The organism is Azospirillum sp. OGB3, assembly GCF_014192915.1.
In the GTDB taxonomy this organism is placed as follows: Bacteria; Pseudomonadota; Alphaproteobacteria; order Azospirillales; family Azospirillaceae; genus Azospirillum.
In genome coordinates, this window is record NZ_JACHYN010000021.1 from 1 (window position 1) to 92,583 (window position 92,583).

82 protein-coding genes, 1 tRNA gene and 2 pseudogenes are annotated in these 92,583 nt (G+C 69.4%); 43 read left to right on the forward strand and 42 right to left on the reverse strand.

Features of this window, described 5'->3' with window-relative positions:
* The 4 genes from FHW79_RS27785 to FHW79_RS27800 form a co-directional block, all read right to left on the reverse strand.
* Window positions 1-6,740 (reverse strand): SwmB domain-containing protein (locus FHW79_RS27785; protein WP_183181922.1); only part of this gene is annotated, 6,740 nt, incomplete at its 3' end.
* Between the two features lie 469 nt (window positions 6,741-7,209).
* Window positions 7,210-7,848 (reverse strand): xanthine dehydrogenase family protein molybdopterin-binding subunit, encoded by a 639-nt coding sequence (locus FHW79_RS27790; protein ID WP_211108517.1) that lies wholly within the window; start codon window positions 7,846-7,848, stop codon window positions 7,210-7,212.
* Complete coding sequence (locus tag FHW79_RS32425) at window positions 7,779-8,093, reverse strand: cytochrome c (RefSeq protein ID WP_211108518.1); 315 nt, start codon at window positions 8,091-8,093, stop codon at window positions 7,779-7,781. The genes FHW79_RS27790 and FHW79_RS32425 overlap by 70 nt, the downstream gene beginning before the upstream one ends.
* Before the next feature lie 485 nt (window positions 8,094-8,578).
* Window positions 8,579-10,015, reverse strand: a complete 1,437-nt coding sequence (locus FHW79_RS27800; RefSeq protein ID WP_183181923.1) for a hybrid sensor histidine kinase/response regulator — start codon at window positions 10,013-10,015, stop codon at window positions 8,579-8,581.
* 410 nt (window positions 10,016-10,425) lie between these two features.
* Between FHW79_RS27800 and FHW79_RS27805 the strand changes: the two genes are divergently transcribed.
* The 3 genes from FHW79_RS27805 to FHW79_RS27815 all read left to right on the forward strand — a co-directional run bounded on the left by FHW79_RS27805 (window position 10,426) and on the right by FHW79_RS27815 (window position 11,937).
* A complete protein-coding gene (locus FHW79_RS27805; RefSeq protein WP_183181924.1) occupies window positions 10,426-10,935 on the forward strand; it encodes a hypothetical protein in 510 nt (169 codons plus the stop codon).
* A 226-nt stretch (window positions 10,936-11,161) separates the two neighbouring features.
* A complete protein-coding gene (locus tag FHW79_RS27810; RefSeq protein ID WP_014239878.1) occupies window positions 11,162-11,566 on the forward strand; it encodes a response regulator transcription factor in 405 nt (134 codons plus the stop codon).
* A gap of 8 nt (window positions 11,567-11,574) precedes the next feature.
* On the forward strand, window positions 11,575-11,937 hold the full coding sequence (locus FHW79_RS27815; RefSeq protein WP_183181925.1) for a hypothetical protein: 363 nt from the start codon (window positions 11,575-11,577) through the stop codon (window positions 11,935-11,937).
* A gap of 74 nt (window positions 11,938-12,011) precedes the next feature.
* Here FHW79_RS27815 and FHW79_RS27820 read toward each other — a convergent pair.
* From FHW79_RS27820 to FHW79_RS27830, 3 genes are all read right to left on the reverse strand, one after another.
* Window positions 12,012-12,097 (reverse strand) — tRNA-Tyr (locus FHW79_RS27820).
* 149 nt (window positions 12,098-12,246) lie between these two features.
* Window positions 12,247-12,891 (reverse strand): nitrogen fixation protein NifQ, encoded by a 645-nt coding sequence (locus tag FHW79_RS27825; protein WP_247884643.1) that lies wholly within the window; start codon window positions 12,889-12,891, stop codon window positions 12,247-12,249.
* 120 nt (window positions 12,892-13,011) lie between these two features.
* The gene (locus FHW79_RS27830) at window positions 13,012-13,455 is read right to left on the reverse strand and encodes a carbon monoxide dehydrogenase subunit G (protein WP_014239881.1); all 444 of its coding nucleotides are present in this window, start codon (window positions 13,453-13,455) and stop codon (window positions 13,012-13,014) included.
* 109 nt (window positions 13,456-13,564) lie between these two features.
* Here FHW79_RS27830 and FHW79_RS27835 point away from each other — a divergent pair, with 109 nt between their 5' ends.
* Window positions 13,565-13,984, forward strand: a complete 420-nt coding sequence (locus FHW79_RS27835) for a secondary thiamine-phosphate synthase enzyme YjbQ (RefSeq protein WP_183181926.1) — start codon at window positions 13,565-13,567, stop codon at window positions 13,982-13,984.
* Window positions 13,985-14,003: 19 nt separating this feature from the next.
* Here the strand turns inward: FHW79_RS27835 and FHW79_RS27840 are convergent.
* A pseudogene (locus tag FHW79_RS27840) lies at window positions 14,004-14,396 on the reverse strand (YkvA family protein); the annotation flags it as partial.
* 8 nt (window positions 14,397-14,404) lie between these two features.
* Complete coding sequence (locus tag FHW79_RS27845; protein WP_183181928.1) at window positions 14,405-15,715, reverse strand: lytic murein transglycosylase; 1,311 nt, start codon at window positions 15,713-15,715, stop codon at window positions 14,405-14,407.
* A gap of 251 nt (window positions 15,716-15,966) precedes the next feature.
* Here FHW79_RS27845 and FHW79_RS27850 point away from each other — a divergent pair, with 251 nt between their 5' ends.
* The 4 genes from FHW79_RS27850 (at window position 15,967) to FHW79_RS27865 (ending at window position 21,198) form a co-directional block, all read left to right on the forward strand.
* Window positions 15,967-16,317, forward strand: coding sequence for a hypothetical protein (locus tag FHW79_RS27850; protein ID WP_183181929.1), 351 nt, complete (start codon window positions 15,967-15,969; stop codon window positions 16,315-16,317).
* A gap of 34 nt (window positions 16,318-16,351) precedes the next feature.
* The gene (locus FHW79_RS27855; RefSeq protein WP_183181930.1) at window positions 16,352-17,122 is read left to right on the forward strand and encodes a DUF72 domain-containing protein; all 771 of its coding nucleotides are present in this window, start codon (window positions 16,352-16,354) and stop codon (window positions 17,120-17,122) included.
* A gap of 44 nt (window positions 17,123-17,166) precedes the next feature.
* The gene (locus FHW79_RS27860) at window positions 17,167-19,809 is read left to right on the forward strand and encodes a DUF2339 domain-containing protein (protein ID WP_183181931.1); all 2,643 of its coding nucleotides are present in this window, start codon (window positions 17,167-17,169) and stop codon (window positions 19,807-19,809) included.
* Between the two features lie 81 nt (window positions 19,810-19,890).
* The gene (locus FHW79_RS27865; RefSeq protein WP_183181932.1) at window positions 19,891-21,198 is read left to right on the forward strand and encodes a hydroxyacid-oxoacid transhydrogenase; all 1,308 of its coding nucleotides are present in this window, start codon (window positions 19,891-19,893) and stop codon (window positions 21,196-21,198) included.
* Window positions 21,199-21,264: 66 nt separating this feature from the next.
* On the opposite strand, the gene FHW79_RS27870 is transcribed toward FHW79_RS27865, so the two are convergent.
* A complete protein-coding gene (locus FHW79_RS27870) occupies window positions 21,265-22,032 on the reverse strand; it encodes a tail fiber protein (RefSeq protein ID WP_183181933.1) in 768 nt (255 codons plus the stop codon).
* 48 nt (window positions 22,033-22,080) lie between these two features.
* Window positions 22,081-22,848 carry a tail fiber protein gene (locus tag FHW79_RS27875; protein ID WP_183181934.1) on the reverse strand — a complete coding sequence of 256 codons (768 nt, stop codon included), beginning with the start codon at window positions 22,846-22,848 and terminating at the stop codon, window positions 22,081-22,083.
* 334 nt (window positions 22,849-23,182) lie between these two features.
* Here FHW79_RS27875 and FHW79_RS27880 point away from each other — a divergent pair, with 334 nt between their 5' ends.
* On the forward strand, window positions 23,183-24,259 hold the full coding sequence (locus tag FHW79_RS27880; protein ID WP_183181935.1) for a glycosyltransferase: 1,077 nt from the start codon (window positions 23,183-23,185) through the stop codon (window positions 24,257-24,259).
* Between the two features lie 401 nt (window positions 24,260-24,660).
* Window positions 24,661-25,743: a glycosyltransferase gene (locus tag FHW79_RS27885; RefSeq protein ID WP_211108519.1), complete on the forward strand. Its 1,083-nt coding sequence runs from the start codon at window positions 24,661-24,663 to the stop codon at window positions 25,741-25,743.
* A 6-nt stretch (window positions 25,744-25,749) separates the two neighbouring features.
* On the opposite strand, the gene FHW79_RS27890 is transcribed toward FHW79_RS27885, so the two are convergent.
* Window positions 25,750-26,862 carry a GNAT family N-acetyltransferase gene (locus FHW79_RS27890; protein WP_183181936.1) on the reverse strand — a complete coding sequence of 371 codons (1,113 nt, stop codon included), beginning with the start codon at window positions 26,860-26,862 and terminating at the stop codon, window positions 25,750-25,752.
* A 98-nt stretch (window positions 26,863-26,960) separates the two neighbouring features.
* Between FHW79_RS27890 and FHW79_RS27895 the strand changes: the two genes are divergently transcribed.
* Window positions 26,961-27,452, forward strand: coding sequence for a GNAT family N-acetyltransferase (locus tag FHW79_RS27895; protein WP_183181937.1), 492 nt, complete (start codon window positions 26,961-26,963; stop codon window positions 27,450-27,452).
* A 107-nt stretch (window positions 27,453-27,559) separates the two neighbouring features.
* On the opposite strand, the gene FHW79_RS27900 is transcribed toward FHW79_RS27895, so the two are convergent.
* Complete coding sequence (locus tag FHW79_RS27900) at window positions 27,560-27,775, reverse strand: hypothetical protein (RefSeq protein WP_114861140.1); 216 nt, start codon at window positions 27,773-27,775, stop codon at window positions 27,560-27,562.
* Between the two features lie 369 nt (window positions 27,776-28,144).
* On the reverse strand, window positions 28,145-28,399 hold the full coding sequence (locus tag FHW79_RS27905; RefSeq protein WP_183181938.1) for a hypothetical protein: 255 nt from the start codon (window positions 28,397-28,399) through the stop codon (window positions 28,145-28,147).
* A 211-nt stretch (window positions 28,400-28,610) separates the two neighbouring features.
* On the opposite strand from FHW79_RS27905, the gene fumC reads away from it, so the two are divergent.
* From fumC to FHW79_RS27925, 4 genes are all read left to right on the forward strand, one after another.
* Complete coding sequence (fumC, locus tag FHW79_RS27910; RefSeq protein WP_183181939.1) at window positions 28,611-30,011, forward strand: class II fumarate hydratase; 1,401 nt, start codon at window positions 28,611-28,613, stop codon at window positions 30,009-30,011.
* 19 nt (window positions 30,012-30,030) lie between these two features.
* Window positions 30,031-30,234 carry a ribbon-helix-helix domain-containing protein gene (locus FHW79_RS27915; RefSeq protein ID WP_109068052.1) on the forward strand — a complete coding sequence of 68 codons (204 nt, stop codon included), beginning with the start codon at window positions 30,031-30,033 and terminating at the stop codon, window positions 30,232-30,234.
* 102 nt (window positions 30,235-30,336) lie between these two features.
* Complete coding sequence (locus FHW79_RS27920; RefSeq protein WP_183181940.1) at window positions 30,337-31,050, forward strand: DUF599 domain-containing protein; 714 nt, start codon at window positions 30,337-30,339, stop codon at window positions 31,048-31,050.
* A gap of 141 nt (window positions 31,051-31,191) precedes the next feature.
* Window positions 31,192-31,368, forward strand: a complete 177-nt coding sequence (locus FHW79_RS27925) for a hypothetical protein (RefSeq protein WP_183181941.1) — start codon at window positions 31,192-31,194, stop codon at window positions 31,366-31,368.
* 32 nt (window positions 31,369-31,400) lie between these two features.
* Here FHW79_RS27925 and FHW79_RS33585 read toward each other — a convergent pair whose 3' ends face one another.
* The 4 genes from FHW79_RS33585 to FHW79_RS27945 all read right to left on the reverse strand — a co-directional run bounded on the left by FHW79_RS33585 (window position 31,401) and on the right by FHW79_RS27945 (window position 35,307).
* Window positions 31,401-33,083: an EAL domain-containing protein gene (locus tag FHW79_RS33585; protein ID WP_183181942.1), complete on the reverse strand. Its 1,683-nt coding sequence runs from the start codon at window positions 33,081-33,083 to the stop codon at window positions 31,401-31,403.
* A 307-nt stretch (window positions 33,084-33,390) separates the two neighbouring features.
* Window positions 33,391-34,473 (reverse strand): 5-(carboxyamino)imidazole ribonucleotide synthase, encoded by a 1,083-nt coding sequence (locus tag FHW79_RS27935; RefSeq protein ID WP_183181943.1) that lies wholly within the window; start codon window positions 34,471-34,473, stop codon window positions 33,391-33,393.
* 3 nt (window positions 34,474-34,476) lie between these two features.
* Window positions 34,477-34,944: a 5-(carboxyamino)imidazole ribonucleotide mutase gene (gene purE / locus FHW79_RS27940; protein ID WP_183181983.1), complete on the reverse strand. Its 468-nt coding sequence runs from the start codon at window positions 34,942-34,944 to the stop codon at window positions 34,477-34,479.
* Window positions 34,945-35,106: 162 nt separating this feature from the next.
* On the reverse strand, window positions 35,107-35,307 hold the full coding sequence (locus FHW79_RS27945; RefSeq protein ID WP_035672505.1) for a DUF465 domain-containing protein: 201 nt from the start codon (window positions 35,305-35,307) through the stop codon (window positions 35,107-35,109).
* 202 nt (window positions 35,308-35,509) lie between these two features.
* On the opposite strand from FHW79_RS27945, the gene FHW79_RS27950 reads away from it, so the two are divergent.
* From FHW79_RS27950 to FHW79_RS27960, 3 genes are read left to right on the forward strand one after another with little or no spacing between them, the layout of a single operon-like run.
* Window positions 35,510-36,595 (forward strand): ATP-dependent 6-phosphofructokinase, encoded by a 1,086-nt coding sequence (locus FHW79_RS27950; RefSeq protein WP_014239910.1) that lies wholly within the window; start codon window positions 35,510-35,512, stop codon window positions 36,593-36,595.
* A 29-nt stretch (window positions 36,596-36,624) separates the two neighbouring features.
* A complete protein-coding gene (locus tag FHW79_RS27955; protein WP_183181944.1) occupies window positions 36,625-37,083 on the forward strand; it encodes a TIGR02444 family protein in 459 nt (152 codons plus the stop codon).
* Window positions 37,084-37,096: 13 nt separating this feature from the next.
* Window positions 37,097-37,684, forward strand: a complete 588-nt coding sequence (locus FHW79_RS27960) for a GNAT family N-acetyltransferase (protein ID WP_183181945.1) — start codon at window positions 37,097-37,099, stop codon at window positions 37,682-37,684.
* Here FHW79_RS27960 and FHW79_RS27965 read toward each other — a convergent pair.
* Window positions 37,668-38,060, reverse strand: coding sequence for a hypothetical protein (locus FHW79_RS27965; protein ID WP_183181946.1), 393 nt, complete (start codon window positions 38,058-38,060; stop codon window positions 37,668-37,670). The genes FHW79_RS27960 and FHW79_RS27965 overlap by 17 nt on opposite strands.
* Window positions 38,061-38,276: 216 nt before the next feature.
* Between FHW79_RS27965 and FHW79_RS27970 the strand changes: the two genes are divergently transcribed.
* Window positions 38,277-40,058, forward strand: coding sequence for a tetratricopeptide repeat protein (locus tag FHW79_RS27970; protein WP_183181947.1), 1,782 nt, complete (start codon window positions 38,277-38,279; stop codon window positions 40,056-40,058).
* On the opposite strand, the gene FHW79_RS27975 is transcribed toward FHW79_RS27970, so the two are convergent.
* The 5 genes from FHW79_RS27975 to FHW79_RS27995 form a co-directional block, all read right to left on the reverse strand.
* Window positions 40,048-41,418, reverse strand: a complete 1,371-nt coding sequence (locus FHW79_RS27975) for a flagellar hook-basal body complex protein (RefSeq protein ID WP_183181948.1) — start codon at window positions 41,416-41,418, stop codon at window positions 40,048-40,050. The genes FHW79_RS27970 and FHW79_RS27975 overlap by 11 nt on opposite strands.
* Window positions 41,419-41,603: 185 nt before the next feature.
* Entirely contained in the window at window positions 41,604-42,296 is a 693-nt protein-coding gene (locus FHW79_RS27980; protein WP_183181949.1) for a carbonic anhydrase, read from the reverse strand.
* Window positions 42,297-42,353: 57 nt separating this feature from the next.
* Complete coding sequence (locus tag FHW79_RS27985; RefSeq protein ID WP_183181984.1) at window positions 42,354-42,947, reverse strand: UbiX family flavin prenyltransferase; 594 nt, start codon at window positions 42,945-42,947, stop codon at window positions 42,354-42,356.
* 155 nt (window positions 42,948-43,102) lie between these two features.
* Window positions 43,103-43,720 (reverse strand): DUF1013 domain-containing protein, encoded by a 618-nt coding sequence (locus tag FHW79_RS27990; RefSeq protein ID WP_014239918.1) that lies wholly within the window; start codon window positions 43,718-43,720, stop codon window positions 43,103-43,105.
* A gap of 308 nt (window positions 43,721-44,028) precedes the next feature.
* Window positions 44,029-45,036: an NAD(P)H-quinone oxidoreductase gene (locus FHW79_RS27995; RefSeq protein WP_183181950.1), complete on the reverse strand. Its 1,008-nt coding sequence runs from the start codon at window positions 45,034-45,036 to the stop codon at window positions 44,029-44,031.
* A 181-nt stretch (window positions 45,037-45,217) separates the two neighbouring features.
* Here FHW79_RS27995 and FHW79_RS28000 point away from each other — a divergent pair, with 181 nt between their 5' ends.
* Window positions 45,218-45,406 (forward strand): DUF1192 domain-containing protein, encoded by a 189-nt coding sequence (locus tag FHW79_RS28000; protein WP_145684381.1) that lies wholly within the window; start codon window positions 45,218-45,220, stop codon window positions 45,404-45,406.
* A gap of 54 nt (window positions 45,407-45,460) precedes the next feature.
* Here FHW79_RS28000 and FHW79_RS28005 read toward each other — a convergent pair whose 3' ends face one another.
* Entirely contained in the window at window positions 45,461-46,300 is an 840-nt protein-coding gene (locus tag FHW79_RS28005) for a DUF2189 domain-containing protein (RefSeq protein WP_183181951.1), read from the reverse strand.
* Window positions 46,301-46,444: 144 nt separating this feature from the next.
* The gene (locus tag FHW79_RS28010) at window positions 46,445-46,633 is read right to left on the reverse strand and encodes a DUF4169 family protein (RefSeq protein WP_137140236.1); all 189 of its coding nucleotides are present in this window, start codon (window positions 46,631-46,633) and stop codon (window positions 46,445-46,447) included.
* Between the two features lie 205 nt (window positions 46,634-46,838).
* On the opposite strand from FHW79_RS28010, the gene FHW79_RS28015 reads away from it, so the two are divergent.
* The 11 genes from FHW79_RS28015 (at window position 46,839) to FHW79_RS28065 (ending at window position 61,572) form a co-directional block, all read left to right on the forward strand.
* Window positions 46,839-50,237 carry an AsmA family protein gene (locus FHW79_RS28015; RefSeq protein ID WP_183181952.1) on the forward strand — a complete coding sequence of 1,133 codons (3,399 nt, stop codon included), beginning with the start codon at window positions 46,839-46,841 and terminating at the stop codon, window positions 50,235-50,237.
* A 113-nt stretch (window positions 50,238-50,350) separates the two neighbouring features.
* The gene (locus tag FHW79_RS28020) at window positions 50,351-50,698 is read left to right on the forward strand and encodes an accessory factor UbiK family protein (protein ID WP_183181953.1); all 348 of its coding nucleotides are present in this window, start codon (window positions 50,351-50,353) and stop codon (window positions 50,696-50,698) included.
* A gap of 200 nt (window positions 50,699-50,898) precedes the next feature.
* Window positions 50,899-51,402 (forward strand): YbjN domain-containing protein, encoded by a 504-nt coding sequence (locus FHW79_RS28025; RefSeq protein WP_109068036.1) that lies wholly within the window; start codon window positions 50,899-50,901, stop codon window positions 51,400-51,402.
* Window positions 51,403-51,407: 5 nt separating this feature from the next.
* Entirely contained in the window at window positions 51,408-52,235 is an 828-nt protein-coding gene (gene proC, locus FHW79_RS28030; RefSeq protein ID WP_183181954.1) for a pyrroline-5-carboxylate reductase, read from the forward strand.
* 6 nt (window positions 52,236-52,241) lie between these two features.
* A complete protein-coding gene (locus tag FHW79_RS28035) occupies window positions 52,242-52,724 on the forward strand; it encodes a YbaK/EbsC family protein (RefSeq protein ID WP_183181955.1) in 483 nt (160 codons plus the stop codon).
* 150 nt (window positions 52,725-52,874) lie between these two features.
* Window positions 52,875-54,530, forward strand: coding sequence for an acyl-CoA synthetase (locus tag FHW79_RS28040; RefSeq protein WP_183181956.1), 1,656 nt, complete (start codon window positions 52,875-52,877; stop codon window positions 54,528-54,530).
* Window positions 54,527-55,747, forward strand: a complete 1,221-nt coding sequence (locus FHW79_RS28045) for a GNAT family N-acetyltransferase (protein WP_348984293.1) — start codon at window positions 54,527-54,529, stop codon at window positions 55,745-55,747. Before FHW79_RS28040 ends, FHW79_RS28045 begins: the two co-directional genes overlap by 4 nt.
* A 121-nt stretch (window positions 55,748-55,868) precedes the next feature.
* Complete coding sequence (locus tag FHW79_RS28050) at window positions 55,869-58,271, forward strand: methyl-accepting chemotaxis protein (RefSeq protein ID WP_183181957.1); 2,403 nt, start codon at window positions 55,869-55,871, stop codon at window positions 58,269-58,271.
* Window positions 58,272-58,371: 100 nt separating this feature from the next.
* A complete protein-coding gene (locus FHW79_RS28055) occupies window positions 58,372-59,607 on the forward strand; it encodes an O-antigen ligase family protein (RefSeq protein WP_183181958.1) in 1,236 nt (411 codons plus the stop codon).
* A gap of 32 nt (window positions 59,608-59,639) precedes the next feature.
* Window positions 59,640-60,548 (forward strand): glycosyltransferase family 9 protein, encoded by a 909-nt coding sequence (locus FHW79_RS28060; protein WP_211108521.1) that lies wholly within the window; start codon window positions 59,640-59,642, stop codon window positions 60,546-60,548.
* Window positions 60,549-60,609: 61 nt separating this feature from the next.
* On the forward strand, window positions 60,610-61,572 hold the full coding sequence (locus tag FHW79_RS28065) for a lysylphosphatidylglycerol synthase transmembrane domain-containing protein (RefSeq protein WP_183181959.1): 963 nt from the start codon (window positions 60,610-60,612) through the stop codon (window positions 61,570-61,572).
* Here the strand turns inward: FHW79_RS28065 and queG are convergent.
* From queG to FHW79_RS28120, 11 genes are all read right to left on the reverse strand, one after another.
* Entirely contained in the window at window positions 61,544-62,617 is a 1,074-nt protein-coding gene (gene queG, locus FHW79_RS28070; RefSeq protein ID WP_183181960.1) for a tRNA epoxyqueuosine(34) reductase QueG, read from the reverse strand. The two genes, FHW79_RS28065 and queG, sit on opposite strands and share 29 nt — an antisense overlap.
* A 67-nt stretch (window positions 62,618-62,684) precedes the next feature.
* A complete protein-coding gene (queF, locus tag FHW79_RS28075) occupies window positions 62,685-63,149 on the reverse strand; it encodes a preQ(1) synthase (protein WP_174438184.1) in 465 nt (154 codons plus the stop codon).
* Window positions 63,142-64,344, reverse strand: a complete 1,203-nt coding sequence (gene tgt, locus FHW79_RS28080) for a tRNA guanosine(34) transglycosylase Tgt (protein WP_183181961.1) — start codon at window positions 64,342-64,344, stop codon at window positions 63,142-63,144. Before tgt ends, queF begins: the two co-directional genes overlap by 8 nt.
* Window positions 64,344-65,363, reverse strand: coding sequence for a tRNA preQ1(34) S-adenosylmethionine ribosyltransferase-isomerase QueA (gene queA / locus FHW79_RS28085; RefSeq protein ID WP_183181962.1), 1,020 nt, complete (start codon window positions 65,361-65,363; stop codon window positions 64,344-64,346). Before queA ends, tgt begins: the two co-directional genes overlap by 1 nt.
* A 57-nt stretch (window positions 65,364-65,420) precedes the next feature.
* Window positions 65,421-66,767: an AarF/UbiB family protein gene (locus tag FHW79_RS28090; protein WP_183181963.1), complete on the reverse strand. Its 1,347-nt coding sequence runs from the start codon at window positions 66,765-66,767 to the stop codon at window positions 65,421-65,423.
* Window positions 66,768-66,818: 51 nt separating this feature from the next.
* The gene (locus FHW79_RS28095; RefSeq protein WP_183181964.1) at window positions 66,819-67,274 is read right to left on the reverse strand and encodes a type II toxin-antitoxin system VapC family toxin; all 456 of its coding nucleotides are present in this window, start codon (window positions 67,272-67,274) and stop codon (window positions 66,819-66,821) included.
* Window positions 67,259-67,495, reverse strand: coding sequence for a hypothetical protein (locus FHW79_RS28100; RefSeq protein WP_145679522.1), 237 nt, complete (start codon window positions 67,493-67,495; stop codon window positions 67,259-67,261). Before FHW79_RS28100 ends, FHW79_RS28095 begins: the two co-directional genes overlap by 16 nt.
* Before the next feature lie 76 nt (window positions 67,496-67,571).
* On the reverse strand, window positions 67,572-68,996 hold the full coding sequence (locus FHW79_RS28105) for an FAD-binding oxidoreductase (RefSeq protein ID WP_183181965.1): 1,425 nt from the start codon (window positions 68,994-68,996) through the stop codon (window positions 67,572-67,574).
* A 179-nt stretch (window positions 68,997-69,175) separates the two neighbouring features.
* Window positions 69,176-69,577 (reverse strand): hemerythrin domain-containing protein, encoded by a 402-nt coding sequence (locus FHW79_RS28110; protein WP_172428710.1) that lies wholly within the window; start codon window positions 69,575-69,577, stop codon window positions 69,176-69,178.
* A gap of 93 nt (window positions 69,578-69,670) precedes the next feature.
* Entirely contained in the window at window positions 69,671-71,476 is a 1,806-nt protein-coding gene (locus tag FHW79_RS28115) for a M3 family oligoendopeptidase (RefSeq protein WP_183181986.1), read from the reverse strand.
* 154 nt (window positions 71,477-71,630) lie between these two features.
* Window positions 71,631-71,987 (reverse strand): hypothetical protein, encoded by a 357-nt coding sequence (locus FHW79_RS28120; RefSeq protein WP_183181966.1) that lies wholly within the window; start codon window positions 71,985-71,987, stop codon window positions 71,631-71,633.
* A gap of 291 nt (window positions 71,988-72,278) precedes the next feature.
* Here FHW79_RS28120 and FHW79_RS28125 point away from each other — a divergent pair, with 291 nt between their 5' ends.
* Together FHW79_RS28125 and FHW79_RS28130 are read left to right on the forward strand one after the other, a co-directional pair.
* The gene (locus FHW79_RS28125) at window positions 72,279-73,403 is read left to right on the forward strand and encodes a PHB depolymerase family esterase (RefSeq protein WP_183181967.1); all 1,125 of its coding nucleotides are present in this window, start codon (window positions 72,279-72,281) and stop codon (window positions 73,401-73,403) included.
* A gap of 182 nt (window positions 73,404-73,585) precedes the next feature.
* A complete protein-coding gene (locus tag FHW79_RS28130; protein WP_183181968.1) occupies window positions 73,586-75,508 on the forward strand; it encodes a propionyl-CoA synthetase in 1,923 nt (640 codons plus the stop codon).
* Window positions 75,509-75,568: 60 nt separating this feature from the next.
* Here FHW79_RS28130 and FHW79_RS28135 read toward each other — a convergent pair whose 3' ends face one another.
* Window positions 75,569-75,865, reverse strand: a complete 297-nt coding sequence (locus tag FHW79_RS28135; protein WP_183181969.1) for a DNA-binding protein — start codon at window positions 75,863-75,865, stop codon at window positions 75,569-75,571.
* A 323-nt stretch (window positions 75,866-76,188) separates the two neighbouring features.
* On the opposite strand from FHW79_RS28135, the gene FHW79_RS28140 reads away from it, so the two are divergent.
* The 4 genes from FHW79_RS28140 (at window position 76,189) to FHW79_RS28155 (ending at window position 80,138) form a co-directional block, all read left to right on the forward strand.
* Window positions 76,189-76,698: a sigma-70 family RNA polymerase sigma factor gene (locus FHW79_RS28140; RefSeq protein ID WP_014239953.1), complete on the forward strand. Its 510-nt coding sequence runs from the start codon at window positions 76,189-76,191 to the stop codon at window positions 76,696-76,698.
* Window positions 76,698-77,645, forward strand: coding sequence for an anti-sigma factor (locus tag FHW79_RS28145; RefSeq protein ID WP_183181970.1), 948 nt, complete (start codon window positions 76,698-76,700; stop codon window positions 77,643-77,645). Before FHW79_RS28140 ends, FHW79_RS28145 begins: the two co-directional genes overlap by 1 nt.
* A gap of 175 nt (window positions 77,646-77,820) precedes the next feature.
* Window positions 77,821-78,486: a hypothetical protein gene (locus FHW79_RS28150; RefSeq protein ID WP_183181971.1), complete on the forward strand. Its 666-nt coding sequence runs from the start codon at window positions 77,821-77,823 to the stop codon at window positions 78,484-78,486.
* Complete coding sequence (locus FHW79_RS28155) at window positions 78,483-80,138, forward strand: hypothetical protein (RefSeq protein WP_183181972.1); 1,656 nt, start codon at window positions 78,483-78,485, stop codon at window positions 80,136-80,138. Before FHW79_RS28150 ends, FHW79_RS28155 begins: the two co-directional genes overlap by 4 nt.
* Window positions 80,139-80,183: 45 nt before the next feature.
* On the opposite strand, the pseudogene FHW79_RS28160 reads toward FHW79_RS28155, so the two are convergent.
* The 3 genes and pseudogenes from FHW79_RS28160 to FHW79_RS28170 form a co-directional block, all read right to left on the reverse strand.
* A pseudogene (locus FHW79_RS28160) lies at window positions 80,184-83,705 on the reverse strand (indolepyruvate ferredoxin oxidoreductase family protein); the annotation flags it as partial.
* 364 nt (window positions 83,706-84,069) lie between these two features.
* Window positions 84,070-85,095 (reverse strand): response regulator, encoded by a 1,026-nt coding sequence (locus FHW79_RS28165; protein WP_183181974.1) that lies wholly within the window; start codon window positions 85,093-85,095, stop codon window positions 84,070-84,072.
* Window positions 85,096-85,276: 181 nt separating this feature from the next.
* Window positions 85,277-85,714 carry a CBS domain-containing protein gene (locus FHW79_RS28170; protein WP_183181975.1) on the reverse strand — a complete coding sequence of 146 codons (438 nt, stop codon included), beginning with the start codon at window positions 85,712-85,714 and terminating at the stop codon, window positions 85,277-85,279.
* 188 nt (window positions 85,715-85,902) lie between these two features.
* On the opposite strand from FHW79_RS28170, the gene FHW79_RS28175 reads away from it, so the two are divergent.
* From FHW79_RS28175 to FHW79_RS28185, 3 genes are all read left to right on the forward strand, one after another.
* The gene (locus FHW79_RS28175) at window positions 85,903-86,841 is read left to right on the forward strand and encodes a cation transporter (protein WP_183181976.1); all 939 of its coding nucleotides are present in this window, start codon (window positions 85,903-85,905) and stop codon (window positions 86,839-86,841) included.
* Between the two features lie 187 nt (window positions 86,842-87,028).
* Window positions 87,029-87,610, forward strand: a complete 582-nt coding sequence (locus FHW79_RS28180) for a cation transporter (RefSeq protein ID WP_183181977.1) — start codon at window positions 87,029-87,031, stop codon at window positions 87,608-87,610.
* 237 nt (window positions 87,611-87,847) lie between these two features.
* Window positions 87,848-90,061: an anthranilate synthase gene (locus FHW79_RS28185; protein WP_183181978.1), complete on the forward strand. Its 2,214-nt coding sequence runs from the start codon at window positions 87,848-87,850 to the stop codon at window positions 90,059-90,061.
* An 18-nt stretch (window positions 90,062-90,079) separates the two neighbouring features.
* On the opposite strand, the gene FHW79_RS28190 is transcribed toward FHW79_RS28185, so the two are convergent.
* The gene (locus FHW79_RS28190; RefSeq protein WP_014239966.1) at window positions 90,080-90,328 is read right to left on the reverse strand and encodes a DUF2312 domain-containing protein; all 249 of its coding nucleotides are present in this window, start codon (window positions 90,326-90,328) and stop codon (window positions 90,080-90,082) included.
* Window positions 90,329-90,731: 403 nt separating this feature from the next.
* Here FHW79_RS28190 and FHW79_RS28195 point away from each other — a divergent pair, with 403 nt between their 5' ends.
* The 3 genes from FHW79_RS28195 to FHW79_RS28205 all read left to right on the forward strand — a co-directional run.
* On the forward strand, window positions 90,732-91,889 hold the full coding sequence (locus tag FHW79_RS28195; RefSeq protein WP_183181979.1) for a Re/Si-specific NAD(P)(+) transhydrogenase subunit alpha: 1,158 nt from the start codon (window positions 90,732-90,734) through the stop codon (window positions 91,887-91,889).
* A 27-nt stretch (window positions 91,890-91,916) separates the two neighbouring features.
* Window positions 91,917-92,339: an NAD(P) transhydrogenase subunit alpha gene (locus FHW79_RS28200; protein WP_014239968.1), complete on the forward strand. Its 423-nt coding sequence runs from the start codon at window positions 91,917-91,919 to the stop codon at window positions 92,337-92,339.
* A gap of 2 nt (window positions 92,340-92,341) precedes the next feature.
* Window positions 92,342-92,583, forward strand: a 242-nt coding sequence (locus FHW79_RS28205) for an NAD(P)(+) transhydrogenase (Re/Si-specific) subunit beta (RefSeq protein ID WP_183181980.1), incomplete at its 3' end; no start/stop codon positions are given.

Here is a 92,583-nt window from a genome sequence, read left to right on the forward strand (position 1 = left end):
CCGGAGGTCGGCGTCTCGGTGGCGAGGTCGAGGCTCCAGGTCCCGTTGGTCGCCGTCGTGGTGTAGGTCGCCCCGCCCACCGTGACGCTCACCGTCGTTCCAGCTTCCGCCGTGCCGGCGATGGTCGGGGTGGCGTTCTTGGTCAACGCCGCCGAGGTCACCGCCGGGGCGTTGGGCGGCGTGGTGTCGATGGTCAGCGATTGGGTGCCGGGGGTGGACGTGTTGTTGGACGCGTCCTTGGCGGTGACGGACACCGGGTTGGCGCCGTTCGGGTTCAGGCTGAGCGACCCGGAGGTCGGCGTCTCGGTGGCGAGGTCGAGGCTCCAGGCTCCGTTGGTCGCCGTCGTGGTGTAGGTCGCCCCGCCCACCGTGACGCTCACCGTGCTGCCCGCTTCCGCCGTGCCGGCGATGGTCGGGGTGGCGCTGTTGGTCAGCGCCGCGCTGGTGATCACCGGAGCCGCGGGCGGCGTCACGTCGGCCACGGTCACCACCGTGCTGACGCCGGTGATGGTGGCGCTGCCGGTGGCGCCGCCGCTGTCGGTCAGGCCGGCGATGGCCACCGTGCGGTTGCCCAGCGTCGCCGTCGCGCTGCTGTTCGTGTAGGTGACGCCGCCCAGAAGCGCGCTCATCTGCGCGTCGCTGCGCTCCAGCCCGCTGACGGTCACCGTGGCGACGCCGCCGACCACCGACACGGTGACGCCGGCGTTGCCGCCCGCCACGCCCAGCCCGGCCAGGATGGCGGTGGCGCCGTTGGTCAGGGCGACGTCGGTGCCGCCGATGGTCAGCACCTCGGTGGCGTCGACCACCCCGCCGACGGTGAACACCGCGCCGCGGAAGCTCTGCCCGGCCTCCACCGTGGAGGCGGCCACGCCGCTGAACAGGCTGGTCGAGGCATCCACCCCGACGCCGAAGGTCTTGGCTCCGCCGGTCGCGGCCAGGGTCGGCACGGCGTCGACGCGGATCGTCGCGGTGGCGCCGCCGGCGCTGAAGGCGTCGCCGCTGGTGTCGGCGATGCTGCCCGCCGTGCCGCTGGTGCGGTCCCACGCCTTGAAAGTGATGGCGCCGGTGTCGGTGTTGGCGAAGCCCGAGCCGCTCGGCACGAAGCGCAGGCGGTCCGAGCCGGCGAGCAGCAGCGCCGCGCCGTTGGACGAGCTGGTGGGGAGGTCGGTCCAGGCGCCGGTGCCGACCTTGTACTGCCAGGTGCCGTTGGTGTTGGTCACGCCGGTGACGGCGATGCCGAGCGGAACGACGGTGACCAGCGGGAACGGGCTGTCGTACTCGGCGTCGGTGGCGGTGCCGGCCGAGGCGAGCAGGGCGGTGACGGTGGTGCCGGTGTTGGCGGCGTCGGCGATGCCCTGGTCGATGGCGGCCAGGCTGCGGACGTCGCTGGAGAGGATCGGGCTGTCGTTGGCGCCGGTGAAGTTGAGGGTGAGCTGCTGGGAGACGGTGCGGTTGCCGTCGGAGACGGTGAAGGTGCTGGTGCCCTGCATCGGCCCGGCGGGGACGCCGTTGAGGAAGGCGGCGTCGAAGACGTAGGCGTAGTGGCCGGTCTGGCTGTTGACGTAGGAGGTGCCGCCCGGGCCGGTGGACCAGGTGTCGTAGGTGACGCCGTTGCCGAGCGTGACGCTGCCGTACTGGAGCGGGGAGCTCTGCGAGCCGGCGATGGAGTAGGTCAGCGTGTCGCCTTCCAGGTCGCTCGCGGAGAGCTGGCCGTCGATCAGCGGGAAGGTGTCGGCGGCGGCGGTGTCGACCAGCGTCGGCGGGGTGGTCGGGACGGCCAGGACCGGCGGGGCGTTGGTGTCGATGCGGTCGTTGGTCTGGCTGATCGGGGTGGTGTAGGGGGCGTTGGCGTTGCTGGCGCCGTCGACCAGGACGATGTGGACCGGGATGTCCTGGTTGGCGGCGAGGTTGCCGGTGCGGTTGCCGTCGGCGGTGACGGTGAAGGTGGCGGTGTAGGTGGTGGCGCTGACCTTGGTCAGGTTGCCGAGCGCGAAGCCGTCGACGGTGCTGCCGTTGCCCAGCGTGTAGGTGTCGCTGTCCGAGGCGACGGTGATCGTCACGGTCACCGTGTCGCCGACCTTGGCCGGCTGGTTGGGGATCGTGACGTTGGTGATCGACGGCGGCGTCGTGTCGGCCGTGCTGTTCGTCACCGACTGGTTGGTGACCGTCGCCGCGTCCGCGCCGCCGGTGGCGTTCTGGATGGCGGCGGTGTCGTCGCCGGTGGTGGGATCGGTGTAGCTGACGGTGACCGTCTGCCCATGCTGGACCGCCTGGGCCAGGGTCAGCGTGACCGTCTTGTTGACGCTGTTCACCGCGACGCTGGAGACGGTGACCGTGCTGCCGCCGACCTTGACCTCGAAGGCGCCCGCCGTCGGGCCGTTCACGGCGTCCAGAGCGGTGTCATAGGTCAGGACCAGCGACGTGCCGTCCACCGTGGCGCTTTGCAGCACGGGGGCGGGCGGGGCGAGCGTCACCATCACCGAGTTCGAGATGGCGGATGTGCTCATGTCGAGCCCGGACACCGTGGAGGTGATGCTGATGGGGAACGCACCGGTCGTGTCCGTGCCGGACGCCGTGACCTCGAAGGTCAGGGTGTAGGTTGAGCCCATCGCAATGACGCCGGTGACCGGCGTGTCGAGGCTGACGTTCGCGATCGTCCAGCCGCTGGGGGCGCTGACGCCGAACTCGACCATCGACCCCACCATGGCGACGGCGTAGTTGGCCGTGATGGTGAAGGACACCTGCTTCGGTGTCCCCACCACGAAGGAGACGGTCGGGCTGACCGGCGCGATCGTGAGGGGCGTGGACGCGGTCATCGTGTTGGCGATCGTCACCGTGGCGACCTGATCGACGACGGTGGTGTTCTGGCCGGCGGGACCGCTGTCGGTGATCGAGTGCAGGACGACGGGCCGCGTCTCGGTGGAGCCGAACGTGGCGTTGGCCGGGCCCGTGTTCTTGTAGGCGATCCCGTCGATCACCGAGCCCATGGCGCCGTCGCTCAACGACATGCCGCTCAGCGTCACGGTGGCGACGCCGTTGACCAGCGTGACCGCGTAGTTGCCGTTGTTGAAACTGCCCGTCCCGGTGCCGAGCGCGATGTCGCTGCCGCCGATGGTCAGGAACTCGGCGCTGCCGTTGCCGCCGACGTTGTAGACCTTGAGGACCATGCCGGTGAAGTGCTGCCCGCCATCGACGGTCGCGGCGGCCACCGTGTTGAAGAGGTCGAAGCCGCTGGCGCCGTTGCTCCAATGGAAGAAGGGGGTTTCGGTTCCCAGCGTCAGCGTCGGCGGCGTGCCGTTCGGGTTGAGCGTGGTGTTGGTGACCGACTGGGGGGCGAAGGACGCGGCATCGGTGCCCGTGGTGCTCTGGACGGCGTTGGTGTCGTCACCAGCGGTCGGGTCGGAGTAGGCGACCGTCACGGTGTCGGTGTGGGCGACCGCCTGACCGAGCGTCAGCGTGACGGTCTTGTTGACACCATCCACCGCGACGTTGGTGACGGAGACCGTCGAGCCGCCGATCTTGACCGTGAAGGCATTCGCCGCCGGGATGTTCGTGCCGTCCAGCGCCGTGTCGTAAGTCAGGACCAGCGACGTGCCGTCCACCGCCGCACTCTGCAGCACCGGCGCGGGCGGAGCGAGGTTCACCATCACCGACCCGGACGAGATCACCGTCGTGGGGGTCAAGCCATCGTACGACCCATAGATGCTGAGGGGGAACGCACCGGAGGTGTCCATGCCGGCGGACGTCACGTCGAAGGTCAGCGTGTGGGTTCCCTGCGCGATGATCCCCGTGAGACCGCCGTTGGGAACGCCGTCTAGCTTGAGGTTCGAGACCGTCCAGCCGAACGGTGTGGCGACGTTGAAATAGAGCGTGGTCCCGACCAACCCCAGGGCGGGGGTGTTCACCGTGAACGAAACCTGAGTTGGGGTGCCTGCCGAGAAGTTGGCCGTCGGGTTGTCCGGGGTCACCGTGACGTTGGGGAAGGAAACGTCCTGGAGATTGATCGCCACGGTGGCAACCTGATTGATCTCGGTGACGTTGTTGGAGGTTCCACTGTCGGTGACGGAGCGCAGGACAATGGGACGTGTTTCGCTCAGGCCGAACTGTGAGTTCGGAACCGGGCTGTTGATGAATGGCATCCCGTAGGTGTTTTTGTAGCTGATGCCATCGATCAACGCGCCCATGTCGCTGTTGCTGAGCGACATGCCGCTCAGCGTCACTGTGGCAACGCCGTTGACCAGCGAAACCGTGTAGTTGCCGTTGCCGAACGCGCCCGAACCCGAAGAGAGCGGAATGGAGAGCCCGCCAATCGTAAGATAATTGTCGAAGCCTGGACCGACGATGTTGTGGACCGTCAACACCATGCCAGTGAAGGTCTGCCCGCTGTCGACGGTCGAGGCGGTCACCGAATCGAAGAGGTCAAATCCACCGCTGCCGTTGCCACCCTGGAAGACTGGATTTTCAGTGGTGAGCGTCAGCGTCGGCTCGGTCGGCGCGGTCGGTCCGGCGACGTTCACGGTGGCGGAAACGCCGGTGAGGGTGGCGGTGCTGTTGCTGGCGCCGTCATCGGTGACACTGGTGATGGTGACGACGCGGTTGCCGGGCGTGACGATGCCGTTGACGGTGTCGCCGGCGTTGACGTAGGCGATACCGTCGATCAGCGCCGCCAGTTGAGTGCCGGTGAGGCTGAACCCGCTCAGGGTGACCGTGGCCGTCGTGCCGCTGTACGACGTGGTGAGGACCGCCCCCGCCAGCGTCAGCGCCGTAACGGGCGTCCCGGCGGCGTTGGAGGTCAGGGAAATGGGTATGATGCCGTCGAGGGACAGCCACTCGTCGTCCACGACGTTGGTGACCGTCAGTGTCACGCTGGTGAAGGCCTGTCCGATGTCGTTGGTGTCGGCGGACACACCGGAGAACAGGTCCACGGGTGGATTGTTCTGGGCAAAGGTCGGCGCGGTGCTCGTCGCCGTCAGCGTAGGCAGGATCGACGCCGGCGCGCCGACGTTGATGGTTGCGGAGACCCCGGTAATGTTGCCGGTGTCGATGCTGCCGCCGTCGTCGGTGAGGCCGGTGACGGCAATGACGCGCTGGCCGTTGGACGGAGTTCCGGCCGCGTTGTAATAGGTGATGTCGTTGATGAGCGAGGCCATTTCGGAATCCGACAGGGCCATGCCGGAGATTCTGATGGTCGCTGTGCCGTTGCTGACGGACACCGTTCCGGTGACCCTTGTCGCGCTCATCTGCACGGGGTCCGCAAAGTGGGACGCGCCGTCGACCAGGTAAAGTTCCAGCGGACCCATCATGCCGGGCACGGTGAAGTACAACGCTTCGTTGGCGCCATCCAGCATGCCGGTCACGGTGACCGTCATGGCGGTGAAGATCTGCCCGTTGTCGTTGGTGCTGGCCGTGGCCGATGAGAACAGGGGCTGCGTCTGGGAACCGCTGTAGGTCGGCGTGCCGCCTGCGGCGGTCAACGTGGGGGCATGGAGTTGAACCGTGAAGCTGGTTCTGAAATCCGGAATATCGACGCCGGCCTGGTTCTGGATGGCCGTGGTGCTGTCCACGGTGTCCCCGTCGTAATAACGGAGGGAGATGGAATCCCCGCTTTGGAAGATGTAGCCGTTGCCAACCTCAACGATGACGTTGCTGCCAATGACGTCGACGCCGGAAACAGTGTAGTAGACGCCGTTGATGCGAATCTGTCCCGATGTCGACGAGGAGCCGAAGAACTGCTGGATGGACGGGGGATTGTTTTCATCCAGCGTCTGATCGAAGGACAGGACGACCTTGTTGCCCCCGCTTTGCGCGGATGAGGAGACGAATGCCGGGGGGCGGGAGGACAGAACCGTAACGGAGACGTCCACCGAAAAGGTGTCCAAGCCGTAGGGGGCCTGGATGACGCCGGTCGCGTCGTCACCCGCAGGATCCTCGTAGCGGAAGGCGACGCTGTCGTTCAGCTGGAACTGGTGGCCGACGGTGAGGGTCACGAGGTTGTCGGACACCACGGCGCTGATCAGGGCGACCGACGTTCCATTGATCAGGATGGAACCGGTGCCCGCGTTCACGGTGCCATCGGTCGCCACGAAATGAGTCAGCAGCGGGTTGCTCGTGCTGTCCAGGCTGTCGTCGTACTTGAGGGTGATGGTGTTCTCGCCGGTGTAGGCGAACGCCACGTCGAAGAACGGTGCCGCCAACACCCCGCGATACTGCTCGATCCGCAGGGCTTCGGTCCGCACCGTGCCACGCATCCAGGCAAGATCCCAATCACCACCCAGTTCAGCGGCGCCCGTCAGGGTGCGGGAGGCCGCCATGTCGGCGCCGGTGATGCCGGCCAGCGCGTCGAGGAACGACTCGCCATGGCCGCTCGCCACGTTGCAGCCGTACAGAAGAATGTCGCCGTCGTCGGCAAGGCAGGCGCCGATGGCCGCCAGCTCCGCGCCGCGCGTGGTCAGCGCCGCCTCGTCGAGCCGCACCGTGCCGAGTTGCAGGCCGCCCTCGAAGCCGTGGCACAGCACATGGAGCGCCCGGATGCCCCGGCGCCCGGCCAAAGCCTGCACCATCGCCGCCACGCCGTCGCGGCCTTCGGCGATCAGCACGGCTTCCATGCCGGAGGGAAGGCCCGCCTGAAGGTCCCGCCAACCGCTGAGGGCGGAGTCGATGACGGCAATCTCGGTTGCCATGCGGGGGAAGCGACCTGAGGTGGTGACGCGCGTGGTGGGGGCGGCGGACGCTTCGGTCATGGCGGACATTTCCTGAATGGGGCGAAATCCGGAGCAGCCATCTCTCGAAAGAAATGGGTACCTCCTTTGATTTGACATACCCACAACCGGATGTCTTGGTCAATGAATACAACGCAAGATCACTGCATTTGACACAGATGACTTCTTGTCAATAACAAGCATAAGTCCTCATTCTAATGTTACATATTGCAGCATATTGCGTCATTCGGCGCATTAATACGTTGTTAATTTTTTGATTGTTGCTGGATTATCCTTGTATTGACGGGATTTTTATTTTGCTTCACCGCGAGCCATCCTGCATTCCACCAGTAAAAGTGGCGCAACAGAGAGTTGCGGTGGCAAGCAACGCCCACGGTTTTCTGCTCCGCGCATCTTGGCGCGACGCAACGTCAGGACGCGGCGTGGCTGCCTAACGCTGGGTTGGGCTCCCATCGCTCTTCAATCGAAGGTGCCGAGCCTTGCGTTCTTTTCACCGGAAGAATTGCGGAAATCCCCTCCGGAGCGGCGCTATGCGGTGGCGGTCGACCCCCGCACCCGGGCCGGGGGTGAAGGGCAGGTCGCGCAGGCGCCGGCCGGTGGCCGAGCGGATGGCGTTGCCGATGGCCGCGGCGGTCGGTCCCTGCGCCGCCTCGCCGGTGCCGAGGAAGGGTTCGCCGGGCCGCTCGATGATGTGGACGTCGACGCGGTCGGGCACGCTGGCGAAGCGCAGGATGGGGTAGCTGGCCCAATCCACCGAGGTGACGCGGGTGTCGTCGTGGGTGACGCTCTCGCCGCTGTCGATGGCGGCGGTGGCGCGGATCATCCGCACCCGCCCGCTGCCGCGGTCGACCGACAGCTCGACCGCCAGCGCCAGATAGGCGGCGTGATTCTTGTAGCGGGCGAAGGCGAAGCCGTGGCCGAAGCCCGGTGCCGGCGCGGCTCCCGCCCAGCCGAAGCGCTCCGCCGCCAATTCCACCACCCGGCGGGCGCGCGGGTCCTCCAGATGGCGCAGACGGAATTCGACGGGATCGGCCCCGGCCAGCAGCGCCAGATCGTCCATCATGCTCTCCAGCGAGAAGACGTTGGCGTAGGCGCCGAGCGACCGCAGCGCCGACACCCGCAGCGGCATGTCGGGCAGGTGCGGCCGTCGTCCACCGCGCCCAGCGCGTTGCGCGGGCTGTGGCAGGCGCCGCAATGGCCCAGTCCCTCCGCCAAGTAGGCGCCGCGGTTCCAGGCCTCCGGCTTGGCCGGATCGGGGGTGAAGGCGCCCTCGCGGAAATAGAGCAGCTTCCACCCGGCCACCATCATCCGAATGTTCAGCGGAAAGGGCAGCTCGTTGGCCGGCGCCTCCGTCCGCACCGGGGTCCGTGTCATCAGGTAGGCGTAGAGCGCGCGGTTGTGGGCGTCGCTGACCCGCGTGTAATGGTCGTAAGGCGGGATAGAGATGCCGGCCTTCGCGATCCACCCCGCGCCGCATGGCGCGGTTGAAGGCCGCCTCGCTCCACCGGCCGATGCCGGTTTCCTCGTCGGGCGTGATGTTGGTGGAATGGATGGTTCCGAAGGGCGTGGGCAGGGCCAGGCCGCTGGCGAAGGACCGCCCGCCCGGCAGGGTGTGGCAGGCGATGCAGTTCCCCACCGCGGCCAGCCGCGCTCCCTCCGCCACCAGTTCCGGCGTGAAGCCGTCCGCCGCTGGGCGCGGCTGCGGCGGGATCGCCGTCTCCTACGCCCAGGCGACCGCTTCTGCGCCGAGCGCCAGCAGGGCGGCGGCCCCGCCGATCACCCCAAGCCGTGTCTTCCCTCGCCCCATGCGCGCTCCTCCCGCGATGCGAACAGGTGGAGCGGGGGATCGTTCTGGAACCTCACCGTTCCATCACGTCGTCGAGCGTCGCGGCGAGGTCGCCGGGCTCCACCGGCTTGTGCAGCAGACGGCAGCCGATGGCGCGGGCCTCGCGCAGCCGTTCCGGCGCCGTGTCGCCGGTGATGATGACAACCGGCACCTCCCAGCGGCGGCGCACCATCTCGGCGACCGTGCGGCTCGTCTGTCCGCGCGGGAGCCGGTGGTCGGCGAGCAGCACATGGGGACGGTTGCGCATCCGCGGGAGCCGGTCGGCCAGTTCCTCCGCCGACCCGACGGCGGTGACCCGGACACCCCAGCGCTTCAGCAGCATGGTCATGGCGTGGCGCACCCGCTCGTCGTCCTCCACCAGCAGCACCCGCCGTCCCTTGATCCGGTCCGAGGGGGACGACATCGCTGCCGCGCTGGTGGCGGCCGCGGCCATGGCGCGGGCGGCGGCGGTCAGGCGGTGGTCGGGTCCAGAGGGAAGGGGGGCGCGCGGAACGGTCACCGTGAAGACCGTGCCCCGCCCGACCTGCGACCGCAGGTCCAACGTCAGGCCGAGCAGCCGCGCTATGCGGGCCACCAGCGGCAGGCCGAGGCCGAAGCCCTTGACCGCGCTGCGCTCCGGGTTGTCGAGCTGGTGGAACTCCTCGAAGATGGCGGCGCGGGCGTCGGGAGGGATGCCCCGACCGTTGTCCCACACCTGGAACTCCAGCGCGCCGGGGCGCCGTCGGCATCCCAGAAGGACGCGCCGTCCGTTTCCCCCGCCGTGACGGATGGCGTTGGACAGCAGATGGGTCAGGATACGTTCCAGCAGCCGTCCGTCGGTCCGCACCGTCACGCCGCTGGGGTGGACGTGCAGACTCGTTCCCTCGGTCATCGCGCTCTCCCGGAACTCCTGGGCCAGACGGCGCATCAGCGCGTCGGGGCGGAATTCCGTGACCGCGATGTCCACCGCGCCGGCCTCCAGCCGGGCAAGGTCGAGAAGGCCGCTCAACATGGCGCCCAGGCTGTCGATGGAGGCCTGGAGCAGATCCGCCGCCTCCCTGGCCGACGGATTCGCGCCGACCGCGCCGCGCAGGATATGGGCGTAGAGAGCCGCGGCCTGGATCGGCTGGCGCAGGTCGTGGCTGGCGGCGGTCAGGAAACGCGCCTTTGCCCGGTCGGCACGCTCCGCCGTCTCGTGGGCGCGGCGCAACTCGTCCTCGCGGTCGGCGCGGCGGCCTTCGGCGCGGTTCAGACGGTCGTGGAGCCGGCCCATCTCGCGGCGCTGCTCAGCCAGTTCGGCGGCCAGACGCGCGCTTTCCTCGACCAGCCGGCCGGCGTCGCGCTGCAGACGGTCCGCGGTCCGAACCCCCTCGGCAAGGTTGCGGCTCAGCGCCTCCAGACTGTCCCGCAACGCCTTCCCGGTGGTTGACCCACCCTTGTCCTGTTCATCCGAATCCGCATGTTTCGTCATTGACGTCTCCACGATGGCCCCCGCTCACCGCCGCAAAACAACTTCCAGCTCAGAAATCCACGTACGTCAGCTCACAACAGCTCAGAACAGGAAATGTTTTCGGGCCGACAACGATTCACGCGGGTGCCCGCAGCGTTATCATCGTCCTCAGGGTGTCGGTTGCGGAGCAGCGACACGCATGCCCAAAAGTCCGGCACTCTGTCCGCATGTAACGTGTCCTGATAACGACGCGAAACGCGACCGATGGCACCGGAGCGGCCGCCGCGCTGTTGAATCCCAAGACACCGTTCCGGTGCCGATACGGACCTCGTGGGGTAATCAGGTGGAGTTTCAAAGCGATAGGAGAACCCTGCGGTGAGGCGGAGCGGCCCTGCACCATCGCTCTCGCCCGCTGGCACGCTGATTGCTTTGTGAACAAACAGACGCAGGCTTCCACCATGCGGGATGTTCTTGATCTTGTCCGTTTGGCAAACAATCTAACGTCCCGGCGCCTGCGCGGCCCGTGGCTGGTGCATTTGGAGGCAGGTTTGATCAACCCCATGATTACGGCCACCGCCGGCTGGTCCGAGGCGGTGGAGGAGCGGGCGCAGCGCTTGCTTCGCTATCAGGTCGGGACCGAAGGGCCGGAGGGCGATCCGGTAACCGTGCAGACCATGTTCGAGCGTTGCGGATTCACGCCGGTCGCCAGTGCCCGTTTCCTGATGTGCATCCCGCCTTTGACAGCGATGCATGAACTCACCAAAACCGTCATGCGCTTCCGCATTGACGGCGAGGCTTGCCCGGACCCGGCGGGCATGGCGAAGGCCGCGTTGTCCTTTGCCGGGCGCGCGGTGGCGGTGCATGAGCTGCACCCGGAGCGCCGGTTCGTCGCCGGTGTCATCTCCACCCTCCTTGGGTTGCAGGGAACCAGCCGGCGGTAGCCTCCGGCGGGATGTCCGTTTCCGGCGGAGGACCAGGGACCGTGCGGCCTCGCGCGGTCCTTCGCCGTCCTCAGATGGGGAAAACCCCCCATTCTTTAAAAGTTGTAACCGTCCTTTGGTTGCTCGTTCGGCGGACTCGCTTTATCAGTGTCCGACTGTATGACCATGGGCTGGTCCCACCAGCGCCTGGTCAGTTCCCCGGGCTCGGGCGAGGGAGGGTGCGGCGATGGACCGGAAGCCGGTCGATTACGGGCAGTACAGCATCCTGGTCATCGAAGATCAGCCCTTCGTGCGCCGGACCATCATGCAGATCCTCTCTCAGATCGGCTTTCGCTCGATCGCCGAGGCCGACAACGGGGAAACCGGCATGCGGGAGTGCATCCGCGCCACCCCCGACGTGATCGTCTGCGACATCGACATGAAGCCGGTGTCCGGCTTGCAATTTCTGGCCGAACTGCGGGCCAGCGCGGAGGTGCGGAACCGCCGCACGCCGGTGGTCTTCCTGACCAACCACACGGAATCCGAAATCGTGAAGAAGGCCATGTCCCTGGGCGTCAACGGCTTCGTCGTGAAGCCGCCGTCCTTCGGCGCCCTGAAGGAGCGGGTGGACCGCCTGCTGGCCGGCAAATGAGGACGAGGATGGGGTGCGTGGTGTGGCGGGTGGTGCTGTGCGGCCTGGCGGTGTTGCCGCTGGCCGCCTGTTCGGGGGAGCCGGGCGAGGCCGACATGCGCAAGCTGGTGGAATCGCACACCCGGCGCGCGCTGGATGGCCAGGGGCAGGGCGGCTTCCGCGGGTTCGAAGGATTCCGCAAGCAGGGCTGCGTGGACACCAAATACCGCAACGGCGCCCCGAAGCCGGACGACAAGCAGTATGACTGCTATTACGCGGCGACCTTTGCGCCGCAGCCGGGCGCGACGGCGATGACGGTCAACGGCAAGGGACGCTTCACCCGCACCGACAAGGGCCTGACCTTCGAGGATCTCGGCGCCCAGCCGCGCTGACAAGCCGGCAATCCAACACTGTCTGGAAAAGGAAACGGCCGGTCATGACCTTGTCATGAGCCGGCCGCGTCAGATGGTGGAAGGGGCTGGATTTGAACCAGCGTACGCTTACGCGGGCAGATTTACAGTCTGCTGCCTTTAACCACTCGGCCACCCTTCCGCTGATGCTTGACGCGACCATCGGAGACCTGCCGTTCATCGGGCCTTGCTTGGCCTTCCGTCTGGCGGGTGGCGTTATCTAACGGGTAGCGGCCCTCCGGTCAAGCGGCTTTCTTCACCGGCCGCGCATCTTTGTTCAGGCGCCTTCGTTCAGCCGCCCTCGCCACGGGCCACGCGGGCCAGGGCGCTCAGCGGGTCGCCGTCCTCCGCGCTGAAGCAGGCGCTGAAGTCGTCGCACACCTCGCAGTTCGGGGATTTGCAGAGCATCAGCCCCTCCCGTTCGCAGAGCTGGCGGTAGAAGAACTTCTTCCACTTCATGTCGCCGCTGTTCAAAGCGACCAGCGACGGGAAATGGCGGCGGAACATGGCGTTCAGCTCCCGCCGGTTGGCGAAGCCCATGTCCTGCCAGAGATGGTTCGGCCCCAGGGCGCGGCGGGCGACGATGGCGGCCAGCCACTCCTCCTCGACGGTGCCGGCGGCGCGGTGGTCGAGCAGGAAGGCCCGGAGGTCCTCTTCCTCGATGGCGTCCTCGCCGCTGCCGTCCGGCAGGGTGGGGAGGAGATGGGCGAAGCCTGCCGCGTGCCGCCGGATCAGCTCGGCCAGCGCCTCGCGCTCCAGCCCCAACGAGGCGGTGAGGCCGCCGGGATGCTGCGCGGCCAGCCCGACGATGCGGCTGAACAGCAGCCGGTCGAGAGCCGGACCGTCCGGAACGCCGTCCAGGGCGTCGGCGGGTGGCTGGGCGGGGAAGGCCGGGGCCGGATCGGCGCTGCGGGCAATCACGCTGTCGGCAATCATGGTCGGCGAACTCCCGCATCGGGGGGTTGTTCGGTCATGGCCATGATGGTGGATCAAATTCCCGCAACTGCGAAGTGGTTTTTTTGCGGGTGCGTTGTCGGGGCCTGCCGAGCGTCCGGCTCAGCCGTTCAGGACCTCCGCCGTGAAGCGCTCGAAGAAGCCGTCGATGACGCGGTCGGCCTTGGCCTTGACCAGCTTGACCGCCAGCCGCCCGACGGCGCCGCCCAGCGCCGCAGCGAGGGTGAAGGACAGGTGGGTGTGGCCGTCCACCTCCTCCAGCGTGATGCGGGCCTCGCCCTTGACCGCCCCGGCGAGGCCGCCCTTGCCCTCGGCGTAGAGGATGTAGAAGCGCGGCGCGTCCTCCGGCGCCACCCGGACGTTGCCGGCGAAGCGCGCGTTCAGCGGCCCGACCGTGGCGCGCACGCGCGCGGTGTATTCGGTGGGCGACAGCCGGTCCATCTCCTCCAGCACCGGGATGCAGCGTTGCAGCACGGCGGGATCGCACAGCGCGGTGAAGACCCGCTCGCGCGCCGCCGGAATCCGGTACTGGCCGTTCAGTTCCATGGATCACCTGTTGTTGGTCGGGCCTGTTGCTGGGCCGGAAACGCCAAGCGATTTGGTGTATGGATGACCCGCTTCCAAGACGCGCAATTGAGCACGGAGGGCGACAAACATGCGGCAGGCCGTTACGACGCTGACCACCCGCACCCACGGCCAGGGCTTGGTCGAGGTGACCGAGCCGGTGGCCCGCTGGGTCGCCGCCCAGGGCATGGAGACCGGTCTGCTGACCGTCTTCTGCCGGCACACCTCGGCCTCGCTGGTCATCCAGGAGAACGCCGACCCGAGCGTGCGCGGCGATTTGGAGCGCTTCTTCAAGCGGCTGGTGCCGGAAGACCCCGCGCTCTACGACCACATCCTGGAGGGGCCGGACGACATGCCCGCCCACATCCGCAGCGCGCTGACCACGGTCCAGCTCTCCATCCCCGTGCTGGAGGGGCGGATGGCGCTGGGCACCTGGCAGGGCATCTACCTGTTCGAGCACCGTCGCCGGCCCCACGAGCGGACCCTGGCGCTGCATCTGCTGGGCGAATGAGGACGAAGCGCCCGCGCGTCTAGCCCAGCCAGCCCGCGAGATAGGGTTCGAGCCACCAGAACAGGGCGACGGCGGCGACCAGCCAGATCCCGACCATCAGCGCGGCGGCGGCGTAGCTGACCGGCCGGTCGACCAGCCGGGCGGCGCTGGCGCGATGCTCCTCCAGCACCTCCGCCGGGATCAGACGGATGACCAGCAGGATGCCGAGCGGCACGATCAGCAGATCGTCCAGATAGCCCAGGACCGGCACGAAGTCGGGGATCAGGTCGATGGGGCTGAGCGCGTAAGCCGCCACTGCGGCGGCGGCCACGCGGGCGTACCACGGCGTCCGCGGGTCGCGCGCGGCCAGATAGAGCGCGATCACGTCGCGCTTGATCCGCCGCGCCCAACCCTTCGCCGCCGCCAGCATCCGGCCTGCCGTCAGCCCGCCGCCGGGGCGGGTGCCGCGGACTGGCGCAGCCGCTCCAGCAGGGTCTTGGTGGCGAAGCCGTCCGGCACGGCGCCGATCGACTGCTGGAAGCGGCGCACGGCGTTGCGGGTGTTGGCGCCGACGATGCCGTCCGCCGTCCCCGGCTCCATGCCCAGCAAGGCCAGCCGCTCCTGAAGCTCGATCCGCTCGTCGCGGCTCAGCGCCGGTTCGTGGCGCGGCCAGCTTCCCTGCACGCCGGAGCGGCCGGCGAGACGGTCGGACAGCAGCGCCACCGCCAGCGCGTAGCTGGTCGAGGGGTTGTACTTCATGATCGCCCGGAAATTTTCCCGGACCAGGAAGGCGGGCCCCTGCGCCCCGGCGAGCATCAGGACGGCGGCCCGCTCCTCCTCGCCGCCGCTCAGCTCGCCGCCGGTGACCGGGCGGACGCCGAGGCGGCGCCATTCGGACACCGGCTTGCTGATGTTGTACTCGGCCTGCTCGTAGGGGAAGCCGGCGGGCAGGGTGACCTCCTCGCCCCAGCGCTCCCCGGTGCGCCAGCCGTTGGCCTGCACGAACTTGGCGGTGGAGGCGAAGACGTCGGGCAGGCTGCCCCAGATGTCGCGCCGGCCGTCGCCGTCCTCGTCGGTGGCGTGCTTCAGGAAGATGGTCGGCATGAACTGGGTCTGGCCCATGGCGCCGGCCCAGGAGCCGCTCATCCGCTCCGGAGGGATGTCGCCGCTGTCGAGGATGCGCAGGGCGGCCAGCAGCTCCGTCCGGAAGTAGCTGGCGCGGCGGCCCTCGTAGGCCAGCGTGGTCAGCGCGTCGACGACCGAGAAGCCGCCGGTGACGTTGCCGAAATCGGTCTCCACGCCCCAGAAGGCCACCAGGATCTCCGCCGGAACGCCGGAGCGCTGGCTGATGCGACGCAGCAGCGCGCCGTTGTCCTGGATGCGCTGGCGCCCGGCCTGGATGCGGCGGTCGTTGACCGCGCTGTCCAGATACTGCCAGGGCTGGCGGTTGAACTCCGGCTGGGAGGAATCCAGCTCGACCACCCGGTCCGACAGCTTCACGTTGGCGAAGGCGCGGTCGAAGGTCTGGGCGCGGATGCCCTGGCCGAGCGCCTCGGCGCGCAGGGCCTTCAGCCAGTCGGCGAAGCTGACGGCGGGCTGGACCGGGGCCACGCTGGCCGGGGCGGCGGCCGTCGCCTTCGCGGTTCCGGACGTGGTGGTGGCCGATACGGGCGGGGCGCCCGTCGTCTGGCAGCCGGCCAGGATCGTGGTGGCGAGCAGGAGGCGGACGGGAAGGGACAGCAGGGGGCGCATGCGCTCTCGTGACCAACAGGGAAAAGCTGTGCCGGAGCCTAGGACGGACGGCCCTTTCACTCAACGGACAAGTTCAGGAAAGACGCCTGAACAGGCGTCCAAGCAACCGTCCAAGAACCGTCCAGGCAGCCAGGGCTTGACCGTGAACAAAACTTGAACAAACGGGCTGAAATCCCCATATCCAGGGCATTCCGAAACCAGAGACGAGACGTTCGCGGCCCGCCCCCGGCGCGCCGCCGAGAGGGTTCGCCATGCCGTACTTTCCCACCATCGACCTCACCCCGCAGGTGTCCCTGATGCTGGCGCGGGGCGCTCTGCGCCTGAATCCCGGCCAGTGGGTGCGCGGTCCGAAGGGGCATGGCCGCTACCTGCGCACCGATCCGCGGACCGGCACCACCTATGTGAGCTGGCTGCGCCCCGGCGACGATTGGGAAACCGCGTCGCAGCGCTTCAGCCGGGCCTGCCGGAAGGGCTTCATCGGACGCTACCGCGGCGGCTACGAGGCGGAGAAGGCGCGACGGGAGATGGCCCGCCTGATCGCCGACGCTGACCACGCCGGTGGCGTTCCAATGCGGGACGAGCGGCAGCCGACGCTGTTCTAAGGCGGGAACGCACACGCCCAGGGAGAGCAGAGGCTTGGCCGAAGGGACCATCAACGCCATCCGCATCGGCTGCGCCGGCTGGAGCATCCCGAAACCCTCCGCCCCGGCCTTCCCGGCGGAGGGCACGCATCTGGAGCGCTACGCCCGCGTCTTCCCGATGGTGGAGGTCAACAGCCGCTTCTATCGCCCGCACAAGCCGGAGACCTGGGAACGCTGGGCGGCCTCGGCGCCGCCGGACTTCCGCTTCGCGGTCAAGCTGCCACGCGCCATCACGCACGAGCAGCGGCTGAAGGACTGTGCCGGCCCGCTGGACGATTACCTGCACGAGGTCGGGCATCTCGGCGACCGGCTGGGGCCGCTGCTGGTGCAGTTGCCGCCGACGCTGCGGTACGAGCCGGCGGTGGCCGGCCCCTTCTTCGCGGCCCTGCGCGAGCGCTTCGCCGGCCCCGTCGTCTGCGAGCCGCGCCACCCGAGCTGGTTCGCGGCGGAGCCGGACCGGCTGCTGGTCGACCACGCCGTCGCCCGCGCCGCCGCCGACCCGGCCCCGGTGCCCGCGGCGGCGGAGCCGGCGGGCTGGGACGGCTTCCGCTACTGGCGGCTGCACGGATCGCCGGTGATGTACCGCAGCGCCTACCCGCTGGACGTCCTGGACCGGCTGGCCCGGCGCTTCCGGGAGGAGGCGCGGGAGCGTCCGGTGTGGTGCGTCTTCGACAACACGGCCGACTTCCATGCGGTCGACGACGCGCTGACGCTGATGAGCCGTTTGGGTGCCTCCACAGGTCAGAGAGACAAGCCCGGCGCCTGACCGCTATCGTTGCGCGAACGCAAGCGCAGCCGGGACGGTCGGGCATGGACGTCATTCTTCTGGTGCTGATCGGGGCCATCGTCGCCCACCGGTTCAACCGCCGGCTGACGGCGCAGGAGCGCGAGATCGCCCGGCTGCGGCAAGCGCTGGAGCGGGTGCAGGGTCCGGTGACGGTCGATGCCGCGCCGGTCGAGGCTCCCGCCGCGGACACCGCCGTCATGGCGGAGGCTCCGCCGGAGCCGCCGCCCATCCAACCACCGCCGGGACCTTCTCCAGCCCCGGCGTCCGTGTGGAGCCGGCTGGAGGACGCGCTGGCCGGGCGCTGGCTGATCTGGCTGGGCGGGGCCACGGTCGCCCTGGCAGCGGCCTTCTTCATCAAGATGTCGATCGAGCAGGGCTGGCTCGGCCCCGGCGTGCGCGTCACGCTCGGCCTGCTCTCCGCCGCGGCGCTCATGGTCGGCGGCGAATGGCTGCGGCAGCGCGGCGGAGGGGCGGAGCCGGGAGGGCGCGATCCGGTGCCGCCGGCCCTGACCGCGGCCGGGCTGTTCACCGGCTTCGCCAGCGTCTATGGCGGCTATGTGCTCTACGACCTGTTCGCCCCGCCCGTGGCTTTCGCGCTGCTCGGCGGGCTGGCGGCCCTGGGGATGGCGCTGTCGCTGCTCCAGGGGCCATACATCGCGGCGCTGGGGCTGCTCGGCGGCTTTGCGACGCCGCTGCTGGTCTCGTCCATCGGGGGATCGGCCTGGGGGCTGTTCGCCTATCTGCTGGCCCTGTCGGGGGCCGGGATGACGGTGGTGCTGTGGCGCGGCTGGCGCTGGCTGGGGCTGGGCACGCTGGTCGGGGCGGCGGGCTGGGTGCCGGTCTGGTACGTCGGCGGCTGGAACCCCGGCGACGCCCTGCCGGTGGGGATCTATCTGCTGCTGACCGCCGGGCTGTTCCTGATGCCGGCCTTCCTGGCCGGGCCGGTGGAGCCGGTGCCGCGCACCACCCTGTTCGACATGCTGCGCTGGAAGGGCCGCCCGCGCCCCGACCGTCTGGCCGTCGCGGCGGTGGCGGTGCTGGGCCTGCTGATGGCGATGCTCGTCACCGTGGACGGCCACCGCAGCGGGTCGCTGGTGATGCTCGCCCTGTTCGGGCTGCTCTGCGTCGCCGCGGGGCGGCGGATCGAGCGGATCGCCGGCATCGCCTGGATCGGCGCGCTGGCGGTGCTGCTCGCCTTCGCCGGTTGGACGGTGCCGCGCTGGCCCCTGCCGCCGCCCGCCGTCACCGCCGACGGGCATCCCATCGTGCCGCCGCCGGGCGCGGGACTGCCGTTCCAGTCCGGGCGGTTCCTGTGGGCGGTGGGCGGCTTCGCCCTGCTGTACGGGATGTGCGGTTTCATCGCCCTGTGGCGGTCGACGCGGGCGGCGCTGTGGTCGTCTCTGGCGGCCTGGATGCCGGTGGTGCTTCTGGCGCTCGCCTACTGGCGGCTGGACCCGCCGCAGGCCGACACGCTGTGGCCGGTGGCCAGCCTCGCGCTGGCGGCGCTGCTGGTTGCCGGCACCGGCCCGCTGGCCCGCCACCGCCACCAGCCGGGCGTCGGTCTCGGGCTGGCCGCCTTCGCCGCCGGGGCCGTCGGGGCGCTCAGCCTCGGCGCGGTCATGATGCTGCGCGAGGCGTGGCTGACCGTGGCGCTGGCCGCCCAGGTGCCGGTGCTGGCGTGGCTGGAGCGGCGCATGGGACTGCGCTCGCTGCGCGCGGTGATCCTGCTGGTGGCGGGCGCCGTCCTGGTCCGGCTGGCGCTGAATCCGTCCGTTCTGGAGTATGGGGAGGACGGGCTCGGCTGGGTTTTCTACGGCTACGGCCTGCCGGCGGCGGGCTTCTTCCTGGCCGCCCACTGGCTGCGCTCCTCCCCGGACGGCCGGGGTGACGACGGGGTGGTGGCGCTGCTGGAGGCCGGCGGGCTGGCCTTCGTCACGCTGCTGCTGTCGCTCGGCATCCAGGCGCTGACCCGCGGCTCGCTGGAGGAGCCGCCCGACACGCTGCGCGAGGTGGCGCTGCACACGCTGGTCTGGCTGGCTTTGGCCCTGCTGCTGGCGACGGGGCGGCGCTGGCGGGCGCGGCCGGTGGCGGTGTGGGGGCGGCGCATCCTGGCCGGGCTGGCGGCGCTCCAGGCGGCGGCGCTGCATCTTGTTGCCCTGAACCCGCTGTGGAGCGACGAGGCGGTGGGTGCATGGCCGGTGGTGAACACGCTGCTGCTCGCCTATGGGCTTCCGGCCCTGCTCGGGCTGCTGTTCCTGTGGGTGGAGCCGCTGCCGGCCCGCCTGCGCCCGTGGATCGCGCTGCTGCCGCTGGTGCTGCTCGGCACCAATCTGGCGCTGGAGATCCGACACGCTTTCCAGGGGCCGGTTCTCTCCGGGCCGGAGCTGCCGGATGCCGAATGGTACGGCTATTCCGCCGGCTTCCTGGTTGCGGCGGTGCTGATGCTGGTGGCCGCCTTGCGGTACCGGCTGGGCTGGTTGCGCCACGCCGCGATGGCGCTGATCCTGGCGGTGGTTGCCAAGGTCTTCCTCAGCGACATGGCCGAGCTGGGCGGGCTGTACCGCGTCGCCTCCTTCCTCGGGCTGGGGCTGAGCCTGATCGGCGTCGGCTACCTCTACCGGCGGCTTCAGGGCGCCGCACCGCAGGGAGGGCAAACAGTCGCCTGAGCGAACGGTCGGGTTGACAGCCGCCCCCACTCGCGCTCCGATGGTGGCAACGAAGCAGAAAAGCCAGGGAGGCCCGCAGCCATGACCAGTTCCATCGCCCATCCCATCCTGCCGAACGGCGACAGCGGCTTCACGGTGGAGGCCGCGTCGATGAAGTTCGGCCGCGGCATGCTGGCGGAGGCGGGGACCGACGCCAAGGCCATGGGGATGCGCCGGGTGGCCCTGTTCACCGACCCCCATGTGGCCGAAATCGCGCCCTTCGCGGCGGCACTGGACTCGCTGAAGGGGGCCGGTCTGGACGTCGCCGTCTACGACCGCTGCGCGGTGGAGCCGACCAGCGCGTCCTTCCTGGAGGCGGCGGACTTCGCCCGCGACGGCCGGTTCGACGGCTACGTCTCGGTCGGCGGCGGGTCGGTGATCGACACGGCCAAGGCGGCCAACCTCTACGCCACCCACCCGGCGGACTTCCTCGCCTACGTCAACAAGCCGCTGGGCGAGGGGCGGCCGGTGCCCGGCCCGGTGAAGCCGCACATCGCCTGCCCGACGACCTGCGGCACCGGCAGCGAGACGACCGGCGTCGCCATCTTCGACCATGTGGAGATGCGGGTGAAGACGGGCATCTCCTCCCGCTATCTGCGGCCGAATCTGGCGCTGGTCGATCCGGCGACCATCGACAGCCTGCCGCCGGGCGTCATCGCCTCCACCGGTTTCGACGTGCTGACCCACGCCATCGAGAGCCACACCGCGCGCTCCTACCGCTCCCGCCCGAAGCCCGACGCGGCCAACCCGCGCCCGCCGTACCAGGGCGCCAACCCCTGGTCGGATATCGGCAGCCTCCAGGCGATCCGGCTCGGCGGGCAGTATCTGGAGCGCGCCGTCAACGACCCGGCGGACGAGGAGGCGCGCGACGCCCTGATGTTCGCGGCGACTCTGGCCGGTCTGGCCTTCGGCAACGCGGGGGTGCACATCCCGCACGCCATGTCCTATTCCGTCGCCGGGATGAACCACAGTTTCACGGCGCGCGGCTACGAGAAGGCGAACCCGATGGTGCCGCACGGCATCTCGGTGGTGCTGAACGCGCCGGCCGCCTTCCGCTTCACCGGCTCTGCCGAGCCCGAGCGCCACCTGCGCGCCGCCGAGGCGCTGGGGGCGGAGGTGCGCGACGTGTCGCCGGCGGACGGCGGCGCCGTTCTGGCCGCCCGGCTGATCGCCATGATGCGCGCCACCCATCTGCCCAACGGCCTGTCGGCGCTGGGCTACGGCGTGGCGGACATCCCGGATCTGGTGCGCGGCGCGATGGCCCAGCAACGGCTGCTGACCATCGCCCCCCGCCCGGTGACGGAGGAGGACCTGCGCGGGCTCTATGCCGACGCCATGACCTATTGGTAAGGATCTATTTGGTGAGCGCACCGGCGGGTGGCCTCATCCCGCGGGACGAGGCCACCCGCAACGGTGTTACGGACGGTTCGGGTACAGGCCCTGGGTCGCGATGCAGACGGTCTGGCCGATCGCCGGGGACTGGGTGGAGACCTTCTGGGTGGCGCCGGCCGACGCGGGGGCTATCGCCACGGTGCCGCCGGTGATGCCGGTGTTGGGAACCGTGATGCTGCCGTTGGCCGTGCCGGCTACCTTGGCGCCGGTGCCCGGACCGCTGGTGTTGTACGGCCCGGTCAGCGAGATGCCCAGGCCGCCGTCGTTGACCGAGGCGTCGCCGAGATAGACGGTGCCCGAAGCCGGGGCCGACACCGGGGTGCCGCCGTTGGTGATGGGAACGCTGACGGTGCCGGTGAAGGGAACGGTGGTCGAGCCGCCCGAACCGCCGCCCGTGCCGGTGAAGGTGGCGGTGTGGGTGTGCGGCTGCAGCGGGACCTGCGCCGCCGACAGCAGAAGCTCCTGCTGGCCGACCTTGGCGCCGATGGCGACGTTTGCCAAGCCGGGACCGGTGCCGGTGCCGATCGGGGCGCGACCGCGCAGGTCGGGAACGGCGAAGAGGTCGTTGTTGTTGCCGCCGTAGCGGTAGCCGATCAGAGCGAACAGCGCCTGGTTTTCGCGGACCGTCAGCGTCCGGCCGTCGGCCACCACATAGCCCTGCGGGCACCAATCGAACGAGTAGGTGCAGATCGTGCCGATGTAGGGCTCGACGTTGCAGGCGGCGGCGGGGGTGCTGAACAGGGCAAGGCCGCTGGTCATCGCAAAGGCAGCGGAAAGGAGAGTCTTGCGCATGGTGTGTCCTCGGCGTTGAGAAGGGAGGGCGTTGGTGGCTGCGACCCGTTACGGACGGTTCGGGTAGAGGCCGTTGGCTACGATGCAGACGGTCTGGCCGATCGCCGGGGACTGGGTGGAGACCTTCTGGGTGGCGCCGGCCGATGCGGGGGCCACCGCCACGGTGCCGCCGGTGATGCCGGTGTTGGGAACCGTGATGCTGCCGCTGGCCGTGCCGGCGACGTTGGCGCCGGTGCCCGGACCGCTGGTGTTGTACGGCCCGGTCAGCGAGATGCCCAGGCCGCCGTCGTTGACCGAGGCGTCGCCGAGATAGACGGTGCCCGAGGCCGGGGCCGACACCGGGGTGCCGCCGTTGGTGATGGGAACGCTGACGGTGCCGGTGAAGGGAACGGTGGTCGAGCCGCCGGACCCGCCGCCCGTGCCGGTGAAGGTGGCGGCGTGCGTGTGCGGTTGCAGCGGAACCTGCGCCGCCGACAGCAGAAGCTCCTGCTGGCCGACCTTGGCGCCGATGGCGATGTTCGTCAGGCCGGGGCCGGTCCCGGTGCCGATGGCGGCGCGGCCGCGCAGGTCGGGGATGCCGAAGATGTCCGCGTTGTTGCCGCCGTAGCGGTAGCCCACCAGCGAGAACAGCGCCTGATATTCACGGACAGCCAGCGTCCGGCCATCGGCCGGAATGTAATTGCGGGGACACCAGTCGAACGCGAAGGTGCAGACGGTGCCGATGTACGCCTCGTCGTTGCAGGCGGCCGCGGGTGTGCTGAACAGAGCCATCCCGCTTGCCATCGCAAGCGCGGCGGTGAAAAGAGCCTTGCGCATGATGTGTCCTTCGCGTTGGGATTGTTTTTTGAACTTTGACGCCTGGTTGTCACACAAGTGAATGATTTTCCTTTTTCACGAAGTTATTATCCCATATCCCTCTTAGGTGGTTAAACGTTATTTTTATACAAATTTATTCACAATTGGGCCCTTTCTGTAATCGACACGCAAAGCGTGTGGCGCCGACGGTGAACCGGCCTGCCGGCCGCGACGGCGGACCCCTGGGCACCCCCTCCGCGCGGTTCGGGCGGCCGGAACACGATCGGACGGGGCACGTTGTTTCGGAAGGGCCATCGGGATGGAGGCTCGGGGGCGGAGGCATGGCGCCAACATCATGAAAATCATCATCTTCGGACAATCCATCAGCTCCTCCTGGGGCAACGGCCACGCCACCCTGTGGCGGGGGCTGGTCAAGGCCCTGGGGCGGCGGGGCAACCGCATCGTCTTCCTGGAGCGCGACACGCCCGAACGGGCGGAGCACCGCGACCTGTGGGACATCCCCGGCGGGGAGCTTCTGCTCTATGACCGCTGGGAGGATGTGGCGGCGGCGGCGCAGCGTCACGCCGACGAGGCGGACGTCGCGATGGTGACCTCCGGTTGTGCGGACGGTGCGGCCGCCTCCCGTCTCGTGCTGGGGTCTAAGGCGCGGCGCACGGTCTATTACGACCTCGACACGCACATCACCCTGTCCCGCTCCGAAACGGGGGAGCGGCCGCGCTATCTGCCGCCGGAGGGGCTGGGCGGATTCGACACCGTGCTGAGCAGCACCGGCGGGCAGGCGCTGGAGGCGCTGAAGACGCAATTGGGCGCGCGGTTCGTCGCACCGCTCTACGCCTGGGTCGACCCGGACCTGCACCGTCCCGCCGAACCGGTGCGGCGCTATCTCGGCGACCTCTGCCACCTCGGCGCCTGGGTCGAAGACCGAAGGGCGGCGCTGGAGACGCTGTTCATCGAGCCGGCCCGGCGGCTGGGGCGGCGTCGCTTCGTCCTGGCCGGAAGCGGCTATCCGGACGACGCGTCCTGGGGCACCAACATCCAGCGTGTCCAGCATCTACCCCCGGCGGAGCATGCGGCCTTCTTCTGCTCCTCCACCCTGACACTGAACGTGACGCGCCAACCCCTGAAGGCGATGGGCTGGTGCCCGTCCATCCGACTGTTCGAGGCGGCGGCCTGCGGCGTTCCGGTGATCACCGACGAGTGGGAGGGCATCGGCGCTTTCTTCGAGCCAGGGCGCGACATCCTGGTCGCGCGCGAAACCGACGACGTGACCACGGCGCTGATGCTGCCGCGTGGCCATCTCGCCACCCTGGCCCAGCGTGCGCGTGAGCGCGTCCTGGAGGAACACACGGCGGAACGGCGGGTGCGGGAGTTGCGCTCGATCCTCGACATCAAGGGGGGCGGCGATGATTGATCTGACGTTCCCCGGTTGCCCGGCTCGCCCCTGTTGGAAGTAAGCCGCCCTGGGCGCGCTGGCCGTCCGGTCGGGTTCCCGGTTCCGAGGTCGGCAATCCGGTGCAGGACGGCTATCCCTTCCGCGAGTCGGTCCACTTCCAATACCCCGGTTACCGGGAGCCCGTTTTCGTAGAAAACAAAGAGGGGTCCATGGCGACAGGACTGTCCCGATTCCGGTTTTTCTCCGTGCCGTCAAGAGCTCGGGGAGAAAGAAGAGCGTGCGTCAGACAATAATTTCCAATGAATAACACCACAGGGACATGGGATGAATGAAGCGGTGATGCGTAGGAAGAGACCGGCAGGAGAACGTCACCCGAGCGTCGGCGTCCCTTCGGGCCTTCGTGTTCCGGAGGTGGCGCGATGGCATTGACCATCCTCACCGTGGCGTCGCCCTTCGCCCCGGTCGGCGCCGACCCGGAGAACGAAGGCACGGCGGAGCAGGTGGCCGGCGCCATCGACGCCGCCCTGGTCCGCGCCGGGCATCGCTCGGTCGTCATCGCACCGGAGGATTCGGCCGTGGCGGGGACGCTGATCCCGCTGGCGCGCGTCCATGGCGGGGCGCATGGGCAGGCGCCGGACGAGCGGGCGCAGGCCGCCGTTCTGAGGCGCGTCGCCACCGTGGTCGCCGGAGCGGTGGAGGACCACGCGCCCGACCTCGTCCACATCCATGTCCGGGACTTCGATGCCCTGCTGCCGCCGCAGGACGTGCCGGTCCTGGCGACGCTCTACCAGCCGCTGGACCGCTACCGGCCCGAGGCCCTGATGTCCCCGCGGTCGAAATTGCATCTTCAACCGGTGTCCGCCGCGCAGGTGCGCGGGGCTTCGCCCGGCCTGACGTTCCTGCCGCCGCTGGAGATCGGGGTGGCCGTGGACCGTCTGCACATCCGCGTGCCGAAACGCCGCTTCGCCGTCTGCCTGGGCGACATCGAACCGGAAATGGGCTTCCACATTGCCCTGGATGCGGCGCGGCAGATCGACATGCAGCTTCTCCTGTGCGGGGCCCTGTCCCGCGGAGCGGAGGAGCAGCGTTACCTTCAGGAGGAGATCCGGCCACGGCTCGACCCCAAGCGCCGCTTCCTCGGGCGGATCGGCTTCGGGCGCAAGCGCTGGATGCTGGGGGCGGCGCGCTGCCTGCTGGCGCCCAGCCTGTTGTCCGAGCCGACTCCTGTGGCGGCGCTGGAGGCGCTGGCCTGCGGCACCCCGGTGGTGGCCTTCCCGACCGGCGCCCTGGCCGACATCGTGGAACCGGGCGTCACCGGCTTCCTGGTCAAGGACGCCGACGAGATGGCCCGCGCCATCGAGGATTGCGAGATGCTGGACCCCGACGCCTGCCGCGCCGTCGCCCGCGCCCGCTACTCGCTGGACGGCATGACGGAGCGTTATCTGGCGCGGTTCGAAGAACTGGTCGCCGGACGGGCGGCGGCTGAGGCGGGGGTGGCGTAGCTTGCCCTACGGCTTGGCTCCATAGAGCTTGGCCATCGACAGCTGATCGGCCAGCCGCCCGTCGATCAGGCTGTGGCGGCGGGCCACGGCCTCCTCCTGGAAGCCGTGCTTGGCGTAGAAGCGCCGGGCGCGGCCATTGTGGCCGAACACCCAGAGCGACAGCCGGTGCAGCCGCCGCGCCCGCACCCAGAGATCCGCCGCTTCGATCAGGCGTCCGCCGATGCCCAGCGCCCAGAAGTCCCGGCGCACCGCCAGCCCCAGGCCGGCCTCGTGCGCGGTGCGGGCGTAGGCGCCGGTCCACAGCGACAGAGACCCGGCGATGGCGCCGTCCGCAACCGCCAGCAGCGTGGCCGTCCGGTCGCCGATCCGCTGTTCGGCGAGGAAGCGCCGGGCCGCCGCGACGTCCGGCAGGGATTCGTCGGCGCTGCGCATCAGGAAATGGGTCTCGCTGCGCACCGCGTGGTCGTAGGCGAGGTAGGCGGCGGCGTCCGCCGGCAGGGCGGGGCGGATTTCCAGCCGCCCGATGCGCGCCGGGGGCGGTGCGTCCAGGGCCGGGCCGGGCGTCGGGGCGGGCCATTCGGGCACGCTCTCCGCCCCGATGGCCTTGCCCATCAGCCGCTCGCTGCGCCACGCGCCGTTGACGCTCAGGACGTCGCGCATCAGTCCCTCGTCGAGAAAGCCGAGCCGTTCGTAAAGGGACAGGGCGCGGCGGTTGCTCTCGGCAACGGTCAGTTCCAGCCGGTGCGCCCCGGTGCGCCGCGCCCATCCCTCCGCCGCGGCGAACAGCGCGGTGGCGACGCCGCGCCCGCTCCAGGCGCGCTGCACCCCGACCGCCAGGGTCACCACGCCGCGGTTGCGGCGGAACCGCCCGCCATAGGCGCTGAGATAGCCGACGAGGTCCGGGGATTGGCGCCCGGCAGCCTCGGCGACGAAGACGGTGGAATTCCCGGACGCCTGAAGGGCGGCAAGGTCGCGCGCCCAGAAGGGCCGCTCGCCGGGCTCGCGCAGGAGGAAATCGCTTTCCGCGTCGATCCGCGCGACCAGGGCCAGCAGGGCGTGGCGCTCGCCGGGCCGGGCTTCGCGGATGGAAAAGCCGCCGATGGTTTGAATGTCCCGCATGGCGCGCAGCCTAGGTCCGCCCGCAGCGGATGGCAAAGCGGTTGTTGCCGGGTGGCCGGCGCGGCTATCGTCGCGCCATCGTGAGACCTGGAGTTGCCATGCCCACCGTGACCGTCCGTCCGGCCGTCGAGGCCGATTGCCCGACCATCCTCCGCTTCGTCCGCGAACTTGCCGAGTTCGAGAACGAACCCCATGCCGTGAAGGCGAGCGAGGAGGATTTCCGGCGCGACGGATGGGGCGAGCGTCCGGTGTTCGAGGCGCTGATCGCCGAACTGGACGGGGAGCCCGTCGGCTTCGCGCTGTGCTTCCGCAACTATTCCACTTGGGAAGGGCGGGCCGGCCTGTTCGTGGAGGATCTCTACGTCACCCCGGAAGCGCGGCGCTATGGCGTGGGCCGCAAGCTGCTGGCGACGGTGGCGAAACTGGCGGACGAGCGGGGCTGCCGCCGTGTCGACCTGAATGTGCTGCACTGGAACCCGGCGCGCGATTTCTATCTGCGCATCGGCTTCAAACAGATGGAGGAGTGGCTTCCCTACCGTCTCACCGGCGCTGCGATCGCGGCACTGGCCGCGCAGGCGGATGAGGCTTGAGGGAACGAAAGTGCTGTTCTGTTCCGGTGGGCTGACGGTCGGGGCTTGTTGATGGCCCCGACCTCATCGCCACCACGCGGTACTTATGCCTTGGCCCTGCGGGACCCTCAGGCGGCCTTGGCCGGCATCGCGGCGTTCAGCAGGTCCAGGTAGCCGGACCGCTCCTCGCGCAGGGTGGACAGCAGGTCGGCAAGGCTTTCGCGGACGAAGGGGTCGTTCTGGCCGTCGATCCGGTTCTGCGCCAGCTGGATGAACTCATCGACCAGGGCGATGTGAACGCGAGAGGACGAGGTAATCTGTTCGGTGGTGGTGGCGATCAGCATTTTAAAACTCCGTTTTGTCTTGTGTGTTCGTGATGTCTCTATTTGGCCATGTCCCGGTTAACGACTTACTAACGGGGGTTCCGCCGGGCTGGTGTCTTGAGGGGTAATCCCGCGACCGACAAATATAGGGAGCTTTTACCCGGAAGGATTACCACTTTTCTTGAAGTGAACGGGCGCTTTTCTGAGGCTGTGAGATTTTTCAAGGACTTCCGGCGAAGGTCGTAGCGGCCGGGCCGTCATAGGCGGGAGGGAGGCGGAGCCTTAACGGTGGCGTCCGCAAGCCTTAAGCCGCCACGGCGGGGCGTTAACAGGCCGTCCCGCCGGGCGGAGTACATCCTTTGCGGGGCCCGGTGCGCCGGGCGTAGCTCCTTACGCGGCGCGCGGCAGCCGGCCCGCGGCGTGATCGATGCGGTCGGCGCGCTCCAGCGCCTGGGCGACCAGATCGTCGAACAGATCGTTGACCAAGGCCGACAGGCGCACCGGCGCGCCGCCAAGCTGCGGCCCTTCCATCAGCAGGGAGCCTTCCTCGCCGGGGCCGACCACGCGCCAGCCCTTCGCCGTCATCTCGGCGACGCGGGTCTTGGCGATGAAGGCGCGGACACGGTCCATGGCGACGTCGCTCATTCGAATCTCCCAAGGCTGGAGAGGGTCAACTTGGCGGGGCCAGCAGGGCCGCTCACGCAGAAACGGTAACGCAGGAAACGGAACGCAACAAGAACAAATTCGGCCGGACCCTTGCCCAAAGGGGATTCCGCGTTGATTCCCCTTGCCCGGCGGGCGATTCGGGAAAAAATGCGCTGACCGGAACGATGTTCGAACCGACGAGGACCTGACCATGACCGGCAAGACCGGGATGCGCACCGAGACCGACAGCTTCGGACCGATCGAGGTTGCCGCCGACCGTTACTGGGGCGCCCAGACGCAGCGCTCGCTGCGCAACTTCCGCATCGGCGGGGAGCGCATGCCGCCGGCGCTGGTGCGCGCGCTCGGCATCCAGAAGAAGGCGTCGGCGCTCGCCAACATGGCGCTGGAGGTGCTCGACCCCCGGCTGGGCCGCGCCATCGTCGAGGCGGCGGAGGAGGTGATCGACGGCACGCTGGCCGATCATTTCCCGCTGGTGGTCTGGCAGACCGGCTCCGGCACCCAGAGCAACATGAACGCGAACGAGGTCATCTCCAACCGCGCCATCGAGGCGCTGGGCGGCGAGATGGGGTCGAAGAAGCCCGTCCACCCCAACGACCACGTCAACATGGGGCAGTCGTCCAACGACAGCTTCCCCACCGCCATGCACATCGCCGCGGCCGAGCAGATCCACCACGAGCTTCTGCCGGCGCTGGAGCACCTGCACGCGGCGCTGGCCGCGAAGGCGGCGGAGTTCGCCGACATCGTGAAGATCGGGCGCACCCATCTCCAGGACGCCACGCCGCTGACCCTGGGGCAGGAGTTCTCCGGCTATGCCGCCCAGATCGCCTATGGCATCGAACGGGTGAAGGCGTCGCTGCCGCAGCTCTACCGGCTGGCCCAGGGCGGCACGGCGGTGGGCACCGGCCTGAACGCCAAGGCCGGCTTCGCCGAAGCCTTCGCCGAGGAGGTGGCCGCCATCACCGGGCTGCCCTTCGTCACCGCCGAGAACAAGTTCGAGGCGCTGGCCACCCACGACGCGCTGGTCGACGCCCACGGCAGCCTGAACACGCTGGCGGTGTCGCTGATGAAGATCGCCAACGACATCCGCCTGCTCGGCTCCGGCCCGCGCTGCGGCATCGGGGAAATCTCATTGCCGGAGAACGAGCCCGGCTCCTCCATCATGCCCGGCAAGGTGAACCCCACCCAGTCGGAGGCGATGACCATGGTCTGCGCCCAGGTGATGGGCAACCAGACCACCGTCAGCATCGCCGGCGCCACCGGCCATTTCGAGCTGAACGTCTTCAAGCCGGTGATCGCCTACAACGTCCTCCAGTCGATCCGGCTGCTGGCCGACGCTTGCAACAGCTTCACCGACAACGCCGTCGTCGGCATCGAGGCGAACCGCGAGCGGATCGGCCAATTGCTGAACGAGAGCCTGATGCTGGTTACCGCGCTGAACCCGCACATCGGCTACGACAACGCGGCGAAGATCGCCAAGAAGGCGCACAAGGAGGGTACGACGCTGAAACAGGCGGGCGTGGCGCTGGGTCTGCTGACCGAGGAGCAGTTCGATCAGTGGGTCAAGCCGGAAACCATGGTGAAGCCCCGGTGACCGGGGCCGCGCGCCTTTCATGAAGAAGCGCTCCGTCCTCATCGCCGGGCACCCGACCAGCGTCTCCCTGGAAGAAGAATTCTGGGAGGCGCTGAAGGGCCTTGCGCAGGCGCGGGGCATGTCGGTCAACGCGCTGATCGAGGAGATCGATTCGACCCGCAGCGGCAACCTGTCGAGCGCGATCCGCGTCTTCGTGCTGAACGCGGTGCAGGGGCGGGGGTAAGGCCCCTGAACCCTCGCCGGGGCGGCCCTGGACAGGCGGCGGGGGGACGGCTACACCCTTGCGCCGGACCGACCCCTTCCCCTCGCGCCAGAGTGTCCGCCCGTGACGCCCGACATCACCGTCCTCGACATCGTCGCCTTCCTGTGGTTCCTCGCCTGCTGGGCGGGCTTCACGCTGATCCAGGACCACATGCTGGGCGGGCGCATGGTCGTCAACCAGCATTTGAAGAAGGCGCGCCGCCATTGGATGGAGCGGATGCTGGAGCGCGACAACCGCATCATGGATTCGCAGCTCGTCGGCCACACGATGCAGAGTTGCACCTTCTTCGCCAGCACGAACATGCTGGTGCTGGCCGGTCTGGTCGGCGCCTTCGGCGCGGTGGAGAACGCCCACAAGCTGGTCGGCACGCTGTCCTTTACGGTGCAGACGACGCGCGAGTTCTTCGAGCTGAAGATGCTGCTGCTCGTGGCGATCTTCACCTTCGGCTTCTTCAAGTTCACCTGGGCGCTGCGCCAGTACAATTACTGCTGCGCCCTGATCGGCTCCGCCCCGCTGCCGCCGGTGCCGGCGGAGGAGAAGAGGGCGATGGCGGACAGCATCGCCGCCGCCATGACGCTGGCCGTCAAGGCGCTGAACGGCGGCATGCGCGCCTATTACTTCGCCATGGCGGCGCTGGCCTGGATGCTCGGCCCCTGGTTCTTCATGGTGTCGACCGCGGCGGTCATCGTCGTCCTGACCCGTCGGCAGGGCTTCTCCGCGACGGAGAAGGTCATCCGCGTGCAGGTGGATGCGCTGGAGAAACGCAAACAGTCATGATGCACGTCTTTGGCGAAAAATATGTTAAAATGTTCTAAATCTGCGACGTTATGGCCAATACGCTGCAGCGCAAATTAATGCTTTTGTCATAGCCATCCGATGGGCGCGTGCGATGCAGCACGCCGGTTTGAGGGGGTGGCCATGGACATCGACACAGCGGTCTTGGTCTTGAACTCGCTGGACGAAGCGGAACGGCTCCTGGCGGAGGTCCGGCTGCATCCAGGCGCCTGCGGCGCCGCCAAGGAGTTCATGGACCGCAACCGCGAGCTTCTCGACCAGGCGCGCCACTTCATCGACGCCGCACACGAACTGGCCTGAGGCGAGACGGGGCTGTCCGATCCGGTCGCGCGTCAGCCCTTTCTGAGGACCTTGCCGCCCGTGCCGGCCATTTTCGCCCAATCCTTGGCGAAATAGGCGAAATCGCGGGACGGGCGGCTGTAGAGGTAACCCTGCGCCAGCGGCACCCCCAGCTCCGTCAGAAGCTGCGCGTGCTCCGGCCCTTCCACCTGCTCCCCGATCAGCCCGAGGCCGAGCTGGCCGCAGACGTCGACGATGGAGCGCAGCATCGCCATGTCCCGCCCGTTGTTCACGGCGCCGCGGACGAAATGCCCGTCGATCTTGGCGAAATCCGCCTGGATGCCGTAGAGCGACTGGAAGGAGGTCGATCCGGCCCCGACGTCGTCCAGGCAAATGCGGAAGCCGGCGGCGCGCAGCTTCTGCAGAACCTCGTTCAGCCTGGCGATGTCGGTGACGACGACGGTTTCCGTCACCTCGACCAGCAGCTTGCGGGCCAGTTCGCCGTAGGGTTCGGTCACCGCCAGGAACTGGCGCAGGAAGATCGGGCTCATCAACGTCTTGGCGGACAGGTTGATCGCCACGTCCGGCAGGGTCGGTTCCTTGCGGTGGGCGTGCATGGTGTCCAGAACCGACTGCGTCAGCAGCAGGTCGAAGTCGTAGATCAGCCCGACATCCTCGGCGAAGGTGATGAAGTCCGCCGGGGACGGCATGCCCTCCACCCGCGTCAGCGCTTCGAGATGATGGACCGTCCGCGTCCCGATATCGACGATGGGCTGGTAGACGACGAAGAAGTCGCGCTTCTCGATGGTCGCGCGCAGCCGGCCGATGCGGTCCACCGCGTCCGACAACATGCGCTTGGCGCCGTCCTCCAGGCTGGAGATGGTGAATTCGCCGCCCTGGGCGGAGGCGAAGGCCTGCACCGTGTAGACCAGCGCGCGCGCAGCGTCGGCGGGGTCCAGCCGTTCGTCCGACACGTCCAGCGACCAGGTGCGGATGCCGCCGGGCAGCTCGCCGCCGACGCTCTGGATGATCTGGGTGATGTGGTCCTGCACCTCCTGCCCGTCGATGTCGGAGGCGTGGACGATGCCGTAACGGTCGGTGGCCAGTTGCCCGGCGCTGTCGCCGTTGGCGGAGATCGCCCGCAGATAGGCCTCGATCCCCTGCATCACCTCGCCCGCCGCCCCTTCGGGCAGGGCGTCGACCATCGATTGGAGCCCGTCGATCAACAGCAGGGTCAGGGCGTTGTCCAGCCCCTTCTCCCGCGCCTTGAGGATGCGGTCCTCCAGGATGTGGCTGAAGGCGTTGCCGTCGAGAAGCTGGCCGGCGGCGGCCAGCGCCTCGTTCGTGTTGCGCGGGCCGGAGGCGAGCAGCACGGTCAGGAACAGCGATCCGGGGCACGAATCGAGCCGGCAGCCGCCGAGCAGCGCCGGAAAGCGGTTGCCGTCGCAGCCCTGGAAGACCACGCGCGCCGGCTTGATGCGGCCCTTGTCCTGGATGCGCTTGAACAGGACGGTGACGTACTTGCGGTCGTTGGGCGCCACGACGTCGAGCAGGCTGCTGCCGACCAGGCCGCCCACGTCGCCTTCGGTCAGACGGCAGCGAGCGCCTGCGCTGAACAGGATGGTGCCCTTCGCGTCGGTCTCGATCAACAGATCCGCCGCGGCGAAGGCGAAGCCGACGAAGCGGTCGCGCTCGCGGTGCGACGGGCGGCGGACCTGCGTGCTGGTCTGTGGCACCGGGCGTCTGATCGAGTCATGCGCAAGCTGCATCGGCAATAGCCCGGAATTGAGAAAACGTTTATCGAATTGCGTCATTCATTGAATGGAGACTAGCCGCGTTCCCGTCCTGAAAAAAGCGGCAAGATTTACCCCGCCGTTCCAAAGAAAAATTCGGAACCTAGAATTTTCAATGATTTAAAGAGAAATATGGTTTTGAGCCGCGCCGGATTATCGCACCCGCCGCGAGAAAAAAACGACGACGGGCCGTTTCCGAACAGGAAACGGCCCGTCGTGGCGATCGAAAGCGGAGACTCGACCGGAAGGGTCAGGAGCGGGGATGGAGCCGGGTCACATGGCCCATCTTGCGGCCCGGACGGGACTCCGCCTTGCCGTAGAGGTGCAGGCGGGCGCCGGGTTCGGCCATCAGCGCCGGCCAGCGGTCCGCGTCGGCGCCGATCAGGTTTTCCATCTCGGCGTCCGCCACACGCTCCACCGAGCCGAGCGGCAGGCCGCAGACGGCGCGGACGAGCTGCTCGAACTGGCAGGAATGGCAGGCGTCCATGGTCCAGTGGCCGGAATTGTGCGGGCGCGGGGCCATCTCGTTGACCAGCACGCCGCCGTCCGGCGTCACGAACATCTCCACCGCCAGCACGCCGACGAGGTCCAGCGCCTCGGCGATGCGGCGGGCGACCCGCTCGGCCTCCGCCGCGGTCTCCGCCGCAACGCGGGCCGGGGCGATGGTCTTGTCGAGGATGCCGTCCTTGTGCCGGTTCTCCACGGCGGGGTAGGCGGCCATGCGGCCGTCAAGCCCACGGGCGACGATCACCGACACCTCGCAGGTGAAGGAGACGAAGCCCTCCACGATGCCGGCGTCGGAGCCGATGGCCGCCCAGGCCTCCGCCGGGTCGCTGCCCGGCTCGATGCGCGCCTGCCCCTTGCCGTCATAGCCGAGGCGGGTGGATTTCAGGATGCAGCGCGGGCCGATCTCCGCCACCGCCGTCGCCACCTCGTCGGCGCTGCGGGCGGCGCGCCAGGGGGCGGTGCCGATGCCCAGCGCGTTGACGAAGGACTTCTCCTCCACCCGGTCCTGGGCGACCGACAGCACGTTACTGCCGGGATGGACGGGGGTGAAGCGGTTCAGATGCTCGACCACGGCGACCGGGACGTTCTCCCACTCCAGGGTTACCACGTCGACCGAGCGGGCGAAGGCCTCCAGCGCGTCGAGGTCGTCCCAGCCGGCGGAGGTGACGGCCGCGGCGACCTGGGCGCCGGGGCTGCCCTGCGATCCCGGCGCGTAGACGTGCGTCTTGTAGCCCAGCCGGGCGGCGGCGAGCGCGGTCATGCGGCCGAGCTGGCCGTCGCCGAGCATGCCGATGGTCGAGCCGGGCGGAAGGATGCGGTGGGCCATGGTTCAGGCGGGCTCGTCGACGGGGGCTTCGGCGACGGCGGCGGTCTGGCGGGCGCGCCAAGCGTCCAGCGCCTCGGCGACCGCCGGGTCCATCAGGGCGATGACCGACCCGGCGAGCAATGCTGCGTTGATGGCGCCGGCCTTGCCGATGGCCAGCGTGCCCACCGGAACGCCGCCGGGCATCTGGACGATCGACAGCAGGCTGTCCATGCCCTTCAGCGCGTGGCTTTCCACCGGGACGCCGAAGACGGGCAGGGGGGTCATCGAGGCGGCCATGCCCGGCAGGTGGGCGGCGCCGCCGGCCCCGGCGATGACCACCTTGAGACCGCGCTCACGGGCGGTGATGGCGTAGTCGACGAGGCGCTGCGGGGTGCGGTGGGCGGAGACGATCCGGACCTCGTGCGGGACGCCGAGCGCGGTCAGCGTCTCGGCGGCGTGCTTCATGGTGGTCCAGTCCGACTGGCTGCCCATGATGATGCCGACCAGCGGCTTGCGGTCGGTGGTGGCGGCGATGGATGCGGACACGGCGCGCGCTTTCCTCTAGGTCCGGAAAGCGGCGCATTATAGAAAGCGCGCGCGCGGAGTCCAGCGCGACGCGATGCGCCGGGCCACGTTCCCCGCCGAAAAGCCGCGTCAGGCGATGATGTCGGGCAGCATGCGGCTTTCCAGAACCATGATCTGGTCCTTAAGCGCGAGTTTGCGCTTCTTCAGACGTTGCATCTGAAGCTGGTCGAACGGCGCACGTTCGTGCAGTCGGGCGATCACGTCGTCGAGGTCGCGATGCTCGCTGCGAAGCGTGGCCAGTTTTTCCTTCAGCATCTCTTGTTCGTTCATACGCGCGGGGCCCGCTGGCTGAGCGGCGGCGACTATACCAGATTTCCGGCGCAACGGCAGTGCGAAACCACGCATTCTTCGCAGGGTTATAATCCGGTCGCCGGAATGTAATATACTCGGAGGACCAGAACCATTGCGGTGGAGCAACGTTCTGGTATGACTACCTTTCGCAGCGGTTCCAGACGACACGGGACAGTCATCCATGACAGCAGGCAAGCGCATCGGCATTCTCACCAGCGGCGGCGACTGCGCCGGGCTGAACGCGGTCATCCGCGCGGTGGTCCACCGGGCCGTCCTGACCTACGGCTGGCAGGTCCTGGGCATCAAGGAAGGCACCCAGGGGCTGCTGCAGCGTCCGGTGCAGTACCAGGTGCTCGACCTGCCGCAGGTCGACGGCAACATGATGCGCATGGGCGGCACCATCCTCGGCACGACCAACCGCGGCGACCCCTTCGCCTACCCGATGGCCGACGGCACCCAGAAGGACCGGTCGGACGAGATCATCGGCGGCTACCGCGAACTGGGGCTGGACGCGCTGATCGGCATCGGCGGCGACGGTAGCTTCGCCATCCTGAAGAAGCTGGCCGACAAGGGCGGCTTCCAGATGGTCGGCATCCCCAAGACCATCGACAACGATCTCGGCCTGACCGAGGTGTCGGTCGGCTACGACACCGCCGTCGGCGTGGCGGTCGAGGCGCTCGACCGGCTCCAGCCGACCGCGGCCAGCCACGCCCGCGTCATGGTGCTGGAGGTGATGGGCCGCGACGCCGGCCACATCGCGCTGGCCGCGGGCATCGCCGGCGGCGCCGACGTGGTGCTGATCCCCGAGATCGCCTATTCCATCGAGAAGATCGCCCAGAAGATCAAGCAGGTGCGCTCGACCGGCCGCAACTTCGCCCTAGTCGTGGTGTCGGAGGCGGTGAAGACCGTGGACGGCACCGGCGTGCAGAAGCTGTTCCAGGGCGGCCAGAAGCGCTACGGCGGCATCGGCGACTACATCGGCGAGAAGATCGCCGAGGCGACGGGGGCGGAGACCCGCGTCACCGTCCTGGGCCACGTCCAGCGCGGCAGCATGCCCAGCCCGCGCGACCGTCTGGTCGCGTCGGCCTTCGGCGTGCACGCCGTGGACCTGATCGCGGAGGGCAAGTTCGACCGCATGGTCGCCTGGTCGGACCGCGGCGTCATCGACGTGCCGATCACCGAGGCCATCGCCAAGTACGCCTGCGTGGAGCTGGACGGCGCCATGGTCAAGACCGCCCGCGGCCTGGGCATCAGCCTGGGCGATTGAGCGGGAACTCCAGGGAGGCAGGCGCGGCGATGTCGGACAACCCGCTCTGGGACTTCGCGCTCGCCGTCTACGGGCGGCCCGGTGTGCCCGCCGCCTGCCTCGACCTCCAGGACCGGCTCGGCCAGGACGTGAACGTCCTGCTGTTCGCCGCCTGGGCGGGCATGGCCTGCAACGCCGACCTGCCGGCGGACGAGCTGGCGCGGATCGACGCCGCGGTCGCCCCCTGGCGGGACGAGGTGGTCCGCCCGCTGCGCGCCATCCGCCGCCAGGCGAAGGGCGGGGACGACGCCCTCTACAAGCGCCTGAAGGCGGCGGAGCTGGAGGCGGAGCGCGTCCAGCAGGACCGTCTCTTCGCCCTGTCCGGGATCACCCCCGCGGCGGGGGGCGGCGTCGCGCTGGCCGCGGCCAACCTCTACCGGCTGGTGCCGGAGGGCGATCCGGCGCTGATGGCGCTGCTGGCGGCGCTCGACACGCCGCCGGAGCCCTGACGGAACCGGTGCGATGACGACTCCCGCCATCCTCACCTCGCCCCGGCTGATCCTACGTCCTTGGCGGGACGGGGATGGCGACGCCTTTCACGCGCTGTCACAGAATCCCGCGGTGATGGAGCATCTGCTGCCGCTTCCCGATCGTGCGGCGAGCGACGCGGTGATCCAGCGCATCGGCGAGCATTTCGACCGGCACGGCTTCGGCTTCTGGGCGGTGGAACGGCCCGGCCGAAGCCCCTTCATCGGCTTCGTCGGTCTGGCCCGTGTGACGTGGGAGGCGCCCTTCGCCCCCGCCGTGGAGGTGGGCTGGCGGCTCGACCCCGCCCATTGGGGGCAGGGGCTGGCGACCGAGGCCGCCGGGCTGGCGCTGGCCCACGGGTTCGGCGCGGTCGGGCTGGGCGAGATCGTCGCCTTCACGGTGCCGGAGAACCGGCGGTCGCAGCGGGTCATGGAGCGGCTGGGGATGGAGCGCGACGCGGCGGCCGACTTCGACCATCCGCGGGTTCCCGACGGCCACCGGCTGAAGCGGCACGTTCTTTACCGGATCGGGCGCGACCGCTGGCGGGCGAGAATGGAAGGGGGGGTCAGCGGACCAGGATGAGGCTGTTGCGGTCGCCCGTCTCGTCGGACACCTGGAAGGGCTTGCCGACATAGAAGGCCTGGCAGCGCTTGCCGCCGGACAGGCGCGTCAGTCCAGCTTCCCACTCCTGCCCGCGCGGCCCGAGGATGCGCAGTTTCAACTGGTCGAGCAGCGGGTAGATCTGATAGCCCTCGAGGTCGAGCGGCTCGCCCTTCGTGGAGAAGGCGTCCTGGTTCAGCGTGAGGGTCTTGCCGTTGAGGTCCAGCTTGACATCCTGTGCCCACGGGCAGCCACCGCCGGCGGGCTTCTCGTTGGCCGCGGCCGGTTCCACGGCCAGGACCGCGGGGACGATGGCGCAGGTCAGTGCGAGCGCGCAGAGGTTCAACGTGCTTCTCATCGGCAATGCGCTTTTCATGGGCGGGACGCGGCCCGTGCGTTGAATACCCCGGTATGTTCCGGGGTATGGGGTGCAGCATAAGTTTTGCAAAAGTGAAATGCAACGCGGGGCTTCTCGTGGGTGGGTTGCAGGAACGGCAGAACTTGTGACCAATCCGGCAGCCGGCGCGCATGGTCCATCGGCCTCCGGTACCCCTCACATCATCGGGCACTTTCCATGGCGACGATCATCGAGGCCCTTTTGGCCGCCATCGAGCACCACCAGTCGGGCCGTCTGGCCGAGGCGGCGACGCTCTACGGGCGGATTCTGGAAGCCGATCCGGAGCAGCCCGAGGCCGTCCAATTCCTTGGCGTGCTGTGGGCGCAGACAGGCCGGCCGGCCGATGGGGCGCGGCTGCTGCGCCGGGCGCTGGCGCTGCGCCCCGACTCGGCAGGCGGGCACTCCAATCTGGCCGGTGCACTTCAGACCATGGGCGACGCGGCGGGGGCGGAGGCCGGCTACGTCCGCGCCCTGCGGCTGGACCCGCTGCTGGCCGACGCCCACGCCAGCCGGGCCGGCACCCTGCGGGACCTGAATCGTGTGCCCGAGGCCGCCCGTTCGGCGCAGCGGGCGCTGGCGCTGCTCCCGGCTTCAGCCGATGCCCTGGTGAACCTTGCCGAGACGGCTCTGGCCGGACGGCGGGGAGAGGAGGCGGAGCGGGCGGCTCGCCGCGCCGCGGCGCTGGCGCCGGGATCGCCGGCGGCCTGGATGATGCTCGGCTCCGCCTGTGCGGCGCTCAGGCGCTGGGGCGATGCGGAAGCCGCCTACCGCGTGGCGCTGGACCGCGCCCCCGGCTACGGCGCGGCGTGGGGCAATCTCGGGTCGCTGCTCGCCGGGCTGGGCCGCTTCGACGACGCGCTGGCGGCTTTTGCGACGGCGGAGGAGCTCGGCTTTTCCGGCCCGTCCCTGTGGTCGGCGCGTGGCAACGCGTGGCTCGCCATGGCCCGGCCGGTGGAGGCGCTCGCCGATTTCGACCGGTTGCTGGAGGTTCGCCCGGACGACGCCGGGATGCGCTGGAACCGCGGCTTCGCCCGGCTGCTGGCCGGCGACTGCGAGGGCGGCTGGCCGGAGTTCGACTGGCGCCGCCACGACGCGCGGGCGGAGCCGCCCTGGCGCCGTTTCGCCCAACCCACCTGGACCGGCGGCGACATCGCCGGACGCACCATCCTGCTCTACGCCGAGCAGGGGTTGGGCGACACCCTGCAGTTCGTCCGCTACGTCCCTCTGGTGGCGGCGCGCGGCGCGCGGGTGATCCTGGAGGTTCAGCCGCCCTTGATGAGCGTCCTGTCGGGCCTGCCGGGGGTGGAGCGGTTGATCGCCCGCGGCGCCCCGCTTCCGGATTTCGATCTGGAATGCCCGCTGATGAGCCTGCCGCGCGCCTTCGGCACCACCCTGGACGGCGTTCCCGCCGCCGTGCCCTATCTGCGCCCCGATCCGCAGCGCGCCGCCGCTTGGGGCGAGCGGCTGGCGGGCGGGCAACCGACGGAGGGCCGGGGCCTGCGGGTCGGGCTGGTCTGGGCGGGCAACCCGCGCTTTCCCGGCGACGCGCTTCGCTCGCCCCGGCTGGCCGGGCTGCGGCCGGTGCTGGACGTGCCCGGTGTGCGTTTCTTCGGCCTGCAGAAGGGGCCGGGGCGGGAGGATCTGAAGCGGGTGCCGATGCCCTCGTCCTTCACCGACCTTGGGCCGGACATCGCCGATTTCGCCGACACCGCGGCGATCATGGCCAACCTCGACCTCGTGATCTCCTCCTGCACCGGGCCGGCGCATCTGGCCGGGGGGCTTGGGGTGCCGGTCTGGGTGGTGCTGCCGCTGTCGCCGGACTGGCGTTGGCTGCTGGGGCGGGAGGACAGCCCCTGGTACCCCACCGCCCGCCTGTTCCGCCAGACGCGGGTCGGCGACTGGGCGGAGGTTGCCTGGCGCGTCGCCGACGCGCTGCGCGCCGCGGCTCTTACGATTTGAGGGTGATCGTCGTCTGGGTCATCTCGTCGGCGGTGGACACCAGTTTGGAGGCGGCGGAGTAGGTGCGCTGCGCCTGGATCAGCGTGGTGAACTGCTCCTCGATCTTGACGTTGGAGCCCTCAACGCTGGCCGTGTTCAGCGACGCCCCGACGGTCTTCGGCGCGTTGGTGCCGGTCTCGTTGGTCAGATTGCCGAAGGAGTTCAGGCGGATGGCGCCCGAATTGGCGGTGGTCCGGAACATGGTGCCGGACACGCTTTCCAGGTCGGTCGGGTTGACCACCGTCGCGTCGGGGATGCGGTAGATGTAGCGCTGCTTTCCGCCCTGGAAGTTCGCGGCGACGAAGCCGTCCGCGGTCAGCTCCGCGCCCTGATAGGTGCCGGCGCGGATGCCGTTGTTGCCCTGGATGATCCCCAGATCCATGCCGGCGATGGTGGTGATGGAGTTGGTCGTCTTGCCATAGGAACCGAGATCCAGCGTCGTCTGGGCGAAATCGCCGCCGGGATTCAGGGTCAGGGTCGCCGGGCTGCCGGTTGGGCCGCCGGTCAGCGTGCCGTTGCGGGCGAAGTTCAGCGTGCCGAGCGATTGCCAAGTGGTGGGATCGTTCACGTTGCCGTTGCCCACCGGCTTGCCGTCGGCGCCGACAACGCCGGCGTTGAAGACCTGCCAGGTCGAGGTGCCGTCCTCCGCCTGCCCTGTCTTCAGGAAGCGCAGGGCCATCGCCCCGTCGGCGCCGTTCCTGTCGACCATGTTGAGGACGACGCCGGTGGTGTTCGCCGTCGTGATCTCGTCGGTCACCGGGGCTTGGTCGTAGGGCAGGTTGAGGTTCAGCGATGCCTGGGTCGAGGCTTCGCGGTAGTCCTGCAACCCGCTCAGCGAGACCGGCGTCATGCTGCTGAGGCTGCCGAAGGAGCCGGTGCCGCTGGCGGGGTCGAGCTTGAAGCCCATCAGCGCCTTGCCGGCACCGTTCACCAGACGGCCTTCCTTGTCGGGGGAAAAATCGCCCGACCGTGTCAGGAAGACCGAATCGTCGCTGGCCTGGGTGGCGGTCGCGGTCGTGCCGGCCTGGGCAGCCAGATCCTGGACGAGGAAGAAGCCGTTGCCGTTGATGGCCGCGTTGGTGGTGATGTCGGTTCGGGTGACGGTGCCGCCGCTGTGGTCCAACCGCTCGAAGGCGCGCACGCCGTTGCCGGGGTCCTTGTTGCCGGTGCGGTCGCTCAGCACGAAGTCGGCGAACTGGGTTTCCGACGCCTTGAAGCCGGACGTGGAGGCGTTCGCGATGTTGTTCGAAATGGTGCCCAGGGCGCGGTTCTGCGCCGTCAGCCCGAGAACGCCATTGTTGAAGATCGTGGTGATGCCCATGGTCCGGCTGCCTCATTCCCGTCCGTGCGCGTCCGCCGGAACGCGCCGAACAGGGATCTGCAACCGTCGTGCCAAAAGGCGGGGGAAGGGTTTCCCCAGGCCGTCGGACGAAGGGATGGGCAGAAATTTCCCGGCGGAGACGGCTTGTCACCGTTCGCTGGGCAGCTTTCGCCCACCGGGCACCCTCAATCGACGGGCTCGAACATCTTGGTCTGGGAGTTGATGGCCCACAGGTCGCCGCTGTCCAGGTCGAACCACCAGCCGTGCAGTTCCAGCGTCCCGGCCTCCACCCGCTCGCGGACGAAGGGGAAGGTCATCAGGTTGTCGACCGAGGTGCGGACGGCGGCGCGCTCGATCACGTCGGGCTTCTGCTGAAGCCGCTCGAACTCGGCCTTGCGCCGCTCCTCGTCGGTGTCCCCCTGGGCGGGCGGGATGTAGGGATCGAGCGCCGCGCTGGCGATGGACACCCAGGGCGAGACGAAGTCGTTCTGGTCCGGCTCGCCCTTGCGCAGGCGGATCAGCCCCTGGATGCCGCCGCACAGGGCGTGGCCCAGCACGATGACGTGGCTGACCTGAAGCACCCGCACCGCGTATTCGATGGCCGCCGAGGTGCCGTGGTAGCTGCCGTCCGGCTGGTAGGGCGGGACGAGGTTGGCGACGTTGCGGACGACGAACATCTCGCCCGGCTCGGCCTCGGTCAGCAGCGCCGGATCGACGCGGCTGTCGGAGCAGCCGATCATCAGGATCTTCGGCTTCTGACCCTGCTCGACGAGTTGGCGCATGCTGTCGGGCCGGCGCTCGTAGTAGCGGGCGCGGAAACCTTTCATCCCGGCGAGAAGCTGACGAATCGGAACGTCCTGGTCGCGGGTGTGTGGCATCGTTCTGATACCCCTCTTCGGTCGGGATTTAGCGGATGCGGTATAGCCCAGGCCGGGTCATGTTTCCAGAACCTCTGCAGGCGCCGGCTCGCCCCAGCGGCGGACGATGCCGGCGTCCAGCCCGAACAGGTCGAGCGCCCGCCCCACGGCGTGGTCGACCAGATCGTCGATGGTCTTCGGGCGGCTGTAGAAGGCGGGAACCGGCGGGGCGATCACCGCGCCCATCTCGGCCAGCTGGGTCATGGTGCGCAGGTGTCCGAGATGCAGCGGCGTCTCGCGCACCATCAGCACCAGCGGGCGGCGCTCCTTCAGTGTGACGTCGGCGGCGCGGGTCAGCAGGGTGGAGGTCACGCCCGTGGCGATCTCGCTCATCGTGCGGACGGAGCAGGGGGCGACGATCATGCCCATGGCGCGGAAGCTGCCGCTGGCGATGGCCGCGCCGATGTCGGCGGCCGCGTAGGACACGTCGGCCAGAGCGCGCAGCTCCGCCACCTTCATGTCCGTCTCATGGGCCAGGGTGACCTCGGCGGACCGGCTGACGACGAGGTGCGATTCGACGCCGATCCGGCGGAGCACGGCCAGCAAGCGGATGCCCAGGATCACGCCCGAGGCTCCGCTGATGCCGACAACAAGACGGGAGGGTGCAGTCATGGCGAAGAAGTAGCGCGCGGGTGGGGTGTCGTCCAGAGCGCGGTCTTCACGGGCCATTTCGCAGGCCCGGCGCCGGGGACGGAGGGACGGCCATCCCCGGGGCACACAAGCAAAAAGCCCCCCTCCCGCCGGGGAGAGGGGCCGGGAAAGCGGCGTCAGCGCGCCTCTTCCTGCTCCGAATAGGGCGACTCGTCGCCGTAGCCGTCCTCGCCGTCCTGAGCCTCGCGCTCCTCCTGCGACAGCGGGACGCCGCCGCGGCGCACCGCCAGGGCCAGCGCCTCCTCCAGCTCGCGCTGGGTGCACAGGCCGAGCAGCACGGGATTGCGCGGCTTGATGTTCGGGGCGTTCCAGTGCGTGCGGTCGCGCACCGCCGCGATGGTCGGCTTGGTCGTGCCGATCAGGCGGCAGAGCTGGGCGTCCGACAGCTCCGGATGGTGCTTCAGCAACCAGGCGATGGCGTCCGGCTTGTCGCCGCGCTTGGTGATCGGGGTGTAGCGCGGACCCTTCGACCGCGCCGCCGGCAGCGGCAGGTCGGGGACCAGCAGCTTCAGGCGCAGGTCCTGGTTGCGCTCGCAGCGTTCGATCTCGCCCTTCGTCAACTGACCGTTGGCCACCGGGTCCAGCCCGACCATGCCGACCGCCACCTCGCCATCGGCGATGGCCTGGACCTCCAGGGAATGCAGGCCGCAAAAGGCGGCGATCTGCTCGAAGGTCAAGGATGTGTTCTCGACCAGCCAGACGGCCGTCGCTTTCGGCATCAAGGGCAGTGCCATCGTCCCTCCTGACAACTCCAACCCGACCGCACCCGCTGGCGGGTGGCGCGATCGGCCATACTTTACCGGATGGTCCCGAGCTTCGCCCTCCATATAGGGCCGGAACCGGTCGATGTAAGCGTGCTCGGGCAGGCGGCCGGGAAAACCCGGACGCCGATCCTTCTGCTAACCGTCTTGGCGCGCTTTAGCAAGCCCACCCGGCTGTCCGGGAACAAGAATGAAGCGAAAAAAATGCTTGAAAGGGAATTCCCGGCTGTGCTGCCGGGGAATTCCCTTCGCATTCCAACGGTTCGCGGGGCCGCTGACGATCAGTGGCCGACCGTCATGACGATTTTGCCGATGTGCGCGCTGGATTCCATCAGGGCGTGCGCCTCGGCCGCCTGTTCCAGGGTGAACACCTTGTGGATCACCGGCTTGACCGTGCCGCCTTCCAGCAGCGGCCAGACCTTCGCACGCAGGGCGGCGGCGATGCGGCCCTTCTCCTCGACCGAGCGGGCGCGCAGGGTCGAACCGGTGAGGGTCAGGCGCTTGGTCATCACCGGAAACATGTTGATGGAGACCTTCGGTCCCTGGAGGAAGGCGATGGAGACGTGCCGCCCGTCCGGGGCCATGATGCCGATGTCGCGGGCGATGTAGTCGCCGCCGACCATGTCCAGCACCACGTCGACGCCGCGCCCGCCGGTTTCCTTCTGGATGACGGCGGCGAAATCCTCGGTCTTGTAGTCGATGGCGCGGTCGGCGCCCAGCTCCTCGCAGGCACGGCACTTCTCGGCGCTGCCGGCGGTGGTGAACACCTTGGCGCCGAAGGCCTTGGCGAGCTGGATGGCCGTGGTGCCGATGCCGCTGGAGCCGCCATGGACCAGCAGCGTCTCGCCGGGCTTCAGCGCGCCGCGCTCGAACACGTTGGTCCAGACGGTGAAGAAGGTCTCCGGCACGGCAGCGGCCTCGACCATGCCGTAGCCCTTGGGAACGGGCAGAAGCTGGGGCGCCGGGACCACGCAGTACTGGGCATAGCCTCCGCCGGCGATCAGGGCGCAGACCGCGTCGTCGGCGGCCCACTCCGTGACGCCCTCGCCGATGGCGACGACGCGCCCGGCGATCTCCAGGCCGGGCAGGTCGGAAGCGCCCGGCGGCGGGTCGTAGCGGCCCTGGCGCTGCAGCATGTCCGGGCGGTTGACGCCCGCGGCTTCCACCGCCACCAGAACCTCGCCGGGGCCGGGCACCGGGGCGGGGCGCTGCACGGTGCGCAGGACCTCCGGGCCGCCGGGTTGCGAAATCTCCACGCAGGTCATGCTGTCCGGCAGGGCGATGCCCATGGTGTCTCCCCCATTCCTCGTTGACGCGGCGTCCACCGGTCCGGCCGGGCCGTTTGTGTCCGCAGGCGTCCAAAGTTAGAATTCCGCACCGGCGCTGACAAGCACGCCCCGCCGGCCTTTCCGACGGGCGGGAAGCGGACGGCGCGGGGCAGGGATGCGCGAACGCGGGAGGAGGAGCCCTATGGACATCGACGATCTGGAGCCGCGCAAGGCCAAGCCGGCGCTGAAGGACCTGACCGCGCTGGGCGTGGCGGAGCTGAAGGACTACATCGCCGGGCTGGAGGCCGAGATCGCCCGCGCCCGCGCCGCCATCGCCGCCAAGGAGGCACAGAAGAACGCCGCCGAAGCCTTCTTCAAAAAGTCGTCCTGAGAATGGGGAAAGCCCCTCTCCCGCGACGGGAGAGGGGCTTCGGACGGTCCATCCTCAGTCCGCGCCGACCAGGTCGCGGTAGCAGTGCCAGGAGGCGTGGCCGATCAGCGGCAGGGCCAGCGCCAGCCCCAGGAAGCCGGTGACCATCCCGGCCGCGGTGAACAGCACGATCAGGAAGGCCCAGCCGGCCATGGTCCGCAGATTCTCGCGCAGCACGGCGACGCTGGTCGCCATGGCGGTGAAGCTGTCGGTCTCGCGGTCGAGCAGCATCGGGATCGACACCACGCTGATCGCGAAGACCGCCGTGGCGATGACGCCGCCGACGATGGTGCCGGTCAGCAGGAACGGGATCGTCTGGGCCGAGAAGAAGATGCGGTCGACGAGCTGGTCGAAGGCCGGCGGTTCCGTCGCGAAGAACAGCGCGAACAGCAGGAAGGCGATGCGGATCCAGGCCAGCATGGCCAGCATCAGCGCCAGCCCGATCCCGGCGATCTGCACGCCGTTGCGGCGGTAGGCCCCGGCGACCTTCATCAGGGTCGGCGTCTCGCCACGCTCCAGCAGGCGGCTGGTCTCGTAGAGGCCGACGGCGAACACCGGCCCCAGCAGCATGAAGCCCGCCGCCATCGGCAGCACCAGATACTGCATGTCCTGCATGGACAGCACCGCCACCAGCGCGAGGCTGGACAGCACCGCCAGCAGGCCGTAGGCGGCGCTGATCATCGGGCTGGCGCACATGTCGCGCCAGCCGGCGCTCAGCCACACCCAGGGGCGGTCGACGTCGACGCTGCGGATTCGTGGAAGATAGGGGGCCGGCTTGTGGAATTCGGAGGGTTCCCTGCGCCGGACCGGCCGATGAAATTGGGACGCACCGCGGTGAGACGACATGTCGACCATGATGATGGTCCTCCCCTTTGCCCATTGCGCCTCTCGTGAGGGGAACTGTAGCAAAGCGGTCCGCAGCGATCCAGATTGTCTTATGGACGAATTGTTAGAATACCAAATTGTCACAAAAGCGATACCAAAGCACGGGCTCGGCCGTCACTCGTCCCGCTCGCCCTCCACCTTCTTGCCGTCCAGCTCGGCCGCGCGGCGCTCGGCCTCCTGGCGGTCGCGCAGCTTCTCGGTCTTGGTGCGGCCGAAGCGGATGCGGTTCGCCTCGGCGTTTTTTTCACGCTCTTCCTTCTGGCGCATCTTCCGGAAGCGGTTCAGGTTCACGACATCGGCCATGGGACGCGTCTCCTGAGGGCGGGGCGTGTCGTCTTTTGGACAACTCGGCCGTTGGAATGCCCAAATTGCTTGTTTTCTTTCGGGACGATAGTTTAGCGGAACCCCGTGCCACCCGGAAGACCGGAGCGGGCGCCAGCGGTTCTCGCGGCTTGTGGCGGCAACACGGCGACTCAACAGCCGAACGGTGGGGAAGGCGCGTCAACCGGTGAAGAGATTCCTGATCGCAGCTCTGATACTCGTCGGTCTGTTGGTGGCCGCGGTGCTGGTCGTGCCCAGCGTCGTCGATTGGAACGCCTACAAAGCCCAGATCGCGGAGCGGGTCTCCGCCGCCACGGGGCGCGAGGTCGAGCTGAGGGGCGACATCGGCCTGTCGCTGCTGCCGGCCCCGGCGCTGACGGTGCGCGACGCCCGCCTGGCCAACGCGCCCGGCGGGTCCGAGCAGGACATGGCGCGCCTGAAGGAGCTGGACGTCCGCGTGGCGCTCGGCCCGCTGCTCAGCGGCCACATCCAGGTGCAGAGCATCCGGCTGATCGACCCCACCTTCCTCTTCGAGACGCTGCCCGACGGGCGCTTCAACTGGGATCTGTCCGGCGCCGGGCGTCCGGCCGGCGCCGGGCGGGGCGGGTCCGGGGACGGGCTGGCCTCGGCGGTCAGCTTCGACCAGGTGACGGTGCAGAACGGCACCATCCAGTACCGCGACGCCCGCACCGGCCGGTCGGAGGTGATCGACCAGATCGACGCGCGCATCGTCGCCGGCAGCTTCACCGGGCCGTTCCAGGGGCAGGGCAGCTTCCGGGCGCGCGGCGTGCCGCTGCGTGGCGAGATGTTCGTCAGCCGCCTGATCGACGGCGCCGCCGTCCAGGTCCGCGCGACCTTGTCGATGCCCGACACCGACGCCACGCTGCGTTTCGCCGGCATCGTGACCAACCCGCCGGGCAGCGGCGGCTCGCGCGCCCAGGGCGACCTGCGCGCCGAGGGCAGCGACCTGTCCCGCGCCCTGGCCCTGGTCCGCAACGGCGCGGCGGCCGGCGAGGACCGGAAGACGAACGCGCTGCTCGCCCAGTCCTTCGGTATCCGCACAGCGGTCGAGGCGTCCCCGACCGGAGCGAGCTTCACCAACCTGGAGGCGCAGCTCGGCGACACGCGCGCCACCGGCACGGCGACCCTGCGCAGCGGGACCCCGGCGCGGGCGGAATTGACCCTGGCGCTGAACCGGCTCGACCTGGATGCCTGGCTGGAGCGTGCACGGGCGGGCGGCGGCTCGGACGCCGGGGGCCAACCCGCCCCCCGCAACGGAAGCGCGGCCAAGGGCCTGCCGTCCAACGCTCCATCCAGTGGCGTGCCGTCCGGTGGCGCGGCCCAGCCGGGCGGGTTCGCCCTGCCGGACGCGCTGGACGCCAAGTTCGACCTCGCGGTGGACGGCATCACCTACAACGGCGGCTTGGTCCGCCAGGGGCGCGTGGAGGCTGGCCTGAGCGGCGGGACGCTGAACATCGACCGCATCAGCGCCCTGCTGCCCGGCGGCTCCGACTTCGTGGCGGCGGGCGAACTGGCGGCGGCCAACGGCCAGCCGGACCTCAAGCTGCGGATGGAGGCGAACGCCGACAACCTGCGCGCCCTTCTGGAATGGCTGCGGGTGGATGTCCATGGTGTGCCGGCGGACCGCCTGCGCCGGGCGTCGGTCGCGGCGCAGCTGCAGGGGCGGCCGGGACGGCTGGACGTGAACGGGCTGGACCTGCGTGTGGACGCCAGCCGCCTGACCGGCGCCGTCGCCTATGTGGACCGCGGGAGGCCGGCCTTCGGGGCAAGGCTCGACCTCGACCGCCTGAATCTCGATGCCTATCTGCCCCCGCCGGAGGGCGGCCGGACCACCACCAACGCTGCCACCGCCGCCCCGGCGCCCGCGCGCAACGGCAATTCGCCGGCGAACCCGGCGACGAGCCCGGCCCGGCTGCTGGCCGGCGTGGACGCCAATCTCGAACTGACGGTCGGGCAGCTGACCGTGCGCAACACGCCGGTCCAGGGGCTGCGGCTCGACGCCACCGCCGCGGGCGGCGCCCTGTCGATCAAAGAGGCGACGGTGCAGGACGCCGCCGGGGTGAAGCTCCGCCTGGACGGCCAGATCGCCGGGCTGGAGCCGCTGCGCGGCGCCCATCTGACGCTGAACGCCGATGCCCCCAGCCTGGACGGGGTCGCCCGTGTGGTCGCCTGGCCGGAGGGCGCCCCCGCGCCGGAGCGGCTGGGCGCGGTGAAGGCGCAGGCCCGTCTGTCGGGCGACGCCGAGCGTCTGGCGGTCGAGCTGGGCGTGGACGCGGCCGAAGGCTCGCTGGAGGCGGGCGGCACGCTTCTGAACGTGGAGAAGGAGCCCAGCGCCGACCTCAAGCTGCGCGTCAAGCATCCGGAACTGGCGCGGCTGGCCGGCCTGTTCGCCGACAACCCGTCCGCCGGCTCCTACGGCCCGATGGACCTCTACACGGAGTTGGCGGGGACGCGGAAGGCTTTCACCCTGGGCAACATCCAGGGGACGGTGGCCGGCGTCACCGTCAAGGGCAAGGCCAGCGCCGACCTCAACGGCAGCAAGCCGCGGGTCGAGGCCGACCTGCAGACCGGCGACCTGGAGCTGGACCGGCTGGCGGCACTTCCCGCCGCGGCCTCCCGTCCCACGGGCGCCGCGTCTCCGGCGGCCCAGGCGTCTCCGGGGGCGCCCGACCCCGCGGCGGGGGATTTCAGCGGGTTGCGCCGCTTCGACGGACGCTTCGCGCTGACCTCCTCCGCCCTCGTCAAAGGCGGCACGCGGATCGAGACTCCGGCCCTGCGCGCCACCGTGACCAACGGCGTGCTGACGGTGGAGCGCTTCGACGGCACCCTGATGGGTGGTCAACTCGGCGCCACCGGGCGGCTCGCCGCGCCGGGCAACCAGACGCCCACCGCCGAGGCCACCATCACCCTGTCCAAGGCCAAGCTGGCCGAGGCCGTGGGCGGCGGGCTGGGCGGCGGCGCTCTGGAGATCGCCGGGGGCGTGCTGGACGCCGAGGCCAACCTGACGGCCAGCGGTGCCGGCGGCGACGCCATGCTCAAGGCGCTGGCCGGCCAGGGCCGGATCAGCGCCCGCGACGGCCTGCTGCGCGGCTTCGACCTCGGCGCCCTGCGCGACCGGCTGACCAAGCTGGAGCGTCCGCAGGAGCTGCTGGGTGCGGTGATGGGCGGACTTCAGGGCGGGGAGACCCGCTTCGCCCGGCTGGATGGCAGCTTCGCCATCGACAAGGGCGTGGCGCGCACCGAGGACACGCGCCTGACCTCCGACCTGGGCGAGGCGCTGGCGGCGGGGCAGGTCAACCTGCCGGCGCAGACCATCGACATGCGCGTCCGCCTGACCGTGCAGTCCGACCAGGCTCTGCCGCCGCTGACCGTTCGCATGACCGGCGCGCTCGACAAGCCCACCCGCTCCTTCGAGATGCAGGAGGTGCAGGAGTATTTCGCCCGCCGCGCCGCCGAGGGACTGCTGAACAAGGTGGTGCCGAAGGATCTGCCGATTCCCGGCGGCGGCAACGCCCCGAAGCCCGATGCGCTGTTGAAGGGGCTGATCGACGGACTGCGGCGTTGAGAGGCGCGCGTGACGCGTTGAGTCCAAGCCCCGTGACGCATTGCGTCCAAGCCCGTTGAAGTTCCGTGGGGCGGGTCCCATAATGCGGCAGACAAGAAGCGGATTTTGAGTCGATGCAGGTGGACAATAAGATTCTGGACGATCTGGCCCGCGTCGCGGGCGGTGCGCTCGGCGCGCTGTCGTCCCTGCGTGAGGAAGCCGAGGCGCAGATGCGCCAGCAGTTCGAGCGCGTCCTGTCGCGCATGGACGTGGTGAGCCGCGAGGAGCACGAGGCCGTCCGCGCCATGGCCGCCAAGGCCCGCGAGGAGCAGGAGGCCATGGCCGAGCGGCTGGCCGCGTTGGAGGCCACGGTCGCGGCGCTCAAGGCCGGCCGCGATTCGAAGCCGGACGCGGGCGCCTCCGCTCCCGCGGCGGCTCCCTCCGTCGGTCCCATCGCCGGAGGAGGCAGCGGGCCGGTCTGATCCGGCCCCGCCACGACTCCAATCCTTCACGGATGCACTGCCGAAAACCAGTTGCGCCGGCCAGACCCTTTTGGCACGGTGCTCTGGGTGGTATTCATCCGTCTGCCAGCCACAACATCTCGGGGCTTCCCCTTCCTGCACGAAGGCGGAGCAGCCCCGGGGCGGTTCCGTCCACCGCGCCTTTACAGGAGGACGCCGACATGTCGGCTGTTGCCGTCGACACCCCCTCATCCGCGCACAATCCCCTGGACATCGTCGAGGAGATCGTCACCGCCAACGAATGGCCCTTCGAGCGGGCCGGCGAGGACGAGCTGATCGTCGAGATCGGTGGGCGCTGGTGCGATTACCGGCTCTATTTCGTCTGGCAGTCCGACGTCAGCGCGATGCAGTTTTCCTGCCAGTTCGACATGAAGGTCCCGGCGGCGCGCCGGTCGTCGGTCAACGACCTGCTGGCCGAGGTCAACGCGCGCATGTGGCTGGGCCATTTCGACGTCTGCTCCGAGGAGCACACGCCGATGTTCCGCCAGACCATGCTGCTGCGCGGCTCGCGCGGCGCGACGGTGGAGCAGCTCGAGGACCTCGTCGAGATCGCCCTGTCGGAGTGCGAGCGCTTCTACCCCGCCTTCCAGTTCGTGATCTGGGGCGGCAAGTCCGCGTCGGAGGCGGTGTCCGCCGCCATCCTCGACACCGCTGGGGAGGCGTGAGCGTCATGGCGAATGGTGGGACGCAGGGCTGCACGTTGCTGCTGGCCGGCTGCGGCAAGATGGGCGGCGCAATGCTCGACGGCTGGCTGACGGCCGGCATCGCCTCCAGCGTCGCCGTGGTCGAGCCGTCCGGCCTGCCGGAGGCCCTGCGCGGCAAGCCCGCCGTCGTCCTGGCGAGCGGCCCGGACGCCGTGCCCGCCGGCTTCGCACCGGATGTCGTCGTTCTGGCCGTCAAGCCGCAGGTGATGGACTCGGTCCTTCCGGCCTATCGGACGCTGGTCCGTCCCGGCACGGTGTTCCTGTCCGTCGCCGCCGGCAAGACCATCGCCTCCTTCGAAGCGGCGTTGGGGGAGGGGGCGGCCATCGTCCGCTCCATGCCCAACACGCCCGCCGCCATCGGCCGCGGCATGACCGTCGCCGTCGGCAACCCGGTGGTCACCGAGGCGCAGAAGACGCTGTGCGATTCGCTTCTGCGCGCGGTCGGCGACGTGGCTTGGGTCGAGGACGAGTCGCTTCTCGATCCGGTGACCGCCGTTTCGGGCAGTGGCCCGGCCTACGTCTTCCTGATGGTCGAGGCCATGGCGAAGGCCGGCGAGGCCGCCGGGCTGCCCGCCGCGCTTGCCATGCGTCTGGCGCGGGCCACCGTTGCGGGGGCGGGCGAACTGCTCCACCAGTCCCCGACCGCCGCCGCCGACCTGCGCAAGGCGGTGACCAGCCCCAACGGCACCACCCAGGCGGCGCTCGACGTCCTGATGGCTGGGGATGGCCTGCAGCCGCTGTTCGACCGTGCCGTTGCCGCCGCCGCGAACCGCTCCCGCGAACTGGCGAAGTAAGGCGCCATGGCGGCCCTCAGCCCTTCCGCCCAACGGGTCCAGGCCTTGCTGGACGGCTTCGGCCACAGCCACAGCGTGGTCGAGCATGAGGGCAGCACCCGCACGTCGGAGGACGCCGCCAACGCCGTCGGCTGCGCCGTGGCGCAGATCGCCAAGTCCTTGATCTTCCGCACGAAGGACAGCGGGCGTCCGGTGCTGGTGGTGGCCAGCGGGGCCAACCGGGTGGACGAGAAGGCGGTCGGCCGGCTGATCGGCGAAAAGATCGAGCGGGCCGATCCGGACTTCGTCCGGGAAAGCACCGGCTTCGCCATCGGCGGGGTGCCGCCCATCGGCCACACCGTGCCGCCGTTGGTTCTGATCGACGCCGACCTGATGGGCTTCGACGCCATCTGGGCCGCCGCCGGCACGCCCAACGCGGTCTTCCGCCTGACCCCGGCGCAACTCGTCGCCATCACCGGCGGGCGGGTCGAAACCGTCCGCAAGGGCTGAACGCGCACCGCGAGAACCGGTCAAGCGGTCAGGATGCCGCAGCGCGGCATGATCGCGCATCGCCCGGCCACCCCTCTTCCAAGCCTCTGGATTCTCTGGCAAGACTCTTCCCAACGAGTTCTTGAACAGAGACGCATCAGGGAGGCCCCCGTGACCGACGCCCGGCACAACCCGTACGAGACCGACCTCGACCAGAACGCCGCCAACACGGTGCCGCTGTCGCCGCTCTCGTTCCTGCGCCGCACCGCCGCCGTCTACCCGCAGCGCACCGCCGTGATCCACGGCCCGGTCCGCCGCACCTGGGCGGAGACCTACGAGCGTTGCGTGCGCCTCGCCTCGGCGCTGGCGAAGCGCGGCATCGGGCTTGGCGACACGGTCGCGGTGATGGCTCCCAACACCCCGGAAACCTTCGAGGCGCATTTCGGTGTCCCGATGGTCGGTGCGGTCCTGAACGCCCTGAACATCCGCCTGGACGCCGAGGCGCTGGCTTTCATCCTGGAGCATGGCGAGGCCAAGGTCCTGCTGACCGACCGGGAGTTCTCCGGCGTCATCTCCAAGGCCGTCCACATGCTGGAGCCGAAGCGCCGCCCGATCGTCATCGACATCGACGACCCGCAGGCCAAGGGCGGCGAGCTGATCGGCGAGCAGACCTACGAGCAGTTCCTGGAGACCGGCGACCCGGCCTATGAGTGGGCGATGCCGTCCGGCGAGTGGCAGGCCATCGCGCTGAACTACACCAGCGGCACCACCGGCAACCCCAAGGGCGTCGTCTACCATCACCGCGGCGCCTATCTGAACGCCATGGGCAACGTGCTGACCTGGGCGATGCCGCACCATCCGGTCTATCTGTGGACCCTGCCGATGTTCCACTGCAACGGCTGGTGCTTCCCCTGGACGGTCACCGCCATGGCCGGCACCAACGTCTGCGTGCGCACCATCACCGCCAAGGGGATCTACGACGCGCTGGCCGACCTCGGCGTCACCCACATGTGCGGCGCGCCCATCATCATGGGCCTGATCGTCAACGCGCCGGAGGACCAGAAGCGGGAGATCCCGCGCGGCGTCAAGATGATGACCGCCGGCGCCGCCCCACCCGCCGCGGTGATCGAGAAGATCGAACGGATGGGTTTCGACGTCACCCACGTCTATGGCCTGACCGAGGTCTACGGACCGGTCACCATCTGCGCCTGGCACGAGCACTGGAACGACCTGCCGCTGGAGGAGCGTGCGGCGCTGAAGGCGCGGCAGGGCGTGAACTACGCCACGCTGGAAGGGCTGATGGTCGCCGACCCCAACACGCTCCAGCCGACCCGCAAGGACGGCGTGACGATGGGCGAGATCTTCATGCGCGGCAACACCGTCATGAAGGGATATCTGAAGAACCCTCGGGCGACGCAGGAGGCCTTCTCCGGCGGCTGGTTCCACACCGGCGACCTCGGCGTCTGGCACCCCGACGGCTACATCGAGCTGAAGGACCGCTCGAAGGACATCATCATCTCCGGCGGCGAGAACATCTCGACCATCGAGGTCGAATCGGTGCTCTACAAGCATCCGGACATCGTCGAGGCCGCCGTGGTCGCCCGCCCGGACGAGAAGTGGGGCGAGACGCCCTGCGCCTTCGTCACCGTCAAGGAGGGCAAGCAGCTGACCGAGGCGGAGGTGATCGCCTATTGCCGCGAGCATCTGGCCCACTTCAAGTGCCCGCGCACCGTCGTCTTCACCGCCCTGCCGAAGACCTCGACCGGCAAGATTCAGAAATATGTGCTGCGTGATCAGGCCCGCGCACTGAACGGAGCGAAGGTGTGACCGTTGTGACCGGGGGCTTCGGCTCCCTTCTGCCCGAGGAACGGGCGGACGCCGCGACCCTGGTCCGCCAGGGTTTCGGCATTCCCCGCGAGTATTTCGACCGGTCGGTGGAGTTGTTCGGGCCGGGTGTGATGCGCGGCCTGCGCGCCGGGCCGGAGACGGGCCGCGCCGGGCAGCTCGTCGCCTGTGCCGCGGTCTGGCCGATGGACCAATGGTTCGGCGGACGTCCGGTGCCGTCCTGCGGCGTGGCGGCGGTGGCCGTCGATCCGGCGGAGCAGGGGCGCGGCTACGGCACCGCCCTGATGCGCGGCCTGCTGGAGGAGGCGCGGGCCGGGGGGGCCGCGCTGTCGGTGCTCTACCCGGCGACCCTGCCGGTCTACACCCGCCTGGGATTCGGACGGGGCGGCGTGTCCTTCGATTGGAGCGCGCCGCCGGCCACCCTGTTCGTCGGACCGTCGCCGGAGGACGGGTGGATCCGCCGCACCGACGCCAGCGACGCCAGCGTGCTTGCGGCACTACGCCGCAGCCTCCTCGCCACCGCCAACGGCTTGGTGGAGCGCAATGAAGGGCTGTGGAGCTTCGCCCTCTGTCCGGATGGTGCGCCGTCCGATGTTTACACTTTGGGTGGTCCTGGAGGGCCTGAAGGTTACGTTGCGGTGGCGCCGCCTGCCGATCGGAAACTCACGGTGGCGGATTTGTGTCTGCTCAGCCCGCGGGCGGTGCGGCTGGCGCAGGGTTTCCTGGCCGGCTACCGGGCGCAGGTCGACCGTGTCTCCTGGCGCGGCGGGCCCGACGACCCGCTGGTCCTGATGGCGCCCGACAGCGGCCCGCGTGCCGATGCGCGGGACGAGTGGCTGTTGCGCATCCTTGACCTTCAGCGTGCTTTGGAAACCCGTGGATATCCACCGGGGGTTGCCGGTGAATTGACGATGGATATTTCCGATGCGGTGTTTCCTGAGAATTCCGGCAATTTCAGATTGCGTCTTTCCGATGGAAAGGCCGTCGTGGACCGGGTTTCGAAGAGGATGAGTGGCGGCGCAAAGCCGGCTGGCGCGGTGCTTTCCCTGTCCATCGGGGCTCTTGCTGCCCTCTACAGTGGTCACAAAGGCCCCCACGCTCTCCGTCAGGTTGGCCTTCTGCGTGGCGGTGAGGACGCGCTGGCGCTCGCGGCGCTGTTTTTCTCGGGACCAGCGCCTTGGATGCCGGACCGGTTCTGAAGCGGTGTTACCAGTTGCGTTTATCAAACCAGAAATTAACCCTTTCTGATGTATCCCTTAGAGACAAAGGCATGACGACGGCCAGCCCACAAGGCCGTACGACCCGGGGGAGCCCGATTTCATGACGATTGGAACGCGGATTGCGCTCGGTTTTGCGGCGGTCCTTCTGATGACGGTTGCCGTGGCGTTCGTTGGTTGGAACAGCCTGCGCACCTACGCCGGACGTGTCGATCTGGCGGCCCACACCGCCGAACTGGATGCCCGGCTGAAAACCGTGCGGATCGAGGAGTCCCGCTTCGTCACCGAGCGCGACTCCAAGGCCGCCGACAATGTGCCCGGCATGCTGGACCGGCTGCGCGACGAGGCGCAGGGCACGCGGTCCGCCCTGGAGGACGCCGGCAGCGTCCGGCTGGTGGACGAGATCCTGGCGGGCATCGCCGGCTACCGCAGCGCCTTCGCCAATTTCGTCGCCCAGGACCAGGAGGCCCGCGCCCGCACCCAGAGCATGGAGACGCGCGCCCAGGCCCTGCGGGAGATCGCGGAGATGATCGGCAAGCAGCAGTCCGACCGCTACGACCAGAACATGGTCAGCCTGAAGGACGCGGAGCATGCCGTGCGGCAGAGCCGCGACACCTCCGACCGCGCCGACCGGCTGATCGAGATGGTGCTGGAGGCGCGGCGCCTGCAGTCCGACTTCGCGCACACCCGCAACCCGGCCACCATGACCGCCGCCGGCGAGGCCATCGCGGCGCTGCTGGCGAACGCCGAGGCCATCGAGAAGGACCTCGTCGGCACCAACGACGAGGAGCTGGCTCAGCGGATCGTCACCATCGCCGGCGCCTACCGGATGGTGTTCGAGCAGGCCCGCACCGAGGGCTCCGGCGAGCCGGCCAGCGGCCGCATCCAGGCGCTGGACCGCCACGCCCAGGAAATCCAGAATCTCGCCCACGAGATGCAGGAGAACCAGGCGATGGTCTCCAGCGCGCTCCAGGAGGCCGCGAACTTCGCCCAGAGCGAGGTCAACGAGGCCGTCCAGCTGCGCGGCATCGCCATGCGCCTGATCCAGGGCGCGCAGTCCGCGATGCTGGGGCAGCGCGACTTCATCCTGATGAACGGCGAGGACGCCCGCAACCGGGTGCATGGCGCGGTCAAGGAGACGCTGGCGCTCGCCACCCAGGCCGGCGCGGTGCTCGTCGATTCGGAAGGCCGCGCGCTGATCGCCGCGATCACCGAGGCCGCCCAGGCCTTCGACCGGGAGTTCGCCGCCCTCGTCACGACCAGCGAGAACCAGCGCACCGCCTCCAAGACCATGGCCAAGGCCGCCGGCGACGTCAGCGAGCAGGTGGCCCGTCTCGTCTCCATCCAGCGCGACGACCGCGAGAACGGGCGCAGCGGGGCGGAGCTGATCATCATCATCGGCGCCGCCGTGGCGCTGGCGCTCGGCATGCTGATGGCCTGGATCATCGACCGCGCCATCACCCACCCGATGCACGCCATGACCAAGGCGATGGGGCGGCTGGCCGAGGGCGACCTGACGGTGGACATCCCCGGCGGCAACCGCAAGGACGAGCTGCGCGCGATGGCCGAGGCGCTCAGCGTCTTCAAGGAGAACGCCCTGGAGATGCAGCGCATGGAGGGCGAGCGGGAGGAGATGCGCCGGCAGATCGACGCCGACCGCCGCCGCACCATGAACGAGTTCGCCAACGGCTTCGAGCAGGCGGTGTCGGGCGTCGTCCAGTCGCTGACCGAGTCCGCCGGCAACCTGGGCCGAGACGCGCAGGAAATGTCGTCGGACGCCGCCCTGACCACCGCCAAGTCGAGCGCCGTCGCCGCGGCGTCGGAGCAGGCGTCCAGCAATGTGCAGACCGTCGCCGCGGCGGCCGAGGAACTGTCCTCCTCCATTGCCGAGATCTCCCGTCAGCTCAACAGCAGCTCCCAGGTGGCGGTCGGTGCGGCGGCCAAGGCGACCGAGACCAACGGCATCGTCGAGGGTCTGGCCGAGGCGGCTCAGCGCATCGGGCAGGTGGTGGACCTGATCGGCGAGATCGCCGAGCAGACCAACCTGCTGGCCCTCAATGCCACCATCGAGGCGGCGCGGGCCGGCGAGGCCGGAAAGGGTTTCGCCGTGGTGGCGACGGAGGTCAAGAACCTCGCCGGCCAGACCGCCAAGGCGACCGAGGAGATCTCCAGCCAGGTGGCGCAGATGCAGGCGGCGACGGGCGGGGCGGTGGGCGCCATCCGCACCATCTCCGACGCGGTCGGCACCATCAGCAGCACGGTCACCGAGATTGCCCGCGCCATGGAGCAGCAGGGTCTCGCGACCCGGGAGATCGCCCAGAACGTCAACCAGGCCGCCGAGGGCACGCAGGAGGTGATGCACCACATCGCCGAGGTGACCAACGCCGCCACCAAGACCGGCGGCGCCGCCGACGCGGTCCTGACCGCCAGCCGCACGCTGGCCGGGCAGGCCGAGCATCTGCGGTCCGAGGTGCAGGGCTTCCTGAACAAGGTGCGGACCGCCTGATCCGGTGGGCCGGAGAGGCGAACCTGCCCCCGGCCCGTGCCCGTTGCTTTCGCACGGGGCATCTGTTAAGCCGCGCCGAGCCTCACGGACGCGAGATCCCATGGACTTCCCCTTGTCACAGCGCGATTCCACACGGGGGATTCCCGACGCGCTGCTGGCCGGTTTGGCCGGCGCCGCGGCGCTGGCGCTCGGCCCGCTGGCTTCCATGGCGCCACGCGGGCTGCCGGTCTGGGCCATCCTGATCGGTCTGATCGGGCTGGCCGGTCTGGCCCGCCGCGGCGCCTTGGGACGTCTGCGGCGGGCGATGCCCGGCACCGTGGTGGTTCTCGCCTTCCTGGCCTTGGCCGCCCTGTCCATCCTGTGGAGCCCGTCGCCGCGCGCCGGCCTGACGGTGGTGGAGATCGCCTACATCGGCCTCGGCGCCCTGGCTGGCGGGGCGTGGCTGTCCTCGCTGCCGGGGGTGGAGGCGCGTCGGCTGATCGGCCTGTTCCTGATCGGGGTGTTCGCCGGGGTCCTGCTGTTCGCGGTGGAGGCCGCGCTGGATTTCCCGCTGCACCGCTGGTGGAACCACGTGCCGGCGGGCGCCGAGATCGCCGAAACCAACGTGCCCAAGCGCACAGCGGTGCTGCTCTGCCTGCTGGTCTGGCCGGCGGCGATGGCGCTCGACCGGGCCGGGCGGCGCGGGGCGGCGGTCGCCCTGCCGGTCATCTTCGCCGGTGCCTGCCTGCTGCTGACCAGCCGTTCGGCCATGCTCGGCATCGCCGTCGGTGGGGTGGCCTTCGTGCTGGCCGTCTGGTCGCCGCGGCTGGTCCGCAGGGCGCTGGCGGCGGTCCTCGCGGTGGCCTTCACCTTTGTGCTGCCGCTGGCTCTGCTGTTCGACCGCGTGCTGAACCTGGATGGCGCCGCTTGGCTGTTCCATTCCGCCCGGCATCGGGTGGAGATCTGGGGTATGGCGGCCAACCGGGCGCTGGAGACGCCGGTCTTCGGGCAGGGCATCGACGCCTCCCGCGCGCTGGACCCGGACGGGGCGGTGTCGCGCTTCGGCACGTTGACCGACAGCCTTCTGCCGCTGCATCCCCACAACGCCTTCCTGCAGGTCTGGCTGGAGCTTGGCGTGGTCGGCGCCGGGCTGGCCCTGGCGGCGACGCTGCTGCTGCTGTTCGGCACCGGGCGGATGGAGCGGCGGCTGCAACCCTTCGCGCTGGCCCTGTTCGCGTCGGCGCTGGCGATGGCGAGCACAGCCTACGGCATCTGGCAGGCGTGGTGGATGGGCGGCATGCTCGCCGCCGGCCTGATGCTCCGGCTGGCCGCCCGCACCCCGGCGGGGGGCACGTGACGGTGGAAGGCGGCACCGGACCCCGTCGCGTCTTGGTCATCAAGCTGGGGGCCTTCGGCGATTTCTTCCTCGCCCAGACCGCCTTTTCGGCCATCCGTCGGCACCATGGCGGCGACCATCTGACGCTGCTGACCCTGCCGTCCCTGGCCCCGCTCGCCCGCCTCAGCGGCCTGTTCGACGACGTGCTGGAGGACCCGCGGGGGCGTTCCCTCGGAGCCTACTGGCGCGTCCGCCGGCTGTTGCGCGCCGGTCGCTTCGACCGGGTCTACGATCTCCAGGCGCAGCGGCGCACCGACCGCTATTTCTGGCTGCTCACTCCCGGTCCCTGGCCGGAATGGTCGGGAACGGCACGGGGCGCCTCGCACCGCGACCAGTATCCGGGCCGCCGCAAGGTGCCGGTGATCGAGCGTTACACCCGGCAATTGGCCCCCTTCGGCATCGTGCCGGACGCGGTGCCCGATCTGTCCTGGCTTGACGCCGACACCGGCGGTTTCGGCATCGCCGCGCCCTACGCCCTGCTGATCCCCGGCTCCTCCCCCGGACGGCCCGACAAGCGCTGGCCGGTGGAACGCTATGGCGAACTGGCGTGTCTGCTGGCGGCGCGCGGGATCACGCCGGTGGTTCTGGGCACGGCCATCGAAGCGGACCTCGCCCGGGCCATAACCGCCGCCTGTCCGCAGGCGGTGGACCTGACCAGCCGCACCAGCGTGCCGGAAATCGCCGGGCTGGCCCGCCGGGCCTGGGCAACGGTCGGCAACGACACCGGCCCCACCCATCTGGTGGCCTCGGTCGGCTGTCCGACCCTGGGACTTTTTTGTGACGCGTCCGTCCCCATCCAGGCCAACGGGCCGCGCATGGTCGTCCACCACCGCCCGTCCTTCGCCGATATGGACGCGGCGGGCGTGCTGGCGGCGATGGACGCTCTTCCACCGAACCGGTAGAGTGCCGGCCGGCCATTTTCCAGGAGCCATGAAGGATTTGAGCAGCCAGGACGCCGGCGCCATGCCCACCGAAGCGGTCACCCTGCCCGAGGGAAAGCCGGGCGGGCGCCTGATGCTGTTGGCCAAGCTGGCGGTGACCCTGGCGGTCCTCGGCGTTCTTGGCGCCAAGGCCGACTGGCCGGCGCTGCTGGAGCGGGTCGCCGGCGCGGACCCCGTCTGGCTGGCCGCCGGCTTCACGGCGAAGGTGCTGGCCGTGCTCTGCGCCGGGGAGCGCTGGCGCGACGCCTTGTGCGCCGCGGGCGAGCGGGTTTCGCACAGGCTGGCGATGCGGCTGATGTTCACCGGCCTGTTCTTCGGGCAGGTGCTGCCGGGGGCGCTGGGCGGCGACGTGGTGCGCGGCTGGCTGACCTACCGGGGCGGGGCGTCCTCCGCCGCCGTGGTGCTGGCGCTGGTGCTGGACCGCTTGCTGGCCCTGGTCGGCTGCATCCTCCTGCTGTTTGCTGGCCTGCCGCATCTCGTCGCCACCGCGCCGCCCTCGGTCGCCTGGGCCGGGCCGGCGGCGGTCTTCCTGCTCGCCATCGCCATGATCGCGGGGCTCCAGGCGGACCGTCTTCCGCTGCCGGGTGTCCTGCTGCGCCCGCCGGTCCGGGCGATGCAGGCGCAGGTCGCGCGGTTGCGCGCGGCCCTGGTCAGCCGCGCGGCGCTGGCCGGGCTGCTGCACAGCGCGGCGGTGCATATGTGCACCGTCTTCGCGGTGATCGCCTACGCCCAGGCGCTGGGCATTCCCGTGCGGGTCCTGGACGCGCTGGCCGTCGTGCCGATGACGATCTTCGCGGCGGCCCTGCCCATCTCGCTGAACGGATGGGGCGTGCGGGAGGGGGCCTTCGTCGCCGGCTTCGCGCTCTACGGCCTCGGCGCCACCGACGCGTTGGCTTTGTCGCTGATGATCGGGCTTTCGGTGACCCTGTCGTCGCTGCCGGGCGGCCTGCTCTGGCTCAGCCTGAAGAGGTCTGCGCGCTCCTGAGCCGGGCCAGCGCCCAGCCGGCGGCGTCGCGAACCACGTCGCTCGGGTCTTCCAGAAGGCGTTCTGCCGCCCGTTCGGCTGCTGCGGCGTGGCGGGCGTCACCGCTGTTGCCCAGAGCCACCAGGACGTTGCGCACGAAGCGGTCGCGGCCGATCCGCTTGATCGGGGACCCGCTGAAGACCTGCCGGAAGCCCGCATCGTCCAACTGCGCCAGATCGGCCAGCCGTGGCGCCGTCAGCTCCGCCCGCGGCAGGAAGGCCGCCTCGCGCGAGCGCCGGGCGAACTTGTTCCAGGGGCAGGCGGCCAGGCAGTCGTCGCAGCCGTAGATGCGGTTGCCCATCAGCGGGCGCAGCTCCTCCGGGATCGGCCCCTTGTGCTCGATGGTCAGGTAGGAGATGCAGCGCCGGGCATCCAACTGGTTGGGGGCGGGGAAGGCGGCGGTGGGGCAGGCGTCCAGGCAACGCCGGCACTGGCCGCAGCGGTCAACCCCCGGCGAGTCCGGCGGCAGGTCCAGCGTCGTGTAGACCTCGCCCAGGAACAGCCAGGAGCCGTGGGAGCGCGACACGAGGTTGGTGTGCTTGCCCTGCCAGCCCAGCCCGGCCTTCTCGGCCAACGGCTTTTCCATCACCGGGGCGGTGTCGACGAAGACCTTCAGCTCCGCCTTGAAACGGTGGGCGATCCATTGGCCCAGCGTCTTCAGCCGGCCCTTGATGAGGTCGTGGTAGTCCCGGTTCTTCGCATAGACCGACACGATGCCGCGGTCGGGATGCGCCAGCAGGGCGCGGGGGTCCTCCGCCGGGGCGTAGCTGGTGCCGAGCGCGATGACGGTCCTCGCCTCCGGCCACAGGGCCCGGGGATGGGCGCGGCGGTCGGCCTTGTCCTCCATCCAGCCCATGTCGCCGTGCCGGCCCTGGCTCAGGAATTCGGCCAGCCGCGCCTTGGCCTCCTCGCCCAGCTCCGCCCGCGCGAAGCCGACCGCGTCGAAGCCCAGCGACAGGGCGCGGTCGCGGATGGCTTCACGGGTGGAGGTGTCTGGGTCGGACATGGTGATTTTGAGCTGCTTAACCCTCTCCCCTCTGGGGAGAGGGGATTTTAGCGTGGGATAGTCGGGATCAGCCGCGGCCGCGGTAGGTCTGGACGTCCTGCGAGGGAATCCACACGCCCTTCGGCGGCTCGCCGGTGGCGTAGAACACGTCGATGGGGATGCCGCCGCGCGGGTACCAATAGCCGCCGATGCGCAGCCACACCGGCTTCAGCTCGTCCACCAGACGCTTGCCGATGCCGACGGTGCAGGCCTCATGGAAGGCGCCGTGATTGCGGAAGCTGGTCAGGAACAGCTTGAGCGACTTGGATTCCACCAGCCACTCGCCCGGCACGTAGTCGATGACCAGATGGGCGAAGTCCGGCTGGCCGGTGATCGGGCAGAGCGAGGTGAACTCCGGCGCGGTGAAGCGCACGACGTAGTTCTCGCCGGGGTTCGGATTCGGCACCCGCTCCAGCACCGCCTCTTCCGGCGTCTTCGGCTGGACGGTGGCGCCGCCGAGCTGCGTCAGGCCGGCGTAGATGGTCTCAGACATCGGCGGATTCCTTCTGCGCGGGTTTCGCCGGCTTGGCCGGCTTCACCTTCAGGTGGGCCAGCGGGTCTTCGGTGGCCGGGATGTCGCCTTCGTTCAGACGGGCCTCCAGCGCGCCCGCGACCTCCTCGAAGCGGCCATCCTCGATGGCTTGCCGAAGCTCGGCCATCAGGTCCTGGTAGTAATGCAGGTTGTGCCAAGTCAGCAGCATCGGCCCCAGCATCTCGCCCGCCTTGAACAGGTGATGCAGATAGGCGCGGCTGTGGTTGCGGCACGCCGGGCAGCCACACGCCTCGTCGAGCGGGCGCTCGTCATGGGCGTGGCGGGCGTTGCGGATGTTGATGGTGCCGCGCCGCACGAAGGCTTGGCCGGTGCGGCCCGATCGGGTGGGCATCACGCAGTCGAACATGTCGACGCCGCGGCGCACCGCCCCGATCAGATCGCTGGGACGGCCGACGCCCATCAGGTAGCGCGGGCGCTCCTTGACCATCAGCGGCTCGGTGAAGTCGAGCACGGTGAACATCGTCTCCTGGCCCTCGCCCACGGCCAGCCCGCCGATGGCGTAGCCGTCGAAGCCGATGTCGCTCAGGGCCGCCACGCTCTCCGCCCGCAGGTCCGCATAGACGCCGCCCTGGACGATGCCGAACAGGCCGTAGCCGGGCCGCTCGACGAAGGCGTCCTTGCTGCGCCTGGCCCAGCGCATCGACAGGCGCATGGACGAAGCCGCCTGCGCCTCCGTCGCCGGGAAGGGGGTGCACTCGTCCAGGCACATGGTGATGTTGCTGTCCAGCAGATGCTGGATCTGGATCGAGCGCTCCGGTGTCAGATGATGCTTGCTGCCGTCGAGGTGGGATTTGAAGGTCACCCCCTCCTCGGTCATGGTGCGCAGGTCCGACAGGGACATGACCTGGAAGCCGCCGCTGTCCGTCAGGATCGGCTTGTCCCAGTTCATGAAGCGGTGCAGCCCGCCCAACTGCCCGACGCGCTCCGCCGTGGGGCGCAGCATCAGGTGGTAGGTGTTGCCGAGCAGGATTTCCGCGCCGGTGGACTTGACCGCGTCGCTGGTCATCGCCTTGACGGTGGCGGCGGTGCCCACGGGCATGAAGGCCGGCGTGTTGATGACGCCGTGCGCGGTGGAGACCCGTCCGCGCCGGGCGCGCCCGTCGGTCTTCAGAAGCTCGAACCCGATCCCGGTCATCACACCCTCCGGAGCAGCGACGCATCGCCGTAGCTGAAGAAACGATAGTTCTGGCCGATGGCGTGCGCGTAGGCCGCCTTCATCCTGTCCATGCCCGCGAAGGCGCAGACCAGCATGAACAGGGTGGAGCGGGGCAGGTGGAAGTTGGTCACCAGAAGGTCCACGATCTTGAAGCGGTAGCCGGGGGTGATGAAGATGTCGGTGTCGCCGCTGAAGGCCCGGATGCTGCGGTCGTCCAGCCCCGCCGTCTCCAGGATGCGCAGCGCCGTGGTGCCGACCGAGACGATCCGCCCGCCCGCGGCGCGGGTGGCGTTGATGGCCTCGGCGGTTTCCGCGGAGATTTCGCCCCACTCGCTGTGCATGCGGTGCTCGGCGATGTCGTCCACCTTGACCGGCAGGAAGGTCCCGGCCCCGACATGCAGCGTCACCGGCACGCGGCGGATGCCGCGGGCGTCGAGCGCCGCCAGAAGCTCCGGCGTGAAGTGCAGCCCGGCGGTGGGGGCGGCGACGGCGCCCTCGCGTGCTGCGAAGACGGTCTGGTAGTCGGCCACGTCCTGCTCGTCGGCCTCGCGCCGGATGTAGGGCGGCAGAGGCATCCGGCCATGGCGGTGCAGCGCCTCCATCAGCGCCGGTCCGCCCTTGGAGAAGCGCAGGCGCACCTCCATCCCGTCCTTGGCGACCACCTCGGCATTGAGGTCGTCGGCGATGGCGATCACGTCGCCGGGCTTCAGCCGCTTGCCGGGGCGGGCGAAGGTCGCCCATTCCCGCTCGCCCTCGCGCTTGTGGAGCGTGATCTCCACCCGCACCTCGCCGCGCCGGCCGTCCAGCCGGGCGGGGATGACGCGGGTGTCGTTGACGACCATCAGGTCGCCCGGCTCCAGCAGGGCGGGCAGGTCGCGCACGGTGCGGTCGTGCAGACGCTCCGCCACGTCGAGCAGACGGGCGGCGTCACGCGGCTTGGCCGGATGCTCGGCGATGCGGTCCGGCGGAAGGTCGAAATCGAAATCGGCGGTCTTCATGGGAGCCGCTCGTATAGACCAAAGCGGTGGGACGGGGGAAGCATTACGAGTCGGCGCTTATTCGGGCAAAGGGAGGGCCTGGGCGGTCAGGGCGGCGGTCTGGCGGGCGTGCAGGACATCCACGTCGAAGCCCTGGATCATCTCCTGGAACAGCCGGTACCAGTTCACCTCGGCCTGGAGATGCAGGAAGACGGAGCCCAGCCCGATGGCCGCGCGGTCCATGAAGACGAACTCCCGCGGCACCTCCACCCCGCCGACGCGGCGCAGCTCGGCATGGACCTTGGCGGCGGTCTCGCGGCCGTAATGGCCGGAGTTGGTCTCCTCGATGCGGCGGCTGCGGTCGTCCATGATCGGGGCGTAGACGAAGCGCGCCCAGATGTTCAGCACGTCCACCAGCTCCTTGGACGGGTTGGCGAAGCCCCAGGTGCGGTAGGCCTCCACCGCCTTGTCCTGGTTGCCGGTCTGCAACGCGTCATAGAGGTCGATCACCCCCTTCACGAAGCGGGCCGGGAAGACGCGGATGCAGCCGAAGTCCAGCAGGTTGATGGAGCGGTCGGGCCGCACCGTGTAGTTCCCCAGATGCGGGTCGCCGTGGATGATGCCGTAGCCGTAGAAGGGCACGTACCACGCCCGGAACATGTTCATCGCCAGTTCGTCGCGGGCGTCCGGATGGTCCTTGACGAAGTCCAGGATTTTGCGTCCCTCCACCCATTCCAGGCTCAGCAGGCGGCGGGTTGAGAGGTCGGGCACCACCGCCGGCACATGGACGCCGGGGGTGTCGGCCAGAATGGCGCGGTAGAGGCGGGCATGCTTGGCCTCGCGCTCGTAATCCAGCTCCTCGCGCAGCCGGGCGCCGATCTCCGCCTGGATCTGCTTGGTGGAGATGGCGCTGTCCGTCCGCTCGAAGATGGCGAAGATCAGGCCGAGCTGGCGCAGGTCGGCCTCCACGGCGGAGGCCATGTCGGGGTACTGGAGCTTGCAGGCGAGAGTCTGCCCGTCCAGCCCGACGGCGCGGTGCACCTGCCCCAGCGAGGCGGCGGCGGCGGCGGTCTGCTCGAAATGGCGGAAGCGCTTGTGCCAGGCGGGGCCCAGCTCGCTCGCCATGCGGCGCTTGACGAAAGGCCAGCCCATCGACGGCGCGTCGGCCTGGAGCTGGGACAGCTCCTGCACATACTCGCGGGGCAGGGCGTCGGGGATGGTGGACAGCAGTTGCGCCACCTTCATCAGCGGCCCCTTCAGCCCGCCCAGCGCGGCGCGCAATTCGGCGGCATGGCGATCCCGCTCCAGGGGGATGCCCAGCACCCGTTCTCCGGCGAAACGGGCCGCAAGGCCCCCCACGGCGGTTCCGACCCGCGCATATCGCGCGATCCGGCCGCCAAGCCTGTTCTCATCCGTGTTCGGCATGCCGAATAGGTGGGTGCGGCGGGGCCGAAAGGCGAGTCCCCTGGCGTCGCCTCAGGTGGCAGGGCCGATCCGGACCAGACCCGGCAATCCGCTTCGGGCGGCGGCTTCCGCCAATTTGCGGTCAGCGGTCACCAGTCCCGCGTTCGTCGACCAAGCGAGAGCCAGATAGAGGCAATCGACCAGGGGATGCCGAAGTGTGCCGCTGAGGTCGAGCGCACGCTCCGCCACATCCACCGCCGGAGTCAGCGTCAGCGGGAGTTGGGCGACCAATCCACGCAAGCGGCCCAGGAGCGTGTCGGCATCCGACGTCTCCAAAGTGCCCGTGTGGACGCGCTTGGCCAGTGCCGCAGCCACTTCGATGAGCAGAATATCGGGTGCCAGCAGCGGCTTTTCCTGGGCAAGAAACGCAAGTGCGTCTGAGCTTGCGTCTTCCCTGATGATCCATTTCACGGCGACACTGGCGTCCACGACGACCGCTTGGCTTACGGCGTTCACCGGTCGCGCCATTCACGGATCAGCGGCGTGCTGTCGGGAAGCACACCGTATTTGCGAGCAAGTTCGTCCTGCTCCCGCTGGAGTTCCTCTATGAGCGCCGCACGGCCGGGGCGTGCGGCCTGCGACAGGATGGCACCGACTTCCTCCTCGACCGAGCGTCCGTTGATCGCGGCGCGTTCGGTCAGAGTCGCGTGCAGCGCTTCGTCGATTTCGAGCCTGACGATCTTGCCCATTTCGCTCTCCTGGGGATCGGTGACACTGTAACCCGCTTGCGCGGGATGGCGCCACCGTTCCGCAGGATCGCCGGACTCACCCGACCGGGGCGATGTTCTGGTTTACGCAGAACAGGTTGGTCGGGTCGTATGTCGCCTTCAGCGCCCGCAGGCGTTCGTAGTTCGGCCCATAGGCGGCCTGGACGCGCTGTTCGTCGTCGGTGACGAAGTTCACATAGACCCCGCCGGTTGCGTAGCGGGCGGTCCGGTCGGAGACGCCGCGCGCCCATTGGATACAGGCGCTGTCCTCCGGCGGGGTGTTCCAACGGGCGTGCACGTTCATCACGAACAGGGCGTCACGGTGTGGGTAGGCGGTGGCGTCCGCCGGCACGCGGTTGGCCGCAGCGCCAAGCAGTCCGACGAAGATCTCGCACTGGTCGGAGGGCAGTCTCCCGGCCTCCTCGACCAGCAGGTCGATCAGCCCGTCCTCCAGTCCGGTGAAGTTCTGCGATTTCCAGTAGTTCCGCGCGCCCGGCACAAGAAGCGGGTCGAAGGCCGCCTGCCACGCCGCGTAGGGCATGAGGCCGACATGCTCGCCGACCGGCGTGCCCAGCGACAGCACCGGTTCCAGCGCCTTGCGGGCCGCCGCCTCGTCGTCGCCGGCATAGATGACGGGCATCACCACAACCTCCTTGCCGTGCACGTCCGGCGGCAGGAAGAGCAGGGGCGGCGCCTTGCGCAGCACCATCCAGGCGGTGGCCTCGTCCGGCAGGGCCGCCGTGGCGTCGCGGTAGCGGCGCATCAGGTCGTCGGCCCCTGCGAAGGGATGGACGACCAGCCCGGCGAACACCATCGGTCCCACGGGGTGCAGGCGGAAGGTGAAGGAGGTGACGACGCCGAAGTTGCCGCCGCCGCCGCGAATGGCCCAGAACAGGTCTTCGTTCTCGTCGGCGCTGGCGCGCAGGAACCGGCCGTCGGCGGTGACCACGTCGGCGGAAAGCAGATTGTCCACCGTCAGCCCGTATTTGCGGGTCAGCCAGCCGAATCCGCCGCCCAGCGTCAGCCCGGCGATGCCAGTGGTCGAGTTGATGCCGACCGGCACGGCCAGCCCGAAGGCCTGCGTCTCGCGGTCGAGATCGCCCAGCGTGGCGCCAGGGGCCACCCGCGCGGTCCGGCTGACCGGGTCGACATGGACGAAGCGCAACGCGCCGAGGTCGATCAGCAGGCCGCCATCGCACAGGGAATTGCCGGCGATGTTGTGACCGCCGCCGCGCACCGAGACCAGCAGCCCGTTCTCCCGCGCGAAGCGCACCGCCTGCATGACGTCGGCGGCGCCGGCGCAGCGGGCGATCAGGCCGGGCCGGCGGTCGATCATGGCGTTCCAGATCGTCCGGGCCTCGTCGTAGCCCGGCGACTGCGGGGTCAGCAGCGGGCCGCGCAGACGGGCGGCAAGATCGTTGACGGCATCCTCGGAAAGAGTCGCGTCCCGCCGGTCGGCGGTGCGAAGCGTGAACTCGCCCATCAAGCACCTCCCACGTCAAAGCAGCAATTTTCGCGAATATCCGGAGCGGATTGGCGCAACAAGGGTAAAGTTTCACCCCTGTACAGGCCATCCGGGAAAGGACTCCCTCCGGTGTTCTTCCGGACGGAGCCACCCCTCAATTCGGTGTTCGCGCGGCTTTGACGGTGGGAGGCGGTGGATCAGCCGCCTTGGCTGCGAATCCAGGCGGCGGTGGCGCTGTCCATGGTGTTCTTGTGGTTGATGAACCACTCCGGCACGACCTCGGTCAGATAGCCGCGGACCAGCGCCAGATTGCCGGCGGCCATGCGCTTGGCAATGCCTTCCAGCTCCAGCCGGACGCGGTTGTGCTCGTGAACGTGGATGGGCGTCGGCGGGAAGCCGTACTGGTGCATCAGCTCCTCCTCGCGGGCCAGATGGTCGCGGAGGTGCTGGGCGAAGGCGGTGAAATGGGCGGGCAGGTCGGCGTCCGACGCCTTGGCGGCTTCGGCCAGAAGCTCAATCGTTTCCTTGTGGTCGGCGTCGATGATGGCGTTGCCGACTTCCAGGGACGGGCTCCAGGCGGGGATCGAGAGGGTGGGCATGGTGCTCTCCGAAGGGATCGTTGAAGGCACCATACCCATCCTGCGATTATGGATTCTTGACGTTCGTCAAGAAAACCCGGTGGGAAACTCCCGTCAGGGCTGATTTTCCAGCTCGTCAACAAAGCCGCGGATGACGTTCAGCCCCTTCTGCCAGAAGGCCGGGTCGCTGGCGTCCAGACCGAAGGGGGCCAGAAGCTCCTGGTGGCGCAGCGTGCCGCCCGCCGACAGCATCGCCAGATACTTCTCCGCGAAGCCCTTCTCCGACTCCTGGTAGACCGCGTAGAGCGAGTTCACCAGGCAGTCGCCGAAGGCGTAGGCGTAGACGTAGAAGGGCGAGTGGATGAAGTGCGGGATGTAGGACCAGTAGTTGCGGTAGCCCTCGTCGAAGCGCAGCGCCGGGCCGAGGCTTTCGGTCTGCACCGCCATCCAGATCTCGCCCAGCCGTTCCGCCGTCAGTTCGCCCTCGCGGCGCTCGGTGTGGACGCGGCGCTCGAAGTCGAAGAAGGCGATCTGGCGGACCACCGTGTTCAGCATGTCCTCGACCTTGGAGGCCAGCATGATCTTGCGGCGCTTCGGGTCGGTCTCGCGGTCGAGCAGGGCGCGGAAGGTCAGCATCTCGCCAAACACCGACGCGGTCTCGGCCAGGGTCAGCGGCGTGTCGGACAGCAGATGCCCCTGGCCGCCGGCCAGGATCTGGTGCACGCCGTGGCCCAGCTCATGCGCGAGCGTCATGACGTCGCGCGTCTTGCCCTGGTAGTTGACCAGCAGATAGGGGTGGACGCTGGGCACCGTGGGGTGGGCGAAGGCGCCCGGCGCCTTGCCGGGGCGCACCGGCGCGTCGATCCAGGCGTTGTCGAAGAAGCGCTTGCCGAGATCCCCGAGATCCGGGGAGAAGCGGCTGTAGGCGCCCAGGACCAGATCGCGCGCCTCGTCCCAGCGGATGCTGCGGTCGGCGTCGTCGGGCAGCGGCGCGTTGCGGTCCCAGTAATCCAGATGGTCCTGGCCGAACCACTTGGCCTTCATCGCGTAGTAGCGGTGGGACAGGGCCGGGTAGGCGTCCTTCACCGCCGCGGCCAGCGCGTCCACGACCTCGTCCTCGACGCGGTTGGACAGGTTGCGGGCCGACGTCGGCGCCTTGTAGTTGCGCCACTTGTCGTCGATCTCCTTGTCCTTGGCCAGCGTGTTGGTGACCAGCGCGAACAGGCGGATGTTGTCGCCCATCACCCGGCCGATCACCGCCCCGGCCTCCTTGCGGACCTCCGGACGGCGGTCGGACAGGCGGTTCAGCGCCTCGGCGCAGGTCAGCTCCTTCCCGCCGATGGGGAAGCGCAAGCTGGCGATGGTCTCGTCGAACAGGCGGTTCCAGGCGGCGCGCCCGACCACATGCTTCTCATGGAGCAGGCGTTCGACCTCGTCGGAGAGCTGGTGCTCGCGGAAGAGGCGGACGTCGCGCAGCCAGGGGGCGTAGCGGGCGAGGTCCTTCGACGCCGTCAGCTTGGCGTCCAGCACCTTGTCGTCCAGCCGGTTGATCTCCAGCGTGAAGAAGACGAGGTGGGTGGAGATGCCGTTCACCCGCTCCTGCGCCGACTGGTAGAACTTGGCGATGGCCGGGTCGGTCATGTTGCCGTTGTAGACCAGCCCGGCGTAGGACATCACCCGCGACAGCACCTCGTCGATGTGCTCGTACGCGCGGATGGCGGCGGCGAAGGCGTTGCCGTCCAGCCCGGCCAGCTTGGTCGCGTATTGTTCGTAGAAGTCCTTGGACGCGCTCTCCATCCGCTCCAGGTCGGCCTTCAGCTCCGGCGAGTCCATGCCCGGATAGAGGTCGGTCAGGTCCCAGGAGGGCAGGGCGCCGAGGTCCGGGCCGTCCCCGGTGGCGGCCAGAGCGGTGTCGGGCATGGTGGTCTGGGGAGCGCCAGGGAAATTGCCAATCGGGTGCCGGGTGGCGCTGCGGGTCATCTGTCCCTCCGTTCTGGGCTTTGGCCGTTCTGAACTTTGGAACCGGATATAAGCGCAGCGCGGGTTCGGGGGAAGGCTGCGCTGCGGCGCCCGCTCAGGGAGCCTGGCTTTCCTGCGCCCGGCGGATCGCCGCCTCCACGCATTGCAGGTGCAGCTTCTTGCGGGCGAGCTGGCGGGTCCGCCGCTCCTCAAGATCGGTGGTGGGCATCGCCTCGATGGCGCAGCCGCGCCAGCCGTTGGCATCCAGCGCGCGGGCGACCTCCGCATAGCCGAAATAGCCCTTGTCCGGCTGCTCCCACGGCGCGCGGAAATCGGCGCGGCGCAGGACGAAGCGGTTGGACTGGCTGGACCCGCCGAGACTGGTCAGCCGGGCCACGATCAGCCGTTCGCCGTTCGGGTGGATGACGGTCAGGATCGGGCGGATGCCGAAGACGGGCGGGTCGCTGCTCATGGCGACATGCATAGCGTTCCGGCGCTGGTTAGGCCAGCAACAATGGCCAGCAATAACTGGATGCGATGCCGATATCCGCGTCGGTCGATTTTCGCTCGGATGGGCATCCACTCTTAATGAAGAATAAGCCAAGAGTGACCGCAGGATTGTCGAATAACATACCGCAGTATGATTGTTCTAGTTGGTGCGGAGATTGGCTGTCTGATAGGTCATCATTGCTTTATATGTTGCCTTGTCCGCAATCGTGATAGGCGGCATCATCGGTCCTTAGGGTGAAACGGAGAGAGCATTATGGCGCTAGGAGCATGGCTGCGCGCGTCGCTGGTGGTGGCGATCATCGGGCTATCGACCCTTTTGTCGGGGCATGCCTCGGCGCTGTCACCGATTAAGTATCGTTGGGACGAACTGCCGGGCGATGCCTTCAACGCCCAGGGCAGTGCGCTAAAGGCGAGCGTTTACGTATCCGTGGGCGCGCGGGTGCGGGGCAAGGCTCCGCTTCTGGTCCTTCTTCACGGCTGCGAGCAGGATGCGTCGTCCTTCTTCACGGATTCTGGATGGATGGACATAGCTGACCGCTACGGCCTCATCGTCCTGCTGCCGGAGCAGCAGCACAATCCCTTTGCCATGGTCGGAGGTGCCTCACGCTATGGCAACCCCCTCGGCTGCTTCAATTTCGCCGACCGCCTGACCAGTCCGCTGAAGGGCGGTGTCCCACGGGAGGCGGGGGCTATCGTCTCCATGGTCGACGCGGTGCGCGCGGGCAAGGGGCTTGACCGCGACGGTCCCCGAATCGAGGACGGGCGTGTCTATGTCACCGGCCTGTCGGCAGGGGCGGGCATGGCGGCGACCTTGCTGGCCGACTTCCCGCAGGTCTTCTCGGGCGGAGCGCTCTTCGCGGGCGTTCCGGCGCTATGCGCGCAGAGCATGCAGTCGGCCGCGTCGCTCTGCGGCATCTCGGTTATGCGCGGCTGCGCCGAGGTGAAGGCGCGCTCCGGCGGCTATGACAGCCGCGAATGGACGAAGGCGGTCCAGCGCTCCCAGCACCCCGCCGGGCGTCCGCGCGTGCTGATCGTCCAGGGGACGGCCGACTGCACCGTGGACCCGCAGAATGCCCTCTACCTGACCAACCAGTGGACGGCCTTCCACGGCTTGAAGGCAAATTCTCCGGTGGTCATCGGGCAGGAGCCGTCCTGGCCGGAGCGCGCCGTGCGGCAGGGCTACGCCCCGGCGGGCGCCAACGCCCTGTGGGTGGAGACGGTGCTGCTGAAGGACGTCGGCCACGTCATGCCCATCGACACCCACAACCCGCAGCGCCCCTGCGGGCGGGTGCGGGTGTCGGAGACGAAGACCTACATCGAGGATGTCGGCTTCTGCGGCGCGGCGCTGGCCGCCGAGTTCCTGCAACTGGAACAGTAACTCCCGCCGAAGGAGCAGCGGGCGGGTCCGGTACGCACCAAAGTGGTGCGACAGCCCGCCGCACCTTCCGGAATGCCGTTTGCCAAACGATGCAGATTTGACGCAGATTGGGGTCGCTGCGTGAACGTTCATTGCGCGGCTGCGGAGAAACGCGAACCAAACAAAATATAAGGGACGCCCCCATGAGCCAAAGCTCGGCCGATCGCTACAACCAGATCCATGCCCGCTCCCTGTCCGATCCCGACGGATTCTGGGGCGAGGCGGCGGAAGACATCACCTGGATCAAGCGCTGGGACAAGGTGCTGGACGACAGCAACGCGCCCTTCTACCGCTGGTTCACCGGCGGCGTCCTGAACACCTGCTACAACGCCGTCGACCGTCATGTGGAGGCCGGACGCGGCGCCCAGGCGGCGATCATCTACGACAGCCCGGTCACCAAGACCGTCCAGACCATCACCTACGCCGAGCTTCAGGATCAGGTTGCCCGCTTCGCCGGCGCGCTGCGCGCCCAAGGCGTGGAGAAGGGCGACCGCGTCATCCTCTACATGCCGATGATCCCGCAGTCGCTGGTCGCCATGCTGGCCTGCGCGCGTCTCGGCGCCGTGCATTCGGTGGTGTTCGGCGGCTTCGCCCCGCACGAATTGGCGACCCGCATCAACGACTCCCGGCCGAAGGCCATCGTCTCGGCCTCCTGCGGCATCGAGCCGAACCGCGTCGTCAAGTACAAGCCGATGCTCGACGCCGCCATCGAGCAGGCGGAGCACAAGCCGTCCAGCGTCATCGTCTTCCAGCGCCCGCAGGAGACCGCGACCCTGGTCGAGGGCCGCGACGTGGACTGGGCGGAGGCCGTCGCCAAGGCCGAACCGGCGGAGTGCGTGCCGGTCGCCGCGACCGACCCGCTCTACATCCTCTACACGTCGGGCACCACGGGCCAGCCGAAGGGCGTCATCCGCGACAACGGCGGCCACGCCGTGGCGCTGAAATGGACGATGAAGAACATCTACAACGTCGAGCCGGGCGAGGTGTACTGGGCGGCGTCGGACGTGGGCTGGGTCGTCGGCCATTCCTACATCGTCTACGGTCCGCTGCTGCACGGCTGCACCACGGTGGTGTTCGAGGGCAAGCCGGTGGGCACGCCGGACGCCGGCACCTTCTGGCGGGTGATCGAGCAGCACAAGATCGGCACGCTGTTCACCGCCCCGACCGCCTTCCGCGCCATCAAGCGCGAGGACCCCAACGCCGAGTTGCTGAAGAAGTACGACCTGTCGCACTTCCGCGCCCTGTTCCTGGCCGGCGAGCGGTCGGACCCCGACACGCTGCATTGGGCCGAGGACAATCTGAACGTCCCGGTCATCGACCACTGGTGGCAGACCGAGACCGGCTGGGCGATCTCCGGCAACCCGCTGGGCGTGCAGCTCTTCCCGATCAAGTACGGCTCGGCCACCCGCCCGATGCCGGGCTGGGACGTGCGGATCCTGAACGCCGAGAACCAGGAGGTGCCGCGCGGCGACATCGGCGCCATCTGCGTGAAGCTGCCGCTGCCCCCGGGCACGCTGCCGACGCTGTGGAACGCCGACGACCGCTACAGGAAGTCGTACCTGTCCGATTACCCCGGCTACTACCAGACCGGTGACGCGGGCTTCATCGACGATGACGGCTACGTCTACATCATGGCCCGCACTGACGACATCATCAACGTCGCCGGCCACCGCCTGTCCACCGGCGGCATGGAGGAGGTTCTGGCCAGCCACAAGGACGTGGCGGAATGCGCGGTGATCGGCGTCGCCGACGACCTGAAGGGGCAGGTGCCGCTGGGCTTCCTCTGCCTGAAGGCCGGCGTGACCCGCCCGCACGAGGAGATCGTCAAGGAGGTGGTGCAGCTGGTGCGCGAGCAGATCGGCCCGGTCGCCGACTTCAAGCGCGCCGTGGTGGTGGAGCGCCTGCCGAAGACCCGCTCCGGCAAGATCCTGCGCGGCACCATGCAGAAGATCGCCGACAACCAGGACTACAAGACGCCGGCGACCATCGACGATCCGGGCATCCTGCCGGAGATCGCCGAGGCGCTGCAGTCGCTCGGCTACGCCAAGGCGCATCAGGTCGGTTGATTGGTCCCGCGTTCGGTTCCCCTCCCCAGGCGCGTCCGGGGGAGGGGATTTCTTTTTCGGCTAAGCCTTGTCCAGCGCGGCCAGGGAATCGTCCAGCTCGTCCAGCCGGGCCTGTTCGGCCTCCAACTCCGCCAGGGCGCGGCGGGCGTTGGCGATGTCGAGGTCGAGCTGGTCGCGCCGCCGCCGGATCAGCTCCTCCAGAGGGGTCAGTTCCTCCATGGCCAGCGCCTGGGCGATGGCCGCGTTGCTGCCGCCGCCCAGCGCCAGCCGCAGCATGCGCGTGGTCGGGCGAATCCCCTGGGCCTCCAAATGGCGGGCGGTGACCAGAATCTCGATGGTGTCGTGATGGCGTGCCATGGCCCCGCCCTTATGACGCAGTGCGGTGGATTGTGCCAAGCCGCGCGCCGGATCCGGGGGCTTATCCGCGCGCAGCGGCGATATGCCACAAGGCCGAGCATGGGGTGCGCTTTTCGGGCCCGCCGCGATTTCGCCGAATTTTTGCTGCACGGGCATCAAAGTCTGGAATAAACGATGAGCGGGGGGCGTTCATCCTGGCGTACCGGGTCCTTGCGAGGGGGCTCGGCCCTGGGAGGGCGCGCCACCCGTTCCTACCTGAAGGAGTGCCATGATCCGCCACCCGGCGGTCCGTGGAGCCTTCGAGGCAACAATCGGGTGCGCGGTTGAGCACGTTCGGGGTCGAGCTGGAAGTCCACATTGCGTCGCTGCGCCGCTACGCGCGCGCGTTGCTGCGCAACCGTTCGGATGCCGAGGATCTGGTGCAGGAGGCGTTGACGCGGGCGGTGGCGCGCGCCGACACCTTCAAGGCGGGGACGAACCTGCGGGCGTGGCTTTTCACCATCCTGCACAACGTCCATGTCAATCAGGTCCGCTCCAAGGCGTCGCGGCCCGACGAGGTCGATGTGGACAGCGTCGAGTCGAAGCTGGTGACGCCGGCCCGGCAGGAGGAACGTGTGGAGTTGCGCGAGATGATGCGCGCGCTCGACGACCTGCCGGAGGAACAGCGCAAGGTGCTGCTCCTCGTCGCGCTGGAGGGCCTGAAATACGAGGAGGTCGCCGAGACGCTCGGCGTGCCGATCGGGACCGTCATGTCGCGCCTCTCGCGGGCGCGCGAGGCGGTCAGGGCGAAGCTGGCGAACGAGGGCTCGGTGGCCCTCAGGCGGGTGAAGTGATGAACGCGCATTGCGTAACGGACGACGAACTGCACGCCTATGTGGATGGGCAACTGGCTCCGGAACGCCGGCTCTTCGTGGAGCGATGGCTGGCCGACGACCCGGATGCCGCCCGCCGGGCCGAGGACTACCGCGCCCAGGCCGCGCTGCTGCACGAACTCTTCGACCCCGTGCTGCGCGAGCCGGCCAGCGGCCCGGTCGAGGAACTGACGGGCAAGCTGCGCGGGCGGATGCCCGGCAACGACAACGCCGCCCCCTGGCACGCCCGCCATTGGGTGCGCATGGCTGCGGCGGTGATGCTGATCATCGGCGGTGCCGGCGGCGGCTGGCTGGGCCGCGGCGCGGTGGACCAGTCGCCGGTCGTCCAGCAGCGCCAGACGCTCCAGACCTTCGCCGAGGAGGCCACCCAGGCCCACCGCTTCTACACCTCCGACGAGCGCTTCCAGGTCGAGCTCGGCGCCGACAACCAGGATGAGCTGAACAGCTGGCTGTCCAAGCGCGTCGGCCGCGACGTGTTCGGCCCCGACCTCGGCAAGGTCGGCCTGCGCCTGATCGGCGGCCGGTCGCTGCCCACCGAGCTGGGGGCCGGCGCCCAGTACATGTACGTGAACGAGGCGAACAAGCGCGTCACCCTGTTCGTCGGCGCCCCGCGCTCCGGCAACCCGGCCAAGTTCGGCTTCTCGCAGAACGGCGACGTGGCGACCATCTATTGGGTGGAAGGGCCGTTGGCCTACGCGCTGGCCGGCCGGATGTCCAAGGAGGACCTGCTGCGCGTCGCCGAGGCCGTCTACAACGACGTCAAGGCCGGCCCGCGCCGCCCCGAGCCGCAGCAGCAGGACCAGCAGCCCCAGCAGCAACAGGAGCAGCAGCCCCAGCAACAGCAGCAGGACCAGCCGCCGGCCGGGGTCCAGCCGATCAGCGACACGCACAAGCCGAAGGACAGCTGAGGCGGGGAGTGACGTGATTTGCGAGGGGCGACCGCCACCCCTCGCGCACTCCGCCAAAGGGTGGCGTGGCTCCTGAACCCAAAGGGTTGAAACAGCTCTCCTCTCTTCGTTTTCCAGTTTGCCCCCAGCCTGCCACCGCTCCACAATGCACCCGTGACGGCGTGGATCATGGGGCATGCGGGACTGGTTCTTCATCGGCGACAGCCACGTGCAATCCTTCGAGATCGCCGCGACGATCCACCTGCTCAACCGGCCGGCGCGCTGTCTGCTGGTTCCCGGGGCGACCTCGGTTGGGCTGCGCAACCCGGAAAGCCGGACTCATGCGGTCGCTCTCTTCAAGGACGCCTTGCTGCCCGCCGATCCGAAAGCCATTCCGGTGATCCAGCTTGGCGAGGTCGATTGTGGATTCGTCATCTGGTGGCGGGCGCAGAGGCACGGCGACTGCGTCGAGCGGCAGCTGGAGGAGTCGGTGGCCGCCTGCGCCGCCTTCGTGGACGATCTGCTGGAGGGCGGCTATCCCACGCTGGTGCTGACCGGAGCGGTGCTGCCGACCATCCGGGACGGCGAGACCCGCGGCAAGGTGGCGCGTGCCCGGCATGAGGTCACCGCCACGCTGCGCCAGCGCACCGAGCTGACCCACCGCTACAACGCCCGCCTGCGCGACGCGGCGGCGGCGCGCGGCTTGCCCTTCATCGACATCACGCCGCGCATCACCGACCCGGAGAGCGGGCTGGTCGCCGAGGCGTTCCGCAGCCCGAATCCCGGCGACCACCACCTCCACCCCATCCGCGCCGCCGAGGTCTGGGCGGAGGCCTTGAACGCGCTGGACCTGCGGTCATGACCGACGCGCTGGACTTCCTCCGCGCGGGTGCTACCGCGCTCCAGCGGGGTGACCGGGCAGGGGCGGAACGCCAAGTGGTCCGTGCGCTGGCGCTGGTCCCCGGCCACGGCGAAGCCTGGAACATCCTCGGCGTGCTGGCCGTCTCCGCGGGCGATCCCGCGGGAGGCGAGGCGCGCTTCCGCCGGGCGTCGGCCTGCGCGCCGGAGAACCCCGCCTACGCGCGCAGCCAAGCGGAATGCCTGAAACGCCAGGGATGGGCGGACCGGGCGGCGCCTCTGCTGGCCGGCGCCGTGCGCCGCGGCGCGTTGTCGCCGGATCTCGCCTGCGATCTTGCGGACCTGCGGCTGGGGGCGCGGGATGTTGCCGCCGCTACGGCGCTCTACCGGCTGGCGCTGACGCTGGCCCCCGGCCACGCCCGCAGTCAGAACAATCTGGCGGAGGCGCTGGGCAAGGCGGAACGGGCGGACGCAACGGCCGACGCCTTGGTCCGGCTGGCGGTGCTGCGCGGGACGGCGACCGCCTGGGGGGCGGCGGGGGCGGCACTTCTGGCGGCGTGGCGGCAGGATGAGGCGCGGACCGCCCTGCGCCGGGCCACGGCGCTCGACCCGGCCGCGGCCGAGCATTGGGTCAATCTGGGCTTTGCCGGGTTGGGCCGGCACGCGGTGGTTCCGGTGGAGGCCGCCTTCGACCACGCTTTGCGTCTGTCGCCGGGGATGGATGCGGCGCGGGCGGGGCGCGGGACGCTGCGCATGCTCACCGGGCGCCTGCGCGACGGGGCGGCGGATTACGAGGCGCGGCTGAGCCTGCCCAGCTTTGTGCCGTCGCGGTCCTACGGCCGGCCGGTCTGGGACGGCCAAGTCCAGTCGGGCAAAACGCTGTTGATCCACGCCGACCGTGGCTATGGCGACGCCATCCAGTTCATTCGTTACGCCCCTCTGCTGCGGGCGCAGGGCATGCGCGTGGTCTTTCATGGGCCGGACGGTTTGCTCGACCTCTTCCGCGCGTCGGAGTTGGTGGACGAGCTGTCCGGCCTCGACGGGCCGCCGCCGGCCCACGACGTCCACATCCCCATCATGAGCCTGATCCATCGCATGGGCACCGATCTGGACAGCGTGCCTGCCGTCGTTCCCTATCTGCGGGCGCCCGGTGCGGCGGCGCGGCGCTGGACGGACCGGTTGGCCGGCGTGAGCGGGGTAAAGGCCGGGCTGGTCTGGCACGGCTCGGTCGCCTTTCCCTATCACCGCCAGCGTTCCCCCGGGCTGGAGGCGGTCCTGCCGCTGACCGGCATTCCCGGCGTGACGGCGGTTCTGCTCCAGGTCGCCAACGGGCGTTCGGACCTGGAGCGCCTCCGCCCGCTCGGCCCGGTTCTCGACCTCGGATTGGAACTGCGCGATTTCGCGGACACCGCCGCGGCAATCCAGGCGCTGGACATCGTGATCAGCCCCTGCACCGCCGTGGCCCACCTCGCTGGGGCGCTGGGGAAGCCGGTGGCGGTGCTGCTCGACCAGGGGGCGGAGTGGCGCTGGATGCATGGGCGGACGGATTCGCCCTGGTACCCGACGGCCCACCTCTACCGCCAATCCGTGTTCGGCGACTGGACGGAGCCGGTGGAGCGGTTGCGCCGCGATCTGGCCGCCATGGCCACACCGTGAACACCGTCCCCGCGCCGCCTGAGGAGGCGCGGGGACGGTGGCAACTCACTCCGCCGCCATCGGCTGCGGGGCGGCGGGCTGGCGGAAGCCGTCGAGCAGGGCGGCTTCCTTCGCCTTGGCCGCCGCGACGTTGCGGGCCTTCACCGGGCCATAGCCGCGCATCTCCTGCGGCAGGCGGGCGATCTCCACCGCCGTGGCGTGGTTGTCGCGGGTCAGGCCGTGCAGGATCTCGCCCATGATGGCCTCGTAGTCGGCGATCAGGCGGCGCTCCATGCGGCGCTCGGCCAGCCAGCCGAACGGGTCGAGCGGGCTGCCGCGCAGGCGCTTGCCCTTGGCGAGCAGGCGCAGGGCCTTCAGCATCCACGGGCCGAAGCGCTTCTTCTTCGGCTCGCCGCCATCCTCGCCGGTCTCGCCCATCACCGGCGGGGCCATGTGGAAGACCAGCTTGTAGTCGCCCTCGAACATCCGCCCGACCTGCTCGACGAAGCCGGTGTCGGTGTAGAGCCGGGCCACCTCATACTCGTCCTTGTAGGCGAGCAGCTTGAAGTAGCCCTTGGCCACGGCCTCGGTCAGGGCGGTGGAGCCGGGGAGCCTCTGGCCCTCGACGCGCCGCGTCCAGTCGACCAGCGCGTGGTAGCGGCTGGCGTAGGCCGCGTCCTGATAATCGGTCAGGAAGGCGGTGCGGCGGGCGACGGCCTCGTCCAGGCTGGCCGAGGGGCGGCGCTGGTCGAGGATGAACAGGTCGTGTGCGGCCGCCTGCTCCTGCGGCGGGTTGGCGGCGGCCTCCACCGCGGCCAGATCGACGGCGGCGCGGCGGCCCCAGTTGAAGGCGTCGGTGTTCATCTTCACCGCCACGCCGTTCAGCTCGATGGCCTTCAGGATGGCCTCGGCGGTGATCGGGATCAGTCCCTTCTGCCACGCGTAGCCCATCAGGAAGGGGTTGGTGGCGATGCTGTCGCCCATCAGCGCGGTCGCCAGCTTGGTCGCGTCGAAGGCGTTCACCGCCCCCTCGCCGCAGGCCTTGCGGATGTCGGCCACCAGATCGCGGACCGGCACCGTGAAATCCGGCTTCTTCAGGAAGTCCACGGTGATGGTGTCGTGGGTGTTGATGACCGCGCGGGTGTGGCCGTGCGCCATCTTCGACAGGGCGTCGCCCGCCCCGGCGACGATCAGGTCGCAGCCCACGACCGCGTCGGCTCCGCCCGCCGCGATGCGGACGGAATGGATGTCCTCCGGCGTTGCGGCGATGCGGATGTGGCTGGTCACAGCACCGCCCTTCTGGGCGAGGCCGGTCATGTCGAGCACGCCGACGCCCTTGCCCTCGATGTGGGCGGCCATGCCGAGCAGGGCGCCGATGGTCACCACGCCGGTGCCGCCGACGCCGGTGACGTAGATGCCCCAGGGCCGGTCGAGCGCGGGCAGGGTGGGGGTGCGCAGGTCGGACGGGTCGGCCCCGGCCATCGCCGCGCCCGCCTTCGCTTCGACCGGTTTCGGCTTGCGGAGCTGGCCGCCCTCCACCGTCACGAAGCTGGGGCAGAAACCCTTGGTGCAGGAATAGTCCTTGTTGCAGCTCGACTGGTCGATCTGGCGCTTGCGCCCGAACTCGGTCTCCAGCGGCACCACCGACACGCAGGAGGACTTGACCGAACAGTCGCCGCAGCCTTCGCAGACCAGCTCGTTGATGATGACGCGCTTGGCCGGGTCGACCATCTTGCCGCGCTTGCGGCGGCGGCGCTTCTCGGTGGCGCAGGTCTGGTCGTAGATCAGGGCGGTGACGCCGGGCACCTCGCGCATCTCCTTCTGCACGCGCTCCAGGTCGTCGCGGTGTTCGACGCTGGTGTATTGCGGCAGGCCGTCGCCGATGCCGTACTTCTCCGGCTCGTCGGAGACGACGACGATGCGGCCCACGCCCTCGGCGCGGAGCTGGTTGGCGAGCGACTGGACGGTCAGGGTGCCGTCCACCGGCTGGCCGCCGGTCATCGCCACGGCGTCGTTGAACAGGATCTTGTAGGTGATGTTGGCCTTCGCCGCGATGGCCTGCCGGATCGCCAGGATGCCGGAATGGTAGTAGGTGCCGTCGCCGAGGTTGGCGAAGATGTGCTTCTCCTCGGTGAAGGGCGCCTGGCCGACCCAAGGCACGCCCTCGCCGCCCATCTGGGTGAAGGTGTCGGTCTTGCGGTCGAGCCAGGTCGCCATGTAGTGGCAGCCGATGCCGCCCAGCGCGCGGCTGCCCTCCGGCACATGGGTGGAGGTGTTGTGCGGGCAGCCGGAGCAGAAGGTCGGCTTGCGGATGACGCGGGCCTGATGGGCCTTCTGCTTTTCCTGGGCGTCGAGGAAGGCGACGCGGCGCTTCAGGTTCTCGTTGTCGACGAAGCGCTCCAGCCGGCGGCCGATGACCACGGCGATCTGCGCGGGCGACAGCTCGCCGGCGGAGGGGAGGATCCACTCGCCGTGCTCGTCGAACTTGCCGACCACCTTCGGGCGGACGTCGGGGTGCCAGTTGTAGAGCTGCTCCTTCAGCTGGTTCTCGATGACCGCGCGCTTCTCCTCGACCACGACGATCTCGTCGAGCCCCTCGGCGAAGTGGCGCACGCCGTCGCGCTCCAGCGGCCAGGGCATGCCGACCTTGTAGACGGTCAGGCCCCAGTCGGCGGCCATCGCCTCGGTGATGCCCAACTCGTCGAAGGCCTGCCGGACGTCCAGATAGCTCTTGCCGGTGGTGACGATGCCGAAGCGCGGGCGGGGGGAGGACACCATCACCTTGTCCAGCCGGTTGGCACGGGCGAACGCCAGGGCGGCGTACAGCTTGTGCTTCATCAGCCGGTATTCCTGCTCCAGCGGCGGGTCGGGCCAGCGGATGTTCAGGCCGCCCGGCGGCATCGGGAAATCGGCAGGGACGATCGGGCTGACGCGGTGCGGGTCGATGGTCACCGAGGCCGAGGTGTCCACCGTCTCGGCGATCGTCTTCATGGCGATCCAGCAGCCGGAATACCGGCTCATCGCCCAGCCGATCAGGCCGTAATCCAGGATCTCCTGCACGCCCGACGGGTTCAGCACGGGGATCATCGCGTGCATGAAGGCGTGTTCGGACTGATGCGGGAAGGTGGAGGACTTGGCGTTGTGGTCGTCGCCGGTCAGCACCAGCACGCCGCCGTTGCGCGAGGTGCCGGCGGCGTTGGCGTGCTTGAACACGTCGCCCGAGCGGTCGACGCCCGGACCCTTGCCGTACCACATGGAATAAACGCCGTCGTACTTGGCGCCGGGGAACATGCCGACCTGCTGGCTGCCCCAGACGGCGGTGGCGCCCAGCTCCTCGTTCACGCCGGGCTGGAACTGGATGTGGTTCCTCTCCAGGAACTTGCGCGCGTTCCACAAATTCTGGTCGAAGCCGCCCAACGGCGACCCACGGTAACCCGAAATGAAACAGGCGGTGTTCAACCCGGCGGCAAGATCGCGCTGGCGCTGCATCATCGGAAGGCGCACCAGCGCCTGGGTTCCCGTCAGGTACACGCGCCCTTGTTCAAGCGCGTACTTGTCGTCAAGGGTCACGGTTGCGAGTGCCATTGTTCCATCCCCTTTGTGGCGCCCTGAAAAGCGCTGTTCCGGGCGCGTTCGCCGCGCCGCTTGTTGTGTTTGTTCGACAAGCAAAAAGGTAACGAAGGCTGTCTTATTCGGCAACCGGCGCCGGGCCTCCTTCTGCAAAAAGCAAGGAACGGTCCGGCGCTCGCAGCGCTGTGAAACGGACGGGCGGGAATCGCCCTTCGGCGGGACATTCCCGCTCGCGCCCACAGGTGCGTCACCCTTGCCCCCACCCTAACCCTCCCCCGCTTCGCAGGGGAGGGAACTGCCGCCGCTTTCGCGGAAGGCACCCTCTCCCGCGTGAGCGGGGGAGGGTCGGGGAGGGGGCCTTCTTACCCGATATGGGAAGTCTTCAGGCGGGCGGCAGGGGAGGATGACCCGATGAATGGCCTGTCTCGCCCCCGTGGTCCGGCCCGCCGAAGGCGCCGTCCGGCCACAGAGCGGGGCCGTTGCCGTCGCGCAGGCTGAGGCTGCGCACCATGGCGCGCAGGGCGCCGATCATGACGCGCAGGGCGGCGGAGGCGTCCGCCCCGCCGCCGATGCTGATGATCCAGCGCAGGGCGTCCATGTGGGCCTGCACCGCCTCCTGGAAGCTCTCCCCGTCATGGTCCACCCAGGCGACGCAGGTGGACAGCGACGCGACGATGGCGGTGGCCGCAGTGTTGCCGGCGGCGGCCAACTGCAGGTCGGACACCGCGTGACGCAGCCGCGTGCCCAGCGCGTCGGGATAGGCCAGCGCCCTCTCCATCCGGTCGAGGGCCAGCACCAGCCGGACCATCTTCGGATCGGTCGAGCGCAGCGGACCCGTTCCTGCCCCCGTCCCGGACGGGCCGGGCAGGCGCGGCGGCGGCGGGGGGAGGCGCAGCGGGGCGGGGGCGGAGGAGATCGCCGGGCGGGCCGGCGCCGGGTGCGAGGGGGCGGGCGTGCTGTTGTTCGTCGGCTTCGCCGTGGCCGCTTCGCTCTGGGAACGGCCGCCCCGGCGTGGGTTGGTCAGCACGGTCTCGATGCGCCGGGCGATGGTGGCGGCGGAGGCCGGTTTGGCGAGGACGGTGTCCGCCCCGGCGTCCCAGGCGGCGCGCACGGTGGCGACGTCGGCGTTGGCGGTCAGCACGATGATCGGCAGATCGGGGCTGAGGCAGCTGGCGGAACCGCGCACCCAGCGGACGAGCTGCCCGCCGCCCACCGGTTCCATCACCCAATCGGTGACCATCAGGTCGTAGGGCTCCCGGCGCAGCAACTCCATCGCCTCCTGCCCGTTGGCGGCGGGGGCGACCTGACCGACGCCCCAGTGTTCCAGCATGTCCCGCAATGCCCGCAGCAGCAGCGGGTTGTTCTCGACGACCAGGATCTTCAGGTGGGTCGGGTAGCGGCGCGGCATGTCGGGTCCGAAGGTTCGGGAACGAAGCGTTACCGAATATCCGAACGCCGCCCTGGGATTTCAGGACGCGGAGACGTGTTAGCGCCAATCGGCGCACGACCGGGGGAGCCTTTTCGCCTCATGGAGTGCGCCTGGTCTTCGGCTCCCCCGTCCGGAGACTCGGTCGAGGTCCGGGGTGCCTCTAGCGGACCAGCGCGAGATCCTTCAGGACGGCCACCTCGTGGGCCTGCTCGTCCAGGCGGGCCTTCACGGCGTCGCCGATGGAGATCACCCCAGCGAGGTCGCCGGCCTCGTTGCAGACCGGCACATGGCGGTGGCGGCGCAGCGTCATCATCTGCATCACGTCCTTGATCGTGTCCTCCGGCCGGCAGGTCTTGACCTGACGGGTCATCAGGTCCTCCACCGGCATATCCAGCGCGTCGGCGCCATGCATCGCCACGGCGCGGACGATGTCACGCTCCGACAGGATGCCGGCCAGCCGGCCCCGACGGTCGCACACCACCAGGGCGCCGATGCGCCGGTCGGTCAGCGTGCGGGCGGCGGCCCGGATGGATTCGGACGGCAGGATCGATGCGACGGTATGGCCTTTGCGGTTCAGAACCTCGGAAACGACGGTCATGTCCACCCTCCCTCTTTCGGGTTGGCGAATCGGCGGGGTCCGATTCGAAATGAGCCTGGAGCGGCCGGCGGTTCCGGCAAGGGTGAAGCGGTATGGATCGGAAAATCGGTTTTGCCGTATTGCCGGGGCCGCTATGCATGGAAGCACGGCAATCGCTGAATTATGGACAGGGGGAAGGGAGCGCGCGCATGACCACCGAGCAGAAGGTTCTTCGCCTGTCCATCGCCGTCACGGTGCTGCTGGCGGGCGCCGGCATCCTGTTCGGCCTGCTCTCGGGCTCCTTCGCCATCGTCTTCGACGGCATCTATTCGCTGGTGGACGCCAGCATGACGATGGTGACGCTGCTGGTGTCCAACCTGATCGCCGCCTCGACCGCCACCTTATGCACGGGCGGCCCGCGCCGCGGCAAACTGGCCGAGCGCTTCACCATGGGCTTCTGGCACCTCGAACCGATGGTCCTCGGGCTGAACGCCACCCTGCTGATGGGGGCGGCGATCTACGCGCTCATCAACGCCGTGGGCAGCCTGATGACCGGCGGGCGCGATCTCGCCTTTGACCACGCGATCGTCTACGCGGCGGTGACCGTTCTGGTGGCGGCCGGCATGGCAATCTTCGCGACGCGGGCGAACCGGACGGTCCGCTCCGATTTCCTGGCGCTCGACGCGAAGTCCTGGATCATGTCGGCGGCGCTCACCGCGGCGCTGCTCGTCGCCTTCGTCTTCGGCCACCTGATCCAGGGCACCCGGCTTCAATGGATGTCGCCCTACATCGACCCGGCGGTGCTGGCCCTGGTCTGCCTGGTGGTCATCCCGATCCCGGTCGGCACGATGCGGCAGGCGCTGGCCGACGTCCTTCTGGTCACGCCCGCCGACCTCAAGCGGCACGTCGACGCCGTCGCGTCGGACATCGTGCGGCGCTACGGCTTCTCCTCTCACCGCGCCTATGTCGCGCGGGTGGGGCGGGGGCGGCAGATCGAGCTGTTCTTCATCGTCCCGCGCGGCTGGCCGCCGCGCACGCTGGAGGAGTGGGACAAAATCCGCGACGAGGTGGGTGCTGCGATCGGCGGCGAAGGTCCCGACCGGTGGCTCACCATCGCCTTCACCAGCGATCCGGAATGGGCGGAATGACGGCCGGCCCTGTGGACGGTCCGGGCCGTGTCTATTAGGGTATCCTTGATAAACGGAACGCGCGGCGCGGGCGGAGGGTGACGGGATGGCCGGCAATTGCTGTGGTGGTTCTTGCGGGAGTGGCGGGCGCCCGAACGGCGGACGGCCCAATGGAGGGCAACAGGCCGACTACCGCCGCACCCTGCGCATGGCGCTGCTCGTCAACGGGCTGATGGCCGCGGTCGCCCTGGCCGCGGGGCTGGAGACGCAGTCCATGGCCTTGCGGGCGAGCGCGCTGGATTTCCTGGCGGCTGCGACGACCCACGGCGTTGGCCTGTGGATGATCGGGCGGGGGCTGGAGTCCCGCGGCTGGGCGACGTTGGCACGGGGGCTGGCGTTGACCGTCCTCGGGCTGGGGGTGGTGGCCGTCACGGCGTGGAGCGCCTACGCCGGCACCGTTCCCGACGCGCCGGTGATGAGCCTCGTCGCGCTTCTCGGGATGGGGGCGAGCCTGTCGGTGGCGGTCCTGCTGTTCGCCGGACGGCGCGGCGGAGTGACGCTGCGCGCGGTCTGGCTGTGCGCCCGCAACGGCGTGCTGGCGAACGCGGCGGTGATGATGGCGGCGGCGGGCGCCTGGACGATGGAGCAGGGCTGGCCGGACCATCTGGTCGCCGCGGTCATCGCCGCCACCGTGCTGTCCGCCGCCGTCACGGCGCTGCGGCAGGCGGTGGCGGAACGCCGCGCGTGGCACGCGCCCGCCGACCCGACCGGGCTGGGCAAGGGGGCTTGACAGGACCGCATCCCTGTGGCGAACTCGACGCCATGAATTTCGCCGCTCCCTCCCTGTCGTGTCGTTGGTGGTGGCCCGTCTAACCGGGCCGGCCAGCCGACGCGCGTGAGCGCACAGAGTATCGAAAGGCCGCCCGGAGCTTCCGGGCGGCCTTTTTCCTGACCAGGGAATCCAGGTGTCGAGCAAGGGAACTCCGGGTGTCCGTCCGCCAACGGATCGACCACCGGAGACCCCACCATGTATCCCGCCGATCTCCTCGCTTCTCCCAGCCTCCTCGAACCGCTGTCTTTCCGGACGCGGGGCGGCGTCACCGTGACCCGGCGCGCCACGGCGCTCGACCCGCAGGGCGCTCTCGATCCGGTGATCGACGCGCTGGACCGCCGCCGCGGCCTGCTGCTGTCGAGCGGGGTGGAGGCGCCGGGCCGCTACCGCCTGCACGCGCTGGGCTTCACCGATCCGCCGCTGGCGCTCACCGCGCGCGGGCGGACGCTGCGCATCGACGCGCTGAACGCGCGGGGCCGGCTGCTGTTGCCAGCCGTCGCCGAGGCTCTGCGCGGCCTGGAGGCGCTGGCCGGGCTCGAGGAGGCGCCGTCGCGCGTCACCGCTCTGGTCCGCAAGCCGCAGCACCCCTTCCCGGAGGAGGAGCGGAGCCGCCAGCCCTCCGTCTTCTCGGTCCTGCGCGCGGTGCTGGCGCTGTTCGCTGCCCCCGACGATCCGCTGCTCGGGCTCTACGGGGCCTTCGCCTACGACCTCGCCTTCCAGTTCGAGCCGATCCGCCTGCGGCTGGAGCGGCCCGACGACCAGCGCGATCTGGTGCTGTACCTGCCGGACCGGCTCGTCGCGCTGGACCCCGCGATGGGCCTCGCACGGCTCGTCGAGTACGAGTTCGCCACGGCGGCGGGGAGTACGGAAGGGCTGGAGCGCGCCGGGCGCGACCACCCCTACCGCCCCGACACCAACACCGAGGCCGGCTGCGACCACGCGCCCGGCGCGTATCAGCGCGTCGTCGAGACCGCCAAGGCCGCCTTCCGCCGCGGCGACCTGTTCGAGGTGGTGCCGGGCCAGACCTTCGCCGAGCCCTGCGCCGACGCGCCCTCGGCGGTGTTCCGGCGGCTGCGCGCCGCCAACCCGGCGCCCTACGAGGCCCTCGTCAATCTCGGTCGGGGCGAGTTCCTCGTCGCCGCCAGCCCGGAGATGTACGTGCGGGTGGCGGGCGGTCGACTGGGCGGGCGGGTGGAAACCTGCCCGATCTCCGGCACCGTGGCGCGCGGGGCCGACGCGCTGGGCGACTCCTCGCAGATCCTGCGCCTGCTGACCTCGGCCAAGGACGCGGCGGAGCTGACCATGTGCACCGACGTCGACCGCAACGACAAGGCGCGGGTGTGCGAGCCGGGGTCCGTCCGGGTGATCGGCCGGCGGATGATCGAACTGTACTCCCGCCTGATCCACACGGTGGACCATGTGGAGGGGCGGCTGCGGCCCGGCCTGGACGCGCTGGACGCCTTCCTCACCCACACCTGGGCGGTGACGGTGACCGGGGCGCCGAAGCGCTGGGCCATGCAGTTCCTGGAGGATACGGAGCAGTCGCCGCGGCGCTGGTACGGCGGGGCCTTTGGTCGCCTGGGCTTCGACGGTGGGATGGACACCGGCCTGACCCTGCGCACCATCCGCATGGCCGAGGGCGTCGCTTGCGTGCGGGCCGGGGCGACCCTGCTGTCCGACAGCGATCCGGACGCGGAGGACGCCGAGTGCCGCCTGAAGGCCGCCGCCTTCCGCGACGCCATCCGCGGGACCACCGCGAATTTGCTTCCCACGATTCCGGCGGCTCCCTGTGGCGGGCGTGGCAAGCGGGTGCTGCTGGTGGATCACGACGACAGCTTCGTCCACACGCTGGCCGACTATCTGCGCCAGACCGGCGCGTCGGTGACGACGCTGCGTCACAGTCACGCACGGGCGGCGCTGGCGGAGCAGAGGCCGGATCTGGTCGTGCTGTCCCCCGGTCCGGGACGCCCGGCGGATTTCGACGTGGCCGGCACCATCGACGCGGCGCTGGCGCTCGGCCTGCCGGTGTTCGGAGTCTGTCTGGGCTTGCAGGGGATGGTGGAGCGGTTCGGCGGCGCGCTGGACGTGTTGCCGGAACCGGTCCACGGCAAGGCGACGGAGGTCCGGGTGCTGGGCGGCGCGCTGTTCGCCGGCCTGCCGGAGCGGATGAGGGTCGGGCGCTACCACTCGCTGGTGGCGCGGCGCGACCGGCTGCCGGCGGACCTGACGGTGACCGCGGAAACCGCCGACGGTCTGGTGATGGCCGTGGAGCACCGGCGGCTTCCGCTCGCCGCCGTGCAGTTCCACCCCGAGTCGATCCTGTCGCTCGACGGTGGGGCCGGTCTCGCCCTGCTGGGCAACGTGATGGACCGGCTGGCCGCCGGCGCCCTCGCGGACGCGGCGGCGTGAGGAAGGGGCCGGGGGTGGTTACTCCACCATCCCCAGCGCTTCCTTGTAGAGTTCCAGGATCGCTTCCTGCTCCTGGCGGTCGGCCTTGTCCATTTTGCGCAGCCGGATGATCTGGCGGATGATCTTGGTATCGAAGCCGGTGCCCTTGGCCTCGGAGTAGACCTCCTTGATGTCCTCCTGCAGGCCGCGCTTCTCCTCTTCCAGGCGCTCGATGCGCTCCACGAAGGATTTCAGGCGATCCGCCGCAATGCCGCCGACGTCGGACATGATAAGGGTAACCTCAAATTGGGTGCTTCCGGGGAATCCGGCGCGGACGATATCGGCGGGCGCCGTCGATGGCAAGCGACTCCCGGCGTCATCGGCGCGGATGCCACAGGCCACGGCCGGGTGTGCCCGGATAGTGGGATACGCCCACGACGACGAGCGCCGCCTCGGACCAACGCCTGATGCGAAAGACCGATGGCGGGACCGTGCGAAAGCGGCGACCTTGCACTTTCCGTTGCACGCGGGCGTGCCAACCCTCTCCGGGCTGTTGCGCCGCACCCATCACCGCTGGTAATACCATCGACGCTCAAGAGCTTCACAAAGTCACATAAATCCGGCATTGATGCCGACGGTCTAGGCTGATTGCACGCAAATCGGCCACTTGCGGCAGGGGAGATAAAGAACCATGAAAATCGCCATACCCAGGGAGCGGCGCGCGGGCGAGAATCGCGTCGCGGCGTCTCCGGAGACGGTCAAGAAACTCAAAGCCCTCAGCCTGGAAGTGGTCGTGGAGACCGGGGCCGGTCTGGGCTCGAACCTGCCGGACCGGGTGTATCAGGACGCCGGCGCGGAGATCGCGCCGGACGCCGCGTCGGCGCTGGCCGACGCCGACATCGTGCTGAAGGTGCAGCGCCCGCTGCTGGCCGGGGAGGGGGACCTCGACGAGCTGGCGCTGATCAAGCGCGGCGCGCTGCTGTTCGCCATCCTCAACCCCTACAACAGCCGCGACCACGTGGCCGCCTACGCCGCGGCCGGGGTGAACGCCTTCGCCATGGAGTTCATGCCGCGCATCACCCGGGCCCAGGTCATGGACGTGCTGTCCTCGCAGGCCAACCTCGCCGGCTACAAGGCGGTGGTGGACGCGGCCAGCGAGTATGGCCGGGCCTACCCGATGATGATGACCGCGGCGGGCACGGTGCCGCCGGCGCGCGCCTTCATCATGGGCGTCGGTGTCGCCGGCCTGCAGGCCATCGCCACGGCCAAGCGGCTGGGCGCCATCGTCTCGGCGACCGACGTGCGCCCGGCGGTCAAGGAGCAGGTGCAGTCGCTGGGCGGCAGCTTCGTCGCGGTGGAGAACGACGAGTTCAAGCAGGCCGAGACCGCGGGCGGCTACGCCAAGGAGATGTCGGACGACTACAAGCGCCAGCAGGCGGCGCTGGTGGCCGAGCACATCAAGAAGCAGGACATCGTCATCACCACGGCGCTGATCCCCGGGCGCAAGGCGCCGATCCTGGTGACGCGCGAGCATGTCGCCTCGATGAAGCCGGGCTCGGTGCTGATCGATCTGGCGGTGGAGCAGGGCGGCAACGTCGAGGGCTCGGAGCTGGGCAAGGTGGTCGTCACCGACAACGGGGTGAAGATCGTCGGCCACGCCAACTACCCCAGCCGCATCGCCGAGAGCGCTTCGCTCTTGTACGCCAAGAACCTGCTCGCTCTGCTGCAGTCGCTGCACGACAAGGAAAAGGGCGTCACGCTCAACTGGGACGACGAGATCGTGAAGGCCATCGCGCTCACCCGCGATGGGCAGGTCGTCCATCCCGCCTTCGCCGGCCAGACGGTCTAAAGGCCGGACGGAATTAGGGAGAGACACATGGATCAGACTCAATTGTCCAACCGCGTCGCTGAGCTGAAGGCCCAGCTCGCCGCGGCCAGCCAGCAGATCGACGCGCTCGCCGCCCAGGCCGCAGCACTCGGCCACGCCGCTCCCGTCGCGGACGCGGCGAGCCACGGCAACTTCTTCATCACCGGCCTGACGGTGTTCGTGCTGGCCTGCTTCGTCGGCTACTACGTGGTGTGGCGGGTGACGCCGGCGCTGCACTCGCCGCTGATGGCGGTGACCAACGCGGTGTCCTCGGTGATCATCGTCGGCGCCCTGATCGCCGCCGGCCCGGCCGGCTTCGGCTTCTCCAAGATCATGGGCTTCCTCGCCGTTATCCTGGCCAGCGTCAACATCTTCGGCGGCTTCCTGGTCACCCAGCGCATGCTGTCGATGTTCAAGAAGAAGGGCAAGTAACCATGGAAACCCTGTCCGCCCTTCTCTATCTGGTCGCCTCGGTCTGCTTCATCATGGCCCTGCGCGGCCTGTCCAGCCCGGAGACCTCCCGCCAGGGCAACTTCTTCGGCATGGCCGGCATGACCATCGCCGTGCTGACCACGCTGGCTCTGCCCATCGTCCAGTCCTACTGGATGATCGTGCTCGGCATCGCCATCGGCGGCGGCATCGGCTACGTCATCGCCAAGAAGATCGAGATGACCGC

Coding starts and splice junctions, on each gene's coding strand:
- FHW79_RS27960 (WP_183181945.1), top strand. CDS start 37,097: ATGACGACTCCCGCCATCCTCACCTCGCCCCGGCTGATCCTACGTCCT.
- FHW79_RS28195 (WP_183181979.1), top strand. CDS start 90,732: ATGAAAATCGCCATACCCAGGGAGCGGCGCGCGGGCGAGAATCGCGTC.
- FHW79_RS28190 (WP_014239966.1), bottom strand. CDS start 90,328: ATGTCCGACGTCGGCGGCATTGCGGCGGATCGCCTGAAATCCTTCGTG.
- FHW79_RS27835 (WP_183181926.1), top strand. CDS start 13,565: ATGCGGCAGGCCGTTACGACGCTGACCACCCGCACCCACGGCCAGGGC.
- FHW79_RS27995 (WP_183181950.1), bottom strand. CDS start 45,036: ATGGGCATCGCCCTGCCGGACAGCATGACCTGCGTGGAGATTTCGCAA.
- FHW79_RS28175 (WP_183181976.1), top strand. CDS start 85,903: ATGACCACCGAGCAGAAGGTTCTTCGCCTGTCCATCGCCGTCACGGTG.
- FHW79_RS27905 (WP_183181938.1), bottom strand. CDS start 28,399: ATGAGCGACGTCGCCATGGACCGTGTCCGCGCCTTCATCGCCAAGACC.
- FHW79_RS27915 (WP_109068052.1), top strand. CDS start 30,031: ATGAAGAAGCGCTCCGTCCTCATCGCCGGGCACCCGACCAGCGTCTCC.
- FHW79_RS28180 (WP_183181977.1), top strand. CDS start 87,029: ATGGCGCTGCTCGTCAACGGGCTGATGGCCGCGGTCGCCCTGGCCGCG.
- FHW79_RS28185 (WP_183181978.1), top strand. CDS start 87,848: ATGTATCCCGCCGATCTCCTCGCTTCTCCCAGCCTCCTCGAACCGCTG.
- FHW79_RS27890 (WP_183181936.1), bottom strand. CDS start 26,862: ATGCGGGACATTCAAACCATCGGCGGCTTTTCCATCCGCGAAGCCCGG.
- queG (WP_183181960.1), bottom strand. CDS start 62,617: ATGTCCGACCCAGACACCTCCACCCGTGAAGCCATCCGCGACCGCGCC.
- FHW79_RS28005 (WP_183181951.1), bottom strand. CDS start 46,300: ATGGTCGACATGTCGTCTCACCGCGGTGCGTCCCAATTTCATCGGCCG.
- FHW79_RS28020 (WP_183181953.1), top strand. CDS start 50,351: ATGCAGGTGGACAATAAGATTCTGGACGATCTGGCCCGCGTCGCGGGC.
- FHW79_RS28065 (WP_183181959.1), top strand. CDS start 60,610: ATGCCCACCGAAGCGGTCACCCTGCCCGAGGGAAAGCCGGGCGGGCGC.
- FHW79_RS27860 (WP_183181931.1), top strand. CDS start 17,167: ATGGACGTCATTCTTCTGGTGCTGATCGGGGCCATCGTCGCCCACCGG.
- FHW79_RS28050 (WP_183181957.1), top strand. CDS start 55,869: ATGACGATTGGAACGCGGATTGCGCTCGGTTTTGCGGCGGTCCTTCTG.
- FHW79_RS28135 (WP_183181969.1), bottom strand. CDS start 75,865: ATGGCACGCCATCACGACACCATCGAGATTCTGGTCACCGCCCGCCAT.
- FHW79_RS27865 (WP_183181932.1), top strand. CDS start 19,891: ATGACCAGTTCCATCGCCCATCCCATCCTGCCGAACGGCGACAGCGGC.
- FHW79_RS27800 (WP_183181923.1), bottom strand. CDS start 10,015: ATGACGAAACATGCGGATTCGGATGAACAGGACAAGGGTGGGTCAACC.
- FHW79_RS28130 (WP_183181968.1), top strand. CDS start 73,586: ATGAGCCAAAGCTCGGCCGATCGCTACAACCAGATCCATGCCCGCTCC.
- FHW79_RS27870 (WP_183181933.1), bottom strand. CDS start 22,032: ATGCGCAAGACTCTCCTTTCCGCTGCCTTTGCGATGACCAGCGGCCTT.
- FHW79_RS27955 (WP_183181944.1), top strand. CDS start 36,625: ATGTCGGACAACCCGCTCTGGGACTTCGCGCTCGCCGTCTACGGGCGG.
- FHW79_RS28025 (WP_109068036.1), top strand. CDS start 50,899: ATGTCGGCTGTTGCCGTCGACACCCCCTCATCCGCGCACAATCCCCTG.
- queA (WP_183181962.1), bottom strand. CDS start 65,363: ATGAAGACCGCCGATTTCGATTTCGACCTTCCGCCGGACCGCATCGCC.
- FHW79_RS27830 (WP_014239881.1), bottom strand. CDS start 13,455: ATGGAACTGAACGGCCAGTACCGGATTCCGGCGGCGCGCGAGCGGGTC.
- fumC (WP_183181939.1), top strand. CDS start 28,611: ATGACCGGCAAGACCGGGATGCGCACCGAGACCGACAGCTTCGGACCG.
- FHW79_RS28100 (WP_145679522.1), bottom strand. CDS start 67,495: ATGGGCAAGATCGTCAGGCTCGAAATCGACGAAGCGCTGCACGCGACT.
- FHW79_RS27965 (WP_183181946.1), bottom strand. CDS start 38,060: ATGAGAAGCACGTTGAACCTCTGCGCGCTCGCACTGACCTGCGCCATC.
- FHW79_RS27825 (WP_247884643.1), bottom strand. CDS start 12,891: ATGATTGCCGACAGCGTGATTGCCCGCAGCGCCGATCCGGCCCCGGCC.
- FHW79_RS28110 (WP_172428710.1), bottom strand. CDS start 69,577: ATGCCCACCCTCTCGATCCCCGCCTGGAGCCCGTCCCTGGAAGTCGGC.
- FHW79_RS27895 (WP_183181937.1), top strand. CDS start 26,961: ATGCCCACCGTGACCGTCCGTCCGGCCGTCGAGGCCGATTGCCCGACC.
- FHW79_RS28120 (WP_183181966.1), bottom strand. CDS start 71,987: ATGAGCAGCGACCCGCCCGTCTTCGGCATCCGCCCGATCCTGACCGTC.
- FHW79_RS27790 (WP_211108517.1), bottom strand. CDS start 7,848: ATGCCGCTGCGGGTGTCGGCGCTGCGGTCGCTCGGCGCCTACGCCAAC.
- FHW79_RS27950 (WP_014239910.1), top strand. CDS start 35,510: ATGACAGCAGGCAAGCGCATCGGCATTCTCACCAGCGGCGGCGACTGC.
- FHW79_RS27875 (WP_183181934.1), bottom strand. CDS start 22,848: ATGCGCAAGGCTCTTTTCACCGCCGCGCTTGCGATGGCAAGCGGGATG.
- FHW79_RS27845 (WP_183181928.1), bottom strand. CDS start 15,715: ATGCGCCCCCTGCTGTCCCTTCCCGTCCGCCTCCTGCTCGCCACCACG.
- FHW79_RS27975 (WP_183181948.1), bottom strand. CDS start 41,418: ATGGGCATCACCACGATCTTCAACAATGGCGTTCTCGGGCTGACGGCG.
- FHW79_RS27970 (WP_183181947.1), top strand. CDS start 38,277: ATGGCGACGATCATCGAGGCCCTTTTGGCCGCCATCGAGCACCACCAG.
- FHW79_RS27935 (WP_183181943.1), bottom strand. CDS start 34,473: ATGGCCCACCGCATCCTTCCGCCCGGCTCGACCATCGGCATGCTCGGC.
- FHW79_RS27815 (WP_183181925.1), top strand. CDS start 11,575: ATGGGGTGCGTGGTGTGGCGGGTGGTGCTGTGCGGCCTGGCGGTGTTG.
- FHW79_RS28200 (WP_014239968.1), top strand. CDS start 91,917: ATGGATCAGACTCAATTGTCCAACCGCGTCGCTGAGCTGAAGGCCCAG.
- FHW79_RS27900 (WP_114861140.1), bottom strand. CDS start 27,775: ATGCTGATCGCCACCACCACCGAACAGATTACCTCGTCCTCTCGCGTT.
- proC (WP_183181954.1), top strand. CDS start 51,408: ATGGCGAATGGTGGGACGCAGGGCTGCACGTTGCTGCTGGCCGGCTGC.
- FHW79_RS28035 (WP_183181955.1), top strand. CDS start 52,242: ATGGCGGCCCTCAGCCCTTCCGCCCAACGGGTCCAGGCCTTGCTGGAC.
- FHW79_RS27810 (WP_014239878.1), top strand. CDS start 11,162: ATGGACCGGAAGCCGGTCGATTACGGGCAGTACAGCATCCTGGTCATC.
- FHW79_RS28145 (WP_183181970.1), top strand. CDS start 76,698: ATGAACGCGCATTGCGTAACGGACGACGAACTGCACGCCTATGTGGAT.
- FHW79_RS28165 (WP_183181974.1), bottom strand. CDS start 85,095: ATGCCGCGCCGCTACCCGACCCACCTGAAGATCCTGGTCGTCGAGAAC.
- FHW79_RS28105 (WP_183181965.1), bottom strand. CDS start 68,996: ATGGGCGAGTTCACGCTTCGCACCGCCGACCGGCGGGACGCGACTCTT.
- FHW79_RS27980 (WP_183181949.1), bottom strand. CDS start 42,296: ATGCCACACACCCGCGACCAGGACGTTCCGATTCGTCAGCTTCTCGCC.
- FHW79_RS28000 (WP_145684381.1), top strand. CDS start 45,218: ATGGACATCGACGATCTGGAGCCGCGCAAGGCCAAGCCGGCGCTGAAG.
- FHW79_RS28090 (WP_183181963.1), bottom strand. CDS start 66,767: ATGCCGAACACGGATGAGAACAGGCTTGGCGGCCGGATCGCGCGATAT.
- FHW79_RS27925 (WP_183181941.1), top strand. CDS start 31,192: ATGGACATCGACACAGCGGTCTTGGTCTTGAACTCGCTGGACGAAGCG.
- FHW79_RS32425 (WP_211108518.1), bottom strand. CDS start 8,093: ATGACACGGACCCCGGTGCGGACGGAGGCGCCGGCCAACGAGCTGCCC.
- FHW79_RS27945 (WP_035672505.1), bottom strand. CDS start 35,307: ATGAACGAACAAGAGATGCTGAAGGAAAAACTGGCCACGCTTCGCAGC.
- FHW79_RS28150 (WP_183181971.1), top strand. CDS start 77,821: ATGCGGGACTGGTTCTTCATCGGCGACAGCCACGTGCAATCCTTCGAG.
- purE (WP_183181983.1), bottom strand. CDS start 34,944: ATGGGCAGCCAGTCGGACTGGACCACCATGAAGCACGCCGCCGAGACG.
- FHW79_RS28170 (WP_183181975.1), bottom strand. CDS start 85,714: ATGACCGTCGTTTCCGAGGTTCTGAACCGCAAAGGCCATACCGTCGCA.
- FHW79_RS28095 (WP_183181964.1), bottom strand. CDS start 67,274: ATGGCGCGACCGGTGAACGCCGTAAGCCAAGCGGTCGTCGTGGACGCC.
- FHW79_RS28055 (WP_183181958.1), top strand. CDS start 58,372: ATGGACTTCCCCTTGTCACAGCGCGATTCCACACGGGGGATTCCCGAC.
- FHW79_RS27850 (WP_183181929.1), top strand. CDS start 15,967: ATGCCGTACTTTCCCACCATCGACCTCACCCCGCAGGTGTCCCTGATG.
- FHW79_RS28115 (WP_183181986.1), bottom strand. CDS start 71,476: ATGCCCGACACCGCTCTGGCCGCCACCGGGGACGGCCCGGACCTCGGC.
- FHW79_RS27990 (WP_014239918.1), bottom strand. CDS start 43,720: ATGGCACTGCCCTTGATGCCGAAAGCGACGGCCGTCTGGCTGGTCGAG.
- FHW79_RS28155 (WP_183181972.1), top strand. CDS start 78,483: ATGACCGACGCGCTGGACTTCCTCCGCGCGGGTGCTACCGCGCTCCAG.
- FHW79_RS27880 (WP_183181935.1), top strand. CDS start 23,183: ATGAAAATCATCATCTTCGGACAATCCATCAGCTCCTCCTGGGGCAAC.
- FHW79_RS28010 (WP_137140236.1), bottom strand. CDS start 46,633: ATGGCCGATGTCGTGAACCTGAACCGCTTCCGGAAGATGCGCCAGAAG.
- queF (WP_174438184.1), bottom strand. CDS start 63,149: ATGTCTGAGACCATCTACGCCGGCCTGACGCAGCTCGGCGGCGCCACC.
- FHW79_RS27885 (WP_211108519.1), top strand. CDS start 24,661: ATGGCATTGACCATCCTCACCGTGGCGTCGCCCTTCGCCCCGGTCGGC.
- FHW79_RS28125 (WP_183181967.1), top strand. CDS start 72,279: ATGGCGCTAGGAGCATGGCTGCGCGCGTCGCTGGTGGTGGCGATCATC.
- FHW79_RS27985 (WP_183181984.1), bottom strand. CDS start 42,947: ATGACTGCACCCTCCCGTCTTGTTGTCGGCATCAGCGGAGCCTCGGGC.
- tgt (WP_183181961.1), bottom strand. CDS start 64,344: ATGACCGGGATCGGGTTCGAGCTTCTGAAGACCGACGGGCGCGCCCGG.